General features: G+C 72.3%; 96 protein-coding genes, 1 other RNA gene and 1 pseudogene (1 of these 98 only partly in view). 40 read left to right on the forward strand and 58 right to left on the reverse strand.

Annotated features, from left to right (window positions below):
- Nucleotides 1–136 precede the first annotated feature (136 nt).
- The 3 genes from eda to yaaA form a co-directional block, all read right to left on the reverse strand.
- Nucleotides 137–772: a bifunctional 4-hydroxy-2-oxoglutarate aldolase/2-dehydro-3-deoxy-phosphogluconate aldolase gene (gene eda / locus ACH4SP_RS16100; protein WP_398415175.1), complete on the reverse strand. Its 636-nt coding sequence runs from the start codon at nucleotides 770–772 to the stop codon at nucleotides 137–139.
- Nucleotides 773–1818: 1046 nt separating this feature from the next.
- A complete protein-coding gene (locus ACH4SP_RS16105; protein WP_398415177.1) occupies nucleotides 1819–2463 on the reverse strand; it encodes a GNAT family N-acetyltransferase in 645 nt (214 codons plus the stop codon).
- Nucleotides 2464–2628: 165 nt separating this feature from the next.
- Entirely contained in the window at nucleotides 2629–3429 is an 801-nt protein-coding gene (gene yaaA, locus ACH4SP_RS16110) for a peroxide stress protein YaaA (protein ID WP_398415179.1), read from the reverse strand.
- Nucleotides 3430–3549: 120 nt separating this feature from the next.
- On the opposite strand from yaaA, the gene ACH4SP_RS16115 reads away from it, so the two are divergent.
- On the forward strand, nucleotides 3550–5022 hold the full coding sequence (locus tag ACH4SP_RS16115; protein WP_398415182.1) for an RNB domain-containing ribonuclease: 1473 nt from the start codon (nucleotides 3550–3552) through the stop codon (nucleotides 5020–5022).
- On the opposite strand, the gene ACH4SP_RS16120 is transcribed toward ACH4SP_RS16115, so the two are convergent.
- Both ACH4SP_RS16120 and ACH4SP_RS16125 read right to left on the reverse strand, forming a co-directional pair.
- The gene (locus ACH4SP_RS16120; protein WP_398415184.1) at nucleotides 4967–5935 is read right to left on the reverse strand and encodes a hypothetical protein; all 969 of its coding nucleotides are present in this window, start codon (nucleotides 5933–5935) and stop codon (nucleotides 4967–4969) included. The genes ACH4SP_RS16115 and ACH4SP_RS16120 overlap by 56 nt on opposite strands.
- Nucleotides 5932–6693, reverse strand: coding sequence for a MerR family transcriptional regulator (locus tag ACH4SP_RS16125; RefSeq protein ID WP_398415186.1), 762 nt, complete (start codon nucleotides 6691–6693; stop codon nucleotides 5932–5934). The genes ACH4SP_RS16120 and ACH4SP_RS16125 overlap by 4 nt, the downstream gene beginning before the upstream one ends.
- Before the next feature lie 98 nt (nucleotides 6694–6791).
- Between ACH4SP_RS16125 and rnpB the strand changes: the two genes are divergently transcribed.
- From rnpB to ACH4SP_RS16145, 4 genes are all read left to right on the forward strand, one after another.
- Nucleotides 6792–7198: RNase P RNA component class A (rnpB, locus tag ACH4SP_RS16130), an RNA gene on the forward strand.
- Nucleotides 7199–7351: 153 nt separating this feature from the next.
- Entirely contained in the window at nucleotides 7352–9622 is a 2271-nt protein-coding gene (locus ACH4SP_RS16135) for a LuxR C-terminal-related transcriptional regulator (RefSeq protein WP_398415188.1), read from the forward strand.
- Between the two features lie 69 nt (nucleotides 9623–9691).
- Nucleotides 9692–10714: a hypothetical protein gene (locus ACH4SP_RS16140; protein WP_398415190.1), complete on the forward strand. Its 1023-nt coding sequence runs from the start codon at nucleotides 9692–9694 to the stop codon at nucleotides 10712–10714.
- Nucleotides 10715–10820: 106 nt separating this feature from the next.
- Nucleotides 10821–11144: a nuclear transport factor 2 family protein gene (locus ACH4SP_RS16145; protein WP_398415193.1), complete on the forward strand. Its 324-nt coding sequence runs from the start codon at nucleotides 10821–10823 to the stop codon at nucleotides 11142–11144.
- 10 nt (nucleotides 11145–11154) lie between these two features.
- Here ACH4SP_RS16145 and ACH4SP_RS16150 read toward each other — a convergent pair whose 3' ends face one another.
- Nucleotides 11155–12048 (reverse strand): PhzF family phenazine biosynthesis protein, encoded by an 894-nt coding sequence (locus ACH4SP_RS16150; RefSeq protein ID WP_398415195.1) that lies wholly within the window; start codon nucleotides 12046–12048, stop codon nucleotides 11155–11157.
- Nucleotides 12049–12316: 268 nt separating this feature from the next.
- Nucleotides 12317–13066, reverse strand: coding sequence for an SDR family oxidoreductase (locus ACH4SP_RS16155; RefSeq protein WP_398415197.1), 750 nt, complete (start codon nucleotides 13064–13066; stop codon nucleotides 12317–12319).
- 106 nt (nucleotides 13067–13172) lie between these two features.
- Here ACH4SP_RS16155 and ACH4SP_RS16160 point away from each other — a divergent pair, with 106 nt between their 5' ends.
- Entirely contained in the window at nucleotides 13173–14822 is a 1650-nt protein-coding gene (locus ACH4SP_RS16160; protein WP_398415199.1) for an alkaline phosphatase D family protein, read from the forward strand.
- Here ACH4SP_RS16160 and ACH4SP_RS16165 read toward each other — a convergent pair.
- Nucleotides 14809–15819: a Gfo/Idh/MocA family protein gene (locus ACH4SP_RS16165; RefSeq protein WP_398415201.1), complete on the reverse strand. Its 1011-nt coding sequence runs from the start codon at nucleotides 15817–15819 to the stop codon at nucleotides 14809–14811. The two genes, ACH4SP_RS16160 and ACH4SP_RS16165, sit on opposite strands and share 14 nt — an antisense overlap.
- 94 nt (nucleotides 15820–15913) lie before the next feature.
- Between ACH4SP_RS16165 and ACH4SP_RS16170 the strand changes: the two genes are divergently transcribed.
- Nucleotides 15914–17362: a Bcr/CflA family multidrug efflux MFS transporter gene (locus ACH4SP_RS16170; protein ID WP_398415203.1), complete on the forward strand. Its 1449-nt coding sequence runs from the start codon at nucleotides 15914–15916 to the stop codon at nucleotides 17360–17362.
- 33 nt (nucleotides 17363–17395) lie between these two features.
- On the opposite strand, the gene ACH4SP_RS16175 is transcribed toward ACH4SP_RS16170, so the two are convergent.
- The gene (locus ACH4SP_RS16175) at nucleotides 17396–17770 is read right to left on the reverse strand and encodes a hypothetical protein (protein WP_398415205.1); all 375 of its coding nucleotides are present in this window, start codon (nucleotides 17768–17770) and stop codon (nucleotides 17396–17398) included.
- 40 nt (nucleotides 17771–17810) lie between these two features.
- Nucleotides 17811–19262 (reverse strand): hypothetical protein, encoded by a 1452-nt coding sequence (locus ACH4SP_RS16180; protein WP_398415207.1) that lies wholly within the window; start codon nucleotides 19260–19262, stop codon nucleotides 17811–17813.
- Nucleotides 19263–19399: 137 nt separating this feature from the next.
- Here ACH4SP_RS16180 and ACH4SP_RS16185 point away from each other — a divergent pair, with 137 nt between their 5' ends.
- Entirely contained in the window at nucleotides 19400–20401 is a 1002-nt protein-coding gene (locus ACH4SP_RS16185; RefSeq protein WP_398415209.1) for a small ribosomal subunit Rsm22 family protein, read from the forward strand.
- A gap of 107 nt (nucleotides 20402–20508) precedes the next feature.
- Here ACH4SP_RS16185 and ddaH read toward each other — a convergent pair whose 3' ends face one another.
- Nucleotides 20509–21333 (reverse strand): dimethylargininase, encoded by an 825-nt coding sequence (gene ddaH, locus ACH4SP_RS16190; RefSeq protein WP_398415211.1) that lies wholly within the window; start codon nucleotides 21331–21333, stop codon nucleotides 20509–20511.
- A 168-nt stretch (nucleotides 21334–21501) separates the two neighbouring features.
- Here ddaH and ACH4SP_RS16195 point away from each other — a divergent pair, with 168 nt between their 5' ends.
- Together ACH4SP_RS16195 and ACH4SP_RS16200 are read left to right on the forward strand one after the other, a co-directional pair.
- Nucleotides 21502–22119 (forward strand): TetR/AcrR family transcriptional regulator, encoded by a 618-nt coding sequence (locus ACH4SP_RS16195; RefSeq protein WP_398415213.1) that lies wholly within the window; start codon nucleotides 21502–21504, stop codon nucleotides 22117–22119.
- A gap of 208 nt (nucleotides 22120–22327) precedes the next feature.
- Nucleotides 22328–23164, forward strand: coding sequence for a bifunctional DNA primase/polymerase (locus ACH4SP_RS16200; protein WP_398415215.1), 837 nt, complete (start codon nucleotides 22328–22330; stop codon nucleotides 23162–23164).
- Between the two features lie 42 nt (nucleotides 23165–23206).
- Here ACH4SP_RS16200 and ACH4SP_RS16205 read toward each other — a convergent pair whose 3' ends face one another.
- From ACH4SP_RS16205 to ACH4SP_RS16235, 7 genes are all read right to left on the reverse strand, one after another.
- The gene (locus ACH4SP_RS16205) at nucleotides 23207–24196 is read right to left on the reverse strand and encodes a hypothetical protein (protein ID WP_398415217.1); all 990 of its coding nucleotides are present in this window, start codon (nucleotides 24194–24196) and stop codon (nucleotides 23207–23209) included.
- Nucleotides 24096–25085, reverse strand: a complete 990-nt coding sequence (efeU, locus tag ACH4SP_RS16210; protein WP_398415219.1) for an iron uptake transporter permease EfeU — start codon at nucleotides 25083–25085, stop codon at nucleotides 24096–24098. Before efeU ends, ACH4SP_RS16205 begins: the two co-directional genes overlap by 101 nt.
- A gap of 28 nt (nucleotides 25086–25113) precedes the next feature.
- A complete protein-coding gene (efeB, locus tag ACH4SP_RS16215) occupies nucleotides 25114–26358 on the reverse strand; it encodes an iron uptake transporter deferrochelatase/peroxidase subunit (protein ID WP_398415222.1) in 1245 nt (414 codons plus the stop codon).
- Nucleotides 26359–26382: 24 nt separating this feature from the next.
- Complete coding sequence (gene efeO, locus ACH4SP_RS16220; RefSeq protein WP_398415225.1) at nucleotides 26383–27531, reverse strand: iron uptake system protein EfeO; 1149 nt, start codon at nucleotides 27529–27531, stop codon at nucleotides 26383–26385.
- A 229-nt stretch (nucleotides 27532–27760) separates the two neighbouring features.
- Complete coding sequence (locus ACH4SP_RS16225) at nucleotides 27761–28612, reverse strand: heme ABC transporter ATP-binding protein (protein WP_398415227.1); 852 nt, start codon at nucleotides 28610–28612, stop codon at nucleotides 27761–27763.
- A complete protein-coding gene (locus tag ACH4SP_RS16230) occupies nucleotides 28609–29781 on the reverse strand; it encodes a FecCD family ABC transporter permease (protein ID WP_398415229.1) in 1173 nt (390 codons plus the stop codon). The genes ACH4SP_RS16225 and ACH4SP_RS16230 overlap by 4 nt, the downstream gene beginning before the upstream one ends.
- Before the next feature lie 11 nt (nucleotides 29782–29792).
- The gene (locus ACH4SP_RS16235) at nucleotides 29793–30833 is read right to left on the reverse strand and encodes a hemin ABC transporter substrate-binding protein (protein ID WP_398415232.1); all 1041 of its coding nucleotides are present in this window, start codon (nucleotides 30831–30833) and stop codon (nucleotides 29793–29795) included.
- 160 nt (nucleotides 30834–30993) lie between these two features.
- Between ACH4SP_RS16235 and ACH4SP_RS16240 the strand changes: the two genes are divergently transcribed.
- From ACH4SP_RS16240 to ACH4SP_RS16250, 3 genes are all read left to right on the forward strand, one after another.
- Entirely contained in the window at nucleotides 30994–32466 is a 1473-nt protein-coding gene (locus ACH4SP_RS16240; protein ID WP_398415234.1) for an HtaA domain-containing protein, read from the forward strand.
- 92 nt (nucleotides 32467–32558) lie between these two features.
- Nucleotides 32559–34220 (forward strand): HtaA domain-containing protein, encoded by a 1662-nt coding sequence (locus ACH4SP_RS16245; RefSeq protein WP_398415236.1) that lies wholly within the window; start codon nucleotides 32559–32561, stop codon nucleotides 34218–34220.
- 286 nt (nucleotides 34221–34506) lie between these two features.
- Nucleotides 34507–35163 carry a PhzF family phenazine biosynthesis protein gene (locus ACH4SP_RS16250; protein ID WP_398415239.1) on the forward strand — a complete coding sequence of 219 codons (657 nt, stop codon included), beginning with the start codon at nucleotides 34507–34509 and terminating at the stop codon, nucleotides 35161–35163.
- 61 nt (nucleotides 35164–35224) lie between these two features.
- Here the strand turns inward: ACH4SP_RS16250 and ACH4SP_RS16255 are convergent, their stop codons facing one another.
- Nucleotides 35225–35875, reverse strand: coding sequence for a heme oxygenase (biliverdin-producing) (locus ACH4SP_RS16255; RefSeq protein ID WP_398415241.1), 651 nt, complete (start codon nucleotides 35873–35875; stop codon nucleotides 35225–35227).
- 156 nt (nucleotides 35876–36031) lie between these two features.
- Complete coding sequence (map, locus tag ACH4SP_RS16260; RefSeq protein ID WP_398415243.1) at nucleotides 36032–36889, reverse strand: type I methionyl aminopeptidase; 858 nt, start codon at nucleotides 36887–36889, stop codon at nucleotides 36032–36034.
- A 77-nt stretch (nucleotides 36890–36966) separates the two neighbouring features.
- On the opposite strand from map, the gene ACH4SP_RS16265 reads away from it, so the two are divergent.
- A complete protein-coding gene (locus tag ACH4SP_RS16265) occupies nucleotides 36967–37236 on the forward strand; it encodes a hypothetical protein (protein WP_398415245.1) in 270 nt (89 codons plus the stop codon).
- Between the two features lie 28 nt (nucleotides 37237–37264).
- Here ACH4SP_RS16265 and ACH4SP_RS16270 read toward each other — a convergent pair whose 3' ends face one another.
- Entirely contained in the window at nucleotides 37265–38554 is a 1290-nt protein-coding gene (locus tag ACH4SP_RS16270) for an MFS transporter (protein ID WP_398415247.1), read from the reverse strand.
- 218 nt (nucleotides 38555–38772) lie between these two features.
- On the opposite strand from ACH4SP_RS16270, the gene ACH4SP_RS16275 reads away from it, so the two are divergent.
- Nucleotides 38773–39567: a site-2 protease family protein gene (locus tag ACH4SP_RS16275; protein ID WP_398415249.1), complete on the forward strand. Its 795-nt coding sequence runs from the start codon at nucleotides 38773–38775 to the stop codon at nucleotides 39565–39567.
- Between the two features lie 82 nt (nucleotides 39568–39649).
- On the opposite strand, the gene ACH4SP_RS16280 is transcribed toward ACH4SP_RS16275, so the two are convergent.
- On the reverse strand, nucleotides 39650–39835 hold the full coding sequence (locus tag ACH4SP_RS16280; RefSeq protein ID WP_398415251.1) for a hypothetical protein: 186 nt from the start codon (nucleotides 39833–39835) through the stop codon (nucleotides 39650–39652).
- Between the two features lie 95 nt (nucleotides 39836–39930).
- Entirely contained in the window at nucleotides 39931–40647 is a 717-nt protein-coding gene (gene npdG / locus ACH4SP_RS16285) for an NADPH-dependent F420 reductase (RefSeq protein WP_398415253.1), read from the reverse strand.
- Nucleotides 40648–40741: 94 nt separating this feature from the next.
- Here npdG and ACH4SP_RS16290 point away from each other — a divergent pair, with 94 nt between their 5' ends.
- Entirely contained in the window at nucleotides 40742–41362 is a 621-nt protein-coding gene (locus ACH4SP_RS16290; protein ID WP_398415256.1) for a hypothetical protein, read from the forward strand.
- Nucleotides 41363–42238: 876 nt separating this feature from the next.
- Nucleotides 42239–46018 carry a BTAD domain-containing putative transcriptional regulator gene (locus ACH4SP_RS16295; RefSeq protein ID WP_398415258.1) on the forward strand — a complete coding sequence of 1260 codons (3780 nt, stop codon included), beginning with the start codon at nucleotides 42239–42241 and terminating at the stop codon, nucleotides 46016–46018.
- Between the two features lie 3 nt (nucleotides 46019–46021).
- Here ACH4SP_RS16295 and ACH4SP_RS16300 read toward each other — a convergent pair whose 3' ends face one another.
- The 3 genes from ACH4SP_RS16300 to panB all read right to left on the reverse strand — a co-directional run bounded on the left by ACH4SP_RS16300 (nucleotide 46022) and on the right by panB (nucleotide 49066).
- The gene (locus tag ACH4SP_RS16300; protein WP_398415260.1) at nucleotides 46022–46876 is read right to left on the reverse strand and encodes an ABC transporter permease; all 855 of its coding nucleotides are present in this window, start codon (nucleotides 46874–46876) and stop codon (nucleotides 46022–46024) included.
- Nucleotides 46873–47934, reverse strand: a complete 1062-nt coding sequence (locus ACH4SP_RS16305) for an ATP-binding cassette domain-containing protein (RefSeq protein WP_398415262.1) — start codon at nucleotides 47932–47934, stop codon at nucleotides 46873–46875. Before ACH4SP_RS16305 ends, ACH4SP_RS16300 begins: the two co-directional genes overlap by 4 nt.
- 196 nt (nucleotides 47935–48130) lie before the next feature.
- On the reverse strand, nucleotides 48131–49066 hold the full coding sequence (gene panB / locus ACH4SP_RS16310; RefSeq protein ID WP_398415264.1) for a 3-methyl-2-oxobutanoate hydroxymethyltransferase: 936 nt from the start codon (nucleotides 49064–49066) through the stop codon (nucleotides 48131–48133).
- 314 nt (nucleotides 49067–49380) lie between these two features.
- Between panB and ACH4SP_RS16315 the strand changes: the two genes are divergently transcribed.
- Nucleotides 49381–50463 carry an endonuclease/exonuclease/phosphatase family protein gene (locus tag ACH4SP_RS16315; RefSeq protein WP_398415266.1) on the forward strand — a complete coding sequence of 361 codons (1083 nt, stop codon included), beginning with the start codon at nucleotides 49381–49383 and terminating at the stop codon, nucleotides 50461–50463.
- 108 nt (nucleotides 50464–50571) lie between these two features.
- Here ACH4SP_RS16315 and ACH4SP_RS16320 read toward each other — a convergent pair whose 3' ends face one another.
- From ACH4SP_RS16320 to ACH4SP_RS16335, 4 genes are all read right to left on the reverse strand, one after another.
- The gene (locus tag ACH4SP_RS16320; protein WP_398415269.1) at nucleotides 50572–52329 is read right to left on the reverse strand and encodes an NAD+ synthase; all 1758 of its coding nucleotides are present in this window, start codon (nucleotides 52327–52329) and stop codon (nucleotides 50572–50574) included.
- 91 nt (nucleotides 52330–52420) lie between these two features.
- Nucleotides 52421–53428: a DUF4190 domain-containing protein gene (locus ACH4SP_RS16325; RefSeq protein ID WP_398415270.1), complete on the reverse strand. Its 1008-nt coding sequence runs from the start codon at nucleotides 53426–53428 to the stop codon at nucleotides 52421–52423.
- A 163-nt stretch (nucleotides 53429–53591) separates the two neighbouring features.
- The gene (locus ACH4SP_RS16330; protein ID WP_398415272.1) at nucleotides 53592–55232 is read right to left on the reverse strand and encodes a multicopper oxidase family protein; all 1641 of its coding nucleotides are present in this window, start codon (nucleotides 55230–55232) and stop codon (nucleotides 53592–53594) included.
- Nucleotides 55233–55331: 99 nt separating this feature from the next.
- The gene (locus ACH4SP_RS16335) at nucleotides 55332–55856 is read right to left on the reverse strand and encodes a hypothetical protein (protein ID WP_398415274.1); all 525 of its coding nucleotides are present in this window, start codon (nucleotides 55854–55856) and stop codon (nucleotides 55332–55334) included.
- Between the two features lie 72 nt (nucleotides 55857–55928).
- Between ACH4SP_RS16335 and ACH4SP_RS16340 the strand changes: the two genes are divergently transcribed.
- From ACH4SP_RS16340 to ACH4SP_RS16350, 3 genes are read left to right on the forward strand one after another with little or no spacing between them, the layout of a single operon-like run.
- Entirely contained in the window at nucleotides 55929–56633 is a 705-nt protein-coding gene (locus ACH4SP_RS16340) for a DUF998 domain-containing protein (protein WP_398415276.1), read from the forward strand.
- Nucleotides 56630–57565: an alpha/beta fold hydrolase gene (locus ACH4SP_RS16345; protein ID WP_398415277.1), complete on the forward strand. Its 936-nt coding sequence runs from the start codon at nucleotides 56630–56632 to the stop codon at nucleotides 57563–57565. The genes ACH4SP_RS16340 and ACH4SP_RS16345 overlap by 4 nt, the downstream gene beginning before the upstream one ends.
- Nucleotides 57566–57603: 38 nt before the next feature.
- Complete coding sequence (locus ACH4SP_RS16350; RefSeq protein WP_398415279.1) at nucleotides 57604–58023, forward strand: DUF5990 family protein; 420 nt, start codon at nucleotides 57604–57606, stop codon at nucleotides 58021–58023.
- A 409-nt stretch (nucleotides 58024–58432) separates the two neighbouring features.
- On the opposite strand, the gene ACH4SP_RS16355 is transcribed toward ACH4SP_RS16350, so the two are convergent.
- The 3 genes from ACH4SP_RS16355 to ACH4SP_RS16365 form a co-directional block, all read right to left on the reverse strand.
- Nucleotides 58433–59116, reverse strand: a complete 684-nt coding sequence (locus tag ACH4SP_RS16355; RefSeq protein ID WP_398415281.1) for a DUF305 domain-containing protein — start codon at nucleotides 59114–59116, stop codon at nucleotides 58433–58435.
- Nucleotides 59113–59790 (reverse strand): DUF3105 domain-containing protein, encoded by a 678-nt coding sequence (locus ACH4SP_RS16360; protein WP_398415283.1) that lies wholly within the window; start codon nucleotides 59788–59790, stop codon nucleotides 59113–59115. Before ACH4SP_RS16360 ends, ACH4SP_RS16355 begins: the two co-directional genes overlap by 4 nt.
- Before the next feature lie 79 nt (nucleotides 59791–59869).
- A complete protein-coding gene (locus ACH4SP_RS16365; RefSeq protein ID WP_398415285.1) occupies nucleotides 59870–60241 on the reverse strand; it encodes a hypothetical protein in 372 nt (123 codons plus the stop codon).
- 264 nt (nucleotides 60242–60505) lie between these two features.
- On the opposite strand from ACH4SP_RS16365, the gene ACH4SP_RS16370 reads away from it, so the two are divergent.
- From ACH4SP_RS16370 to ACH4SP_RS16380, 3 genes are all read left to right on the forward strand, one after another.
- Nucleotides 60506–61867 (forward strand): glutamine synthetase family protein, encoded by a 1362-nt coding sequence (locus tag ACH4SP_RS16370; RefSeq protein WP_189821854.1) that lies wholly within the window; start codon nucleotides 60506–60508, stop codon nucleotides 61865–61867.
- Nucleotides 61868–61950: 83 nt separating this feature from the next.
- The gene (locus tag ACH4SP_RS16375) at nucleotides 61951–62688 is read left to right on the forward strand and encodes an SAM-dependent methyltransferase (protein WP_398415287.1); all 738 of its coding nucleotides are present in this window, start codon (nucleotides 61951–61953) and stop codon (nucleotides 62686–62688) included.
- A gap of 9 nt (nucleotides 62689–62697) precedes the next feature.
- The gene (locus ACH4SP_RS16380) at nucleotides 62698–63213 is read left to right on the forward strand and encodes a DinB family protein (protein ID WP_398415289.1); all 516 of its coding nucleotides are present in this window, start codon (nucleotides 62698–62700) and stop codon (nucleotides 63211–63213) included.
- 122 nt (nucleotides 63214–63335) lie between these two features.
- Here the strand turns inward: ACH4SP_RS16380 and ACH4SP_RS16385 are convergent, their stop codons facing one another.
- The 4 genes from ACH4SP_RS16385 to ACH4SP_RS16400 all read right to left on the reverse strand — a co-directional run bounded on the left by ACH4SP_RS16385 (nucleotide 63336) and on the right by ACH4SP_RS16400 (nucleotide 70322).
- Nucleotides 63336–66326 carry a bifunctional [glutamine synthetase] adenylyltransferase/[glutamine synthetase]-adenylyl-L-tyrosine phosphorylase gene (locus ACH4SP_RS16385; protein WP_398415291.1) on the reverse strand — a complete coding sequence of 997 codons (2991 nt, stop codon included), beginning with the start codon at nucleotides 66324–66326 and terminating at the stop codon, nucleotides 63336–63338.
- Between the two features lie 251 nt (nucleotides 66327–66577).
- Nucleotides 66578–67471, reverse strand: coding sequence for a phosphatase PAP2 family protein (locus tag ACH4SP_RS16390; RefSeq protein ID WP_398415293.1), 894 nt, complete (start codon nucleotides 67469–67471; stop codon nucleotides 66578–66580).
- 74 nt (nucleotides 67472–67545) lie between these two features.
- Nucleotides 67546–68565 (reverse strand): LacI family DNA-binding transcriptional regulator, encoded by a 1020-nt coding sequence (locus ACH4SP_RS16395; protein WP_398415295.1) that lies wholly within the window; start codon nucleotides 68563–68565, stop codon nucleotides 67546–67548.
- Nucleotides 68566–68588: 23 nt separating this feature from the next.
- Entirely contained in the window at nucleotides 68589–70322 is a 1734-nt protein-coding gene (locus ACH4SP_RS16400) for a glycoside hydrolase family 13 protein (protein WP_398415296.1), read from the reverse strand.
- Nucleotides 70323–70625: 303 nt separating this feature from the next.
- Between ACH4SP_RS16400 and ACH4SP_RS16405 the strand changes: the two genes are divergently transcribed.
- The 5 genes from ACH4SP_RS16405 (at nucleotide 70626) to ACH4SP_RS16425 (ending at nucleotide 76593) form a co-directional block, all read left to right on the forward strand.
- Complete coding sequence (locus ACH4SP_RS16405; protein WP_398415298.1) at nucleotides 70626–71897, forward strand: extracellular solute-binding protein; 1272 nt, start codon at nucleotides 70626–70628, stop codon at nucleotides 71895–71897.
- A gap of 9 nt (nucleotides 71898–71906) precedes the next feature.
- Nucleotides 71907–72935, forward strand: a complete 1029-nt coding sequence (locus ACH4SP_RS16410; RefSeq protein ID WP_398415299.1) for a carbohydrate ABC transporter permease — start codon at nucleotides 71907–71909, stop codon at nucleotides 72933–72935.
- Nucleotides 72936–73021: 86 nt separating this feature from the next.
- The gene (locus ACH4SP_RS16415; RefSeq protein ID WP_398416268.1) at nucleotides 73022–73804 is read left to right on the forward strand and encodes a sugar ABC transporter permease; all 783 of its coding nucleotides are present in this window, start codon (nucleotides 73022–73024) and stop codon (nucleotides 73802–73804) included.
- 84 nt (nucleotides 73805–73888) lie between these two features.
- On the forward strand, nucleotides 73889–75556 hold the full coding sequence (locus ACH4SP_RS16420) for a glycoside hydrolase family 13 protein (RefSeq protein WP_398415301.1): 1668 nt from the start codon (nucleotides 73889–73891) through the stop codon (nucleotides 75554–75556).
- Nucleotides 75541–76593, forward strand: a complete 1053-nt coding sequence (locus tag ACH4SP_RS16425) for a LacI family DNA-binding transcriptional regulator (RefSeq protein WP_398416272.1) — start codon at nucleotides 75541–75543, stop codon at nucleotides 76591–76593. Before ACH4SP_RS16420 ends, ACH4SP_RS16425 begins: the two co-directional genes overlap by 16 nt.
- Here ACH4SP_RS16425 and ACH4SP_RS16430 read toward each other — a convergent pair.
- The 3 genes from ACH4SP_RS16430 to ACH4SP_RS16440 form a co-directional block, all read right to left on the reverse strand.
- On the reverse strand, nucleotides 76590–76946 hold the full coding sequence (locus ACH4SP_RS16430) for a DUF6191 domain-containing protein (protein ID WP_398415303.1): 357 nt from the start codon (nucleotides 76944–76946) through the stop codon (nucleotides 76590–76592). The two genes, ACH4SP_RS16425 and ACH4SP_RS16430, sit on opposite strands and share 4 nt — an antisense overlap.
- A 125-nt stretch (nucleotides 76947–77071) precedes the next feature.
- A complete protein-coding gene (locus ACH4SP_RS16435; RefSeq protein ID WP_398415305.1) occupies nucleotides 77072–77905 on the reverse strand; it encodes a class I SAM-dependent methyltransferase in 834 nt (277 codons plus the stop codon).
- A 10-nt stretch (nucleotides 77906–77915) separates the two neighbouring features.
- Nucleotides 77916–78377: a cupin domain-containing protein gene (locus tag ACH4SP_RS16440; protein ID WP_398415307.1), complete on the reverse strand. Its 462-nt coding sequence runs from the start codon at nucleotides 78375–78377 to the stop codon at nucleotides 77916–77918.
- 351 nt (nucleotides 78378–78728) lie between these two features.
- Here ACH4SP_RS16440 and ACH4SP_RS16445 point away from each other — a divergent pair.
- The 7 genes and pseudogenes from ACH4SP_RS16445 to ACH4SP_RS16475 all read left to right on the forward strand — a co-directional run.
- Nucleotides 78729–80132: pseudogene (locus ACH4SP_RS16445) on the forward strand (alpha-amylase family protein); the annotation flags it as partial.
- A gap of 281 nt (nucleotides 80133–80413) precedes the next feature.
- Nucleotides 80414–85702, forward strand: a complete 5289-nt coding sequence (pulA, locus tag ACH4SP_RS16450) for a pullulanase-type alpha-1,6-glucosidase (RefSeq protein WP_398416274.1) — start codon at nucleotides 80414–80416, stop codon at nucleotides 85700–85702.
- A gap of 150 nt (nucleotides 85703–85852) precedes the next feature.
- Complete coding sequence (locus tag ACH4SP_RS16455; RefSeq protein ID WP_398415308.1) at nucleotides 85853–87904, forward strand: ATP-binding protein; 2052 nt, start codon at nucleotides 85853–85855, stop codon at nucleotides 87902–87904.
- 130 nt (nucleotides 87905–88034) lie between these two features.
- Complete coding sequence (locus ACH4SP_RS16460) at nucleotides 88035–90023, forward strand: hypothetical protein (RefSeq protein WP_398415310.1); 1989 nt, start codon at nucleotides 88035–88037, stop codon at nucleotides 90021–90023.
- 153 nt (nucleotides 90024–90176) lie between these two features.
- A complete protein-coding gene (locus tag ACH4SP_RS16465) occupies nucleotides 90177–91091 on the forward strand; it encodes a metal-dependent hydrolase (protein WP_398415312.1) in 915 nt (304 codons plus the stop codon).
- 4 nt (nucleotides 91092–91095) lie between these two features.
- Nucleotides 91096–92181: a PDR/VanB family oxidoreductase gene (locus tag ACH4SP_RS16470; RefSeq protein WP_398415314.1), complete on the forward strand. Its 1086-nt coding sequence runs from the start codon at nucleotides 91096–91098 to the stop codon at nucleotides 92179–92181.
- Nucleotides 92182–92265: 84 nt separating this feature from the next.
- Nucleotides 92266–92994 carry a TetR/AcrR family transcriptional regulator gene (locus ACH4SP_RS16475; RefSeq protein ID WP_398415316.1) on the forward strand — a complete coding sequence of 243 codons (729 nt, stop codon included), beginning with the start codon at nucleotides 92266–92268 and terminating at the stop codon, nucleotides 92992–92994.
- Between the two features lie 33 nt (nucleotides 92995–93027).
- Here the strand turns inward: ACH4SP_RS16475 and ACH4SP_RS16480 are convergent, their stop codons facing one another.
- Complete coding sequence (locus ACH4SP_RS16480) at nucleotides 93028–93744, reverse strand: DUF4230 domain-containing protein (protein WP_398415318.1); 717 nt, start codon at nucleotides 93742–93744, stop codon at nucleotides 93028–93030.
- 54 nt (nucleotides 93745–93798) lie between these two features.
- On the opposite strand from ACH4SP_RS16480, the gene ACH4SP_RS16485 reads away from it, so the two are divergent.
- Nucleotides 93799–94341, forward strand: a complete 543-nt coding sequence (locus ACH4SP_RS16485; protein ID WP_398415319.1) for a GNAT family N-acetyltransferase — start codon at nucleotides 93799–93801, stop codon at nucleotides 94339–94341.
- On the opposite strand, the gene ACH4SP_RS16490 is transcribed toward ACH4SP_RS16485, so the two are convergent.
- Both ACH4SP_RS16490 and ACH4SP_RS16495 read right to left on the reverse strand, forming a co-directional pair.
- Nucleotides 94328–95146, reverse strand: a complete 819-nt coding sequence (locus tag ACH4SP_RS16490; RefSeq protein WP_398415322.1) for a tyrosine-protein phosphatase — start codon at nucleotides 95144–95146, stop codon at nucleotides 94328–94330. The two genes, ACH4SP_RS16485 and ACH4SP_RS16490, sit on opposite strands and share 14 nt — an antisense overlap.
- Nucleotides 95147–95204: 58 nt before the next feature.
- The gene (locus ACH4SP_RS16495; protein ID WP_398415324.1) at nucleotides 95205–95795 is read right to left on the reverse strand and encodes a rhomboid-like protein; all 591 of its coding nucleotides are present in this window, start codon (nucleotides 95793–95795) and stop codon (nucleotides 95205–95207) included.
- Nucleotides 95796–95883: 88 nt separating this feature from the next.
- On the opposite strand from ACH4SP_RS16495, the gene ACH4SP_RS16500 reads away from it, so the two are divergent.
- Nucleotides 95884–96300 (forward strand): hypothetical protein, encoded by a 417-nt coding sequence (locus ACH4SP_RS16500; RefSeq protein WP_398415326.1) that lies wholly within the window; start codon nucleotides 95884–95886, stop codon nucleotides 96298–96300.
- Nucleotides 96301–96340: 40 nt separating this feature from the next.
- Here the strand turns inward: ACH4SP_RS16500 and ACH4SP_RS16505 are convergent, their stop codons facing one another.
- The 8 genes from ACH4SP_RS16505 to glnII form a co-directional block, all read right to left on the reverse strand.
- Nucleotides 96341–97879, reverse strand: a complete 1539-nt coding sequence (locus tag ACH4SP_RS16505) for a DUF1996 domain-containing protein (RefSeq protein ID WP_398415328.1) — start codon at nucleotides 97877–97879, stop codon at nucleotides 96341–96343.
- Between the two features lie 83 nt (nucleotides 97880–97962).
- The gene (locus tag ACH4SP_RS16510) at nucleotides 97963–98733 is read right to left on the reverse strand and encodes a trypsin-like serine peptidase (RefSeq protein ID WP_398415331.1); all 771 of its coding nucleotides are present in this window, start codon (nucleotides 98731–98733) and stop codon (nucleotides 97963–97965) included.
- Nucleotides 98734–98940: 207 nt separating this feature from the next.
- The gene (locus ACH4SP_RS16515; RefSeq protein WP_398415333.1) at nucleotides 98941–99585 is read right to left on the reverse strand and encodes a LuxR C-terminal-related transcriptional regulator; all 645 of its coding nucleotides are present in this window, start codon (nucleotides 99583–99585) and stop codon (nucleotides 98941–98943) included.
- Complete coding sequence (locus ACH4SP_RS16520) at nucleotides 99570–100847, reverse strand: sensor histidine kinase (protein ID WP_398415334.1); 1278 nt, start codon at nucleotides 100845–100847, stop codon at nucleotides 99570–99572. Before ACH4SP_RS16520 ends, ACH4SP_RS16515 begins: the two co-directional genes overlap by 16 nt.
- A gap of 173 nt (nucleotides 100848–101020) precedes the next feature.
- Nucleotides 101021–101704 (reverse strand): winged helix-turn-helix domain-containing protein, encoded by a 684-nt coding sequence (locus ACH4SP_RS16525; RefSeq protein WP_398415336.1) that lies wholly within the window; start codon nucleotides 101702–101704, stop codon nucleotides 101021–101023.
- A 145-nt stretch (nucleotides 101705–101849) separates the two neighbouring features.
- Nucleotides 101850–101972 carry a hypothetical protein gene (locus ACH4SP_RS16530; RefSeq protein WP_398415338.1) on the reverse strand — a complete coding sequence of 41 codons (123 nt, stop codon included), beginning with the start codon at nucleotides 101970–101972 and terminating at the stop codon, nucleotides 101850–101852.
- Nucleotides 101973–102059: 87 nt separating this feature from the next.
- A complete protein-coding gene (locus ACH4SP_RS16535; protein WP_398415340.1) occupies nucleotides 102060–103013 on the reverse strand; it encodes a DUF6891 domain-containing protein in 954 nt (317 codons plus the stop codon).
- A gap of 105 nt (nucleotides 103014–103118) precedes the next feature.
- On the reverse strand, nucleotides 103119–104138 hold the full coding sequence (gene glnII / locus ACH4SP_RS16540; RefSeq protein WP_398415342.1) for a glutamine synthetase: 1020 nt from the start codon (nucleotides 104136–104138) through the stop codon (nucleotides 103119–103121).
- 404 nt (nucleotides 104139–104542) lie between these two features.
- Between glnII and ACH4SP_RS16545 the strand changes: the two genes are divergently transcribed.
- On the forward strand, nucleotides 104543–105454 hold the full coding sequence (locus ACH4SP_RS16545) for a Gfo/Idh/MocA family protein (RefSeq protein WP_398415344.1): 912 nt from the start codon (nucleotides 104543–104545) through the stop codon (nucleotides 105452–105454).
- 45 nt (nucleotides 105455–105499) lie between these two features.
- Here ACH4SP_RS16545 and ACH4SP_RS16550 read toward each other — a convergent pair whose 3' ends face one another.
- Nucleotides 105500–105868 carry an arsenate reductase family protein gene (locus ACH4SP_RS16550; protein WP_398415346.1) on the reverse strand — a complete coding sequence of 123 codons (369 nt, stop codon included), beginning with the start codon at nucleotides 105866–105868 and terminating at the stop codon, nucleotides 105500–105502.
- 148 nt (nucleotides 105869–106016) lie between these two features.
- Between ACH4SP_RS16550 and ACH4SP_RS16555 the strand changes: the two genes are divergently transcribed.
- Nucleotides 106017–106304 carry a hypothetical protein gene (locus ACH4SP_RS16555; RefSeq protein ID WP_398416276.1) on the forward strand — a complete coding sequence of 96 codons (288 nt, stop codon included), beginning with the start codon at nucleotides 106017–106019 and terminating at the stop codon, nucleotides 106302–106304.
- A gap of 176 nt (nucleotides 106305–106480) precedes the next feature.
- On the opposite strand, the gene ACH4SP_RS16560 is transcribed toward ACH4SP_RS16555, so the two are convergent.
- The 6 genes in view from ACH4SP_RS16560 to ACH4SP_RS16585 are tightly spaced (each overlapping or abutting the next) and all read right to left on the reverse strand, a layout consistent with a single transcriptional unit that may run on beyond the window.
- Nucleotides 106481–107491 carry a pyridoxal-phosphate dependent enzyme gene (locus tag ACH4SP_RS16560; RefSeq protein WP_398415348.1) on the reverse strand — a complete coding sequence of 337 codons (1011 nt, stop codon included), beginning with the start codon at nucleotides 107489–107491 and terminating at the stop codon, nucleotides 106481–106483.
- The gene (locus ACH4SP_RS16565; protein WP_398415349.1) at nucleotides 107412–108557 is read right to left on the reverse strand and encodes a GHMP kinase; all 1146 of its coding nucleotides are present in this window, start codon (nucleotides 108555–108557) and stop codon (nucleotides 107412–107414) included. The genes ACH4SP_RS16560 and ACH4SP_RS16565 overlap by 80 nt, the downstream gene beginning before the upstream one ends.
- Nucleotides 108554–109390, reverse strand: a complete 837-nt coding sequence (locus ACH4SP_RS16570; RefSeq protein WP_398415351.1) for a Rossmann-like domain-containing protein — start codon at nucleotides 109388–109390, stop codon at nucleotides 108554–108556. Before ACH4SP_RS16570 ends, ACH4SP_RS16565 begins: the two co-directional genes overlap by 4 nt.
- Nucleotides 109381–110205: an ABC transporter ATP-binding protein gene (locus ACH4SP_RS16575; protein ID WP_398415354.1), complete on the reverse strand. Its 825-nt coding sequence runs from the start codon at nucleotides 110203–110205 to the stop codon at nucleotides 109381–109383. The genes ACH4SP_RS16570 and ACH4SP_RS16575 overlap by 10 nt, the downstream gene beginning before the upstream one ends.
- Complete coding sequence (locus ACH4SP_RS16580) at nucleotides 110202–111344, reverse strand: FecCD family ABC transporter permease (RefSeq protein ID WP_398415356.1); 1143 nt, start codon at nucleotides 111342–111344, stop codon at nucleotides 110202–110204. The genes ACH4SP_RS16575 and ACH4SP_RS16580 overlap by 4 nt, the downstream gene beginning before the upstream one ends.
- Nucleotides 111331–112041, reverse strand: the 3' portion of a protein-coding gene (locus ACH4SP_RS16585; protein WP_398415358.1) for an ABC transporter substrate-binding protein. Its footprint extends 306 nt past the window's final position; 711 of the gene's 1017 nt are visible here — the last part of the coding sequence; its start codon lies beyond the right edge, outside the window; it ends in the stop codon at nucleotides 111331–111333. Before ACH4SP_RS16585 ends, ACH4SP_RS16580 begins: the two co-directional genes overlap by 14 nt.

A 112041-nucleotide genomic window follows, 5' to 3' on the forward strand; every position in this document is an offset into this window, starting at 1 on the left:
ATCCCCTTCCCGGTCGGCCGCCCCCGGTTCTCCCGGATCTCGAACTCCATCGCATCCCCTGAGCTGGGGTGTTGCGACAACCACTAGAACTCAAGCGGCCGCCGGGGGCTTCGTCGTACCGGCCGGCGACCAACGGCTACCGGAGTGCGGCCGCCTCGCGGGCCAGCGACTCCACCCGGCCCCAGTCCTTGTCCCGCAGCGCGTCGGCCGGGAGCATCCAGGTCCCGCCCACGCAGCCGACGTTGGGCAGGCCGAGGTAGGCCGGGGCGGAGGCGAGGGAGATCCCGCCGGTCGGGCAGAAGCGGGCCTGCGGGAGCGGGGCGGACAGCGACTTGAGGTACGCGGTGCCGCCGGCGGCCTCGGCCGGGAAGAACTTCATCTCGGTGACGCCGCGTTCGAGGAGCGCGACGACCTCGGAGGTGGTGGACACCCCGGGGAGGAAGGGGAGTCCGGACCCCTTCATGGCGTCGAGGAGGGTGTCCGTCCAACCCGGGCTGACCAGGAACCGCGCTCCGGCGGAGAGGGAGTCGGCGACACCGGCGGGGGATATGACGGTCCCGGCGCCGACGACCGCGTCCGGCACCTCGTCCGCGATCGCCCGGATGGCGTCCAGCGCGGCGGGGGTACGGAGGGTGACCTCGATGGCGGTCAGTCCACCGGCGACGAGGGCACGGGCGAGCGGAACGGCATCGACGGCGTCGTCGAGGACGACCACGGGGACGACGGGGGCGAGGTCGAGCACGGAGGGACCGGAGGGTGCGGAGGAGGCCATGAGGGCATCCTGCCGCGCACCGAGTGTTCTGCGCAACGAGCGTTGCGCAATGTGCAACGTCTGGGGCGGTCGGGGACACCATCGGAGCAGAGCTCGCGCGAGCCGGACCGGGCCACGACCGGCAGACCTCGCACGGGCGGGGGAATGAGCCGGGCAGGGCTCGTGCGGGCGGGGTCCGTGAGCCGGGCAGCTGTGCGGGCCGGGTCGGGATGGGTGCAGGCCTCGTACGGGCGGGGCCACGACCGACAGGCCTCGTGCGGCGGGGTCGTGGTGGGCGTAGGCCCCGTGCGGGTCGTGCCGCGACCGGCGCAGAGCCCGTGCGGGCCAGGGTGTGACCGGCAGGCCTCGTGCGGACCGGGGCGTGAGCCGCGCGGTCCCCGTGCGGGCCCGGGTGCTACCGGCAGGCCTCGTGCACGCGGGGGCGTGAGTCGCGCGGACCCCGTTCGGGCCAGGGCGTGACCGGTGCAGGGCGTGCGCGGGCGGGGCCGCGATCCGCGCGGGGCCTGTGCGGGCGGGGGCGTGGGCCGGGCAGGCCTCGTGCGGGCGGGGCTGTGAGTTGCGCGGACCCGGTTCGGGTCAGGGTGTGACCGGTGCAGGCCTTGTGGGGGCGGGGGTGCGATTCGCGCGGGGCCCGTGCGGGCCCGGGTGCTACCGGCAGGCCTCGTGCGGGCTGGGTCGTGACCGGCAGGCCTCGTGCGGGCCGGGGCGTGGGCCGGGCAGGTCCCGTGCGGGCGGGGCTGTGAGCCGCGCGGACCCGGTTCGGGCCGGGGTGTGACCGGTGCTGGCCTTGTGGGGGCGGGGCCGCGATTCGCGCGGGGCCCGTGCGGGCCCGGCCGCTACCGGCAGGCCTCGCGTGGGCTGGGTCGTGACCGGCAGGCCTCGTGCGGGCCGGGTCGTGAGCCGCGCGGTCCCGGTTCGGGCCGGGGTGTGACCGGTGCAGGCCGTGCGCGGGCGGGGGTGCGATTCGCGCGGGGCCCGTGCGGGCCCGGGTGCTACCGGCAGGCCTCGTGCGGGCCGGGGTGCGTGCCGGGTGGGGATCGTGGGTGTTAGGCCGCGATCAGTAGTGCCTCCGCGCCCACCGGCCGGTAGCCCGCCGCCTGGAAGGCGCGGACGCTTCGGGCGTTGCCCGGGGCCTGCTGCGACCAGATCACGTCGCCCGCCGGGATCATGTGCCGCGCCGACTCCGCCAGTGCCCGCCCCAGGCCCCGGTGCCGCGACTCCTCGTCCACCTCGATCGCCGTCTCCCAGCGTCCGGCCAGACCGCGGCCGACGATCAGGATGCCGCCGCCCTCGGACGACCAGACCCGTACCTCGTCGCGGTACTTGCGGGCCCGCACCACCCTCGGGTGGTCCGGGTCCTCGATCGGCGTCAGCTCCAGCGGCGGCGGGCCCTCCAGTGCGGAGGCCAGCGTGAGCGAGCCGACCGTGTCCATGCGGCGGCCGGTGCGCACCATCAGCGCGGCCAGGAACGCCGGGTGCAGGGAGGCCGAGAAGGGGTCGGGACAGGCCTCCTCCAGGGTGGCCCGTATCCACTCCGGGTCCTGGTCGGAGAAGATCACCGAGTGCGCCGTGAAGGCGAGCACTCCCGCGTCGCGGGGGCTCGGCTGGGGCACGACGACGGTCCGGCCGTCGGGCGCCGGGTACTGCCCCTGTGCCACGGAGGTCAGAATGTCGCGCAATGAGCTGGGCACAGGGTTCCTCTGGTGGGTTTCGAACGAGCTGCAGTTGTTGCGATTGGATGAAATGCAACCTGTCCACTCTACGCGCATCAACCCAGTGCTCCGAAGGGCGCCGGGCTGCGCCCGGCAGGCCCGGGTGGACCTCGTCCGGCCTTGCGTCCGGCCTCGCGTCGGACCTCAGTGGATCTGGTGGACCACCACGTCCAGCGACCACGGCCGGCCCGCCTTCGCGGGCTCCGCCGCCTCGACGACATGGCCGAGGTCGCGCAGGGCGACGACCAGCTCGGCGGGGTCCGCCGGGGCGGCACCCGCCACCAGGAGGTCCCGTACGATCCGGCCCTTGGTCGCCTTGTTGAAGTGGCTGACCACCGACCGCTTCTCGACGCCGTCGACGATCTGCGCATGCAGCACGCGCACGGTCGCCGTGCGGCCCGCGACGTCGCCCTGCGGCTTCCACGCCGCCGCGTAGGCGGACGAGCGCAGGTCCAGGACCAGCCCGTCCCCGGCCGCCTCCGGCATCACCTCCGCCATCGCGGGCCGCCAGTACGCGCCGAGCGCCCCGAGCCCCGGCAGCTTCACGCCCATCGAGCAGCGGTACGAGGGGATCCGGTCGCCGACCCCCACCGCACCCCACAGCCCCGAGAACACCAGCAGCCACTGCCTGGCCCGCTTGCGGGCCGCCGCGTCCAGCGACGCCAGGTCCAGGGCGTCGTACAGCACCCCGGTGTAGATCTCCCCGGCGGGACGCGTGCCGGCGGTGAGGAGTTCGGCGTTCTTGGCGACCTCGCCGCGCAGCCCCTCGCTCAGCCCGAGCACCAGCCGGGCCTTCTCCTCGTCGCCCCGGCACAGCTCCACCAGCTCTTCCAGCACCGCCGTCCGGGCCGCCGTGAGGCCCGGCAGCGACAGGGACTCCGGCTTCAGCGGGGCACCGCGCCCCGGAGCGGCCTTTCCTTCGGAGGGCGGCAGGAGGACGAGCACGGGGTGACTCCTTCGTACGTACGGGGTGAACGAACCAGGCAACGGTAATCCGTTGGACGAGTACGCCGGACCGCCGCCTTCCGCCGTGCCGCATCCGGCTGCGCGTCCTACGCTCGATCCATGCCACGCCGCCATATCCACGTGACCGGCGCCGCCGAGGCCGCTCCGCTGCGGGCAGCCCTGCGCGAGCTGCGGACGACGCTCGACGTGCCCGCCGATCCGGCGGGGCCCGACGCCTTCCCGCCCGAGGTGCTGGCCGAGGCACAGCGGACGGCGAAGAACCCGATGCTGCCCGCCGATCCGTACGACGCCACGGACCTCCCCTTCTTCACCATCGACCCGCCCGCCTCCACCGACCTCGACCAGGCCATGCACCTGGCGCGGCGGACGGGCGGCGGGTTCCGGGTGCACTACGCGATCGCGGACGTGGCCGCCTTCGTGGCCCCCGGCGGAGCGCTCGACGCCGAGGCGCACCGGCGGGTCACCACCCTCTACTTCCCGGACGAGAAGGTTCCGCTGCATCCGCAGATGCTCTCCGAGGGGGCCGCGAGCCTCCTCCCGGACCAGACCTGTCCGGCGCTCCTGTGGCGGATCGACCTCGACGCGGACGGGCGGGCCGTCGCCACGGACGTACGCCGCGCCCTGGTCCGCAGCCGCGCCAAGCTGGACTACGCGGGGGTGCAGCAGCGGGTCGACGCCGGTACGGCGGAGGAGCCCCTCGCACTGCTCCGCGACATCGGACTGCTGCGCGAGGAGCAGGAACGGGCCCGCGGCGGCATCTCCCTCAACGTCCCCGAGCAGGAGATCGAGCTCCGCGACGGCGCCTACCGCCTCACCTACCGCACCCCGTTGCCCGCCGACGGCTGGAACGCACAGATCTCCCTGCTCACCGGGACGGTCGCCGCCGACCTCATGACGGCGGCCGGCACCGGAATCCTGCGCACCCTCCCCGCCGCCCCGGACGGCGCGGTCGCCCGGCTGCGCCGCACCGCGCGCGCCCTGCGCATCGACTGGCCGCACCACACCTCGTACGCCGACATCGTCCGCGGTCTCGATCCGGCGGAACCCGCCCACGCCGCGTTCCTGCAGGAGTGCACGACCCTGCTCCGGGGTGCGGGCTACACCGTCTTCACCGGCGGCGATCTCCCCGACCCGGCGATCCACGCCGCCGTGGCGGCCCCGTACACCCACTGCACCGCGCCCCTGCGCCGCCTCGTCGACCGGTACGCGGGCGAGCTGTGCGTGGCGGCGGTGGCGGGCGACGAGCCCCCGGAGTGGGTGATGTCCGCGCTCCCCGACCTCCCGAAGAAGATGGCGGAGGGCACCCGGCGGCAGAACACCGTCGAGCGCGAGTGCGTCGACATCGTCGAGGCGGCCCTCCTCAAGGACCGCATCGGCGAGCTCTTCGACGCGCACGTGGTGGACGTCAAGGACCGTGAACCGACGGTCGGCACCGTCCAGTTGGACAGTGCCGACCTCGCGGTCATCGCCCGCGTCGAGGGCGGCGTCGACCTTCCCCTCGGCGAACGCATCCGGGTCAGGCTGACGCAGGCAGACCCGGGGGCGGCGAAGGTGCTGTTCGCCCCGGCCTGACGGTGTCCGCGGCGTGCACGGTGTCCGCGGCGTGCACGGTGTCTGCGGCGTTCATGGAGTCCGCGGCGTGCACGGAGTCCGCGGCGCTCATGGAGTCCGTGGCGCTCATGGAGTCCGCGGCGTCCGCCCGCGCCCGCCTGGCCGCCTCCACCAGCCCCCGTGCGTCGTCCGCGTGGAAGCGCACGGTGGTCACCGGGCGCCGCTTCCCCAGCAGCGACACGGCCTCCACCGGTGCGCTCAGCTCCACGGTCACCGAGGTCTGCGACGCCACGGCCAGCTCCAGCAGACCGTCCTCCTGCGCCCCCGGATTCAGCCGCAGCTCGTACCGTACGGACGTGATCAGGGCCGCCGGGAGGTCCAGGTCCACGTGCGCGCCCGCCCGCACCCGCAGCCCGCCGTCCGGCCGTACGACATGGGGCCGGGTCACGGCGGCGCCCTGCAGCCCGAGGATCAGCACCACCGTGTATACGTCCACCACCAGGAACGCCGTCTGCACCACGGGCAGCCCCGCGAGCAGCACATGCAGCCCCACCGTCTCCACCACGCACACGAACGCGAAGCCCCACAGCAGCGCAGTCTGCGCCTTCGCGTGGCCGAACGCGAGATCCCCCGCCCCGACCCCGTGCCTGCGCCGCGCCGCCCACCGCCCGAGCGACACCCACAGCCGCAGCTCGTGCCCCAGCAGCCGTCGTACGGGCTCGGGCACCAGCTCGGCCACGGCCTCGCGCGTCGTGAGCCCGCGGCGCCGCAGCCCCACGAAGACGGCCAGCTCGGCCAGCACCACCGCCAGCACCACCGCCTCGGCGGCGAGCAGCACCGCCGACGGCACCCGTACGCCGCTCAACAGGCAGACGAGCAGCGCCAGTTCGGCGGGCAGCGCGGTGTAGGCGACAGCTCTGAGTACCTTCTTCATCCGCCTTCACCCCTCTTGGTCACGATGTGCATGGCCTGCCGTACGACCTCCGCCTGGGCGGGAGCGAAATCGGCGAAGAACGCCCGCAGGAAGGTGTCGTTCTCGTCCAGTGCCGTCCCCTCCTCCCACAGCCCGTCCGGAATGCAGGAGGCCAGCAGCCGCGCCGCCTCCGGCACCCGGGGATCGTCGGCCGCCGCGTCCACCAGCGCGTCGAGCAGGGCGTACACCTCCTGGGTGCGCTCCGCCGCGCCCGGCACCGCCGCCGCCTCGCGCAGCGCCTCCACCATCCGCCCGCGCGCCTCGGGCGGGGCGGTGGTGTCCAGCAGGGCGAGCATCTCGCGGTCCTTCGCCGCCGCGCCGCCGACCGCCGGAAGCTCCCGCAGCAGCTCGCCCAGCTCCGTCGACACCGGCCCCTCCGGCGACAGGCTGCCGTCCCGCGCCTGCTCAAGGAGTACGCCGATCCGCGCCCGCCGGGCCTTGATCTCCGCCTCCTGCCGGGCCAGGTCCTCGTCCAACTCGCCCAGTACTTCGGCGAGTTCGCGCCCCGCATCGTCCCGTACGACGTCCCGCACCTCGTCGAGACCGAGCCCCAGCTCGGTGAGCCGCCTGATCCGGGCGAGCACGACGGCGTCCCGCAGCCCGTACTCGCGGTAGCCGTTCGCCCGCCGCACGGGCTCGGGCAGCAGTCCGACATGGTGGTAGTGCCGCACCGCACGCGTGGTGATACCGACGAGCGCGGCGATCTCTCCGATCCGCATGCCCCCAGTAGAAACGTTGACGCTGCGGCAAGGTCAAGCACCGCCGTGCGGCGTCGGCCGCGTCCCGCCCCGCCGGGTAGCATGGTCGGCACGGCAGACGAGTCGGCCGGGCGGCCGCGTGGGGACCCTTCGGGGATCCTCCCGAGGAACGTCCGGGCTCCACAGAGCAGGGTGATGGCTAACGGCCACCCGGGGTGACCCGCGGGAAAGTGCCACAGAGAACAGACCGCCTGGGACCGCGAGGTCCTCGGTAAGGGTGAAACGGTGGTGTAAGAGACCACCAGCGTCCGGGGCGACTCGGACGGCTAGGTAAACCCCACCCGGAGCAAGGTCAAGAGGGGCCGTCGGAAGACGGCTCTGCGCGGACGTCCGAGGGCTGCTCGCCCGAGTTCGCGGGTAGACCGCACGAGGCCGGTGGCAACGCCGGCCCTAGATGGATGGCCGTCTCCGCGGCTGCCGCGAGGCGGCCGTGAGACAGAACCCGGCGTACAGGCCGGCTCGTTCTGCTGTGGCCCTGCCCAAGGGTTCTCCCTTGGGCAGGGCCATTTTCCGTTCAGAACCGGGCTTTATTACGCCCTTTTATCGCCAGTTGTTGCCAGATGATTTCCCCAACTGCAAGATCTTGATCATGTCTGAGGTGCCTTCTCTTCCTTGCAGAGTGACGCTCGGTGCGCGGGACGTGCCGATGCTGCGCCGGTTCTACCGCGGACTGGGCTGGGCGGAACTGCCGGGCAGCGACGACGGCCGGGCCGGCTTCCTGCTCGCGGGGGTACTGCTGGTGCTGTGTCCCGTGTCCGGGCCGCCCGCCGTCACGGCCGCCCGCAGCGCCTCGGACATCCATGAGTGGTCGGGCATCACGCTGACCTGTGCCGTGGAGAGCGCGCAGCAGGTGGATGCCGCTTTCGCGGCCGCGGTGGCCGCCGGTGCAGGCACGGTGGCAGGGCCGGCCGACCGCCCCGCAGGGGGCCGGTCGGCGTACATCGCCGACCCCGAGGGCAACCGCTGGGAGATCGCGTGGGCGCCCCTCGCCGAAGGGCGGACCACGGGAGAGGAAGCGCTGCTCGCCCTCCGCGTCCCGGCCGAGACCCACCGGGCGGGCGCCGAACTGCTGCACCGCCGGGGCGCACCGGACGAGGCGGTCGCCGCGCTCCTGGTGGCGGCGGGCGGGAGCGGGCCCGGCTGGGCCGCCGACACGCTGCTGTGCGCCGCCCGCACCGCGTGCCGCGAGGGAAGGACCGAGGAGGCGGTGGGCTTTCTGCGACGGGCGTTGAAGGAGCCGCTGCCGCCCTCCCGGCGCGGCGGCGTACTGACGGAACTCGGCAGTCTGGAGGTGACGCTGGGCCCGGCGGAACGGGCCCTGGGCGTACGGCACCTGGCCGAGTCGGTGCGGCTTGCGCAGCAGTCCGACACGAGCGTCTTCAAGGCCGCGAACGCCCTGGGCGCGGCGCTCGCCGCCCGTGGCCAGACCTCGATCGCGCTGGAAGTGATGGAGGAGCTGTCCGAGCGGTTCACCGGCCACCCGGAACTGACCCGTGCCGTTCAGGGCGCCGCGGCCCTGATCGCCTCGCACGACGGGGACAGCTGGCTGGAAACGGTGGACAGGCTGCGCAGGCTGTCCGCCGCCGCACCCCTGCGCCCGGCGCCTTCCGTACGTGCGCTGCTCGCCGAATTCGACTCCACCAGCGGCCGGTTGACGGCCGCCGAGGCCCTCGCGGTCGCCCGCGAGGTGACCGCGGAACCGCCGGACCGGCTCTCCCGGACGTACGTACTGGCCTCCGCCGCCACGCTCGCCCAGTGGGCCGACGCACTCGCACTCGCCGACCGCCTGGTCGAGGACGGATTGAGCGGGCACCGTGGCCCGTCGTCCGACCCGGGCCACCAGAGCCTGCTCAGCGTCCACGCCGAGAGCCTGGTGATGCGCGGCCGCTACCGGGAACTGCTGGAGGCGTGCCACGGCTGGGGCATCCCGGTCGGCCCGCCGCCCGCACACCCCGCCCCTGACCATGCGCGCCCCGCCCCCGACCATGCTCACCCGGCCCCGGACCGCACCCGCCCCGCCCCCTCCGGCCCGGACAACGCCCACCTGGTGGCACAGGCCGTCATCGCGCTCACCGAGACGGGCCGCACCGCCGAAGCCCGTCGACTGGCAGGCTCGGTCACCGCCGACGCCTCCCAGGGGTCCTGGCAGTGGAACGAATTCCTGTACGCCCGAGGGCTGTTGAGCCTCGCCGAAGGTGACCCCGCCGCCGCCCTCGACGACCTGCTGGAGTGCGGCCGCCGGCAGAGCGAACGGCAGGTGATCAGCCCGATCGTCACCCCGTGGCGGTCCGCCGCGGCCGACTGCCACCTGCTCCTCGGCAGGCCAGGCGCGGCCGTCGCGCTCGCGGCCGAGGAACTGGAGGCGGCCCGCCGCTGGGGCACCCCTCGCTGCATCGGCCGGGCCATGCGGGCGCTCGGCACCGCCACCGGCAGCCGGGCCGGCCTGCAGGCCGTCGGGCAGGCCGTCGACCTGCTGCGCACCCCCGACACCACCCCCGAACTCGTCGCCGCCCTCGCCGCCCACGGCAGGATGCTCGCCGAGACCGGTCACCGCACCGCCGCCCGGCAGACCTTGCGGGAGGCCGCCCGGTACGCCGAGCGGATGGGCGCCGACCGCTGGAGCGCCGTGGTCACCGACCTGCTCGCCGCCGCCGGAGCCCGCCGCGCCACCGCCCGCCGGACCGGCGCCCACGCCCTCACCAGCAGCGAACGGCGCATCTGCGACCTGGCCGCACAGGGCCACTCCAACCCGGAGATCGCAGCACTGCTGCACCTGGCGCTGCGCACCGTGGAGACCCACCTGACGAACAGCTTCCGCAAGCTCGGCGTACGGCGACGCATGGAACTCGCCGGGCAGCTCACGGCCGAACCTGTCGCACGGGCCCGGTGAAGGCACGGATCGGGCACGGACTAGGGTGCCCGGGTGACTTTTGGATCAAGTGGTACCGGTGGGGAATTCGTGCGTGCGGTCGGGGAGTTCGAGGCGGCCGTCGCCGCGCGTGATCCGCAGGCGACCGGGGACTCCTTCGACGCGGTACGGCGGAGTTTCGGGCACGCAGGGCCGGACGAGGTGCGGGAGGGCGGGCCGCGGCTGGCCGGGCTGCTGACCGCCGCACCCGACGGGATACGGGCGGTGATCGCGGTGATCGTCGGGGCCTGTGCGGAGCGCGGTGCGGATCCGGGGCTGTGTGCGCCCGGGGTGTTCGCGGGGATGCGGGACGTACTGGAGGACGTACTGGAGTTCTGCGCGCTCTGGGAGGAGACCGGGGGCGGGAAGTTCCCCGACCCGGAGTCGGAGGAGCACGCACAGGGCCCGGACGACGACGTCGTGGCGCGGGTCGGCTTCCCGGCGGCCGTCGCCTGGTGGACGCTGCCGCAGTGGCGGATGGCGGCCTTCGCGATGCTGAACGAGGAGGCCGGGCGTCAACAGGTCGGGTGCAGGCGGGAGTTGCTGGCGCTGCTGGCCCGGATCGAGTGGGCGTCCGAGGAGTCCTTCAAGGGCCTGTGCTACGCGCTGCGGGTGCTCGACGGGGAGCCCGTGGTGGTGCTGCACCGGGAGAGCAGGGCCGGTTTCCTCGTACGGATCAGCGGCATCGGGGACAACTTCCAGCTGCACACGCTGCTCGCCGACGCGCTGGTGGGCGGCGGGCACCTGCCGGGGGACGCGCCGTCGGCGGACGCGGTGGCCGTGTGCCGGGACGTGGCGGGGCAGGTCCTGACGTACGGGTCGTTCAACCTGGTCGGCGCCGACGGGGGCTGGATCTGGAACGAGGGGGATCCGAGCGACATCCCGGTGGTCGGCGGGGAGGGCGGGCGCGGTGGGGTCCGGGTGCTCGTGCTCGATCCGGAGCCGTACGCGCGCAGCTGGCCCGCCGGGCGGTACTTCCCCGCCATGACCGGTGGCCTGGTGCTGGAGCGGGTGCTGGGGAGGGACGAGACCGAGGGCTGGTTCTCCTACGTTTCCCCTGCTCAGGCGCGGTAAGGGGGGTCGCCGAGGTGCGGGGCGGGGTGGGGCGGGGCAGGCTGGGAGGCCCGGGAGCAGCCCGGGTCCCACAGCCCCACCGCCTCACAGCTAGGAGAGCAGCGCCATGTCCGTACCTGTCGACCAGCTCAGCGAGCCCACCGTGCGGGCCTTCGTCACCGCGGTGAACGCCGGTGACAAGGCCGCTTTCCACGCACTGCTCACACCCGGCGCGACCATGTCCGACGACGGTTCGGACCGGGACCTCGCGGAGTGGACCGACCGGGAGATGTTCTCCTCGGGCGGGCACATGGACGTCGAGTCGGAGTCGGACGGCGGGCTCGGGCTCGTCGTCGACTACCGGAACGACACCTGGGGATCGATGCGGACCGCGTGGCGGTTCGTGGTGGACGGCGGGAAGGTGTCGCGGTTCGAGACGGGGCAGGCGTGAGGGCCCGGCCCTAGTCGGACAGGCTCCGGGCGGTCGGGTCGGTGATGCGGGTTCCCGTGCCGCCGACCCGGACGCGGGGGTCGCCCGCGCGGAGTTCGACGGTGAGGACGCCGGGGCGGCCCAGGTCGTCGCCCTGGTGGAGGGTGAGGGTCGAGTCGGCGGCCACCAGCCCGAGTTCGCGCGCGTACGCACCGAAGGCGGCTGCCGCGGCGCCCGTCGCCGGGTCCTCGACCACGCCGCCCACCGGGAACGGGTCGCGGACGTGGAAGACCGTGTCCGACGTGCGGTGCACGAGCTGGACCGTGGTCAGGTCGAGGCGGCGCATGAGCGCGGCCAGGCGCTCGAAGTCGTACGAGAGGTCGGCCAGGCGGGCGCGGGTGGCCGCGGCCAGGACCAGGTGGCGGGCACCGGCATAGGCGATCCGGGGCGGAATGGCGGGGTCCAGCTCGGTGGCGGCCCAGTCGAGGGCGGCGAGTGCTTCGGCGACGTCCGCTTCGGGGGCGGGCTCGGTGTGGGGCTCGACGCTGGTGAGGACGGCGTGCGGGGTGCGGCCGGGGGCCGTGGTGACGGTCACCGGCACCGTGCCGGCCTTCGTCTCGAAGACGAGGTCGACCGGTCCGAGCCGCTCGCCGAGCGCGACGGCGGTCGCGACGGTGGCGTGGCCGCAGAAGGGGACTTCGGCTCTGGGGCTGAAGTAGCGGACGGTGTAGGTGTGTTGGCCGTCGGCCGGGACGAGGAACGCGGTCTCGCTGTAGCCGAGGTCGGCGGCGATGGCGAGCATGTCGGCGTCGGCGAGGGCGGACGCGTCCAGCACGACTCCGGCGGGGTTGCCGCCGGCGGGGTCGGCGGAGAAGGCGGTGTAGCGGAGGATTTCGGGGGTGGCGGGGCGAGGCGTCGTAGTCATGTTGCGGGCAACGGCCGAGGGGCGGGTTGCATTCCCACTGGCCGCGGGTCGGGGGTGGTCGTCGTGCGGGCACGTCGTGGCTGATCGCGCAGTTCCCCGCGCCCCTAAGTCAGCCCTCTTGGGCAGCGGGGCCGCCCCCCCGGGGGCAGTGGGGTCTCCCCTGCTCCTTAAGAGCTTGGGGAAGGGTGGGCAAGGGGGCGGCCCCCCCACTGCGGCGCGCCTCTCCCCGACCGCACGCGCTCGCCACCGCCCCCCGCCCCGCGCGACCTCACCCCCGCCCCACGTACGGCATCGCCGTAGCCATCACCGTCGCAAACTGCATATTCGCCTCCAGCGGCAGTTCCGCCATGTGCCGTACCGTCCCCGCCACCTCCCGCACGTCCATCACGGGCTCCACCGCCAGCTGCCCGTTGGCCTGCAGGATTCCCGTCCGCATCCGTTCCGTCATGTCCGTCGCCGCGTTGCCGATGTCGATCTGGCTCACCGCGATCCGGTACGGACGGCCGTCCAGGGAGAGTGACTTGGTCAGGCCCGTCATCGCGTGCTTGGTGGTCGTGTAGGCGACCGAGTGCGGGCGCGGCGCGTGGGCCGAGATCGAGCCGTTGTTGATGATCCGGCCGCCCTGCGGGGACTGCTCCTTCATCTGCCGGTACGCCGCCTGCGCGCACAGGAACGCGCCGGTGACGTTCACCTGGACCACCGACTGCCAGTCGGCGTGGCTGAGTTCTTCGGTCGGCGTGGAGCCGGGGCCGAACGTTCCCGCGTTGTTGAAGAGCAGGTCCAGGCGCCCGTACCGCTCCCGTACCGCCGTGAAGAGCGCGGTCACCGCCTCGGGGTCCGCGACGTCCGTCGGGACGGAGAGGGTTTCGCCGCCCGCCAGTTCCGCCGTCCGCGCGAGCGGCTGCGCGCGCCGGCCCGCCAGCGCCACCGACCAGCCGGACGCGGCCAGCTCCACCGCCACCGCCCGGCCGATGCCGGAGCCCGCCCCTGTCACCACCGCGATCTTCTGAGTGCTCATGGGCAGGGAGGGTAGTCACCCGCGCCGCACAGGAACTCATCTGTCCGTCATGTGGTGGACGTGTACGTGACAAGCGGGGGCCGTCCCCGGCGGGTGGGCTTCTTGCATGACCCGTACTCACGCACCCGAACTGCTCGCCGCCGCACGCCAGTTGACGCACCACCGGCGCGGCTTCCTCACCGTCGCCGGAGCCGCCGCCACCCTCGCCTTCGCCACCAACCTCCTGGGCATGGGCGGCGCCGATGCCCACGCCGCCTCCGTCGCCGACTTCGACGCCCGGCGGATCAAGGAGGATCCGTTCGTGCTCGGCGTGGCGTCGGGGGACCCCCACCCCGGCTCCGTGCTGCTCTGGACGCGGCTCGCTCCCAGACCGTACGAAACGGACAGCGGGCTGCCCAAGGCCCGGGTCCGGGTGGAGTGGGAGGTCGCGCACGACGAGCGCTTCCGGCGGACCGTGCGGCGGGGCAGCGTCACCGCGCATCCCGAGTTCCACCACAGCGTGCACGTCGAGGTGGACGGGCTGGCGCCGGACCGGGTCTTCTACTACCGCTTCCGGGCGGGGAGTTGGCTGAGCCCCGTCGGGCGCACGCGGACCGCGCCCGCGCGCGGGGCGCGCGTCGGTGAGCTGCGGCTCGGGGTCGTCTCCTGCCAGGCGTACCACGACGGGTACTTCACCGCGTACAAGCATCTGGCGGGGGAGGACGTCGACGCCGTCCTGCACCTCGGGGACTACCTCTACGAGTACGCGGTGAACGCGGTCGGCGGCGAGCGCAAGTACACCGACCGGCGGCTGCCCGCGCACTTCAACCGCGAGACCGTGACCCTGGAGGACTACCGGCTGCGGTACGCCCTCTACAAGTCCGACCCGGACCTGCGGGCCGCCCACGCCGCGCACCCCTTCGTCGTCACCTGGGACGACCACGAGACCGAGAACAACTACGCGGGCGGCACCCCGGAGAACGACGTCCCGCCGGAGGAGTTCCTGCTGCGGCGGGCCGCCGCCTACCGCGCGTACTGGGAGAACCAGCCGCTGCGCGCCCCGCAGCGGCCCACGGGACCCGACATGCGGCTCTACCGGCGGCTGCGGTTCGGGCGGCTCGCCCAGTTCGACATCCTCGACACCCGGCAGTACCGCTCCGACCAGGCGTACGGCGACGGATGGCAGGTCCCCGGGCCGGAGTCGGAGAATCCGGTGCGCACCATGACCGGCGCGGCGCAGGAGCGGTGGCTGATCGACGGCTGGCGCAGCGGGACACGGCCGGTGTGGAACGTCCTCCCGCAGCAGGTGACCTTCGCCGAGCGCCGCAACCAGTCGGCCCCCGGCTTCAAGCTCAGCATGGACTCCTGGGACGGCTACCCGGCCTCGCGCGAGCGCATCCTCGCCGGGGCCGAGTCGGCGGGGGTGAAGAACCTGCTGGTGCTGACCGGGGACGTGCACGTCTCGTACGGGCTCGACATCAAGCGGGACTTCCGCGACCCCGGCGCCCGGATCGTCGGTACCGAGATCGTCACCACCTCCATAGCGAGCGGGAAGAACGGGCTGGACCGGCCCGCCGACTGGGAGCGGATGACCGGCGCCAACCCGCACATGAAGCACTACAACGGGCGGCGCGGCTACGCCCTGGTCACCCTCACCCCGCAACAGGCCCGCGCCGACTTCCGGACCATGGAGGCGGTCACGACACCGGGAGCCCCGATCCGCACCGCCGCGTCCTTCGTCACAGAGGCGGGCAACCCGGGCCTCAAGCCCGTCTAGTCACCTCCTGCGGATACCGCACACCGATCCTCTCCCGCACCGCGTCCAGCGTCCTCATCACCGCCAGACTGCCCTCCAGCGGTACGAGCGGGGACTCGCGCGCGCCCGCCCGCAGACAGCGCATCACCTCGGCCGCCTCGTGCCGCAGGCTGTCGTGCGGGACGCCGTCGGCGGCGACGACCTCCTGGGGGTCGTGGCCGTCGCGGTGCAGCGTGAAGCGCTCCGGGAAGAAGAAGCCGTGCGGAACCTCGATGCGGCCCTTCGTACCGGTGACGGACGCGACGACCGGGGTCGCGGCGGTGACCGAGCAGGACAGGGTGGCCAGGGCGCCCCGGTCCGGCCAGCCGAGCAGGATGCCGGTGTTCAGGTCGACGCCCTCGGGGGAGAGGAGCGCCGTCGCCTGTACGGTGCCTGGCTCGCCCAGCAGCAGGTGGGCGAACGACACCGGGTAGACGCCCAGGTCGAGCAGTGCGCCGCCGCCCTGGGCGGGGTCGCGCAGCCGGTGGTCGGCGGCGAAGGGGCCGGGGATGCCGAAGTCGGCCTGGACGGTCCTGACCTCGCCGATCGCGCCGTCCTCGACCAGGGCGGCCAGACGCCGGACCAGGGGATTGCAGTACATCCACATCGCTTCCATCAGGAAGCGGTCGTGGCTGCGGGCGAGGGCGATCAGTTCCGCCGCCTCGGGGGCGTTCAGGGTGAAGGACTTCTCGCAGAGGACCGCGCGGCCCGCCTCCAGGCACATCCCGGCCGCCGCCCGGTGCGCCGAGTGCGGTCCGGCCACGTACACGACGTCGATGTCGTCGTCGGCGGCCAGCTCGGCCCAACTCCCGTACGCGCGGGGGATGTCGAACCGGTCGGCGAAGGCCTTCGCGCGTTCCGGGGTGCGGGACGCGACCGCCACCACCTCCGCGTCCGGCATCTTCCGCAGGTCGGCGGTGAACGCCGAGGCGATCCCCCCGGTGGCCAGTACTCCCCAGCGTATGGGCCCGCTGTTCATCCGCCCCACCCCTCGCTCCCGCGTCGGGAGCCTGTTCCCAGCACTCTGGACGAGCTGAGAGCATAGGTCGGTATTCAACGAAACGGGAGCGACGATGCCGGACAGCGGCCGCAAGACGGCGGCAGCGGGACAGGACCACATACCCTCGGCGGGCGCGGAAGCCACGGCCGCGGTCGAGTCGGCGACGGCGGCGGCAGCCGCGGAGTCCGCCACCGCCGCGACGGCGGGCCCCGTGACCGCCGTACCCGCCCAGGCCACCGGCCCGGCCGCCCAGGCCGCCGCTCGGGCCGCCGCCCCCGCGGCGGGGCCCACCGCCGGGGCTCCCGCCTCCACCGCCGTCCGTCGCACCAGCCTCCTCGTCACGCTCGTCCTCGGCGGGCTCACCGCGCTGCCGCCGCTGTCCATGGACATGTACCTCCCGGCGCTGCCCGAGGTGACCAAGGCGCTCAGCTCGCCCGCCGCGACCGTCCAGCTCACCCTGACGGCCTGCCTGGCCGGCATGGCGCTCGGCCAGCTCGTCGTCGGTCCGCTCAGCGACAAGCTCGGGCGCCGCCGTCCGCTGCTCTTCGGCATGGTCGTGTACGTCCTCGCGACCGCCATCTGCGCGCTCGCGCCGAACGCCGAACTCCTCATCGCCTTCCGTCTGTTGCAGGGCCTGGCGGGCGCCGCCGGAATCGTCATCGCCCGAGCCGTGGTCCGCGACATGTACGACGGCGTGGAGATGGCGAGGTTCTTCTCCACCCTGATGCTGATCTCCGGCGTGGCCCCGGTCATCGCGCCCGTCATCGGCGGACAGGTGCTGCGCCTCACCGACTGGCGCGGCATCTTCTACGTGCTGACGGGCGTGGGCGTCGTGCTCACCCTCGTGGTGTGGAAGTGGCTGCACGAGACGCTGCCGCAGGAGCGGCGGCACACCGGCGGCGTCGGGGAGGCCCTGCGCACCATGAAGGGGCTCCTCGCCGACCGCGTCTTCACCGGGTACATGATCACCGGCGGTCTCGCCTTCGCCGTCCTCTTCGCCTACATCAGCGCCTCCCCCTTCGTCGTGCAGGAGATCTACGGCGCGTCCGCGCAGACCTTCAGCCTGCTCTTCGGCGTGAACTCCGTCGGCCTGATCGTCGTCGGCCAGATCAACGGCAAGGTCCTCGTCGGCCGGGTCCGCCTCGACAAGGTGCTGGCCTTCGGCCTCGCCGTCGTCACCCTCGCCGCCGTCGCCCTGCTGCTGATGACGAGCGGAGTGTTCGGGAAGGTCGGGCTGTGGCCGGTGGCCGCCGGGCTGTTCGTCCTCATGTCGGCGATGGGTCTGATCATGCCCAGCACCAACACCCAGGCCCTGATGCGCACCCCGCACGCGGCGGGCTCCGCCTCCGCGCTGCTCGGCACGACCTCGTTCCTGGTCGGTGCGATCGCCTCGCCGCTGGTCGGCATCGCGGGCGAGACGACGGCGGTCCCGATGGCCGTCGTACAACTGGTGTGCGCACTGCTCGCCGTGGGGTGCTTCGTGGGGCTGTGCCGCCCCTGGCAGCGGACCTCGGAGGCGTAGTACCGGAAAGTGGCCCGCTGCCCTTGGGCGCCGTTACGCGAGCGAGCGGAAGCGGCGCAGCAGTTCCACCGCCGGTGCGCTGTCGGGGTCGAAGGGGTAGAGGCCCTCCTGCTTGTGCGGGACGGCCGGGCCCCAGAGGCGGGCGGCGTGGCACTCGTACGAGAACGCGATCTCGAAGAGCATGCCGCGCGCCCCGTGCACCCGCAGCCCCCATCCGGGCAGGAACGTCTGGCCCGGCCGGCTGGCCGGGAGCTCCTTCACCAGGGCCAGCGCCTCGCGCGCCTCGGCCTCCTCCCAGAGTGCCGTGTCCTCGCCCGTCATGGTCTTCGGCAGCGGGTCGTTGGCGTCCGGGGTGATGCGGACGACTTCGATCAGCTCGGTCTGCTCGTGTGCGCTGGGCAGCAACATCCGCTCAGAGTGGCCGAGTTCACGCCGGTGCGCCAGCGTTTCAGCTACGGGGGTACCCGATCAGGTGCTGCCGGTCCTGCCGGTCCGTCCAGCGGAACAGGCCGGTGCCCGCCACCTCCGCCTCCGGCAGCACCGTGGTGTCCGCCAGCGCGGCCGGTACGGCGGTGCCCAGCGGCACCTCGACGGGGGTGCCGCCCGCCGAGGTCGGACTCGTCGTGCCGTACGCGGTGCCCCCGTCGGTGACCGAGGTCAGGGTCACCGGCCTGGTGCCCTCCTCCTCCTGGAAGCAGTGGCCCGTCCGCACGCCCTTGGGGACGGGGGTGCGGAGGTCGAAGGCCAGGTTCCCCGCCACCAGGTAGCCGCCGCCCGGGTCCGTCGCCGCCTGCGGGTACGCGCCCGGCTCTATCGCCGGCTTGCGGCAGTCGACCGTCGCGAGGACCTTGCCGGTGTCCGCGTCGTGCACCGCCCACCGGTCCCAGCCGTCCGGCTTCTTCTTCTGCCACTTCGCCAGTACGTGGCCGGAGGCCGTCACCGAGGTCGGCAGACCGGACGCCGGGTCGGCGCCCACGGGCGCGACCGACCTGCTGTACCAGCCGCCCCGCACCCAGAATTCGGTACGCCCGCCGACCAGCAGCCCCTTCGCGGTCAGGCCCCTGACCTCGGTGCGGGCCCGGCAGTTCCGGCAGTCCCTGGGCGGCCGGAGGTCGTCCGCCGCCACGGTGGACGGCCGCCCGGTGAGCGGGTCCACCACCGTCGACGCCGCCGCACCGTCGGTGATCAGGATGCCGGGCCCGGTGCCGGACACCACCGGGACGCCCGTCCAGGGCAGCTCGACGTGGAGCTGGTGGCCGGTCCCGGCGTCGTACACGTCGAGGGCGACGACCGAGTCCCCGGTCGAGAGCGCGTCCGAGCCGCCGACCTTCCCGTACGACCAGGTGACGAAGAAGCGGCGGTCGCCCTTGGCGACGGACAGCAGCCGGGGGAAGTGCGCCGGGTCGGAGAGGGACCGCCACGGCGGGCCCGTCCAGACGGGCTTCCCGGTCGCCGCGTCGTACGCACGGAGCACGAACCGGCCGGAGCCGGAGCGCTCCACGTGGGCGAGGAGGGGGGACGAGGGCGAGTGGGCGGAGGGCCCGGGGGACGGCTGGGCGGGCGGCTGCGTGGAAGGCCCGGGGGACGGTCGGGCGGGCGGTTCGGTGGACGGTTCGGCGGGGGGCAGGGCGAGCGCGTACTCCGCCGAGCCGCCGACGATCTGCCAGGCACGCCCCTTCGCCGTGCTGTACACGGCGGGGACCCGGAGGCGGGGGACGGGCCCGGACGCGGTGTCCTGCTCCGTCCGGGCCGCACCGCTGTCCGTGCCGGAGCCCCTGCCCGCCTTGTCGTCCTTGCTGCCCTTGTCGTCCTGGGCGCCGCCGCAGGTGGCCAGGACGAGCAGCAGCGCCAGGACGGCGACTCCGGCCACCAGTGCCGTCCGCACGATCCGCTGTCCCATTGCTTCCCCCGGTTTCCCCCGGCGCGTCCCACCGGACGCGCCGCCCCCAGAAACGGTCAACGGCTGTCAGCGTATGCAACTGCCCCTGGATGCGCAGCAGTTCCCTCACGTCCCTTTTTGCCCCCTACACTTTTCCGGTGAACTCCACCCTCTCCCTCCCGGAAGTCCTGCGCGGCGCCCTCGCGGGACTGCTCGACGGGCTGCCGCCCAAGCAGGCGACGCAGGCCGTCGACCGGCTGATCGCCAACTACCGGGGGACCACTCCGACCGACGCCCCGGTCCTGCGGGACCGCTCCGACGTGGCCGCGTACGCGGCCTACCGGATGCCCGCGACCTTCGAGGCGGTACGGTCCGCGCTCGGCGCGCTGCGGGACGCCGCGCCCGGGTGGACGCCGGACACGCACCTCGACGTCGGGGGCGGGACCGGAGCCGCCAGCTGGGCCGTCACCGAGGCCTGGGGGACGCAGCGGAGCACCGTCCTCGACTGGGCGGAACCCGCCCTCGCGCTCGGCCGGGAGCTGGCCGAGGCGTCGGGGGTGCCCGCGCTGCGCAACACCGTGTGGCAGCGCTCTCGGATCGGATCGGCGCTCACCATCGAGAGCACTGATCTCGTCACCGTGTCGTACGTGCTGAAGGAGCTGACCGAGGGCGACCGGGACACCCTCGTCGACCAGGCCGCCCGGGCCGCGTCCGGGGCCGTCGTCATCGTCGAGCCGGGCACGCCCGACGGCTACCGCCGCATCCTCGCGGCCCGTGAGCGGCTGATCGCGGCGGGGCTGCGCGTCGCCGCGCCCTGCCCGCACAGTGCCGCCTGCCCGATCGACCCGGCGGGCACCGACTGGTGCCACTTCTCGGCCCGGGTCAGCAGGTCCTCGCTGCACCGGAAGGTCAAGGGGGGTTCGCTGGCGTACGAGGACGAGAAGTTCGCGTACGTGGCGGCGGTGCGGGACGACGCGGTCGACGCCACCCCGGTCGCCGCCCGCGTCGTGCGCAAGCCGCAGATCCGCAAGGGCCTGGTCATGCTGGAGCTGTGCCGGGCGGACGGCGAGCAGGCCAAGGAGAACGTCTCCAAGAAGCACGGAGACCTCTACAAGGCTGCCCGCGACACCGACTGGGGCGACCAGTGGCCGCCCCTTTAGGGGCGCGGGGCTGTGCTGACGATGCGGCTCCGCCGCGCGGGCGCGACCAGCCACAATGTGCCCGCGGGCAAACACCGAACAGCAAGTTCCCCGAACCCCACCCCCTCTCAGCTGCGCAGCTCCTGCGTGCAGCACTTCACACTGCCACCGCCCTTGAGCAGCTCGCCCAGGTCCATGCCGATCGGCTCGAAGCCACGCGCGCGCAGCGGTTCGTACAGACCGGTCGCCGCGTGCGGCAGCAGCACGTGGCGGCCGTCGCTCACGGCGTTGAGGCCGAGGGCCGCCGCGTCCGCCTCCTCGGCGATCACCGCGTCGGGGAACAGCCGGGCGAGGACGGCGCGGCTGCCGGGGGAGAAGGCGCCCGGGTAGTACATGACCTCGTCGGTGCGGTCGTCGAGGACGGCGAGCGCCGTGTCCAGGTGGTAGTAGCGGGGGTCGACGAGGTCCAGGCCGATGACCGGGCGGCCGAAGAACTCCTGCGCCTCGTCGTGCGCGGCCGAGGTCGAGCGGAAGCCGCGGCCGGCCAGGATCCAGGAGGACGTGACGGCGAAGTCGCCCTCGCCCTCGTTGACGTGGTCGGGTTCGAGGAGGTCCGCGAAGCCGTGGTCGCGGAACCACTCGCGGTGGGCCTCGGCCTCCGCGGTGCGTTCCGCGTAGGCGAAGCGGGCGCCCAGGACGCGGCCGTCCACGACGGTGGCGCCGTTCGCGGCGAACACCATGTCGGGGAGGCCGGGGCGGGGATCGAGCAGCTCGACGGTGTGGCCGAGCGCCAGGTAGCGGTCGCGCAGGTCCTCCCACTGCGCGAGGGCGAGGGGGAGTTCGACGGGCTTGGCGGGGTCCATCCAGGGGTTGATGGAGTACGTGACCCTGAAGTGCTCCGGGGGGCACATCAGGTAGCGGCGGGGCGCGGCGTCACGAATGCGTCCGGGCAATGAGGGCTCCTCACGAACGACGGGTACGGCCGGGAGGCACGGTGTGTGCCTGGTGCCATGGTCGGTGGTGGTGGGGCTTTTTAGCTGTGCACCGAAAGGGTGGTTCGGAGTGCCACGAGATACCTAGAGACGATGCGTATCGTCTCGCCCCGCTGGTAGATTGCCACCATGGCAGCCCCCGGCAAGACCCCCGACTCCGCCCGCCGCAGCGACCGCTCCCGCCGCGCCATCTACGACGCCGCCCTCGCCCTCGTCGGCGAGGTCGGCTACCAGAAGACGACCATCGAGGGCATCGCCGCCCGCGCGGGCGTGGGCAAGCAGACCATCTACCGCTGGTGGCCCTCCAAGGCGGCCGTCCTCCTGGAGGCCTTCGTGGACCTCAACGAGCAGGCGGCCGAGGCCGTCGGAGAGGTCGGGCAGGCGCTTCCCGACACGGGCGACCTGGTGGCCGACCTCAAGTTCGTCCTGCGCGCGACCGTCGATGAACTCGTCGACCCCAAGTACGACATCCCCACCCGGGCCCTGGCCGCCGAGGGCATCGTCGACGCGGAGCTCGGCGCCCAGTACGTCGACAAGATGCTGCGTCCGTCCCTCCAGCTGTACGTGGACCGGCTGCGGGCCGGGCAGGAGGCGGGCCAGGTCCGGCCCGACGTGGACCCCGAGATCGCCCTGGAGCTGTTCACCGGGCCGCTCACCCACCGCTGGTTCCTGCGCACGGCGCCGCTCACCCACGCGTACGCGGACAGCCTCGTCGAGTACGCCGTGCACGGTCTCGCCCCGCGCTGAGCACCGCACGGGGAAGGCGCGGGGAGGTGTGGGAAGAGGTGTACGGAAAGGCACGGGGAAAGGTGTGGGGAACGGCACTCGGTGCCGTCACCGGTGACCCCGGATGCGGACACCTGCCACCGGAGGAGCAGGATGGTGCGAGCATGGACGGGTCCGCCGGGGGCGAGAGCTCAGGGCCGGGGGCCGACGTTTAAGGGTGAGGAGCCAGATGGGCGCGGAGTTCGGCCGCAATCGCGGCGCAGGGACAGGCTCGGATCCCGAGGCGAGGACGGGCGCGGGACAGGGTGCCCGCTCCGACCGCGCCCCGGCCGCGCAGGGCGGCCGGATCGCCCAGTGGCTGCGCCGCAGGGCCGCCGGCAGGACCGTGCCCGACACCTCCGCCGACCGTCTCGACCTGCTCCGCGCAGCCGCCGGCGCCGGGCTGCCGCTCGCCCCCGCCGCGTACCCCTCCGGCTATCGCTGTTCGTGCGAGCGCGTCGGCTGTCCGACGCCCGCCCGGCACCCCGTGTCCTTCGCCTGGCAGACCCAGTCGACCACCGACCGCGCCCAGGTCGAGCGGTGGGCGAACGCCCAGCCGCAGGCCAACTTCATCACCGCGACCGGCATGGTCCACGACGTCCTCGACGTACCGCTGGAGGCCGGTCGCGGTGCGTTGGAGCGGCTCGTCGAAGCCGGGATCGAGGTCGGTCCCGTCGCCGTGTTCGGCGAGGGCGGCAGCGAGGCCGACGCCCGCATGCTGTTCTTCACCGCGACCCGGGGCACCCCCGAGGACGAGGACGAGTGGTGGCCCTGCGAGCTGGACTGCCATCCCGAGACCATGGACGAGCATCCGGGGCTGCGCTGGCACTGCCGCGGGAGCTACGTCCTCGTACCGCCGGCCCGGCTGCCGGGCGACCTGGACGTGCACTGGGTGCGCGGCCCGGAGCACGCCCTGCCCGATCCGCTGACCCTGCTGGAGACCCTCACCGACGCCTGCGCCCGGTACGCGGACGGTGCGGGATCGGACACCGACCCGCATGCGGTGGCCTGGCCGATCGGACGCTGAACCCGAGCAACTCCCCTGGAGGCCAAGGGAGTTGTCGGAGTGTTACGAGCCGGTGGCCGCGACCAGTCCCTGGACGCGGGACTCCAGCTCCACCGCCGTGCCCGCCGCGCCCTTCTTCGGCACCAGCGCCACCTGGCTCGACACCCGTTCCTTCATCAGCGTGGACTTCGGGGTGCCGGTCATCAGCGCCCGTACGTCCGCGTTGAGGTCGAGCAGCGGTACGCCGCGGGCCGCCGTCTGCTTCTCGAAGTGGCGGGAGGCGAAGAAGACGAAGCCGCCGCCGTCCTTGGTGGCGAGCCCCACCGGGGCGAACGGGCCCGTGTTCAGCTCCTGGTCCAGGTACTGCATGGACCGGCCGACGCGCTGCGAGGCCCGCTTGCGCGAGGCCAGCCACGTGGTGGTGTCCGGGCCGGGGGCGAAGGCCGCCGAGCGGGCCGAGCCCTTGGCGGACGCGGACTGGAGGTACGTCGCGTAGGCCCGGCTCAGGTCCTTCGGCGGGATCTGCAGACCCGATTCGTCGGCGGGCACCGCCCACCCCTCGCCGTCCACCGCGAAATCGGGCAGCTCGTCCGGCCGCACCGTCAACAGGTGCGAGGCCTCCCAGAGCTGGTCCGCGCCGTCCCGTACGAACACGAGCAGCCAGCGGCTGTCGGCGCGCCCGTCGCCGCCCTCGGTGTCCCGGTTGCTGTCGGCGTCGGCGACGAACCAGCGCGGCCAGCCCGCCTTCTTCGGGATCAGGAACCGGGTGTCGGAGAGGACCAGCGGCCGGTGGTCCTTGTTGCCGCCGGGGCTCTGCTTGCGGCGGGCCTTGAGCCCCGCCTGGTTGATGGCGCCGAGCGCGCCGGTGACCCGGCCCGCGGTGAGGGCCGGGTCGTACGCCTTGTCCGCCTTGTTGTAGGCGTCCGTGAAGTCCTTGAGGGCCTGGGCGGCCTCAGCCTTCGTCGCCGCCGGGACGAGGGCCAGCTCGCCGTGCACCGTCACGCACCCGCTCGCCGTCAGCGCCAGCGCCGTCGCCGTTGCCAGCGTCGCCACTCGTCGCCTCAGTCTTCGCGTGCGCGTCCTCATGTGTCGCCCTCTGCGTCTCTGCCGTGCCCGTCGTACCAGCCGTCACCGACGTCCGGAACCCTACCGGGGCGAAGAACAGTACGAGCATGGGGACCAGGTACAGCGCCCACACCGTGACCTGGAGGACGGTCGGGTCGGGCTGGAAGTTGAAGACGCCCTTGAGGAGCGTGCCGTACCAGCTGTCCGGGGGGATCTGCTCGTTGATGTCGAAGGCCTTGTTCGACAGGCCGCCGAGGAAGCGGGCCTCCTGCAAGTCGTGGACGCCGTACGCCAGTACGCCCGCGGCGACGACGAGCAGCATCGCCCCGGTCCACGTGAAGAACTTCGCCAGGTTGATGCGTACCGCGCCCTGGTAGAACATCCAGCCGAGCAGCACCGCCGTGGCCAGGCCCAGCGCGACGCCGATCAACGGCCCGTTCGTACCGTCGCCCAGCGCCCGTACCGAGGCCCACACGAACAGCGCGGTCTCCAGGCCCTCCCGGCCCACTGCCAGAAAGGCGGTCGCCACCAGTGCGAACGTGCCCATCTGCAGGGCCGCGTCCAGCTTGCCGGTCAGTTCGGCCTTCAGGTGCCGGGCGGTGCGCCGCATCCAGAACACCATCCAGGACACCAGGGCCACCGCGACGATCGACAGCGAACCACCGAGCGCCTCCTGCGCCTCGAAGGTCAGCTCCTGCGACCCGTAGGTGAGCGCCGCGCCGAAGCCCAGTGCGATCAGCACCGCCACGGCGATGCCGGTCCACACCGGCTTCAGGGCGTCCCTGCGGTCGGTCTTCACCAGGTAGGCGACCAGGATGCAGACGACCAGGCTGGCTTCGAGGCCTTCACGCAGGCCGGTCAGGTAGTTCGCGAACACGTCGGTCCCCGACCCTTCTTGAGGAGATTCACGAGAACAGCGCCCGGCCCCACCAGTCGTCCTTGTCCCGGACGCCCGGCGGGACGGCGAAGTGCGCCGAACCCACGTGCTGGATGTACTCGTTGAGCGCGTCGGAGCGCGCCAGATTCCGCTGTACGGGGATGAACGCGTCCCGCACGTCGCGCTGGTAGGCCAGGAAGAACAGGCCCGCTTCGAGCCGGCCGAGCCCGTCCGTGCCGTCGGTGAAGGAGTAGCCCCGACGCAGCATCCGGGCACCGGAGTTGGAGTCCGGGTGCGCGAGGCGCACGTGCGAGCTCGGCAGCATCGCCTTGAGCAGCGGCTCGTCGTGCTCCTTGGACTTGCCGACCGCCGCGCCCTCGCCCTTGTCCCGGCCGAAGATGTCCTCCTGCTCGGTGAGCGAAGTCCGGTCCCAGGTCTCGATGTTCATCCGGATGCGGCGCGCCACGAGGTAGGAACCGCCCGCCATCCACGCGGCCCCGTCCTTCTCCGACGCCCACACGTGCTTGTCGAGCGTGGCGGTGTCGGTCCCGCTGACGTTGCGGGTGCCGTCCTTGAAGCCGAAGAGGTTGCGGGGGGTCTGCGCGTCCGGCGTCGTCGAGGACGTCTTGCCGAAGCCGAGCTGGGACCAGCGCACCGCGACCTTCCCGAAGCCGATCCGGGCGAGGTTGCGGATGGCGTGCACCGCGACCTGCGGGTCGTCGGCGCACGCCTGCACGCACAGGTCGCCGCCGCTGCGCGCCGGATCGAGGTTGTCGCCGGGGAACTTCGGGAGGTCGACGAGGGCCCCGGGCCGCCTGTCCTTCAGCCCGAAGCGGCCGTCGAAGAGGGACGGGCCGAAGCCGATCGTCAGCGTCAGCCGGGACGGCTTGAGGCCGAGCGCCTCGCCCGTGTCGTCCGGCGGGGCCTCCGGCTGGCCGCCGTACGCGCCCTCGCCGACCGCGTGCCCCGCCGCCAGGCGGGCGGCGGCGGCCGTCCACTCCTTCAGCAGCTGGACCAGTTCCGCCCGGTCCCTGGTCGTCACGTCGAACGCGGCGAAGTGCAGCCGGTCCGGGACCGCCGTCGCGATCCCGGCCTGGTGCGCACCGTGGAAGGGGACGGCCGCACCGCCGGAAGCGGCGGGCTGCGGGTCGTCGCCGCCGGTCAGCGCGACGGCGGCGCCGCCCGCCGCGACGGCACCGAGCGCGAGCCCGGCACCGCCCCAGCCGATCACCGAACGGCGGGACGGAGCAGGGGAGTTGACGTCTTCGGACACGGCCGGACCCTCCTCGTACGGGACTTACTTGGTGACCGCTGCGGCGAGCTTCGACAGCGGCTCGGCGAGCGCGTTCACCGCGTCACTGAGCTCCTTGCGCTGCTCCTTGCCGACCTTGTCGTACGACACGAAGTCGTACGAGGACGTGTCGGGGCGGTGCTTGTCGAGCAGCTTGTTCAGCGCGCCGAACTGCTTGTCCAGCTCGGCGGTCAGCTTCGGGTCGTTCTTCGCGGCGACCGGCTTGAGCAGCGTGTACGACTTCTCGGCGCCCTCGACGTTGGCCTTGAAGTCGACGAGGTCGGTGTGGCTGTAGCGCTCCTCCTCGCCGGTGACCTTGCCGGTGGCGACCTCGTCGAGGAGCTCCTTGGCGCCGTTGGCCATCGAGGTCGGGGTGATCTCGGCGGTGCCGACCTTCTTCACCCAGGTGTTCAGGTCCTTCATCAGGGTGTCCGCGAGCTTCTTCTCCGCGTCCCCGATCTTCTTGTCCTGCCACAGCGCCTTCTCCAGGCGGTGCCAGCCGGTCCACGGCTTGCCGGTCTCCTCGACGCCGTCCTCGCGCAGGTCCACCATCGGGTCGATGTCGCCGAACGACTCGGCGACCGGCTCGGTGCGCTCCCAGCCGATGCGCGAGGGCGCGTACGCCTTCTTCGCGGCCTCCAGATCGCCGGCCTTCACCGCGTCGGCGAACACCTGCGCCTTGGGCAGCGTCTGCTCCGCCTGCTCGCGGACGTAGGTGCGGTACGCGGCGACCGCGGCGTCCTGCTCCGGGCTGCGCTTCGCGGCGGTGCCGCCGCTGACGGTGATCTTCTGCCGGATGCCGTCGCCCTTCATGCCGGGCTTGCAGGCGATCTCGTACGAACCGGCCTTGATCTCCGCCGTCAGGTCCGCCTTCGTGCCGGGGAGGATGTTCTCGCGCTCGGTGACGATGCGGTCGTCGGGGAACAGGACGTACACCTCGGTGACCTTGGTGCCCTTGTTCTCCACCGCCAGCTCGACCTTCCCGGCGGGGAGCTCCTTCTTCGACACCTCGCAGGAGTCGTCCTTGGCGACGACCCGGACCGCGCCGTCGGCGCCGCCGCCCTTGGCGTCGCTCTTCTCTGCGCAGCCGGTCACGGCGGTGAGGGCGGTCGCGGCGGCGACCGCGGTGAGGACGGAGAGACGTGCGGGACGCATCAGGGGACTCCACGCGGGGTGAAAGGCGGGGCGGAAGATCGACGAGGTCATGAGGAAGTCGCCGACGGGGACTACGAGGCCCTCAGGTCTACTGAGGCTTACCTAAGTTAAGCGCCCTTTACCCCGGACATAACCACCCGTGCAGTGATTCAGATCTCACCTGGACCCCCATGAGTACGAGGCGGTCACGGGGATCCCATGGCCGCCTCGTCGTCGGGTCAAGTCCGGGTCAAATCCGCTGTGCGGCCCTCCTGGGGATCACCAGCGGGGCGCCGGTGCGCGGGTGCTCAAGCACCTCGACCGGCTGCCGGTAGACCCGGCTCAGCAGGTCCTCGCCGAACACCTCGGCGGGCGGCCCGCACACCGCGATCCGCCCGTCGTGCAGGACGGCAGCCCTGTCCGCGTACGCCGCCGCGAGCCCGAGATCGTGCAGTACGACGACCACCGCGTCCCCCGCGGCCGCCCGCTCCCGGCAGATCCGCAGCACCAGCTCCTGGTGGCGCAGGTCGAGCGCGGCGGTCGGCTCGTCGAGCAGGAGCACGGGGGCGCGCTGCGCCAGGACGCGGGCGAGCGCGACCCGGGCCCGCTCGCCGCCGGACAGCGCCGAGAACGGGCGCGGCCCGAACCCGGCGACCTCGGTGGCCGCCATGGCCTCCGCGACCGCCGCGTCGTCCTCGTCCTCCCGCGGGGTGCCCGCCCAGGGCGCGCGCCCCATCCGTACGACGTCCTCGACGGGGAAGGGGAAGGAGAGCGCCGCCGACTGGGGGAGCACGGAGCGGCGCAGGGCCAGCTCCGGTGCGCTCCAGTCGCCGACGGGCCTGCCGTCGATCCGTACCGTGCCCGCGGCGGCGGGGAGATCGGCGGCCACCGCCGCCAGCAGGGTCGACTTCCCCGCCCCGTTGGGGCCGACGAGAGCGAGGACCTCGCCCGCCCTGGCCTCCAGGTCGATGCCGGAGAGCACCTCGCGCTGCCCGAGCCGCACGTGCAGGGCGGACACCTCGACGGCGGCGGTGCCGCGCGCGGCGGGGGAGGGGAGGCTGCGGGTGCGCCCCGGGGAGAGCAGGGACTTCCACGCGATCATGCCCAACCACCTTGCTTGCGACGGGTCCTGCGCAGCAGCCAGAAGAAGAACGGACTGCCGAAGAGCGCGGTCAGCACACCCAGCGGAAGCTCCGCGGGGCTGGCGACCGTACGGGCCGCGAGGTCACCGGCGAGCAGTACGAGCGCGCCGCCCAGGGCGCTGCCGGGGACCAGGAAGCGGTGTCCTGGCCCGTTGGCCATCCGCAGCAGGTGCGGGACGAGCAGACCGACGAAGGTGATGATGCCCGCCACGGCGACGGCGGCGGCCGTCAGCAGGGCCACCACCAGGACCAGGACCATGCGCAGCTTCTCGACGTCCACGCCCAGGTGCCTGGCCGGGCGCTCGCCGAGCGCGAGGAGGTCCAGCTTCCCCGCGTAGAACGGCGCGACGAGCAGTCCGAGCAGTGCGCACGGCAGGACGGCGAGGACCTTCGGCCAGGTGGCCTGGGCGAGCGAGCCGAGCTGCCAGAAGGTGATCTGGGTGATCTGCGCGTTGTCCGCGAAGAAGATGGCCAGGCCGATCAGGGCGCCCGCGAAGGCGTTCACCGCGATGCCGGTGAGGATCAGGGTGACCACTTCGGTACGGCCGCCCGAACGCGACAGCACGTACACCAGCAGCACGGTGACCAGACCGGCGACGAACGCGCAGAACGTCACCGTCCAGTTGCCGAAGAAGCTCAGGCCCAGCGCGATCGAGGCGACCGCGCCGACCGCCGCACCGGCCGAGATGCCGATGACGCCGGGCTCCGCGAGCGGATTGCCGAAGACGCCCTGCATCAGCGCGCCCGCGCAGCCCAGCGAGGCGCCGACGAGGAGGGCGAGGACGACGCGGGGCAGCCGGATGTTCCACAGCACGCTCTCGCCGACCCGGTCGAGCGGTGCGCCGCCGAGCCCGATGCGGTGCTGCACGGAGGCGAGGACGTCGCCGGGGGAGATGTGGTAGGTGCCGAGCCCGGCCGAGACGAGGGCCAGGACGAGGACGGCGAGGGAGAGGGCGACGGTGAGGGTGAAGGTGGTGCCGCGGCGCCTTCTGGCGGGGGCCTTGGCGGGGTTCTCGGCCGCCTCGGGGGTCGACTCCCTTGCGGGGGAGGCCGGTTGGGGCTCCGGGCGGGCAGGGACGTCCGGAGCCCCCTCGCCGGAGGTCCGGGCGGTGTCGGAGGTGGTGGTCACCGGGTCACTGCTCACTTCCCGGCCGCCGGGGCGTACAGCTGGTCGACGAGGGACTTGAGGACCTGGTCCGTGCGCGGGCCGTAGTTGAGCAGCACGCCGTCGTCGACGGAGACGATGCGCCGGTCCACGCCGGCCGGGGTCTCGGCGACCCCGGGGACCTTGAGGAGGCCCTCCACGCCGTTGACGGACGTGAGCCCCTTGCTCATCACGAGGATCGCGTCGGGCGCGGCCTTCACCAGTGCCTCGCTCGTGATCGCGGTGAAGTCCTTGTTCAGTCCGGAGTCCTTGCCCGCGTCGATCGCACCGGCCGCCTCCAGGAGCGAGGCCGCCCCGGAGTCGCGCCCGCCGAGCAGGTACACGGACGCCGAACCGCGCAGGTAGAGGAAGGTCACCCGCGGCTTCTTGCCGTCCTTCGGCTTCGGGATGTCCTTCTGGACGGCGGCGATGCGCTCCTGGGTCCGCTTCTTGAGCGCGGCACCGGCCGGCTGCACGCCCAGGGCGGCGGCGACCGCGTCGATGCGCCTGTCGACGTCGGCCAGTTCCTTGGCGGGCTTCACGACGACGAGCGGAATGCCCGCATCGCGGATCTGCTCGACGGCCTCGGCGGGCCCGGTGGTGGTGTCGGCGAGGACGACCGTCGGCTTCAGGGAGAGCACGCTCTCCGCCGACACGTCGTGCGCACGTGTCACTACCGGGAGGGCCTTTGCCTGCTCGAAGGTGGCGGTGATGTCGCGGGCGACGACGTTCTTCCCGAGGCCGAGGGTGAAGACGATCTCGTTCAGGCTGCCGGTCAGCGGCACGATCCGGTCGGTGGAGGCGACCTTGACCTGCTTGCCGTCGGCGGACGCGACCGTGACGGGCAGTCGGGGCGCGGGCGCGGCGGCGAGCGGCTCGACGCGGTCGGGGGCCTGCCGGGTCTCCGGTTTGGTCTCCGCGGCGGGGTCCGCCGTCGTACCCGTACCGCATCCGGTGGCGGCGACGGCGAGGGCGAGCACGGATATCAGTGCGCCTGCCAGGCGTGAGGGACGCGGGGACGCGGCTGGCGTTCGCACGGAGTGCACCGTCCTGTTCTCTGCGGCCGGCCGAAGGGGCCGGTGTGGCGGGGGAGTTTTGCCTGCCCGGCTGATTCGTACGGATCCGAAGGGTTCCGGACCAGGTCGGGCATAGCTTAGGTTAGCCTTACCTCGCTCGCTAGACCTCGGAGGGACCCTGATGTTGTCGTCCAGACCGGCCCGCGCATTCGCCGTCGCGCTCATCGCGGCCGTGCTGGGAGCCCTGCTCCCGGCCACCGCAGCCAGTGCGGCAGCGCGCACCGTACAGGGCGGCAGGCTCGACTGGGGGATCAAATCATCCTTCCAGAGTTACGTCACCGGGCCCATAGCCAAGGGGAACTTCACGCTCCAGAGCGGGGCCGCGACCGTCGGCGGCAGTCAGTTCCGCTTCCACTCGGCCTCCGGTTCGTACGACCCGGACAGCGGGGCGCTCAACTCCGGCTTCTCCGGCGGAGTGCGCTTCACCGGCCACCAGAAGCCGGACGGCAGCCACGAGCTCGACCTCACCATCAGCCGTCCCACCGTCAGGATCTCCGGCGGCAGCGGCACCCTCTTCGCCGACGTCACCAGCAAGGCCAAGAGCACGGGCAAGGTGACCAGCTCCGCGCAGATCCCGCTCGCCTCGCTCGCGGTCGGCGGCATCAACATGTTGGGCGGCGGCAGCCCGGTCGCCCTCAACAACGTTCCCGCGACGCTGACTTCACAGGGCGCGACCGCCTTCGCCGGCTACTACACGGCGGGCACCGCACTCGACCCGGTCAGCCTGTCGGCGGACGTGGCGGCGGGTGCGCAGGAACCGGCGAAGACCCCGGACGCGAAGAAGCCCGACGAGTCGAAGGCCCCCGAGGAGAAGGACAAGGACGGCGAGAAGGCGTCCGGCGCCTTCAAGGACGCGGCCGTCGACTGGGGCGTGCGGCGCACCTTCCGCGAGTACGTCACAGGGCCCATCTCCAAGGGCAAGTGGGACCTGGCCGACGGCGCGCTGGACGGCGGCGCACTCTTCCGCTTCCCGCAGGGCAAGGGCTCGTACGACAGCACGAAGCAGACCCTCGACGCGGCCTTCGCGGGCAGCGTCCGCTTCTCCGGCGCGCACCTGGACCTGACGCTCTCGAAGGTCGGCGTCAAGGTCGCGGACGGCAAGGGCACCCTGGTCGCCGACGTCGCGAGCAAGGACCTCCAGTCGAAGAAGGACACGCAGTCGGCCGCCGTGCCGCTGGTCACCTTCGAGGCGAAGGCGCTGACCGCCAAGGACGGCCTGGTCAACCTGGCCGAGGCCCCGGCGACGCTGACCGAGCAGGGCGCGAAGGCGTTCGGCTCGATGTACAAGGCGGGCACCGGGATGGACCCGGTGTCGCTGGCCGTCGCCGTCGACGACAAGGCGAAGTTGCCGGCCCTGCCGGACCTGGGCAGCGACCCGAAGACACCTGCTGCGGGCGCCGGTTCGGAGAAGAAGTCCTCCGAGGCGCCGAAGACGGCGAACACCTCCTCCTCCGCCGCTTCCTCTTCGTCGAACACCGGGATGTACATCGCCATCGGTGCGGTCGTCCTGGTGCTGGCGGCCGGGGCCGTGCTCTTCGTGGTCCGCAGGCGCGGCAGTGGCGGTGGCACCGGCACCGGCACCGCCGCGAGCTGACCCCCGAACCCCCTTCACTTTCTCTTCCTCCCTCTCCCTCTCCCTCTCCCTCTCCCTCCTCCCCCCCCCGCTTCTTTAGGAGTCCCCGGAACATGGCAGCCAACCGTCGTCCGATAGCCCTCGCCGCAGCCGTAGCCACGGTTGCCGCCGTCGGTGCCACCGCCTTCGCCCTTCCGGCCACCGCCGCCGAAGCGCCCGCCGGGCCCCCCGCCCAGATCAAGCTGAAGGACGGCACGCTGGACTGGGGCTTCAAGGAGTCCTTCCGCAAGTACCTGGCCTCGCCGTTCTCCGGCGGCAAGATCACGGTTGCCGGTGGTGCCAAGCAGGCCGCGAACAACGGTGCGTTCACCTTCGTCGACGGCGTCGGCACGTACGACATGAAGACGCACGGCACGAAGACCGGCTTCAAGGGCTCGGTGCACTTCACCGCCCACGAGGGCGTCCTCGACGTCACCCTCTCCGACCTGAAGGTCGCCACGGCGGGCACGACCGGTGCGATCACCGCCGACGTCAGGTCGAAGCCGATGGGCAGCAAGGAGTTCGTCGTCCAGGACGACGTGGAACTCGCCGCACTCGACCTGTCCGCGGTGAAGCCCGGCCAGGGCGCCGGCGGGGCGATGGTCTTCAAGGACATTCCGGCGACGCTGACGAAGGCGGGCTCGACGGCGTTCAACGGCCAGTACAAGGAGGGCGACAAGCTCGACCCCGCGACGCTCTCGGTGGTGGCCGACAAGGGCGGCGAGCCGACGAAGCCGCCGGTGGACCCGACGAAGCCGCCGGTCGACCCGACCAAGCCGCCCGTGGATCCGACGAAGCCCCCGGTCGACCCGACCAAGCCGCCGGTCGACCCGACCGCGCCTCCGACGACCGACCCCGGCCAGACCAAGCCGCCGGTCGACCCGCCGGTCGAGGCCGAGCAGGGCGCGATCGTCGACGGCAACCTCGACTGGGGCGTACTGGGCCGCTTCCGCGACTACGTCACGGGCCCGATCGCGCACGGCAAGGTCGAGCTCTCCGGGGGCGCGGTGAAGTCCGGCGACGGCTTCCGCTTCCCGAAGGGCAAGGGCTCCTTCGACGGTGAGAAGCAGAACCTCTCCGCGTCCTTCGACGGCAAGGTCCGCTTCGTCGGCCACGAGGAGGGCGGCGCGTACACCCTCGACCTCAACTTCTCGGCGCTGAAGGTCGAGGTGAAGGGCGGCAAGGGAACGCTGGTCGCCGACGTGTCGACGAAGGACCGGGCGACGAAGAAGGTCGAGACCTTCAAGGCGCTGACGATCGCGGACCTGACCCCGGCCGGTGAACTGTCCGTCGTGGACGGCGTGGTGAAGCTCGCGGGCGTGCCGGCGAAGCTGACGGCGGGCGGCTCGAAGGCGTTCGGCGGGATGTACAAGGCGGGCCAGGAGATGGACGCGCTGACGGTCGCGGTCTCGGTGGACAAGGACGCGCAGCTGCCGGGCGGCTCCGCCGGTGGGGCGGGGGGCTCCACGGGAGGCTCCACGGGTGGCTCCACGGGTGGTGCGGGTACGACCGGTGGCACCGGTACCGCGGGCACGGTCGGTGGCGGCAGTGTCGGTGGCGGCAGTGTCGGTGGGGGCCTGGGCGGTGGCTCGGTCGGCGGCAACCTGGCGGCTACGGGGTCTTCGGCGCCGTCGGGTGCGCTGATGGGTGCGGCGGGGGCGCTGGCTGTGGCCGGCGGAGCCGTGGTGTTCGCGGCGCGGAAGCGGCGGATGGTGACGGGGAACGAGCAGGGCTGAGCGGTCTGATCGGGGGCGTGCGGTCGGGAGGGGCGTGCCGCGGTGGGGGGCCGCCCCCTTGCCCACCCGTCCCGCCCCCGGGGGGCGGCCCCGCTGCCCAAGGAGGCTGGGGGTCGGCGGCGTCAGCCGCCCAAGGGGCTAGGGGGCAGGCAGTTAGGGGCGCGGGGAACTGCGCGATCAGCCACGACGTGCCCGCGCGATGAACACCTGCCCGGCGGCCAGCCACGACGCACCCGCACGATGTCCCCCGCCCCGCGCCCAAGCGACCCGTGCTTCAATTCCGTCCGTGAACGACCTCGAAGTACTGCACGTGTTCTGCGCCCCCGACGGCACCCACGGCAACGCCCTCGGTGTCGTGCGGGACGCGCCCCGTACTCATCCCGATCCGGCTGCCCGGCAGGCCCGTGCCCGTGAACTCGGGTTCAGCGAGACCGTGTTCGTCGACGACCCCGAGCGCGGGGTCGTCGACATCTACACGCCCACCCTCCGGCTCCCCTTCGCCGGGCACCCCCTCGTCGGCGCCGCCTGGCTGCTCGACATCGAGGTGCTGGAGCTGGCCGTCGGCGAGATCTTCGCGCGCCAGGACGGCGAGTTCACCTGGATCACGGCGCGCGCCGAGTGGGCGCCGCCGCGCGCACTCCGGCAGTACGCCACCGCAGCCGAGGTGGACGCCCTCCCCACGCCCCCGCCGGGCGAGGGCTGGCTGTACGCGTGGGCCTGGGAGGACGAGGCCGCCGGGCGTGTCAGGGCCCGCGCCTTCCCCCGTCGCGGCGACGGCATCGACGAGGACGAGGCGACGGGGGCCGCCGCCCTCCTCCTCACCGCACAGCTCGGCCGTGCCCTCAACATCCGGCAGGGGAAGGGCTCCCAGCTCCTCACCGCCCCGGGCCCGGACGGCCTGATCGAGCTGGGCGGGCGCGTCCGGTTCGCCGTTCAGGTGTGAGCGGACGCACGAGAGGCCCGCGTCGACACCGACGCGGGCCTCTCTCACGTACCGTCAAAAGCTACGCACTGAGCGGGAATTCACCGCCCAGCTCCCTGAACACCGCCCCGTTGAAGTCGAAGGCCCGCTTGCACTCCTCGATGATGCGCTTCTTCTCCAGGTCGTCCGTGGCGATGGAGTCGAGCAGCTCCCGGTAACCCCGCTTGAACGCGGCCGGGTTGGAGACGCCCTCGAAGACGTAGAAGCGGACGCCGTCGCCCTTGCGCTCGAAGCCCCAGGTCTTCTCGGCCTTGTCGCGGATGATCTGGCCGCCCGACAGGTCGCCCAGGTAGCGCGTGTAGTGGTGGGCGACGTAGCCGCCCGGCCAGGTGACCGCGCACTCGGTGACACGTGCCGCGTACGCCGCTGTCGCGGGGAGGGCCACGATGGTGTCGCGCCAGTTCTCGCCGCGCAGGTGCGTCAGGTCGCGCTCCAGCTCGGCGACGCGCATCAGCTCGGGCTGTATGAACGGGCCGGCGACCGGGTCGTTCCGCAGGGAATCGGCGGCGTCCTCAAGGGCCTTGTAGACGAACCACAGCTGCTCGGTGTAGCGCGTGTACGCGTCCACGCCGAGCCTGCCGCCGAGGAGGTCGCTCATGAACGTCGAGGTCTCCGCCTCCGTGTGCTGCTCGTGCGAGGCGACACGGATCTGGGTGGAGAAGAGGGTGTCCAAAGCGGACCTCCGGGGACAGAGCGGACGGGACGAGAAGAGCGGTGGTGGCAGCAGTGGCACCCGCCACCACCGATCTTCCCTGCTTAGGCTTACCTAAGTCAACCGGTTCCCGACGCCCTGTCGGTAAAAAAGCCCCGGCCCCCGGCGGGGGCAGGACTACGGCAGCGTCAGGATGTCCGCCCCGGTCTCCGTCACCACCAGCGTGTGCTCGAACTGCGCGGTGCGCCTGCGGTCCTTGGTGACGACCGTCCAGCCGTCCTCCCACATGTCGTACTCGTGCGTCCCCAGGGTGAGCATCGGCTCGATCGTGAAGGTCATGCCGGGCTGCATCACCGTCGTCGCGTGCGGGCTGTCGTAGTGCGGCACGATCAGACCGGAGTGGAAGGACGTCGAGATGCCGTGACCGGTGAAGTCCCGTACGACGCCGTACCCGAAGCGCTTGGCGTACGACTCGATGACCCGGCCGATGATGTTGATCTGGCGGCCGGGCCTGACCGCCTTGATCGCGCGGTTGAGGGACTCCCTGGTTCGCTCGACCAGCAGCTTCGACTCCTCGTCGACGTCGCCGCAGAAGTAGGTGGCGTTGTTGTCGCCGTGCACGCCGTTGAGGTAGGCGGTGACGTCGAGGTTCACGATGTCGCCGTCCTTGAGGACGGTCGAGTCGGGGATGCCGTGGCAGATGACCTCGTTGACCGAGCTGCACAGCGACTTCGGATAGCCCCGGTAGCCGAGGGTCGAGGGGTACGCCCCGTGGTCCACCATGAACTCGTGCGCGACCCGGTCGAGCTCGTCGGTGGTCACGCCGGGCGCGATGTGCTTGGCGGCCTCCTCCATCGCCTGCGCGGCGATGCGGCCCGCGATGCGCATCCGCTCGACGGTGTCGGAGTCCTGGACCTCGGGCCCTGTGTACGGCGTGGGCGCGGGTTTCCCGACGTACTCGGGGCGCCGGATGTTGCCGGGGACGGAACGGATGGGAGAGAGCTCCCCTGGTACGAGCAGCGACTGGCCAGACATGCCGACGAGTCTAGCCAGCGCAGCGGGGGCACTATGGCGACAGAGACGACCGGCCCGCGACACGAGGAGTCAAGGCGATGGCCCTGTTCAAACGACGTACCGTCGGCAAGCCCGGCGAGTGGTTCTACTGCCTGGAGCACCAGACCGTCGAGGAGGGCCCGCAGTGCCCCTCGAAGGACCGCTTCGGGCCGTACGCCAGCCGGGAGGAGGCGCAGCGCGCCATGACGACGGCCCGCGAGCGCAACCTGGAGTGGGAGAACGACCCGAAGTGGCACGACAAGGGGTCCCAGCAGGGCGAGGGACAGGGCGAGGGACCGGGTGAGGAGCCGGGGGGAACCCGGACCTGAGAAACCCGCCCCCGCCCCCCGGCCGCCGCTACGCCGCCGTACGGGCCTGCTCCGCCTCCCGCTGGGCCCGGCGGCGTACCGCGTCCTCGTCCGTCTCCGAGTCGTACGACATCAGCTTGGGCAGTACGGCGGCCAGCAGGCCCACCGCGACGACGCACGCCGCGCCGCCGCTCCACACCGCGCCCCGTACGCCCGTCCAGCCCGCGACCGCGCCGGAGCGGACCTGGCCGAGCTGCGGGCCGCAGCTGTAGGACAGGATCTCGATGCCGGCCAGCCGGCCGCGCAGCTCCTCGGGGATGGTCTGGTTCCAGATGGTGGAGCGGCCGAGTCCGCTGAGCATGTCGCCGGCGCCCGCGAAGGCGATGCAGAGCAGCACCAGCCAGATGTTGCTGCTCCAGCCGGCGGCGGTCATGGCGAGACCCCAGCCGGCCGCGCCGAACACCACCAGCCGTCCGTGCCTGCGCACCTTCGACGCCCAGCCGCTGGTCAGCCCGACCACGCACGCGCCGAGCGGCATCGCCGCGTACATCAGGCCGAGCGACCACTCGGCGTCCAGGTCCTTCGCGAGGAAGGGGAAGATCGCGTTCGGGAACGCGAAGAACATCGCGGCCAGGTCGATCGCGTACGTACCGAGCAGCACCGGCTTGCTCCACGCGTACCGGGCGCCCTCCGCGATGCCGCGCAGCGACGGCTTCTCCGCGTCGTGCGAGGGCGGGGCGGGGGAGAGCCGCAGACACATCACGACGGATGCGGCGAACCCGGCGATGGTGACGGCGTACGCGGTGGGCGTGCCCGCCGACGCCACGACGAACCCGGCGAGCGAGGGCCCTGCGATCGCCCCGACCTGCCAGCGCAGCGCGTTGAGGGCAGCGGCGGCGGTCAGCTGGTCGTGCGGCACGATCCGGGCCATCAGCGAGTCCAGCGCCGGGCGCTGGAGCCCGGCGAGGGCGGCGACCCCGGCGGCGACCACGTACAGCGGCCAGAGCATCGGCTCCGGGAGGAGCGCGTTGACCAGCAGGATCCCGGCCAGTACGCAGAGCCCGGCCTCGGTCAGCAGGATTATCCGCTTCCGGTCGACGGCGTCGGCGAGCGCACCTCCGTACAGCCCGAAGACGATCAGCGGGACCAGCTCGACGGCCCCGATCGCACCGACGGCCAGCGGGGAATCGGTGAGGTGCGCGATCTGCAGCGGCAGCGCGACGAGCGCCATGGAACTGCCGAAGAACGCCACGAGACCCTGCACCCACAACAGGCGGAAGTCGGCGGACGAGCGCCAGGGGGAGAGGTCGGGAAGGAGAGAGGAAAGCTTTCGGGACACGAAGGTTCATGCTGCGGGGAGATGGATTGAATAGGCAACTTGTTTTCGGGGAGAGGCAGCCGCGGTGCACCTGGGCCCACTGCTCCGGTGCGCCCGGGCCCGCCGCCCGGAACCCCCGCCCCGCTCCCGGACGTTCACCCCGCAACACCGGTACGGTCGAGCCGCCGGAACCCGCACTCCCGTACCTCCGCGCCCGCCCACTCCCAGGAGCCGCCCCCATGACCACCGCCATCAGCCGCAGGGACCGCCGGGTCAGCCCGGTCTTCCTCGGCATCGTCGCCGTCATGGCGGTCACGGGATGGGCCGTCTGGACAGACTTCGCGGCCGCCCCCGGCATCGCCGTGTTCCTGTTCGTGACGTCCGCCTGGATCGTCTCCCTCTGCCTGCACGAGTACGCGCACGCCCGCACCGCCCTGCACAGCGGCGACATCACCATCGGCGCGAAGGGCTACCTCACCCTCAACCCGCTCAAGTACACCCACGCCCTGCTCAGCATCGTGCTGCCGATCGTCTTCGTGATCCTGGGCGGCATCGGCCTGCCCGGCGGCGCCGTCTTCATCGAGCGGGGCCGCATCCAGGGCCGCTGGAAGCACAGCCTGATCTCCGCCGCGGGACCGCTCACGAACGTACTGTTCGCCATCGTCTGCACGGCGCCGTTCTGGCTGGACGCCCTGGACGGCGTCCCGCTCGCCTTCCGCTTCGCGCTCGCCTTCCTGGCCCTGCTCCAGGTGTCCGCGGCGCTCCTGAACTTCCTGCCGGTGCCGGGGCTCGACGGGTACGGCGTGATCGAGCCCTGGCTCTCGTACAAGATCCGGCGGCAGATCGAGCCGTACGCGCCCTTCGGGCTGCTGTTCGTCTTCGCGCTGCTGTGGGTGCCGGAGGTCAACCGGGTGTTCTTCGACGTGATCTACGCGCTCACGGGCGGACTCGGGGTGAGCGAGGCGGAGGCGTACTGCGGGCGCGACCTGTTCCAGTTCTGGCAGGACACGAACCCGTTCTGCGCCGTTCGCTAGGCGGGGCAGGCGGGGCAGGCGGGGCAGGCGGGGCAGGCGGGGCAGGCGGGGCAGGCGGGGCCTACGCGGAGGCCGGAGGGGCCTACGCGGAGGCGGAAGCCGCCTTCTCCACCTTCGCCTTGCGCACGTAGTACCAGGTCATGTTCGACGAGACGCCGGCCAGCAGGACCCACACGATGCCGAGCAGGTTGCCCTCGGCGAAGGAGACCACTGCCGCGGCGACCGACAGGAGGCAGACGACCAGGGCGTACAGAGCGAGGCGGGGCATGGGGGACGTCTCCTGTCCGAGTAACGAGGGGTGCTGCGGGGTGTCGCGGGGTGCTGCGGTGCTGCCCGTCCAGTGTCCCCCATGCCCGGATCGCCTTATACGTCGGTCACGCGCAGACCCGCGTGCGCCTTGTAGCGGCGGTTCACCGAGATCAGGTTGGCCACCAGCGACTCCACCTGGTGGGCGTTGCGGAGGCGTCCCGCGAAGACGCCGCGCATGCCGGGGATGCGGGCGGCCAGCGCCTGTACGAGGTCGGTGTCGGCGCGCACCTCGCCCAGCACCATCACATCGGTGTCGATCTCCTCGACCGCCGGGTCCTGGAGCAGGACGGCGGAGAGGTGGTGGAAGGCGGCCGTGACGCGCGAGTCCGGGAGGAGGGCGGCGGCCTGCTCGGCGGCGCTGCCCTCTTCGGGCTTCAGGGCGTACGCGCCCTTCTTGTCGAAGCCGAGCGGGTTCACGCAGTCGATCACGAGCTTGCCCGCGAGCTCCTCGCGCAGCGATTCGAGGGTCTTGGCGTGGCCGTCCCACGGCACGGCCACGATGACGATGTCGCTGCGGCGGGCGCACTCGGCGTTGTCCGCGCCCTCGACGCCGAGGCCCAGCTCGTCGGCGGCGGACCGCGCGCGCTCGGCGGCGCGCGAACCGATGATCACCTTCTGGCCGGCCCGCGCCAGCCGGTAGGCGAGGCCGCGGCCCTGGTCGCCGGTGCCGCCGAGGACGCCGACGACGAGACCGGAGACGTCGGGCAGGTCCCACGGGTCCTTGACCGGCTTGGGAGCGGCGGTCTTGCCGCTGTCTGTGGTGGAAGTCATGGCCCGACCCTACTTGCAGGTAGTGGGGCTCGTTCGAGTGAGCCGAGGTCTTGTCCGGACACGCCGCGGCCGCCCGCGCGCGAGGATCTCCCCCATGGATGCCGTGAGGGTCGCACTGCTGCGAGAGGTCCTGGCCGGTACGGAATGGCTCGGCGCGACGAGACGGTTCGCCGGGCTGCTGAGGGCGTCCGTCTCGCCGCCGGGCAGCGGCGGTCTGCTGCTGGTCGGGACGAGGACGTACGAACCGTGGCACCTGGCCGCACACCTGATGGACGAGGCCGCCTGGTCCGGTCTGCCGACGCTGGCCCCGACCCTCGTGCGCCACGAGGTGGGACCGCACGACCCGGCCCACCTGTCGGTGGGCCTGGGACGGCTGGGGGCGGCGGGGCGCGGGGAGACCCTGCTGGTGGTGGGGCCGGGAGGAACGGGCCCGGGGGAGGACCTGCTGGAACGGGTGGACGACGTACGCCGCGCGGGAGCCACGGTACTGGCCCTGACGGGCGACGGGGCGGGTGAACTGGCCTCCCTCGCCCATGAGTTGCTGGTGGTGCCGGACGGGGCGGAGGTCGACCTGGACACGGTGCAGCACCTGGTGAGCGCGGCAGCGGGCGAGAACGCGGGCCGAATGCCGGGCCGCCCCGGCGGAACCCGCTTCCGCGACAGGGCGGCGAGGCTGGGAGAGAGGCTGGTGGGACCGCCGCCGGAGAGGTGGTGAAGGGACTGCACCACGTCCCGACGGCAACTTCTACCGGGCCCGTCGGCCCTGCCCACCTCGGCGCCGAGTCCGGCGGCAACTCGTACTGCGTCCCGTCCGGCCCGGCGCTGTGTCCCGGCAGTCCCCGTCACGGCGCCCCTGACGGCAACCCGCACCGGGCCCCGGTGGCCCGTGGCTGTGTCCCGACAGCAACACGCCCCGCCTCCGGGCTCGGAGGAGGCCCCGGCGCTGTGTTCTGGCGGCCCTGTACTGCGCTTCGGCGGTTTCGGTGCCGAGTCGGGCGGCAGCTCGTACTGCGTCCTGTCCGGCCCGGCGCTGAGTCCTGGCAGCTCCGTACCGCGCTCCGGTGGCATCGGTGCTGTGTCCCAGTGGCAACTCGCCGTACGCTTCGGCGGTTTCGGTGCCACGTCTCGGTGACGACTCGTACTGCGTCGGGCAGCCTTGGCGCTGTGCCCCGGTGGTAACCCGCAGCGCGTCCTGGCGGTTTCGGTGCTGTGTCCTGGTGGCGACTCGTGCTGCGGCCGGGCGGTCTCGGCGCTGTGTCCCGGTGGTGGCCCGCGCCGTGTCCCGGTGGTAGCCCGCAGCGCGTCCTGGCGGTAGCCCGCGCCGCGTCCTGGCGGTTTCGGTGTCGTGTCCTGGTGGCGACCTGCGCTGCGGCTGGGCGGTTTCGGTGCTGTGTCCTGGTGGCGACCCGTACTGCGGCTGAGCGGTCTCGGTGTCGTGTCCCGGTGGTAGCCCGCGTCGCGTTCCGGCGGATCTGGTTCCGCGTCTCCACGGTCCCCGCGTCGCGTTCCGGCGGATCCCGTTCCGTGTCCCCGTGGTTCCCGCGTCGCGCCCCAGCGACAGCTCGTGGTGGGGCCCGGCGACAATGGGGCCGTGCGCTATCAGATCCTCGGTTCCGCCCGAGCCCTCCGCGAAGACGGTACTGCCGTCCCCCTCGGCGGTGCCCGCCTGCGCGCGGTGCTCACCGTGCTGGCCCTGCGGCCGGGGCGGGCGGTCTCCGTGCCGGTGCTCGTCGACGAGGTCTGGGGGGACGTCGATACGCAGCCCGCCGACGCTCCCGCCGCCGCCCAGGCCCTGATCGCGCGCCTGCGCCGCAGCCTCGGGCGGGACGCCGTCGTGTCCGTGCACGGTGGCTACGCGCTCGACGCCGAGCCCGACGACGTCGACCTGTACCGCTTCGAGCGGCTCACCGGCGAAGGCGTCCAGGCGCTCGCCGGGGGCGACCCGGCCAAGGCCGTCGCCCTCCTCGACGACGCCCTCGCGCTCTGGCAGAGCGGTGGCCCGGCCCTCGCCGACCTCCCGGCCCTGAGCGCCGACGCGACCCGCTGGGACGCCCGCCTGCTCGACGCCCGCCGGGCCCGCCTCTCGGCGTTCCTCGCGCTGGGCAGGGCCCAGGAAGCCCTCCCCGAACTCACTTCCCTCTGCGCCGACCACCCCCTGGACGAACCCCTCCAGGCCCTGCGGCTGCGTGCCCTGCACGAAACGGGCCGTACGGCCGAGGCGCTGGACGCGTACGAAACCGTACGCAGGGACCTCGCCGACCGACTCGGCATCGACCCGTCCGCTGAACTCCGTACCCTGCACGGGCAGTTCCTGGCCGACCCGCCGGGCCCGCACGTGCCATCCCCGGCTCCGGCGCCGTCCCCCGCCCCGGCCCCGCAGCCCGCCGTCGGCAACCTCCGGGCCCGCCTCACCTCCTTCGTCGGCCGTGAGGCCGACATCGAGGCGATCCGGGGCGACCTCGCCAAGGCCCGGCTCGTGACCCTCCTCGGGCCCGGCGGCGCGGGCAAGACCCGCCTCTCGCAGGAGGCGGCCGAGACCCCGGGCGCGGACCCGCACGCCGATCCCTGGCCCGACGGCGTGTGGATGGCCGAACTCGCCCCCGTCGACGACCCGGAGGCCGTTCCCGACGCCGTGTTCACCGCGCTCGGTGCCCGCCAGACGGTCCTGCGCGGCGCCGGCGCCGAAGGCATCCGGGTGGCCGAACGGCACACCGGCGACCCGCTCGTACGCCTCACCGAGTACTGCGCCCACCGCCGGATGCTGCTCCTGCTCGACAACTGCGAGCACCTGGTGGACGCCGCCGCCCGCCTCGCCGAGCACCTCCTCGCCCACTGCCCCGGGCTGACGGTCCTCTCGACGAGCCGTGAACCCCTGGGCGTACCGGGGGAGTTGGTGCGTCCGGTCGACCCGCTGCCGGAGCCCGTCGCGCTCCGGCTGTTCGCCGAGCGCGGCGGCGCCGCCCGGCCCGGGTTCCGGGTCGAGGACGACCCGGAGGCCACCGCCGAGATCTGCCGCCGACTCGACGGCCTGCCGCTCGCCATCGAACTCGCCGCGGCCCGGCTGCGGATGCTCACCCCCCGGCAGATCGCCGACCGGCTCGACGACCGGTTCCGGCTGCTCACCGGCGGCGCCAGGACCGTACTGCCGAGGCAGCAGACGCTGCGGGCGGTCGTCGACTGGTCGTGGGAGCTGCTCGACGTGGCGGAGCGGGGCGTGCTGTCCGCGCTGTCGGTCTTCGCGGGCGGCTGCGACCTCGCCGCGGCCGAGGCCGTCTGCGGGCCCGAGGTCCTCGACCTGCTCGGCTCGCTCGTCGACAAGTCGCTCGTCGTGGCGGCGCCCGCCGACTTCGGCGGGGGCGCCATGCGCTACCGGCTGCTTGAGACCGTCGCCGAGTACGCCGCCGAACGGCTGGAGGAGACCGGGCGGCGGCCCGAGGTCGAGCACCGCCACCTCGTCCACTACCGCGAACTCGCCCGCACCACCGACCCGTTGCTCCGGGGCGGCGGTCAGTCGCACGCGCTCGCCCTGATCCAGGGCGAGTACGAGAACCTCCGCACCGCCCTGCGGCACGCCGCCGCGACCGACGAGCACGAGGTGCTGTGCCTGGTGCACTCCCTCACCTGGTACTGGCAGATGCGCGACCTGCGCGCCGACGCCCGGCACTGGGCCGCCGCCGCCATGGAGCTGAGCCCCGACCCGTTCGCGGCGGGCACCCCGGCCGTCACGGCCGCGCCGCTGTACGAGCGGTGCACGGACACCCCGCCGCCGATGTCGCCCGACCTCCTCCAGGAGGCCAGGCGCGGCGTCCGGCTGATCCACATGGCCAACATGGACCACGAGCTCGACGCCTGGACCACGCCGGACGCCCGCGCCTGGCTGCGCCGCGTCGTCGACACGTACCGGCCAGGACTTCCGCAGACCTGCCGCCTGCCCGGCTCGCTGTGGTTCTACGCGGTCATTCTGACCAGCGGGAGCACGTCCTTCCTCAACGAGATGATCAACGCCACGGTCCGGGCGTGCCGCGAGCTGGAGTCCGAGTGGGACCTGGCCTTCGCCCTCCAGCTGCGCGCCAACCTCCGGGCCAATCTGACCACTTCGGCGGGCGACGCCCAGCGGGACGCCGATGAGAGCCTGGAGATCTTCGCCCGGCTCGGTGACGCCTGGGGCAGCGCGGAGGCGCTCTCCGCCCGCGGCGAGGCGCAGGAGCGGTGCGGCGAGTTCGCCGCGGCGGCCGCCGACTACCGCGCCGCCACGGAGTACGCCGAGAGGTCAGGGGCCCACTCCCAGACCGCGGTGCTGCGCTCCCGGCTGGCCGGGGTGCTCATGGAGACGGGAGAGGGGGACGTCGGGGAGGCGATCCTGCGGGACATCGTCGCCGACAGCCACATCGCCGGGTACGAGGGGCTGCCGGCGGCCCGTCTGATCCTGGCGATGTGGCTGGGGCGCACCGGACGCCCGGGCGAGGCGCGGGAACAACTGGGCAAGCTGCGCGTCGAGTTCTCGGGCGGCAACCTGGGGATCTTCGACGGGATCGCGCTCGGGCTGCTGGCCTGGCTCTGCAACCAGGAGGGCCGGTACGAGGAGGCGCTCGACCTCACCGTGCAGGCACTGGAGGAGTCCGCGGACATGATGACGCTGATGATCGCCCCGCAGATGATCCCCATGCACCTGATGGGCGGAGCAGTCTCCCTCGCCGGCCTCGCCACCCGCGCGCCGACGGTGAACGGGGCGCCGACCGGGGACGGTGCGTCAGCGCTGGACGGTGCGTCGGCGCTGGACGGTGCGTCGGCTCGGGACGGTGCGTCGGCTCGGGACGGCTCACGAGCAGTGCACGGCTCGCCCGCCGAGGACGGTGCGTCCGCTGTGGAGGGCGTGCCCGCCGTGGACGGCTCCCTTGCGGGGGACGGCATGCCTGCGGAGGACGGTGTGCCCGCCGAGGACGGTGCGTCCGCTGTGGAGGGCGTGCCCGCCGTGGACGGCTCCCTCGCGGGGGACGGCATGCCCGCCGAGGACGGTGTGCCCGCCGTGGGTGGTGCGCCTGCGGTGGACGGCTCGTCCGCCGTGGACCGCTCGCCCGCTGTCGGCCGCTCCCTCGCCCCAGCGCACTCGCCCGCCGAGAACCGCTCCCTCGCCGAGGACGCCGCCCGGCTGCTCGGGGTGTACACCGCGCTGCTGCCCGAGGGGCACTACGCGGCCCCGCAGGAGGTCGCTTCCCGCGAACTCGCCGAGCGGACCGCCCGTTCCGTACTCAGTGACGCCGCCTACGCGAAGGCGCACGCCGAGGGTGTCCGCCTCTCCAGGGAGCAGGCGGACGCCCTCGTACGCACACGACGCGATCAGTACCGGACGGCGGAGGCTGCCGAGGGCTGAACCTCAGGCCTTGTTGCGGAACTTGCGGATCGCCACCGGCGCGGTCACCAGCGTGATCACCACCGACCAGGCCAGCACCATCCACACGTCGTGGGCGATCGGCAGCCCGGTCCTGAAGAGCCCGCGGGCCGCGTCCGCGAGGTTGGACATCGGGTTGTAGTCGGTGAAGGTCTGGAGCCAGCCGGGCATGGTGTCCGGCTTCGCCATGATGGACGAGCCGAACTGGAGCGGCATCAGCACCAGCATCGCGACGCCCTGCACGGCCTGCGCCGTCTTCACGGTGAGCCCGATCAGGATGAAGATCCACATCAGTGAGGCGCCGAAGAGCAGCGACAGACCGATCGCGCCCAGCACCGCCAGCGGGGAGGTCGTGATCTCCATGCCCATGATCCAGCCGACGACCAGCAGGATCGCGAAGGCGACCATCATCCGGCCGATCTCGACGACGATCTTCGCGATGAGGACCGAGGAACGGGCGATCGGCATGGTCCGGAACCGGTCCATGACGCCCTTGCGGAAGTCCTCGTTGACACCGGAACCGACCGCCATCGACACGTTCATGCCCATCATCGCCATCAGGCCGGGCACCAGGTAACTGACGTAGTCGCTCTGCTTGCCCACGCCCGCCACCGCGCCGCCGAAGACGAACGTGAAGAGCAGGGTGAAGATGATCGGCATCAGCAGGACGTCGAACATCGACTCCGGGTCCTGCTTGATCTGCAGCGCGTTGCGCCGGGCGAGGGCGCCGATGTGCCGCAGGTTGGCGCGCAGGCCGATCCGGCCCTCGGACTCGGGGAGAGCCGGCCGTGGCGACCGCTGTCCCTCGGGGGCCGGTTTGGTCAGAGTGGCCGTGCTCATGCCGCTACCTCTTCCTTCACGTCGCCGAACTCGGCGTCGAGCGCGCCGCCGAGGTCTTCGCTCTCGCTGCTCTTCTGTCCTGTGATCGCCAGGAACACCTCGTCCAGGCTGGGCAGATGCGTGCCGATGTCGGCGATCGCGAAGCCCTGCGCACCCAACAGGCCCACCACGGAGGTCAGTTGCTCGTCGCTGAGGATCGGCACGTACAGCAGGCCCTCGTCGGGGAGCGCCTGGGCGCCCGCCACGCCGTCCAGGCCCGCCGCGCGGATCGCACCCGCCATCGCGTGCAGCTGCGCCGGGTCGGAGGGGCGGATCTGCAGGGTCCGGCCGCCCACCTTGGCCTTCAGCTCGTCGACCTTGCCCTTCGCGACGACCTTCCCCCGGTCGATCACCGTCAGCTCGCTCGCCAGCTGCTCGGCCTCCTCCATGTACTGCGTGGTGAGCAGCACGGTGACGCCCTCGCCGACCATCCGCTGCACCTCCGCCCACACCTCGTTCCTGGTGCGGGGGTCGAGGCCGGTGGTCGGCTCGTCCAGGTACAGCACGGCGGGCTGCCCGATCATGGAGGCCGCCAGGTCGAGGCGGCGGCGCATGCCGCCGGAGTACTGCCCGGCGGGCTTCTTCGCCGCCTCGGTCAGCGAGAACCGCTCCAGGAGCTCGTCCGACCGCTTGCGGGCGTCCTTGCGGGACAGGTCGAGCAGCCGCCCGATCATGTAGAGGTTCTCCCAGCCGGAGAGCTTCTCGTCGACCGAGGCGTACTGCCCGGTCAGGCCTATCGTGCGGCGCAGCTGGCGGGGCTGGCGCACCACGTCGTACCCCGCCACCGTGGCGGTGCCCGCGTCCGGCCTGATCAGGGTGGACAGGCAGCGCACCAGCGTGGTCTTGCCCGCGCCGTTGGGCCCCAGGACCCCGAGGACGGTGCCCTCGCGGACGTCCAGGTCCACGCCGTCCAGTGCCTTCGTCTCGCCGTAGTGCTTGACCAGCCCGCGGACCTCGATGGCGGGTGTGCCGGGGCCGCCGGAATCCGGTTTCTTGTCGTATCGCGTCATGTCCGCCATTGGAGCAGTCGGCACTGACAACGGGCCGACAGACCACCGACAGCCCACCGACAGACCGACGGCCGGCGCCGCCCAGAAACGCGCCGCCCAGAAACACGCTGCCCAGAAACACGCTGCCCGGGGACACACTGCCCGGGAACGCACCGACGGCCCGCCGGAGGGGGGAAGGCGGGCCGTCGTCCGTGCGGGCAGTGGTCTAGTGGAAGGTGTGCTCCTCGCGCGGGAACGTTCCGCCCGAGACCTCGTCCGCGAAGGCCTTCGCCGCGTCCCCGAGGGTCTGCCGCAGGTTCGCGTACTGCTTGGTGAAGCGGGGCACCTTTCCGCCGGTCAGGCCGACCATGTCGGTGTAGACGAGGACCTGCGCGTCCGTGTCGGGGCCCGCGCCGATGCCGATCGTCGGGATGGACAGGCTGCGCGTGACCTCCGCCGCCAGCTCCGCCGGGACCAGTTCGAGCACCAGCGCGAACGCGCCCGCACTCTCCGCGGCCTTCGCGTCCCGCAGCAGCTGGTGGGCCGCTTCGTCTCCGCGTCCCTGCACGCGGTAGCCGAGCGTGTTCACCGACTGCGGGGTCAGGCCCAGGTGCGACATCACGGGGATGCCGGAGGCCACCAGGAGCTCGGTCTGCGGCAGCGACCGCTCGCCGCCCTCCAGCTTGACCGCGCCGACACCCGAGTCCTTGATCAGGCGGGTGGCGTTGCGCAGGGCCTGGACGGGACCCTCCTGGTACGAGCCGAACGGGAGGTCCGCGACGACCATCGCGCGCGTGGTGCCCCGTACGACGGCGGCCGACAGGAAGGCCATCTCGTCCATCGTGACCGGCACGGTCGTCTCGTAGCCGAGGTGGCAGTTGCCCATCGAGTCGCCGACGAGCAGCACCGGCACCCCGGCCTCGTCGAACACGGACGCCGTCATCGCGTCGTACGCGGTGAGCATGGGCCACTTCTCGCCGCGCTCCTTGGCGGCGGCGATCTGGTGGACGGTGATCCGACGCGTGCCGGTGCCTCCGTAGAGGGCCTTGGGATCGGCGGAACGCGGGAGGTGCCGGCCCTGCGGGGTCGGATTCTGCGCCTGGTTCTGCGCCTGGTTCCGCGCAGCGTTCTCTACAGCGTTTTGGGCAGCCTGAAGCGTCATGGCTGGTACAGCTCCTTCGTCATCTCGAAGCGCCCTTACGGCGTCTCCGGACCGCATCCATGGTGGCATTTCCGGTCGCCGTCCGGAAGTGGGCTGCGGCGACACCTTTCCCACCTGCGGCTTTGTGCGCATTTCGTCACAGAGGAGGTATCCGGCGGCCGGACCGGAACCCCCGGCGGGTGCCCGGTCGTCCTCCCCGCAGTACGGCCGTCCCGGATGGCGGCGGAGATGCGCCCCGGTCATCGCCTAGGGTCGGGGGCGGGTCGGGGGCGTACGGGCAAGAGCAGAGCAGCAAGGCAAGTGAGGACAGCTCAATGGCGCAGGCGTACAGGCCGGACACCGGAAACGACGGCCCGGAGGCCGAGCCCTCCAGGACCGGTTCCGGGGCCACTGCCGGGGCCGCCGGTGTCACCGGTGGGGCAGGCACCGGCTCCCGCTGGCGCGGGGCGGCCGGCGGCAGCTGGCGCGGCGACCGCCGCATCTGGCGCCGGGGCATCTTCCTCGCGGTCCTCGCCGTGCTGGTCGCCCTCGTGATGATCTTCCATGCGCAGATCCCCAACACCATCGGCAACCTCGGCAGCCTCACCGAGACGTTCCTGCCCTGGTTCGGCCTCGCGGTCCCGCTGCTGTTGGTGCTGGCCCTGCTGCGGCGCTCGGCGCTCGCCCTGGTCGCGCTGGTCCTCCCGGCCGCCGTGTGGCTCAACCTCTTCGGCGGGCTCTACACCGACAAGTCGACACCCGGCGGAGACCTCACCGTCGCCACCCACAACGTCAACGCCGAGAACAGCGACCCCGAGGGCACCGTCCGCGTCCTCGCCGCCTCCGGCGCGGACGTCGTCGCCCTGGAGGAGATCGCGGGCGACAACCTCGCCGGGTACGAGAAGGCCATGCGCGGCACGTACAAGTACCACTCGGTGCAGGGCACCGTCGGGCTGTGGAGCAAGTACCCGATGACCGACGCCCGCAAGGTCGACATCAAGCTCGGCTGGGCGCGCGCGCTGCGCGCCACGGTGGCCACGCCCAAGGGCGACGTCGCGGTGTACGTGGCCCACCTGCCGTCCGTACGGGTCAAGCTCAACGCGGGCTTCACCGCGGGTCAGCGCGATGACAGCGCCGACGCCCTGGGCGAGGCCATCGCCCGCGAGCCGGTGCCCCGGGTGGTCCTGCTCGGCGACCTCAACGGCACCATGAACGACCGCGCCCTCAACGGCGTGACCGCGCAGATGCGCTCCACGCAGGGCGCGGCGGGCGACGGCTTCGGCTTCAGCTGGCCGGCCGCGTTCCCGATGGCGCGCATCGACCAGATCATGGTCAAGGGAGTGGAACCGGTGTCCTCGTGGACGCTGCCCGCGACGGCGAGCGACCACCTGCCGATCGCGGCGAAGGTGAGGTTCTAGCGGTTCTCGTCCGTACGGGGGGGGAGGACCGGGGGAGGACCCGGAGAGCACCCGGGGAGGGCCCGCCGCATCCGATGCGGCGGGCCCTCCCCCGTACCGGATGCGGCATCAACCTGCCGACTCGCGCCACCTGTTGGTGATCGGCAGCCTGCGGTCCTTGCCGAAGCCCTTGGGGGAGATCTTGGTGCCCGGCGGGTACTGGCGGCGCTTGTACTCCGCCGTGTCCACCATCCGCAGCGTCTTCGCGACCAGCGCGCGGTCGAAGCCCTCGGCCACGATCGCCTCCAGGCCCTGGTCCCGGTCGACGTACAGCTCCAGGATCCCGTCGAGGACGGCGTAGTCGGGCAGCGAGTCGGTGTCGACCTGGCCGGGGCGCAGTTCGGCGCTCGGCGGTTTGGTGATCGAGTTCTCCGGGATCGGCGGGGTCTGGCCGCGCTCCTCGGCGGCCTTGTTGCGCCAGCGGGCGAGCTCGAAGATCCACGTCTTGTAGACGTCCTTGATCGGGCCGTACGCGCCCACGGAGTCGCCGTAGAGCGTCGAATAGCCCACCGCCAGCTCGGACTTGTTGCCCGGGGCGAGGACGATGTGGCCCTCCTGGTTGGAGAGCGCCATCAGGGTGGTGCCGCGCAGCCGGGACTGGAGGTTCTCCTCGGCGAGACCGGTCAGGCCAAGAGCCGCCATGTACGCGTCGAACATCGGGCCGATCTCGACCGTCCGGTAGTTCAGCCCGGTGCGGCGGGCGAGTTCGGCGGCGTCGTCCCTGGAGTGGTCCGAGCTGTACTTGGACGGCATGGACACGCCGTACACGTTCTGCGCGCCGACCGCGTCGCAGGCGAGGGCGGCGACGAGGGCGGAGTCGATGCCGCCGGACAGCCCGATCAGGACCGAGCGGAAACCGTTCTTCGCGGCGTACGCGCGCAGCCCGACGACCAGCGCTGTGTAGATCTCCTCGGTGTCCTCAAGGCGCTGCGAGTGGCCGCCGGTCAGCTCGGCGTCGTACGCGGGCAGCGGGTCGGCGCCCAGCACCACGCGGTCGATGTGCAGGCCGTCGTCGACGATTCCGGTGACCGGGTCGTCGCTCGCGGCGGGCAGCTCCAGATCGAGCAGCATGCTGCCCTCGCTGAACTGCGGGGCGCGCGCGATCACTTCGCCGTCCTTGTCGCAGACGATCGAGTCGCCGTCGTAGACGAGTTCGTCCTGGCCGCCGGTCGTCGCGACGTACGCGGTCGTGCAGCCGGCCTCCCGGGCGCGCGCCCGCACCAGGTCGAGGCGGGTGTCGTCCTTGTGCACCTCGTACGGGGACGCGTTGATGGACAGCAGCAGCCCGGCGTTCGCGGTACGGGCGGCGGGGACGCGGCCGCCGTCCTGCCAGAGGTCCTCGCAGATGGCGAGCGCGACGTCCACGCCGTGCACCCGGATCACGGGCAGCGAATCGCCCGGCACGAAGTACCGGAACTCGTCGAAGACGCCGTAGTTGGGCAGGTGGTGCTTGGCGAAGGAGAGCACCACCCGGCCGCCGTGCAGCACGGCTGCGGCGTCCTGCGGGGCGCCCGCGGGCTGGCCGTAGCGGGGCTGTGCCTTCGCCGACCGGTCGAGGTAGCCGACGACGACCGGGACGTCCCCGAAGCCCTCCTCGTCGAGCCGCACGGCGAGCGCGTGCACCGCGTCGCGGGAGGCGTCGACGAAGGAGGACCGCAGGGCCAGGTCCTCGACGGGGTAGCCGGTCAGCGCCATCTCCGGGAACGCGATCAGATGCGCACCCTGCTCGGCGGCGTGCCGGGTCCAGTGGAGAATCGCCTCGGCGTTCCCGGCGAGATCGCCGACCGTCGAGTCGATCTGATTCAGAGCGAGACGTAGTTGAGGCACGCCCGCCAGTCTAATCGTCTACCTGACGCGATGTCCTGGCGGACGGCTCGGGCCGCGCGGTGGGACTGCTTGGTGGGACTGCTTGGTGGGGCTACTTGGTGGGGCCGGACCAGGTCAGGTCCTCGAAGAGGGCGACGTCCGGGTTGAAGATGACTTCCAGCGAGCCGTCCGCCCCGGCCGGCATGGCGTGGGCGGTCTTGCCCACCTTCTGCTTGCCCGGTCCGACCTTGCCGCTGATGATCTCCTGCCGGCTGCTGCCGTCGATCACGAGTTCCGCGTCGTTGCCCTCCGCGTCGGTCACCTGGGGGAGGCTCGTCTTGAAGTCGACGGGCGCGGAGCTGCCGTTGACCACCGTCACGACGACCTGGAGCGCCTTCTTGCCCTTGGTCTCCACCGAGACGGTGTAGTCGTCGAAGGCGTACGGGACCGGCTTCGAGACGGTGACCTTGAGCCCGCTCGGGTAGGTGTACGTCTCGCCGAACTTCAGGTGCCTGGCCTTCTCCGCCGCCGCCTCCTCGGCCGCCTTCCGCGACCGGGCGTCGTCGGCCTCGCGGCTCTCCGACGCCTCCACCTGGAGTATGCGGTCGTACTCGTCGACACCGGTCTTGAACACAGCAATGGTGAGGACGCCGCCGATGATCGTCAGTACCGTGCCGACCGCGCCCAGGGCCAGGCCGGTCCAGGCCATGCCCTGGTTGCTGGCGACGCCCTTCTTGATCTGCCCGAGGGCGACGAAGCCGAAGACCACGGCCAGCAGGCACGGCAGCCAGCTCAGCCAGAACAGGAACATCGCGAAACTGAGCAGGAGGCCGACGATGCCGAGCACCAGGGCGGCGGTGCCCATGCCGTTGCGCGGGGCGGGCTGCGGGGCGTAGCCGTAGGAGTACGGGGGCGTCGGGCCGTACCCGTAACCCTGTCCGGGCGCGTACGGAGCGGACGGCGGGCCGTCGATCAGGGTCTGCTGCCCGGGCTGCCCCGGCTGTCCGGGCTGCCCCGGCTGCCCCGGCTGCCCGGACTGCTCGGGTGCGGCCGGTGCCTGGGCGTCCTCCTGGGGCGGGGCCCACGGGTTCGGCTCGTTGGGGGAGGGCGGCTGGGTCATGCGGGGGTCCTCGGAGTCCGGTGGGCGAGGGCGAATGCGAGTTCGACCTTGCGGGCTCCGAGGACCCTAACAGCGCCTTCACCCTTTGCTCACATCGTTTTCGCGGGCTGCCGGGCCGCCGGGGCGGGGCGCTCGGCCCCGCCCCGGCGGTGTCCGCGCCCGGTCAGCGCCGGTAGCCGAGGACCGTCATCATCCCGGCCTCCGAGTGGTAGACGTTGTGGCAGTGGATCATCCACAGGCCCGGGTTGTCGGCGTCGAAGTCCACCGTGAGGCGGCCGTTGGGCAGGATGACCGCGGTGTCCTTGCGGGCCCCTCCGGCGGAGTTGGCCAGGGCGAAGGTGTGGCCGTGCAGGTGCAGCGGGTGCCACATCGCCGTCGCGTTGGTGAAGTCGAGCCTGACCCGCTCGCCCGCCTTCACCGGGTGCCGCTGGTCGGGGGAGTACGGCTTCCCGTCGAAGGCCCAGTCGTACTTCGCCATCCCGCCGGTCAGCCGGATCTTCACCGTCCGGTCCGGCTCGCGGGCCGGCAGCGCGACGGACTCGGCCGCCTCCAGCCTGTCCGCCGTCAGGAGCTTCCCGGTCAGTTCCTTCGGGCGTACGGAGGCGGCGGGCGCGGCGCCGCCGCCGGTGCGCAGCAGCGCCAGGGCCGCCGCCTTCTTGCCCTCGGCGACCGCGGTGAGCGGGAAGACCCCGTCCCCCGCGGTGACCAGGACGTCGTACCGCTCGCCCATCCCGAGCAGCAGCGCGTCCGTCGTCGCGTGCCGGACCGGGAAGCCGTCGGTGTGGGTGACCGTCATCCGGTGGCCGCCGAGCGCGACGCGGAAGGCGGTGTCGCCGCCCGCGTTGATGATCCGGAGGCGGATCCGGTCGCCCGGCCTGGCGCTGAACGCCGAAGGTGCCTGCGGCGTACGGCCGTTGATCAGGTAGTGCGGGTAGGCGACGTCGCCCGCGTCGGCGCCCAGGAGGTCGCTGTTGGCGCCCATCATCATCCGGGACGGGCTCTTCGGGGCGGACGTCGACCTGTCGGGGGAGGGCATCGAGTGGCCCTCGTGGCCGCCGCCCCCGCTGCTGCCGCCACTGCCGTGGTCCATGCCGCCCATGCCCTTGCTGAGCTCGGCGAGCACCGCGTCCGGAGTGGAACCGTCCACTCCGTCCACCCAGTCGTCCAGGACGACGACCCACTCCTTGTCGTACTTCAGCGGTTCCTTGGGGTCCTCGACGATCAGCGGCGCGTACAGTCCCCGGTCCTGCTGCACGCCCGAGTGCGGGTGGAACCAGTACGTCCCCGGGTGCGGCACCTTGAAGCGGTAGGCGAACTCGGCCCCCGGCTTGATCTCCTGCTGCGTCAGGCCGGGCACGCCGTCCATGTCGTTGCGCAGGGCGAGGCCGTGCCAGTGCAGGGAGGTGGCGGCCGGGAGGTGGTTGGCGAGGGTCAGGGCGAGGGTGTCGCCCGCGGTGACCCGCACCTCCTTGCCGGGCAGGGCGTCGCCGTACGCCCACGACTTGACCTTCGTACCGCCCCCGAGGTCGAGGGTGGCGGGCGTGGCGGTGAGCTTCACGGAGCGGACCGGGCCCGAGCCGCGGGCGGCCTCGGCGGCGGCGACCTCCTTGTCGTACGGAGCGACGAAGCCCTTCGGGGCGGCGGGGGAGGACGACGGCGCGGAGCCGCCGTGGTCCATGCCCGCGTGGCCGGCCGAACCGGAGCCGGAACTTGAACCGGAGTCGGAGCAGGCGGCCAGGAGTCCGGTGGAGGCGACGGCGATTCCCGCGCCGAGGAGAGTGCGGCGCGTGTGGTGCGTACGCATGGCTGAGTACCTCGTGTGTCTGTCGGTGTGCTCTGCGGTGGAAGGCGGCGCTGCCGCTCCCCGACCCCGTGGGGGCAGGGGGAAGCGGCGGGCCCGCTTCTAGATCCGCAGGACCGACAATCTGGCGAGGACCGCCTTGCGCGGTGGTGGACGGGGCCGCAGCGCGCGCAGCAGCGCAGCGCCTCCGGGTGGGGCGGCCCATGCGAACGGACGGCTCGTCAGCAGCCGGGCCCCGAGCAGGACGACGCCCCAGGCGGCGAGCACGGCGAGACAGACCGACATCGGGTCCATGCCGTGCAGGGGGCTTTGGGGGGAGGAGAGGGACGGGGCGTCGGAAGCGGCCGTTCCGGCGGCGGTGTGCGGGGAGGCGCCGGGCGCGGTGTGCGTCGTGTGGGGCGCCGTCGTGTGGGGTGCCGTCGTGTCCGGCGTCGCCGTGTTCGGGGCCGCCAGTGTCGCGCCCGTGCTGAGGGACGTGCCGGTGCCCATGCCGGCGGACCCGGGTTCGTACCCGCCGTGTTCCCCGGAGGGATGGCCGAGCGTGTGCATCGTGACGATGCCGAACAGGAGCGCCGCGAACAGCAGCAGCCGCCCGCCCCACGCATCCCGCACGCTCGTCGACACCATGCCCCGCACCCTACCCCCGCCGGGTATCGCTCCCCGGGGAGGGGCGGGGATCGAATTAGCATCTGTCCCACTATGTCCACATTCAATGTGCCGCCCGGCCGTGACCGTTCCGACTCCTCCCGGCCCATCTCCCTCCTCCTCGGGCTCGGCGCCGCCGCGTACACCGCGTGGGTGCTCGAAGTGCTCGTGTGGACGGGCCTCGACCCCATCAACACGTACGTGAGCGAACTGGCCGCCGCCGACCAGCCGTTGGGCGGCGTCTTCCGCGCCACCGACCTGGCGGCGGGCACGCTGCTCTTCCTGGGCGCGCTGTGGGCCCTGATCCGCACGCCGCGCCGTCCCTGGCTGCTGGCCGGGTGGGCGGGGCTCGTCCTGTTCGGCGGGGCGACCGTCGCGGACTCGCGGCTGCCGCTGAGCTGTGCGCCCACCGTCGACCCGGAGTGCGCCGCGCGGGAGACCGCGGGACTCGTCCCCGCCACCCACGCGGCACACGCGTGGAGCAGCAGCCTCGCCATGCTGGGCGCGCTCACCGGCATCGTCGCGCTGACCGTCGCCGCCCACCGCTACCGGCAGTGGACCCCGCTCTCCCGCAGAGGGCCGCTGCTGGTCTGGCTCGAACTGGCCGCCACCACCTGGACACTGGCGTCCGTCGCCGCCTTCGAGGCCGGACGGGGGACCTGGGCGCTGGGCATCGGACAGCGGCTGCAGGTGCTGCTGGTGGCCATCTGGCTGGCGGTGCTCGCGTACTCGGTGCGGCGCGAGAAGCTGTCCCCGTGACAGACGTGACAGACGCAGATGAGTTCTTCCAGGAGATCGGCGGCGTTCCGCACCATGTGCTCGTCGAGGGCAGGGGGCCGGTGTGCGTCCTGAGCGCGGGGCTCGCGATGTGCTGGTTCGACTGGGAACCGGTGGTTCCGCTGCTGGCGCCGTACCGCACCGTGGTGCGTTTCGACCGGCCGGGGCACGGACTTTCGGGCGCGGCGCGGGTGGTGCCGACGGCGGCGGGCGAGGCGCAGCGGATCGTGGCGGTGGTGGACGCGGTGGGAGCGCGCAGGCCCGGGGCGGCGGGGGCAGCAGCGGAGGCCGGGGCCGGGGCGGGTGCCGGTGCCGGTGCCGGTGCCGTCGGGCCTGTGACGGTGGTCGGGCACTCGCTTGCCGGATTCCACGCGGAGGCGTTCGCCCGGCTGTATCCCGAGCGCACCGCGTCCGTGGTCCTCGTGGACTCCAGCACCGAGCCCCACGCGCGCGTGCCCGCGGCGCCCGCCGTCCGGACGGCGGCGGCGCGCGGCATAGGGGCGGCCCTGGTCGCCGCCGGGGTCCCGGCAGCCCTGGGGCCGGCCGCCCGCCGTGCCGTCGTACGGGGCTCACGGGCCCGCGGCGTCCACGACCCGGCGCCCACCCCTCTCGTACGCCGCACCTACCGCACCGCGCGCGTGCTGCAGGGCATGCTCCTGGAGAACACCCACTACCGGGCGGTCGCCGCCGAACTCCTCGCCCTGCGCGCGTCCCGCCCGCTGCCCGCGCACGCGCCGGTCACGGTCGTCGCCGCGTACGACGGCAGGCCGGGCCACTTCGCGCTGCGCTGGCTGGACCGGCAGCGCGACCTCGCCGACACGCTCGCCGCCCGCTTCGAGATCGCGTCGCCCGCCGGGCACCTGGTGATGCTGGACCGGCCGGAGCAGGTGGCACGGGCGGTGCTGCGGGGCTGAACGGGGCGAGTGTCAGAGGCTTGTGCTGCTATGGAGACATGACCGAACTGAAGGTGCGGATCGTGGGCCACGACCTGCCGGGGGCCGAGTGCGGCGAGTTCCGGGAGGTGCACGTCGCCGTGCAGCGGAAGAAGGACCCCGAGGGGCTGGTGCGGGGGGACGCGGCAGAAGCGGTGTGGGAGTTTCCGGTGGAGGTGGTGCGGGGGCGCGACGGGGGAGTGGACTTCAAGGGACCGCATGTGCAGGGGCGGCCGGGGGAGCGGTTCGTGTATCTGACGTGGGGGGAGGTGGGGGAGGACGGGGAGTTCGAGATGTTCCGCCGGGCGAAGATCTTCCTGGCGGATCTGCCGGGGGAACTGGTCGCCTCGGGCGAGGCGGAGGGGCGCGTCGGGCTGACGGACGGGGCGGGGATGCCGTTGTGTGCGGGGGTGCGGCCGCCGGGGATCGTGTGGGGGTAGGGGATACCCCGGTCCGGCCCCGGTCCGGCCCCGGTCCGGCCCCGGTCCGGCCCCGGTCCGGCCCCGGTCCGGCCCCGGTCCGGCCCCGGTCCGGCCCCGGCCATGCGCCCCGGTCCGGCCCCGGCCATGCGGGCCCGGCCCCGGCCCCGGCCATGCGGGCCCGAGCCGGCCCGGGGCGCATCGGTGCGGGCTGCTTGGCGCAGGGCGGCGGGGCTTCGTGCGAGTGCGTCGTGGCTGGCCGCCGGGGCGAGTGGTCTTCGTGCGGGTGCGTCGTGGCTGGTCGCGCAGTTCCCCGCGCCCCTAAATGCCTGCCCCTAGTGCCCGTGCGCCCTTGGCGGATATCGCCGTCTCCTTGGGCAGCGGGGGCGGCCCCCACGCGGAGCCCCGCCCTCCCGACCGCACGCGCTCGCTACCGCCCGCTCATCGCGCCCCTCTCCTTGAGCATTCCTGCCATCAGCTCCAGCTCCGCCCCCTGCGCATCCACCATCCCCCGTGCCAGTTCCCGTTCCGCCCCCACCGTGCACAGCTTGGCGCAGCCCTCGGCCATCGTGACGCCGCCCTTGTGGTGGGCGGTCATCAGTTGCAGGTAGCGGATCTCCGCCGCCTTCCCGTCCGCCTCGCTCAGCGCCTTCAGCTCGGCCCGGGTGGCCATCCCCGGCATCAGCCCGTCCGCCCGACCAGCACCGCCGGCGTGGCCGGAGTGCCCGGAAGGCCCCCCGAGCCACGCCATCTGGGGTGCGTCCGGCGACGCGATCTTGGGCAGGCCCCACAGGTCGAGCCAGCCCAGCAGCATGCCCCGCTGGTTGGCCTGCGTATTGGCGATGTCGTACGCGAGACGCCGTACGTCCGCGTCCTTCGTCCGGTCCCGTACGACGAACGACATCTCCACCGCCTGCTGATGGTGCGCCGCCATGTCCCGCGCGAACCCGGCGTCCGCCGAGCTCCCGTCAGGAGCGGACGACGCGACGGCAGCCGAGGCATCCGACCCCGAGGCATCCGTCCCCGAAGCCGCCCGCGTCACCGTCACCGCCCCCGCCACCACCGCCAGCGCGAACACCACCGCCCCCACCGCACGCCACCACGAGCGGGTCACTCCTGCATGCCCCCGCCCAGTACCGGAGCGCCGGAGGCGTCCAGCGTCACCCCGTTCGAGCATGCCGCGCCCGGCTCCGGGGTCTGCGGCCCCATCACGTACCGGGTGAAGAACCGGTTGACCCGCGGGTCGTCCGCCCCGTCCACCGTGACCTGCTTGCCCCACGCGCTCAGCATGATCGCCCCGGCCTGCTCAGGCAGCGGGCTCATCAGCGAGTACTGCGTCTTCTTGACCTTCGCGGCCAGCTTGTCGAGGTCGGCCTTCGGGGCCTTGTCGTTGTACGTGACCCAGACCGCGCCGTGCTCCAGCGAGTGCACGGCGTTCATGGCGGGCACCGGCTTCGGGTAGACGTCGCCCTGGCAGTTCATCCACGCCTGGTGGTGGTTGCCGCCGACCGGCGGGGTCATCGGGTAGGTGACCTGCTGGGTGACGTGGGTGCGGCCCAGCTTCTTCGCGTCCCAGACCTTCTCGTCCTTGATGGGGCCCTTGGCGTCGGCGACCTCGCTCTTCTTCTTGTCCGACTCCTTGGTGAAGACGTACGCGCCGAAGCCGAGCAGACCGGCCAGGACGGCGCCGCCGACGCCGAACGCGATGATCTTGTTACGGCGGTCGCGCGACCTCTCGGCGCGCCGCATCTCTTCTATTCGGGCCTTGCGGGAGGTGTCGACGGACATGGTGAACATCCTTCGCTGGGAGGGGAGTTGCGGGAATCCGTACGCTCGGCGCCAGGTGCTCGGTGCGCCGATCCCGCTCCTACCTCCGCAGCACCATCAGCACGTACGGCCCCGGGGCCCGCGCCCACGTCCCGTCCCCGCGCGCCACCTTTGCCGTCCCGCCGTCGCCCCCGTGCCGCACCGGCAGCGCCACGGCGCCCGGCGGCGTGTCCAGCGGCGGAACGGTCAGTACCGCGGGCGCCGCGTGCGGGAAGAGACCGCAACCGCCTTGGTCGTACGGGCAGTTGTACGCGGCCGACGGCGGAGCGGCGGTCTCGGCCCGCGCCGGGGTCAGGCAGACCAGCAGCGCGCCGAGGAGGGCCGCGACGGCGCACAGAAGGGCCACGCCGCGCCTGACGCGTGCGGCGTGTGCGCTGGTGCCCCTGGTGCGGAAGTGCCGTAAGCCCCCCATGAGGCGCGATCGTAACGGCCACCTCGCCGTACGTCACCAGTAAGTGCCGGCCCGGGGATCGGTGAGACGCTGAGGCCGTACGGATCCGCCGGGTTCCCCCCGCCGCAGCGATACAGCCCCAGTGACCCCGCCCCAGTGACCCCGCCACGGTGAGCAGGGGCGGTCCGCAATCTGCCCGAAACCGTGTGGTGGGATGCTGGGGAGCCCCCAGTGTGTCCCGAGGCGTGGGAGCAGGCGGCCTGACCAGCAAGGATGGAAGTGAAAATGGACAAGCAGCAGGAATTCGTGCTCCGTACGTTGGAGGAGCGGGACATCCGCTTCGTACGCCTGTGGTTCACCGATGTGCTCGGCTTCCTGAAGTCGGTCGCGGTGGCCCCCGCCGAGCTGGAACAGGCCTTCGACGAGGGCATCGGCTTCGACGGCTCCGCCATCGAGGGCTTCGCCCGGGTCTACGAGTCCGACATGATCGCCAAGCCGGACCCGAGCACCTTCCAGATCCTCCCCTGGCGCGCCGAGGCCCCGGGCACCGCCCGGATGTTCTGCGACATCCTGATGCCGGACGGCTCGCCGTCCTTCGCGGACCCGCGCTATGTCCTCAAGCGGATCCTCAACAAGACCTCCGACCTCGGCTTCACCTTCTACACCCACCCCGAGATCGAGTTCTTCCTCCTCAAGGACAAGCCGCTGGACGGCTCCAAGCCCGTCCCCGCCGACAACTCCGGCTACTTCGACCACACCCCGCAGAACGTCGGCATGGACTTCCGCCGCCAGGCGATCACCATGCTCGAATCGATGGGCATCTCGGTCGAGTTCAGCCACCACGAGGGCGCCCCCGGCCAGCAGGAGATCGACCTCCGCTACGCCGACGCGCTCTCCACGGCCGACAACATCATGACCTTCCGCCTGGTCATGAAGCAGGTGGCGCTGGAGCAGGGCGTGCAGGCCACCTTCATGCCGAAGCCGTTCTCCGAGTTCCCCGGCTCCGGCATGCACACGCACCTCTCGCTCTTCGAGGGCGACCGCAACGCCTTCTACGAGTCGGGCGCCGAGTACCAGCTCTCCAAGGTGGGCCGCTCCTTCATCGCGGGCCTGCTCAAGCACGCCGCCGAGATCTCCGCCGTGACGAATCAGTGGGTCAACTCCTACAAGCGGATCTGGGGCGGCTCGGCCCGCACGGCCGGTTCCGGCGGCGAGGCCCCCTCGTACATCTGCTGGGGTCACAACAACCGCTCCGCCCTGATCCGCGTCCCGATGTACAAGCCCGGCAAGACGGGTTCGTCGCGGGTGGAGGTGCGGTCGATCGACTCGGGCGCGAACCCCTACCTGACGTACGCGGTCCTGCTCGCCGCCGGCCTCAAGGGCATCGAGGAGGGTTACGAACTCCCGCCGGGCGCCGACGACGACGTCTGGGCCCTCTCCGACGCCGAGCGCCGTGCCATGGGCATCGAGCCCCTCCCGCAGAACCTCGGCGAGGCCATCGCCCTGATGGAACGCAGCGAGCTGGTCGCCGAGACCCTCGGCGAGCACGTCTTCGACTTCTTCCTCCGCAACAAGAAGCAGGAGTGGGAGGAGTACCGCTCCGAGGTCACCGCCTTCGAGCTGCGGAAGAACCTGCCGGTGCTGTAAGTGCCTTGCCCGTCGCACCCGTTGACCGTCCTTGTGGCCGAAAAACGGGTGCGGCGACGGTACGGCGCTGAGATCCTGCCCGGATGGAACGTTCTCGCAGGTCCCAGCTGGCTCACGCGCACCACCCGATCGCCGCCCCGCTCGACGACGACGCCGTACGGCGGCTCATCGGGCGAGCCGTCACCCGGGACGGCGCACGCCTCCTCGATCTCGGCTGCGGCCAGGCGGAATGGCTGATCCGGGCGTTGGAGGCACACCCCGGTGCGACGGCGGTCGGCGTCGACATCGCGGGGAACGCGCTGGCGGAGGCGCGGGCGCAGGCCGACGCGCGCGGCGTCGGCGACCGGCTCGAACTCCTGGAGGCGTCCGCCGCGGACTTCACCTCCGACCGGCCCTTCGACGTCGTGATCAGCGTCGGCGCCGTGCACGCCTTCGGCGGCCTGCTCCCCACCCTCGCCACGGCCCGCGAGCACCTCGCTCCGGGCGGGTCCGTGCTGGTCGGCGACGCGTACTTCCTCACCGACCCGACCCCCGAGGCCGTGGAGATGCTCGGCGACTACGAGGACCTGGCGACGACGGTGGAGAACATCGCGGCCGACGGCTGGGCCCCCGTCTACGGCCATCTCAGCACGCGCCACGAGCTCGACGACTACGAGTGGTACTGGACGGGCTCGCTCGCCGAATGGGCCCTGGACCACCCCGACGACCCGGACAGCGCGGCGGCCCTGGAGGCCTCGGCGGTGCACCGCACCGAATGGCTGCGCGGCTACCGCGACTGCTTCGGCTTCCACACCCTCGTACTGCGCCCGACGAAAGGCTGACCGGCCCTCATGAACACCGGTGACAACCGCCCCGAACCGCCCAAGCGCGGCACCGAACGCGAAATGCTCCGCGCCTACCTGGACTTCCACCGTGCCACCCTCGCCATGAAGTGCGAGGGGCTGGACGACGAGGAGCTGCGGCAGCGGTCGATGCCGCCGTCGACGCTGTCGCTGCTGGGTCTCGTACGGCACATGGCGGAGGTCGAGAGGACCTGGTTCCGGCGCGTCGTCAACCAGGAGAAGGACATTCCGCACCTCTGGTCCGACAAGGGCGACTACCAGGAGGCGTACGACGCGGGCACCTCCACGCGCGGCGAGGTGTTCGCCGCCTGGGAGGCGGAGGTGGAGCACTCCCGCCGCATCGAGCGGGAGGCGGAGTCGCTGGACGTGTACGCCCACTTCGCGCGGTGGGGCGAGGACGTGTCGCTGAGGTGGGTGATGCTGCACCTGATCCATGAGTACGCGCGGCACAACGGGCACGCGGACTTCCTGCGGGAAGGCGTGGACGGGGTGGTGGGCGCGTAGCTCAAGCGGGGCTGGGGGCCGCATGCAGGGGCGCGGGGCAGCATCGTTCTGCGGCTGCGCCGCGTGGGCGCGACCGGCCACAACGAACCCGCACCGTGCCCGCCCGCCCACCGGCCCCTGCGCTACGCCCCGTAGAACCGCTCCTCCATGACCGCCCGCGCGCGCCGCGTGATCCGCCGGTAGTCGTCCAGCATGTCGCCGACGTGGCCCGTCTCGTAGCCCAAGTACCGGCCCATGGCGGCCAGTTCGCGGCCGTCCGACGGGAAGGTGTCGCCGGCGCGGCCGCGTACCAGCATCACACCGTTGCGCACCCGGGAGGCCAGCACCCAGGCCTCGTCGAGGATCTGGGCCTCCTCGGTCGGGATCAGCCCGGCCCTGTGGGCCGCGGTCAGTGCTTCCCTCGTGCGGGAGGTGCGCAGGCCGGGTTCCGCCCAGCCGTGCTGCATCTGCATCAGCTGGACCGTCCACTCGACGTCGCTCAGACCCCCGCGCCCCAGCTTCGTGTGGAGCGTCGGGTCGGCGCCGCGCGGCATCCGCTCCGACTCCATACGGGCCTTCAGCCGGCGGATCTCGCGGACCGCGTCCTCGCCGAGCCCCTCCATCGGGTAGCGCAGCGGGTCGATCAGCTCGATGAAGCGGCCGCCCAGTTCCAGGTCGCCCGCCATCGGTTCGGCGCGCAGCAGGGCCTGGCTCTCCCAGACCAGGGACCACCGCCGGTAGTACGCCTCGTACGACTTCAGGGAGCGGACCAGCGGGCCGCTCTTGCCCTCCGGGCGCAGATCCGCGTCGATCATCAACGGCGGGTCGGCGGTGGGGAGTTGGAGGAGCCTGCGCATCTCGGTGACGACCTTGTTGGCGGCCCGTGCCGCCTCCTGCTCGTCGACGCCCTCGCGCGGCTCGTGGACGAACAGGACGTCGGCGTCCGACCCGTAACCCATCTCGCGCCCGCCGAAGCGGCCCATGCCGATGACGGCGAAGCGGGTCGGCAGCTCGTCGCCCCACTGCGCACGCACCGCCGCCCGCAGGGCGCCCGCGAGGGTCGCCGCGTTGAGGGCGGTCAGGGCCCCGCCGACCCGGTCGACGAGAGCGCCGGGGTCGGATTCGGCGGGACTGTCCTCCGTACCGTACGAGCCGATGATGTCGGCCGCGGTGGTACGGAACAGCTCGCGGCGCCGCACCCCGCGCGCCGCCGCGACGGCGGCCTCGGCGCCGTCGGCGCGGCCCACCGCGGCCAGCACCTCCTGCTCCAGGTGCTCGCGGGTGCGCGGGTTGAGGCCCTTGGGGTCGCCGAGGATGGCGACCGCCTCGGGGGCGCGCAGCAGGAGGTCGGGGGCGAGGCGTCCGGCGGAGAGGACGCGGGCGAGGTTCTCGGCGGCCGCGCCCTCGTCGCGCAGCAGCCGCAGGTACCAGGGGGTCTTGCCCAGCGCGTCCGACACCTTGCGGAAGCCGAGCAGTCCGGCGTCCGGGTCCGCCGAGTCCGCGAACCAGCCGAGCAGCACGGGCAGCAGGGTGCGCTGGATGGCGGCCTTGCGGGTCACGCCGGAGGACAGGGCCTCCAGGTGGCGCAGGGCGCCGACCGGGTCCGCGTACCCGAGCGCCTGGAGCCGCTGCCCCGCGGCCCGCGGGCTCAGCCGGGTCTCGCCGGGGGCGAGCCCGGCGACGGCGTCGAGGAGCGGCCGGTAGAACAGCTTCTCGTGCAGTCGGCGCACGACGGCCGCGTGCCGCCGCCACACCTGCTGGAGCTCGGTGACGGGCTCCCCGCGCAGCCCCAGCGAACGCCCGAGGCGCCGCAGGTCCGCCTCCTCCTCGGGGACGAGGTGGGTGCGCCGCAGCCGGTAGAGCTGGATCCGGTGCTCCAGCTGCCGCAGGAACCGGTACGCCGCGTCGAGCTGCGCGGCGTCCGCCCGCCCCACGTAACCCCCCGCGGCGAGCGCCTGCAGGGCCTCCAGCGTCGAACCGCTGTGCAGCGACGCGTCGCTCCTGCCGTGCACCAGCTGGAGCAGCTGCACGGCGAACTCGACGTCGCGCAGCCCGCCGGGCCCGAGCTTCAGCTCCCGCTCGACCTGCCCCGCCGGGATGTTGTCGACGACCCGGCGGCGCATCTTCTGCACGTCGGGGACGAAGTTCTCGCGCTCGGCGGCCTGCCACACCATGGGGGACAGCGCCTCGACGTACTCCTCGCCGAGGGCGGGGTCACCGGCCACCGGGCGGGCCTTGAGCAGCGCCTGGAACTCCCAGGTCTTCGCCCAGCGCTGGTAGTACGCGACATGGCTGGAGAGGGTACGGACCAGGGGCCCGTTGCGGCCCTCGGGGCGGAGGTTGGCATCCACCGGCCAGATGGTGCCCTCGACGGTGGTCTCCGAACAGATCCGCATGAGGTGCGAGGCGAGACGGGTCGCGGCCCGCATCGCCCGGGTCTCGTCCACGCCGTCCAGCGCCTCCGCGACGAAGATCACGTCCACGTCGGAGACGTAGTTCAGCTCGTGACCCCCGCACTTGCCCATCGCGATCACGGCGAGACGGCACAGCGCGTCGTCCTCCGGGGCGGCGCCGCGGGCGATCGCGAGAGCGGCGCGGAGGGTGGCCGTCGCGAGGTCGGCGAGCTCGGCGGCGGTCTCCGCGACGTCCGTCGTCCCGCACACGTCACGCGCAGCTATCGTCAGCAGGCACTGCCGGTAGGCCACCCGCAGTGCCACCGGGTCGGCGGCGGCGGCGAGCCCGTGCTCGAACTCGGCCACCCCGGGGTGCAGGTCCGTCGCCTCGTACCTGAGCAGGGCGTGCCAGTCGGAGGGGTGCCGGGCGAGGTGGTCGGCGAGGGCCTCGGAGGTGCCGAGGACCCCGAGCAGCCGGTCCCGCAGGGGTTTCGCGGCGACGAGGGTACGGAGGAACTCCTGCCGGTCGTCGTCGCCCGGCTGGGCCTCCGAGAGCCGTACGAGGCCGCGCAGCGCAAGGTCAGGATCGGCGGTCGCGCCGAGGGCGTCGAGCAGGACGGGGTCGTGGCGGACGAGGGCGAGGGAATCGTCGTCGAGGAGCCGCTCGGAGGCGGCGGGATCGGTGAAACCGAGCCGGATGAGGCGCGTGAAGGTGCTGCTGCGGCGTCCGGGGGCGGTCATCGGATTCCCTGCCTTTTGCTCGGCGCTGGCGGTGTGGGTCCGAGCCTATGGGCTGGCGGGGCACCTCAGCCCGTCCGGCGTTTGAGGACGCGCGGACGCAGTCCGTGCACCGGGCGCAGCCCGGGACGCCGGCCCCCACCGGGGCGAGCTTGTGCGGCCGCGAGAGGGCGTGCTCCGCGCGAGGGGCCGCCCCCTTGCCCACCCGTCCCGCCCCAGGGGGCGGCCCCTGTGCCCAAGGGGGCTGGGCATCTCTATGCCCGCGCAGGAAGCAGGCGTCCCGGGCCGCTGCCCGAGAGCACCTTCGGCAGCCGGTGCGGCAGCGACCCGTACCACGCGTAGACGAACGCGTACCCGAAGGAGAGGCAGAGCAGCCCGCCCACCGCGTCCAGCCAGAAGTGGTTGGCCGTCGCGACGATCACGACCAGCGTCAGCGTCGGGTACAGCAGCCCGAGGATCCTGGCCCACGGCGCCGAAGCCAGGAAGAAGATCGTCAGCCCGCACCACGTCGACCACCCGATGTGCATCGAGGGCATCGCCGCGTACTGGTTCGACATGTTCTTGAGGTCGCCCGAGGCCATCGATCCCCACGTGTGGTGGACCAGCACGGTGTCGACGAAGCCGCCGCCGTTCATCAGCCGCGGCGGAGCGAGCGGGTACAGGTAGTAGCCGACCAGCGCGACACCGGTCGTGGCGAACAGGATCGTGCGCGCCGCCGCGTACCGCCCCGGCTGCCACCGGAACAGCCACACCAGCACGCCGATCGTCACGAGGAAGTGCAGCGTCGCGTAGTAGTAGTTCATCGACACGATCAGCCAGGTCACCGAGTCGACCGCATGGTTGATCGTCTTCTCGACGGCGATTCCGAGGTCGTTCTCGACCTTCCAGATCCAGTCGGCGTTGGCGAGCGCCTTCGCCTTCTGCTCGGGGACCGCGTTGCGGATCATCGAGTAGATCCAGTAGCTGATCACGATCAGCAGGAGCTCGAACCAGATGCGCGGGCGGCGCGGCGACCGGATGCGTGCGACGAGGGAGGCGGCCTTGGAACGGGCCCCTGGCTCCCCGCCGTCGCTCACCGTGGGTGACGGGATGGTGGCCCTCTGGTCGGCCGCCCGGCCTGCCTCGGTTCTCGTGGTCGCTTCACCCATGAGAGATGAGTCTGCCAGATCGTTATCCGGTACCGATCATCCTCCGGTGGGTTCCGGCCCGCCCCGCGTACGACTCAAGGACGAGGTCCCGAGGCGGTTGACCCGCGGACGACGAGTTCCGGCATGAACACGAATTCGCTGTGCGGGGCGGGGGTCCCGCCGACCTCTTCGAGCAGCGCGCGGACGGCCGCCTGGCCCATCGCGGTCACCGGCTTGCGGATGGTCGTCAGCGGCGGATCGGTGAACGCTATGAGCGGCGAGTCGTCGAAGCCGACCACCGACACGTCACGCGGTACGTCGAGACCCAGCCGCCGTACCGCCCGTATCGCCCCGAGCGCCATCATGTCGCTCGCGCAGACGACCGCCGTGCAGCCCCGTTCGATGAGCGCGGAGGCCGCGGCCTGCCCGCCCTCCAGTGTGTAGAGGGAGTGCTGGATCAGCTCCTCCGCCTCCTCGGCCGAGAGACCGAGCCGCTCCTGCATGCTGCTGCGGAAGCCCTCGATCTTGCGCAGTACGGGCACGAACCGCTTGGGCCCGACGGCAAGACCGATCCGGGTGTGCCCCAGCGCCGCCAGGTGCGTCACCGCGAGCCGCATCGCGGCGCGGTCGTCCGGCGAGATGAACGGGGCCTGCACCTTCGGCGAGAAACCGTCGACGAGGACGAAGGGGACGCCCTGCGCGCGCAGCTGCTCGTACCGCTGGGTGTCGGCCGTGGTGTCGGCGTGCAGTCCTGAGACGAAGATGATGCCGGAGACGCCGCGCGCGACGAGCATCTCCGTCAGCTCGTCCTCGGTGGAGCCGCCGGGGGTCTGGGTGGCGAGCACCGGTGTGTAGCCCTGGCGGGTCAGCGCCTGCCCTATCACCTGGGCGAGCGCGGGAAAGATGGGGTTCTCCAGCTCGGGGGTGATGAGCCCGACGAGGCCCGCGCTGAGCCGGCGCAGCCGGACGGGTCGCTCGTACCCGAGGACGTCGAGTGCGGCGAGTACGGATTCGCGGGTGGCCGAGGCAACACCCGGTTTGCCGTTCAGTACCCGGCTGACCGTCGCTTCGCTGACCCCCGCCTGGGCTGCGATGTCGGCTAGCCGTGCGGTCATGGAAGGGGACCTTACCGGGCGGCTCACGGGATTGCCCACCAAGTGCACGTATCTGCCGGAAGGGTGAGGGTTCCCCCTTCGGCGGCGAGGTCCGCGGAGGTGACCAGCAGCCTTCCGGGGGTGGGGAGTTCGACGGGTTCGGTACCTGTGTTGAGGAGGCAGCGGAAGCCGGGGCGGACGAAGTCGAGCACCCCGGCCGCCGGCGAGGGACGCCACTCCATCCCGCCGTCGCCCAGGCCCGGCAGCTCCTTGCGCCGTGCGAGCGCCGTGCGGTACAGCTCCAGCGTCGAGCCCTCCGCACCGGTCTGCGCCGCCACCGACAGGCCCGCCCAGGAAGCGGGCTGCGGAAGCCAGCTGCCCGTGCCGGAGCCTGTGCCCGCGTCCGTACCTGTGCCCGTACTTGTGCCCGTGTCCGTACCCGTGCCCGTGTCCTCTCCGGTCCCGCCGCTGCCGAAGCCGTACGGTGCCCGGTCGCCCTCCCACGGGATCGGCACGCGGCACCCGTCGCGCAGCCCGTCCTGGCCGTCGGTGCGGAAGAAGGAGGGGTCCTGGCGGGCCTCGTCGGGCAGGTCCCGCACCTCGGGCAGGCCCAGCTCCTCGCCCTGGTAGAGGTACGTGGAACCCGGCAGCGCCAGCATCAGCAGGGCCGCGGCGCGGGCCCGCCGCAGCCCCTTCGCGTAGTCGTCGGCCCCGTACCGGGTCAGGTGGCGCACCACGTCGTGGTTGGACAGCACCCAGGTCGTGGGGGCCCCGACCGAACCGGTGGCGGCGAGCGACGCGTCGACGACCGCCCGCATCGCCGTCGCGTCCCAAGGGCAGGTGAGGAACTGGAAGTTGAAGGCCTGGTGCAGCTCGTCGGGGCGCACGTACAGCGCGAGCCGCTCGGGGGACGGCGCCCACGCCTCGGCGACACCGATCCGCTCCCCTTCGTACGAGTCGAGCAGTCGCCGCCACCCGCGGTGGATGGCGTGCACCCCGTCCTGGTCGAAGAACGGGAGGACCTGCGAGCCGATCATCTTCGCCTGCTCTCGGGCCCCGATGTCCGGCATTCCGGCGGCCTTGACCATGCCGTGCGCGACGTCGACGCGGAAGCCGTCGACGCCCCGGTCCAGCCAGAACCGCAGGATCGAGTCGAACTCGGCGTGCACGGCCGGGTTCTCCCAGTTGAGGTCGGGCTGCTGCGGGGCGAACAGGTGCAGGTACCAGGAGCCGTCCGCGACCCGGGTCCAGGCGGGGCCGCCGAACACCGACTCCCAGTCGTTGGGCGGGAGTTCGCCGTCCGTCCCCCGCCCCTGCCGGAAGTGGTAGAGGTCGCGCTCCGGGCCACCGGCCAGCGCCGCCCGGAACCACTCGTGTTGGTCGGAGGTGTGGTTGGGGACCACGTCCACGATGACACGCAGGCCCAACCCGTGGGCGCTGTCGATGAGTTGCACCGCGTCGTCCAGCGTGCCGAAGAGCGGGTCGACCGCCCGGTAGTCCGCGACGTCGTAGCCGCCGTCCGCCTGCGGCGAGGCGTAGAAAGGGGTCAGCCACACCGCGTCCACCCCCAGCCGCGCCAGATGCGGCAGGCGCGCCCGGATGCCGGGCAGATCCCCGATGCCGTCCCCATTGCTGTCGGCGAAGGACCGGACGTACACCTGATAGATGACGGCATCGCGCCACCACCGCGAGGCGAAGGGGCGGGGCTCGGCGCTGGGCTCCGTGAGGCCCACGGGGTCCGCGGGGCTCTCGGGGTTCACAGTGCGCAGGAGGCTCATGGGGCTGCTCGCTCTCGTACGGGCTCCGGTGTCGGCAACTACGGGATCAACGCCGGTGCCCTCGATAAGTAACAGCCTTGCAAGTTCTTGCGAATGCTCTGAGAGGTCCGCCCGGTCGGCCGTCACAGCCACTCTGACCAGTCCTGCAAGGGGTCCTGCGGCAATCCGCAGGACACGCCGATGTAACGATCCACCCCCCTTGCAGAAATTTCCCGCAAACTCTTTCGGACTTCTTTCAGGCTTGTTACGTTCCTCCACGACCCGGCGCCGCGACGGAGCGGTACGGCAGTTGAAGGAGTTCAGATGCGACGTGGCATAGCAGCCACCGCCCTGGTCGCGACCCTGGCGCTCGCGGCGACGGCTTGCGGCGGCGACAGTGACGGCCCGAGCAAGGGGTCGGGCGGCGAGCTCTCCGGCGAGGTCACCTGGTGGGACACCTCCACGGTCGGCAGCGAGGACAAGGTCTTCAAGAAGATCGCCGCGGACTTCACCAAGAAGCACCCCAAGGTCACCGTCAAGTACGTCAGCGTGCCCTTCGGCGACGCGCAGAACAAGTTCAAGAACGCCGCTCAGGCGGGCTCCGGCGCCCCCGACGTGATGCGCGCCGACGTCGCCTGGACCCCCGACTTCGCGGACCTCGGCTACCTGGCCCCGCTGGACGGCACCACCGCCCTGAAGAACGCGGGCGACTTCCTCCCGCAGGCCGCGGCGTCCACGAAGTACAAGGACAAGACGTACGCCGTCCCGCAGGTCATCGACTCCATGGGCATCTTCTACAACAAGAAGATGCTGAAGGACGCGGGTGTCGAAGTCCCCAGGAGCATCCCCGAGTTGAAGGCCGCCGCGAAGAAGATCAAGGAGAAGACCGGCAAGACCGGCATGTACCTGCGCGGCGACGACGCGTACTACTTCCTCTCCTTCCTGTACGGCGAGGGCGGCGACCTGGTCGACGCCAAGAACAAGAAGGTCACCGTCGACGGCCCGGCCGGCGTCAAGGCCTTCCAGGTGGTCAAGGACCTGGTCGCATCGGGCACCGCCAAGACGGACGCCGGCGACGGTTACGAGAACCAGCAGAAGGCGTTCAAGTCCGGCGACGTCGCGATGATGATCAACGGTCCGTGGGCGCTCTCCGACACGTACACCGGTGACCAGTTCAAGGACAGGGCCAACCTGGGCATCGCCCCCGTCCCGGCCGGTTCCGTCAAGCAGGGCGCCCCGCAGGGCGGCCACAACCTCGGTGTCTACGCGGGCTCCAAGAACCTCGACGCGTCCTACGCCTTCGTCGAGTACATGAGCTCCGCCGAGGTCCAGACGAAGGTCGCCAAGGAGCTGAGCCTGCTGCCGACCCGCACCTCCGTCTACTCCCAGCCGGACGTCGCCAAGAACGCGGACGTCGCCTTCTTCAAGCCGGTCGTCGAGAAGGCCGTCGAGCGCCAGTGGATCCCCGAGAACGGCAGCCTCTTCGAGCCGCTCAAGGTCCAGTACTCGAACGTCCTCACCGGCCAGTCCACTCCGGAGGCGGGCGCCAAGGCCACCGGGGACGCGTACCGCAAGCTGCTCAAGGGCTGGAAGTAGGAATCACTGATGGCTGCCGCTGACACCGGCCGGCCTCTGGTGAAGGCTGCGGGCGACGACCTCGCCCGCAGCCGGAGCCGTGGCACGGGCCAGCACGACAAGGGCAGGACGCCGGGCAGGCTCCGCCGGTCGTTCTCCACCCACTGGTACGCCTGGACGATGGTCGCGCCCGTCGTGATCGTCATCGGCGTCATCATCGGATACCCGCTGGTCCGCGGTATCTACCTGTCGCTGACCGATGCCAACGAGCGCAATGTGGAACGCTCCATCGGCGTCAACCACCTGCCCGCGACGTACGAGTTCGTCGGCCTCGACAACTACGTCGACGCCCTCACCGGCAGCCAGTTCCTCGCCACCCTCGGCTGGACGGTCCTGTGGACCGTCGCCTGCGTCTCGCTCACCTTCGCGCTCGGCATGGGCCTCGCCAACATGCTGAACCGCAGGATCGCCGGCCGCGGCCTCTACCGGATGCTGCTCGTCCTGCCCTGGGCGGTCCCCGGCTTCGTGTCCGTCTTCGCCTGGCGGTTCCTCTACAACCAGGACAACGGACTGCTCAACAAGATCCTCGCGGGCGGCGGCATCGACGCCGTGCCGTGGCTGAACGACCCGACCTGGGCGAAGTTCGCCGTGATCAGCGTCAACGTCTGGCTCGGCATCCCGTTCATGATGGTCGCCCTCCTCGGCGGCCTCCAGTCCATCCCCGGCGAGCTGTACGAGGCCGCCGAGATGGACGGCGCCACCGCCTGGCAGCGCTTCCGGCACATCACGATGCCCGGCCTGCGCCCGGTGAGCACGACGGTGATCCTGCTCTCCACCATCTGGACCTTCAACATGTTCCCGGTGATCTTCCTGCTGACCCGGGGCGGACCCGGCGAGGCGACCCAGATCCTCGTCACCCAGGCGTACAAGTTCTCCTTCGAGATCAGCCCGCGCGACTTCGCGCAGTCCTCCACGTGGGGCGTGCTGATCCTCGTACTCCTGATGCTCTTCGCCGCGGTCTACCGGCGAGTCCTCCGCAAGCAGGGAGATGTCTGGTGACCACCACCACTTTGGCGACGGGCCAGCGGGCCAACGTCCAGATCCGTGAACGCCGTTCGCCGCTCGCCTCGTTCGGCCTGCACGCCATGCTCGTCGTCGCGTCCGTCGTCGCCGTCTTCCCGGTGCTGTGGGTCCTGCTGACCTCGCTCAAGCCGGCGAAGTACGCGACCACCACCGACTTCGTCCGCGAGACGACGCTCGACAACTACACCGGTCTGCTCAGCGACACGCCGTTCCTGACCTGGTTCGGCAACTCGCTGCTGATCGCGGGCCTGTCCACCGTCATCGGCGTCTTCGTCTCGGCGACGACGGGCTACGCGGTGAGCCGCTTCCGGTTCCCCGGCAAGCGCGGCCTGATGTGGACGCTGCTGATCACCCAGATGTTCCCGGTCGCCGTCCTGATCGTGCCGATCTACAACATCATGGCGACGCTGGGCCTGCTCAACCAGCCGATGGGCCTGGTCATCACCTACCTGACCATCTCGGTCCCGTTCTGCGCCTGGATGATGAAGGGCTTCTTCGACGGCATCCCGCGCGAGCTCGACGAGTCCGGGCAGGTCGACGGGCTCACCCCGTTCGGCACGTTCTGGCGGCTCATCCTGCCGCTCGCCAAGCCGGGCCTCGCGGTCACCGCCTTCTACTCCTTCATCACCGCGTGGGGCGAAGTCGCGTACGCCTCCGCCTTCCTGGTCGGCGACGAGAACATGACCCTGGCCGGCGGGCTGCAGAAGTTCGTCAACCAGTACAGCAGCCAGTGGGGTCCGATGGCCGCCGCGTCCGTGCTGATCGCCATACCGGCCGCGCTCGTCTTCATCTTCGTGCAGCGCCACCTGGTGGCGGGCATGACGGCAGGCGCGACCAAGGGCTGACCCCGCCCGCAAGGGCCGACCGGGCCCGCTCCACTTGTACGTACGTCCTCACCCGGACGCCCACCCCACACCCCCAGGGACGACATGACCCAGCACCTCGCTGCCCCTGCCCCGGCTCACGTTTCCACCGAATGGTGGCGGAACGCGGTGATCTACCAGGTCTACCCACGCAGCTTCGCCGACGGGAACGGCGACGGCATGGGCGACCTGGCCGGTGCCCGCAGCCGCCTCCCCTACCTGCGCGACCTGGGTGTGGACGCCGTCTGGCTGAGCCCGTTCTACGCGTCCCCGCAGGCCGACGCCGGGTACGACGTCGCCGACTACCGGGCCATCGACCCCATGTTCGGTACGTTGCTCGACGCCGACGGCCTGATCCGCGACGCGCACGCGCTGGGCCTGCGCGTCATCACGGACCTGGTGCCCAACCACTCCTCCGACCAGCACGACTGGTTCAAGCGCGCCCTCGCCGAGGGCCCCGGCTCGGCGCTGCGCGACCGCTACCACTTCCGCCCCGGCAAGGGCGCCGACGGCGAACTCCCCCCGAACGACTGGGAGTCCGTCTTCGGCGGCCCCGCCTGGACCCGCACGAGCAACCCCGACGGCACGGACGGCGACTGGTACCTGCACCTCTTCGCCCCCGAGCAGCCCGACTTCAACTGGGAACACCCGGCCGTCGCCGACGAGTTCCGCTCCATCCTGCGGTTCTGGCTGGACATGGGCGTCGACGGCTTCCGCATCGACGTCGCCCACGGCCTGGTCAAGGCGGAGGGCCTGCCCGACCTCGGCAGCCACGACCAGCTGAAGCTCCTCGGCAGCAGTGACGGCGGCACGCCCTTCTTCGACCAGGACGGCGTGCACGCCATCTACCGCTCCTGGCGGAAGATCCTCGACGAGTACCCGGGGGAGAGGATCGGCGTCGCCGAGGCCTGGACCCCGACCGTCGAGCGCACCGCGAACTACGTCCGCCCCGACGAACTGCACCAGGCCTTCAACTTCCAGTACCTGGGCACCCACTGGGACGCGGCCGCCCTCCGCGAGGTCATCGACACCTCGCTCGCCGCGATGCGCCCCGTCGACGCCCCCGCCACCTGGGTGCTGTCCAACCACGACGTCACCCGCCACACCACCCGCTTCGCCAACCCGGCGGGCCTCGGCACCCAGATCCGCACCGCGGGCGACCCGGAACTCGGTCTGCGCCGGGCCCGCGCGGCGACGTTGCTGATGCTCGCGCTCCCCGGCTCGGCCTACGTCTACCAGGGCGAGGAGCTCGGCCTCCCCGACGTCACGGACCTCCCCGACGAGGTCCGCCAGGACCCGTCCTTCTTCCGCGCGGCGGGCCAGGACGGCTTCCGCGACGGCTGCCGGGTCCCGATCCCGTGGACCGTGGAGGGCCCGTCGTACGGGTTCGGGTCCGGCGGCAGCTGGCTCCCGCAGCCCGCTTCCTGGGCGGGCCTGTCGGTGGAGGCCCAGACCGGCGACCCGCACTCCACCCTGGAGCTCTACCGCTCGGCGCTCGCCGTCCGCCGCGACCGGACAGGACTCGGCGCCGGTACGGACGTGACCTGGCTGCCCGATGCCCCGGCCGGTGTCCTCGCCTTCGCCCGCGAGGGCTTCGTCTGCACGGCGAACACGACGGGCGAGCCGGTACGGATGGCGGCCCCCGGCCGCGTACTCCTCGCCAGTACCGAAGTCACGTGTGACGACGGCGAGTTCGACCTGCCCGCCGACACCACCGTCTGGTGGGCCGTGTGACCGTTCCCGCGCCCCGGGGCGGTGGGAGCACTCCCGCTCCCGCCGCCCCGAGGCTTGCCCACATCGCCGCGCAGGCCAAGGTCAGCGAGGCGACGGTCAGCCGGGTCCTGAACGGAAAGGCGGGTGTCGCGGCCGGCACCCGCCAACGGGTGCTGGCCGCGCTCGACGTACTCGGCTACGAACGCCCGGTACGCCTCAAGCAGCGCAGCGCGGGCCTCATCGGCCTGGTCACCCCGGAACTGACCAACCCGATCTTCCCGGCCTTCGCCCAGGTCATCGAACAGACCCTGGCCGGCCACGGCTTCACCCCGCTGCTCTGCACCCAGATCCCCGGCGGGGCGACGGAGGACGAGCTGGTCGAGCAACTCGTCGAGCGGGGAGTCGACGGCATCGTCTTCCTCTCAGGACTGCACTCCGACCTCTCCACCGACCCGGCCCGCTACGAGGCGCTGACCGCGCGCGGAGTCCCGTACGTCCTGATCAACGGCTACAACGAGGCGGTCACGGCCCCCTTCGTGTCGACGGACGACCGCGCCGCCGCCCAGATGGCCGTGGCCCACCTCCGCGAACTGGGCCACACCCGGGTCGGTCTCGCGGTCGGCCCGGTCCGCTACGTCCCCTCGCACCGCAAACGCGAGGGCTTCATCGCGGCGACGGGCTCGGCAGAGCTGGTCCAGCACACCCTGTTCAGCGTGGAGGGCGGCCAGGCGGCAGCGGGGTCGCTCCTGGACGCGGGGTGCACGGGGGTGGTGTGCGGCAGCGACATGATGGCGCTCGGTGTGATCCGGGCGGCACGGGACCGGGGCCTGCGCGTCCCCGAGGACGTGTCGGTCGTCGGCTACGACGACTCCCCCCTGACCCCCTTCACCGACCCGCCCCTCACCACCGTCCGCCAGCCGGTGCAGGCGATGGCGACGGCGGCGGTCGGCGCGCTGCTTGAGGAGATCAGGGGCAGCGCGGTGGCGGTGGGCCGCACGGAGTTCGTGTTCCAGCCGGAGCTGGTGGTGCGGGGGTCGACGGGGCAGGTACGGGGCTAGGCACGGGGGAGCGTGCGGGGGAGGGTACGGTCCTGGCGGCGCCTGATGACCGCACGCCCCGCGCCCAGGTCGACCTCCGTGGCGCGTGGCGGGGCACCGGCCTCGGCGTCGTGACGTATCAGCTCGTCCGTACGGCGCTGGGCGATCTCCACCCGCTTGTTCGGATTCAGGGCGGCGGCCAGCTCGTCGGCGACGGCCGCCCCCGCGCCGTTCCCCCCGCCGCCCGTCGTCGTCCGGGCGATGAACCTGCGCAGCCACACGGGGCGTCCGGTGCGCAGCACCAGCCGCCGGGCACCGGCCAGCAGGAGCGGCACGACGATCACGGCCGTGAAGAGCAGAGGGAGAATCAGCATCAGCACCATGCAGGGTCAACGTGCGCCGGGCCGCCCGTAGTTCCCGGCACGGTGCCTGCCCCGCGCACTCGCCTCAAGTGCCTGCCCCGCGCACTCGCCTCAAGTGCCCGGCCCGTCCCGCACGCTCAACTCAAGCGTGCCGTCGCGACATGCACCTTCAGCCCGCAGGGGACGCGCCCGTCCGGCATCGCCAGGTCCCGCACCCCGGTGAGGAACGCCTCGCGCAAGGAGGCGACGGTGGGCGCATCGAGGGGCCCGACGTCGTAGAGACCGGACACGGCCGCCCAGACCTGCTCCGCGGGACCGCTCAGGTCAATGGGGACGGTCTCCCAGCCGACCGGCGCGAATCCGGCCGGACCGAGGAGACTGTCGAGACCGTCACGGCTCCGGGACCTCCTGTCGCCCAGCACCGGGATGCGCTGTGCGGCAGGGGCCTCGTCGATCACGGGCCCCAGCAGCCCGAGGAACAACTCGAAGGCCTCCCCGCCCACGGCGCCACCTCCCAGCACGCAGGCCAGCGTGCCTCCGGGAGAGAGCACCCGGGCCACTTCCGCGACGACCTGCTCGACCTCTCCCATCAGCATCAGCGCCATGTGGGAGACGCAGGCGTCGAAGCTGTCGTCGGCAAGGGGAAGGTCCTGAGCCCGGCTCTCCAGCAGCGTCGCCCCGGCCAGCGCCGGCCGGCGTCGCGCCAGCGCCAGGGCCTCGGGGGACAGGTCGACCCCGGTGAGCCGCCGCCCGTCGGTGCGGGCCAGCAACTCCAGCAACAGGCCGTCACCGCAACCGAGATCCAGCACCCGCCTGCTGCCGGCGACCCGGTCGCACAGGATCTCGTAGCTGGACCGGCCGTCCACGGCGCGGCCGTCCGCGAACGCGTCCGAGGTCACGGCGGGGTGCTCGGCGTGGAAGGCCCGGAGGAACGCCTCTTGGGATGTCGTCTCTTGCGAGGTCGTCGTCATGCACCGGAACCTACGCGGAGGCGGGTTCCTGCCGCAGGTCCGGCTCCGTGGCCCGGTACAGCTCGGGCACGGAGACCTTGATCGGCTCCTGTGTGGTCCGTGCGATCACGACGACCACGGGCTCGTCCGGGTCGGGGTTCTCCTCGCGGTGCGGGACGAACGGGGGGACGAGCAGGAAGTCGCCGGGACCGGCGGAGATCCGTACCTCCCGCGTGCCGTCGTGGAAGACGAACACGGGGTGCCCGCTGACCACGTAGATCCCCGCCTCCGACGCGCCGTGATGGTGGTTGTCCGTCGCGCTCGACGGAGCGTTCTCCACCAGTCCCATCCAGAGCCGCTGCGAGCCGACCGTGGAGCCGCTGAGGGCGGCATGGCCGTCCAACTCACCGGCGCGCACGTGGTGCACGCGCTTGCCCTGCTGTCCGTCGCGGTCCGTGCCCCGGGCGGATCCGGCGCCTTCGTGGGTGGTCATCGTGCGGCCTCCTGAATCGTTCGTCGATGGCCTGTGGCCGAGATCAGGCTGCGCCCACCGCACCCGGGGCGACAACATTTGTTGCCGTCATGGCAACGGACCTCTCGGGGCCGTGCCGGGGCTTTTGTCTGCCGTGGCGGCAATTAGCGGGCCTGACCTGCCGCTTTGTAGGCCCGCACGAACTTTCACGGCTTTCAAGTTCTCGCGGTGCGCAAGGTATTGACCCCCTCTGGAGCCCCTCGTACCGTCACTCTGCAAGAAGTTGCTGCCGTATTGCAGCAAGAACATTCAGCACGAACATTCCCCGAACATTCAGAGCCGCGCACCTCCCCCCACGCAGGAGGAATCCCCATGGCCCGCAGACTCCCGTCTGCCATACCCGCAGCAACCGCCGCCGCACTGGCGGCGTGCACTGCCCTCGCCCTCGCACCCGCCACGACCGCCGAAGCAGCGCCGACCGGTGACCGGGACGTCACCGCCGTCCTCTTCGAGTGGAAGTTCGGCTCGGTCGCCAAGGCCTGCACCGATCAGCTCGGCCCCGCCGGATACGGCTTCGTCCAGGTCTCCCCTCCCCAGGAGCACATCCAGGGCGGCCAGTGGTGGACCTCGTACCAGCCCGTCAGCTACAAGATCGCCGGACGGCTCGGCGACCGCACCGCCTTCAAGAACATGGTCGACACCTGCCACGCGGCGGGTGTGAAGGTCGTCGCCGACTCCGTCATCAACCACATGGCCGCGGGCGACGGCACCGGGACGGGCGGGTCGTCGTACACGAAGTACACCTACCCGGGCCTCTACTCCGGCGCGGACATGGACGACTGCCGCTCCCCGATCGGCAGCAACTACCAGGACCGCGCCAACGTCCAGAACTGCGAACTCGTCGGACTCGCCGACCTCGACACGGGTGAGGAGTACGTCCGCGGCAGGATCGCCGGGTATCTGAACGACCTCCTCTCGCTCGGCGTCGACGGCTTCCGCATCGACGCCGCCAAGCACATGCCGGCAGGTGACCTCGCCGCGATCAAGGGGAAGCTGACCAACCCCGGGGTCCACTGGAAGCAGGAGGCGATCTTCGGGGGCGGCGAGGCCGTGTCGCCGAGCGAGTACCTCGGGACCGGGGACGTACAGGAATTCCGGTACGGGCGCGGGCTCAAGCAGGTCTTCACCGGGGGCGACAAGCTCGCCTACCTCAAGAACTACGGCGAGGGCTGGGGCTTCATGGAGTCCGGCAAGTCCGCCGTCTTCGTCGACAACCACGACACCGAGCGCGGCGGCGACACCCTCAACTACAAGGCGGGCAACGCCTACACGCTCGCCAACGTCTTCATGCTGGCGTGGCCGTACGGGGCGCCGGACGTGCACTCCGGCTACGAGTGGTCCGACAAGGACGCCGGGCCGCCGAACGGCGGGCAGGTCAACTCCTGCTACACCGACGGCTGGAAGTGCCAGCACTCCTGGCGGGAGATCTCGTCCATGGTCGGCTTCCGCAATGCCGCGCGCGGGCAGGGCGTCACCCAGTGGTGGGACAACGGCGGCAACCAGATCGCCTTCGGGCGCGGCAACAAGGCGTACGTGGCCATCAACCGCGAGGGGGCCGCTCTCACCCGCACCTTCCAGACCGGCCTGGCCGGCGGCGACTACTGCGACGTGCAGAGCGGCCGGCGGGTCGTGGTCGACGGCTCGGGCCGCTTCACGGCGACGGTGGCGCCGGGGACGGCGGTGGCGTTGCACGTCGGCGCGCGGGGGTGTGGCGGCGTAGCTGTCCGGCAGTGAGACGTGCGGGTGCGTCGTGGCTGGTCGCGCAGTTCCCCGCGCCCCCAAATGCCTGCCCCCGTGGGCGGCTGACGCCGCCGACCCCTAGCCCTCTTGGGCAGCGGGGCCGCCCCCCGGGGGCGGGACGGGTGGGCAAGGGGGCGGCCCCCCACGCGGAGCGCCCCTCCCACGACCGCACGCCCCCGCTCCCGCCCACCCCTCCTAAGGAGACCTGACCCGTGATACCCCGCCCCCTGCGAAGAGCCGCCCTCGGTGCAGTGACCATGGCACTGTGTGCCACCCTCACCCCCGCCTCCCCCGCACTCGCGGCACCGAATGCCCCGAACCCCCCACCCCCACCCTCCGACGCCAAGCTCGCCGCCTCCCCCGCCCGCCACGACCTCACCCGCGACCAGTTCTACTTCGTCCTCCCGGACCGCTTCGCGAACGGAGACGCGAAGAACGACCGCGGCGGACTCACCGGCTCCCGCCTCGACCACGGCTTCGACCCCACCGACAAGGGCTTCTACCAGGGCGGCGACCTCAAGGGCCTCACCGGCAGGCTCGACTACATCAAGGGCCTCGGGACGACCGCCATCTGGATGGCCCCGATCTTCAAGAACAAGCCCGTACAGGGCACGGGCAAGGACGCCTCCGCCGGATACCACGGCTACTGGATCACCGACTTCACCCAGGTCGACCCCCACTTCGGGACCAACGCCGACCTTGAGCAGCTCATCGACAAGGCCCACGCCAAGGGCATGAAGGTCTTCTTCGACGTCATCACCAACCACACCGCCGACACCGTCGACCACGCGGAGAAGAAGTACGGCTACCGGCCCAAGGGCGCCTATCCCTACCTCGACAGGTCCGGCCGCCCCTTCGACGACCGCACCGGCATCCCGAAGAGCGTCGACCGGGACTCCTTCCCGTACACACCGCAGCCGCGCGCGGGCGAGCGCAAGTCCCCCTCCTGGCTCAACGACCCGACGATGTACCACAACCGCGGTGATTCGACCTTCGCGGGCGAAAGCGCCGAGTACGGCGACTTCGGCGGCCTCGACGACCTGTGGACCGAGCGTCCCGAGGTCGTCGACGGCATGGCGAGGATCTACGAGAAGTGGGTCCGCGACTTCGACATCGACGGCTTCCGCATCGACACCGTCAAACACGTCGACATGGACTTCTGGACCCAGTGGGCGACCGCACTCGACGCCTACGCGAAGAAGCGCGGCCGCGACGACTTCTTCATGTTCGGCGAGATCTACGACTCCAACCCGGCGGCCACCGCCCCGTACGTCACCCGGGGCCGCCTCGACGCCACCCTCGACTTCCCCGTCCAGGACGCCCTGCGCGGGTACGCGTCCCAGGGCGCGGGCGCCGACAGGCTCGCCAAGGCGTACGGAGCCGACTACCGCTACACCACCGACAAGGCCAACGCGTACGAGCAGGTGACCTTCACCGGCAACCACGACATGGGCCGCATCGGCACCTTCCTCAAGCAGGACAACCCGAAGGCGAGTGATGCGGAGCTGGTCCAACGGGCGCGGCTCGCCCATGAGTTGATGTTCTTCGGGCGGGGCAATCCGGTCGTCTACTACGGCGACGAGCAGGGCTTCACCGGCGCCGGTGGCGACAAGGACTCCCGGCAGACCCTCTTCGCCTCCAAAACCGCCGACTACCTCGACGACGACCAGCTCGGCACCGACCGCACCCACGCCGACGACGCGTACGACCCCACCCACCCCGTCTACCGCTCCATCGCCGCCCTCTCCAAGCTCACCAAGGACCACCCCGCCCTGCGCGACGGCGTCCAGGAGGAGCGGCTGAGCGACGGGTCCGTCTACGCCTTCTCCCGTACGGACGCCAAGCGCAAGGTCGCGTACCTGGTCGCCGCCAACAACGCGGCCGAGGCGAAGACGGTGGAGGTTCCGGTGGCCGTCGAGAACGCCGACTTCCGTACGATCTACGGAGGTTCGGGCCTCGTGAGGAGCACGGCCGACCGCAAGGTCAAGGTCACCGTGCCCGCGCTCTCCAGCCTCGTACTCCGGGCCGAGCAGCCCCTCGGGGCCCCGGCCGCCAAGCCCGCCCTCACCCTCAAGGCTCCGGCCGCCGGGGCCACCGGCACCGTCGAGATCGAGGCCGTGCCGAGCGGCGGGCAGCTCAACCGGGTCGTGTTCGCCGCCCAGGTGGGTGAGGGGCCCTGGCGCACCCTCGGCTCCGCCGACCACGCCCCGTACAAGGTGACCCAGCATCTTGACGCGCGCGTGCATGCCGGAACGCCCCTGCGGTACAAGGCAGTTGTGGTCGACAGTGCCGGACGCACCGCCAGTGCCCTCGCCGCCACGACGGCGGGGCGGACTCCGCCGCCCGAGAAGCCGCGCGCGGGGGACCGTACCTACGCGGTCGTCCACTACCGGCGGGCCGACGGCGACTACGACGGGTGGCAGCTCAAGTCCCCCGCGGGACAGGGCGTGTTCAGCGGGCGGGACGCCTACGGTGCCTTCGCGTGGGTGAAGCTCGCCGAGGGCGCGACCTCCTTCCCGTACACCGTCGAGAAGAACGGGACCGCCGACGGCCCGACCCGTACGATCGACCTCGCCGCGACCGGTGAGGTCTGGGTCGAGCAGGGCAAGGAGGGCCAGCTCACCAAGGCCCCCGACGGGACGTATCCACCGCAGGACAAGACCAAGGCCGTCCTCCACTACCAGCGCGCCGACGGGAACCACGACGGCTGGGGCCTGCACGTCTGGACGGGCGCCAAGGACCCGACCGACTGGGCCAAGCCGCTCCAGCCGGTGAAGAAGGACGCGTTCGGGGTGACCTTCGAGGTCCCGCTCGCCGCCGGGGCCACCTCCCTCTCCTACATCCTGCACAAGGGCGACGAGAAGGACCTCCCCACCGACCAGTCCCTCGACCTCGCCACGTACGGCCACGAGGTGTGGGCGCTCGCCGGGCAGCCCAAGTACGTGCTGCCGCAGGCCGGCGGCGCGGGCTCGCTCGACCTCGGCAAGGCCGAGGCGCAGTGGATCGACCGGGACACGGTGGTGTGGAAGGCCGGGGTGACCGGGGCCGTCAGCCAGCAGCTCGTGTACGCACGCGACGGCGGCATCAAGGTCGTCGACGGTGCGCTGAACGACGAGGGCCGCTGGCTGCGGCTCACCCCGGCCGCGCTGAGCGACGCCCAGAAGGCCAAGTACCCGCACCTCAAGAACCATCCGGCGTTCACCGTGGACGCGCGCGACCGCGACCGTATCGACGAATCGCTGCGCGGACAGGTCATCGCCACCCAACGGGCGTCGAACGGCGCCCTGTTGGCGGCGACCGGGGTGCAGATCCCGGGTGTTCTCGACGCGACGTACGCGGCCCGCGCCACCGAGGCGTCACTCGGTCCCGTTTTCCGGGACGGCCGGCCGACGCTGTCGCTCTGGGCGCCGACCGCGCAGGAGGTCGTCCTCGACCTGGACGGCGCGAAGGTCCCGATGCGGCGCGACGACCGCAGCGGGGTGTGGTCGGTGACCGGCGGGCCGGGGTGGACAGGGAAGCCGTACCGGTACGAGGTCAAGGTGTGGGCGCCCAGTGTGCGGGCGGTCGTCACGAACCGGGTCACCGACCCGTACTCGACCGCCCTCACCACCGACTCCGCCCGCAGCCTGGTCGTGGACCTGACCGACCCGAAGCTCGCGCCGAAGGGGTGGGGCGCGCTGAAGAAGCCCGCCGCGACCCCGCTGCGCGACGCCCAGATCCAGGAGCTGCACGTCCGGGACTTCTCCGTCGAGGACAGGACCTCCCGGCACCCCGGCCAGTACCTGGCCTTCACCGACCGCGCATCGAAGGGCTCGCAGCACCTGCGCAAGCTCGCCGCTTCGGGTACCTCGTACGTCCACCTCCTCCCGGTCTTCGACATCGGCACCATCCCGGAGAAGAAGTCCGAACAGGCCACTCCCGCCTGCGACCTGGCCTCCTACGCGCCCGATTCGGAGGAGCAGCAGGCCTGCGTGGGGAAGGTCGCGGGGAAGGACGCGTACAACTGGGGGTACGACCCGCTGCACTACACCGTCCCCGAGGGGTCGTACGCGAGCGACCCGGAAGGGACGAAGCGGACCGTGGAGTTCCGGCAGATGGTGCAGAGCATCAACGGCGCCGGACTGCGCACCGTCATGGACGTCGTCTACAATCACACCGTCGCCGCGGGCCAGTCCGAGAAGTCGGTGCTCGACCGGATCGTGCCCGGCTACTACCAGCGGCTCATGGCGGACGGGTCCGTCGCCACGTCGACGTGCTGCGCCAACACCGCGCCCGAGAACGCCATGATGGGCAAGCTGGTGGTGGATTCGCTGGTCACCTGGGCCAAGGAGTACAAGGTCGACGGATTCCGGTTCGACCTGATGGGCCACCACCCCAAGGCCAACATCCTCGCCGTGCGCAAGGCGCTGGACGCGCTGACCGTGGCGGAGGACGGCGTCGACGGGAAGTCGATCATCCTGTACGGCGAGGGCTGGAACTTCGGCGAGATCGCCGACGACGCCCGCTTCGAGCAGGCCACCCAGAAGAACATGGCGGGAACGGGCATCGCCACCTTCTCTGACCGGTCGCGGGACGCGGTGCGCGGCGGCGGGCCCTTCGACGAGGACCCGGGCGTCCAGGGGTTCGGGAGCGGACTGTTCACCGACCCCAACTCCTCGAAGGCGAACGGGACTCCGGCCGAGCAGCGGGCCCGCCTGCTGCACTACCAGGACCTGCTGAAGGTCGGACTGACCGGAAACCTCGCCGACTACTCCTTCACGGACAGCGGCGGCCGTACGGTCAAGGGCTCGGAGGTCGACTACAACGGCGCCCCGGCGGGGTACGCGGCGGCGCCCGGTGACGCGCTCTCCTACGCGGACGCGCACGACAACGAATCGCTGTACGACGCCCTCGCCTTCAAGCTCCCGGCGCGGACTCCGGCGGCGGACCGGGCGCGGATGCAGGTGCTCGCCATGGCGACCGCGGCCCTCTCGCAGGGCCCGGCGCTGTCCCAGGCGGGCACGGACCTGCTGCGCTCCAAGTCGCTGGACCGGAACTCGTACGACAGCGGGGACTGGTTCAACGCGATCCACTGGGACTGCCGGGACGGGAACGGGTTCGGGCGCGGGCTGCCGATGGCGGCGGACAACCGGTCGAAGTGGGCCTACGGCAAACCGCTGTTGGGGCTGGCCGCGCTGAAGGCCGGGTGCGCGGAGATCGACGGCACCTCGGCCGCCTACCAGGACCTGCTGAAGATCCGCACGACGGAACCGGACTTCAGCCTGGCGACGGCGGGACAGGTCCAGGCCGCGCTCTCCTTCCCGCTGTCCGGGAAGGGGGAGGCACCGGGGGTCGTGACGATGCGGCTCGGGAAGCTGATGGTGGTCTTCAACGCGACGCCGACCGAGCAGAAGCAGGTGGTGCCGGGGGTGGCGGGGACGGCTTACGGGCTGCATCCGGTGCAGGCGGGGGGCGCGGATGCGGCCGTGAAGCAGTCGTCCTACGACGGCAGGTCGGGCACCTTTGCCGTGCCGGCGCGGACAGTGGCGGTGTTCAGCGTGCGTTGAGGGTCGAGGGGGGCGGGGGGTTGCACCGGTGAGGGTGGATGGGTGGTCTTCGCGCGGGTGCGTCGTGGCTGGGCGCGCAGTTCCCCGCGCCCCTGAATGCCTGCCCCCGCCCGGGCGACCACCCACCCCCAAGTAGTACAGAATGAAACCGTGTTGGGAAACCTCCCCGAGGAGGCCACGAGCTTCGTGGGTCGCCTCGCCGATCTCCGCCGTGTCGCCCACGCCCTCGGCGTGCACCGCCTCGTCACCCTCACCGGCCCCGCCGGTGTCGGCAAGACCCGGCTCGCCCTGCGGTCCGCGCAACGGGCCGCAGGCGCCGGCCGGCACCCCGACGGGGTGTGGTGGGCCGATCTCGGGCCCCTCCGTGACGACGCACTCCTCGTCGCCGCCGTCTGTGACGCCGTGGACTTCGCCGACCACACCCTCCGCATGCCCGCCGAAGCCCTCTGCGAATGGCTCCAGCCGAAGAGGCTGCTCCTCGTGCTCGACTGCTGCGAGCGCCTGGCCGGTCCCACGGCCCACCTGATCGGTGAACTCCTCACCACCGTCCCGCAGTTGACGATCCTCGCGACGAGCCGCCAGGCCCTCGGGTGCCGGGGTGAGGCCGTCGTCGACGTACCGCCGCTGCCGTTGGCGGGGCCGGACGGCGCCGCCGCGCTGTTCCGGGACCGGGCCCGCAGGGCCGTCCCCGGGATCGACCTCGGCGATCCCTCAGCCGACGCCGCCGTGGCCGCCGTCTGCGCCCATCTGGAAGGCATCCCGCTCGCCCTGGAACTCGCCTGCGCCCAGCTCGCCGAGGGGTCTTCCGTACAGGACGTCGCGCATCGGCTCGCCCGTTCCGGGGCCCGGCTCGACGTCCTCGCCCAGGACGGCACCTGGCCCCAGCGGCACCGTGCCCTGCGCACCGCCATCGGCTGGAGCCACGAGCTCTGCACCCCCCTGGAGCGCCTGCTGTGGGCCCGGCTGTCCGTCTTCCGGGGGGATTTCGGGGAGGAGGAGGCCCGGGAGATCTGCTCCGGCGGGCCCCTCGACGGCGACGCCGTCGGCCGCGCCCTGCACGGCCTCGTCCGCAAGTCCGTGGTGCGGCGACGGTCCGAAGGACCCTGCCGGATGCTCGACACCCTCCGTGAGTACGGGGCGATGTGGCTGTGCGAACTCGGCGAGGGCCCCCGCGTCGCCGCCCGGCACGCCGCGTTCCACGCCGACCTGGTCCGCCGCGCGGACGAGGGCTGGCTCGGTGCCGAACAGGCCGCCTGGTACCGGCGGATCAGTGACGCCTTCGCCGACCTGTGCGCTGCCTTCGACCACCTCCTGGAGGCCGACCCGCGCGCCGCGCTGGAGATGGCCGGGCGGGTGGGGTTCCTCTGGGGCGGCTGCGGCCGTCTCCGCGAGGCGCGGAGTTACGTCACCCGCGCCCTGGCGGCGTACCGGGAGCCGGGCCCGCACCGCTCCCGCGCCCTGTGGGCGCTCGGGTTCGTCAGCACCCTCCAGGGCGACTACGAGAGCGCCCGCGTGCTCGGCGAGCAGTGCACGGTGGCCGCCTGGCAGGCCCAGGACCCCGAGGGCATGCTGAGTGCCGCGTACCTGCTGGGCGTCACGTACCTGCTGATGGGGCGGCCCCGCGCCGCCCACACCGTCGCCGACCGGTGCCTGACCGCCAGGCCGGGAGCCCCCTTCGACTCCGCGTCCCAGCTCCGGTGCCGTCTGGTGCGGGTCTTCGCCCTCACCGCCATGGGCGAACTCGACGAAGCCGCCACCGCGGCCGCCGAACTCCGCCGCGTCTGCGCCGCGCGGGGCGAATGCTGGACGCGTGCGTACGCGGACTACCAGCTCGCCCTCGTCGCACTGCTCCGGGGCCGAGCCGACGAGGCGGTCGCGCACGCCCGCGCGATGGTCGACGCCAAGTACCGGATCCGCGACAGCTTCGGCATCGCGCTCGGCCTCGACCTGCTGGCCGCCGCACTCGCCGCACAGGGCGACGGCGAACAGGCCGCCCGCGTCTACGGCACCGGCCACACCTACTGGGGCCAGGTCGGCCACCCCCAGCGCGGCACCCCCGAACTCGCCCCCGTCCGCGCCGAGTGCGAGCGCCGGGCCCGCTCCCTCGTGGGCGACACCGCCTACGAACGCGCCTACGCGGAAGGCGCCGCCGCCCACCAGGACTCCGCCCTCGCCCTGGCCCTCCTGGACCCCCACCCCTGACCGGCCGACCTGCCGGCCGGGGGCTGTTCCGGGGTCCGGCGGGGCCGTTTCCCCGTCCCTCCCCGGGCCGCCCCCGCACCCCGTCCGAAATCGTGGGTGACCATCCCATCAATCGCTCGTTCTGCGTAATGTGCGCCGCCCTCAGGATGTCCTCAGCCGCCCCCGCAAGCCCACCGATGCCCCCGCCGCCGAGCCTCCCGCCGACTCCGCCTCCGGCCCCGCCGTCGCCGTCGGCGTGGAGCAGGCCGAGGCGGCCCTCGTCGAGCACTACCCCCGCCTCGTCCGCCTCGCCTACCTCGTGCTCCCCCCGCACCTCGGCCGCAACCGCCGCGTCCTGACCGCCCATTCCCTCGTCCAGCGCTCCCTCCCGCGCGGCCGTACCGGCCGCACCCCCGCGACCGCCGTCGGCATCCCCGCCACCCGCCGCCCCGACGAGGAGGCGGCGAAGAGCGCCGCGCGCGGCAGCGGGCACGCCTTCGTGCGGCAGCAGGTACTGCGCCGGGCCCTCGAAGCCGAACCGCCGCTGCTGCGCAGGGCGTGGCCGAAGCGCGCCCAGCTGCCGCCCGTGCTGCCGCAGGTGTGGGGCGTCCGGCTGTTCCCCAAGTCCGGCGGCGCCGACGAACTCGCCCTGGACCAGCGGCTCGCCGCCCTGAGCGGCGCGGGCCGCGCCGCGTACGTACTGCGCGGTCTGGAGAGGCTGGACGACGACGCGGTACGAGGCGTACTGGCCGCCGCCGGAGTCACCGCGCCGGACGCCGCGCTCGCCGAGGCCGGCACCGTCGAGCCGTCCCCGCTCCTGGAGTCCGCCGAGTTCGACCCGTGCTCGCTGCAGGCCCGCCCCACCGACCTGATGCGCCGCCGCCAGCACACCCGCATCGGCCTCGCCGCTCTCGCCGCACTCGTGGTGTGCGGGGTGCTGCTCGCCGCGACCGGCGGGGGCGGGCCGGGTGCGCACAATCCGGATGGTGAACTGGCCCTCGACCCCGGCCAGTTGACCCGGGTCGAGCCCGCCGTCTGGAAGAGTGCCGACCGCGCCGACTTCTCCGGCTGGCCCGCCCGCGGCGCCCTCGCAGGCGACACCGAACTCCTGCGCCGCGCCCTCGGCGAGTGGGCGACCCCCGGCGCCGACGCGCATGTCTCCGCCACTCCCGGCACCCCCACGGGCCCCGCGATGGGACCGCCGCAGCTGCTGTACGCGGGCGAGCTGGACGGCGCCAGGGTCGTCCTGCTCTACGACGGCCTGCGCCTGGTCCGCTACGCGGAACCCGCCGACGGCAGCGACCGGACCAGGACCGCCCTGGACTTCGCCCGTGCCGACGGCGCCACCGAAGCCACCGCGAACGCGGTCGTCGTCGCCCGCACCGCCACCGCGGTCCGCTATCTCACCGCCCCCTGGGCCGACCAGGTCTCCGTGCGCGACCTCCTCGACCCGGCCGCCGCACCCCGCTCCCTGAGCCGTGCCGCCGACGGCGTCACCGCCCCGGTCACCACCTCCTCCATGGTCCGCGACTGCCGCACCTGGGACGCCATGGAGGTGCGCGACAGCTCCGGCACGCGCACCCTCACCGACCTCGGCGAACTCCTCCCGGCCCGGCTCACCGCAGGGCCCGGCGCCACCCCGGGCGACCTCAAGTCGCCCTTGGACAGGGCTGGTTGGGCGCACACCGCCTGTCTGCTCCCCACGTTGCGCTCGCACGGCGTCCGCAGCGTCAACTCCTGGTCGTACGCCAGCCAGACGCTGCCCGAGTCGAACGGCACCGCACGCTGGCAGTGCACCCGCGCCGAGACCTGGCAGGGCCCCGGCAGCCGGGTGTTCGCCCAGTTCCAGCAGCCCGGCACGGACCGCCGCGCACCGGGTGCGATCGTCGCGCGGGCCGAGAACACGGCGGCGTGCGGGGCGAAGGGCCCCGACGCGCTGGCCGGTGTGATGTGGAAGTCGAAGGCCGGGAAGTGGTACCTCCTCGCCGCCGGGAACGACAGGTTCGCCTCGCTGTCCGTGACCGGGGGAGTGCGCGGCACGTCGGACGGCAACGTCCTCGCCGTACCCACCAAGGAAGGCGCCAGGGCGACCCTGACCGGGAAGCTCACGGACGGGACGAAGGTGAACTCGCTCCGATAGTCCGCAGCCGGGATGCCGTGGCCCGGATCCAGCAGCCCTGATCCCGCAATCCCGATCCAGTGGCGCCGATCCGGGAATTCCCGTCCGGGCCGCGTCAAAGTTCTGGCTGCACAGACCTGTTGCCAAGGTCGTACCCGTCAGTACATTGACGCCATGTCTAATACGCAGCAGGGGCCGGTCCCGGTGGCGTCGGAGCGGACGCCGCTCAAGGCCCGCCGGGTGTCCTTCGACTGGGCGGACACCCCGCTCCACTGGCTCCCGGGCCAGCCCTTCGCCACCCACACCATCAACGTCCTGCACCTGCTGCTCCCGGCCGGGGAGCGCTGGTTCGTGCACGTCTACAAACAGGCGCTGCCCCTGATCACCGACGACCGGCTGCGCGAGGACGTCATCGGGTTCATCGGGCAGGAGGCCATGCACTCGCAGGCCCACGACGACGTCCTGCCGCACCTCAAGGCGCAGGGGCTCGACCCCACCCCCTACACCGCGCAGGTCGACTGGCTCTTCGAGAAGCTCCTCGGCGACCGCACCCTGCCGCCGGGCGGACCGCGGCGGTGGTGGCTGCTGGAGCGCATCGCGATCATCGCGGCCATCGAGCACTACACCGCCTTCCTCGGCGACTGGGTCCTCAACGCCGACGAGCTGGACCGGCGCGGCGCCGACCCGACCATGCTCGACCTGCTGCGCTGGCACGGCGCCGAGGAGGTCGAGCACCGGTCGGTGGCCTTCGAGCTGTTCCAGCACGTCGACGGCGGCTACCGGCGCAGGGCCCGCACCTGGGCGACCGCGTTCACCGCGCTCGTCTTCCTCTGGCAGCGCGGCGCCCGCTTCTTCATGGCCAACGACCCCACCCTCGGCTCCACCGGAAAGGCCACCCTGAAGGACCTCGTGCGCGGCGGACGGCAGGGCCTGCTGCCGACGCCCGGAGCCATGCTGAGGTCCATCCCCCGCTATCTGAGCCGCAGTTACCACCCCTCCCAGGAGGGCAGCACCGCCCAGGCCGTCGCCTACCTCGCCTCTTCCCCCGCCGCGCTGGCCGCCGAGGCCCGCACCTCCGGAGGTTCCTGAAGCCATGCCCCGCGCCCGTACGTACCTGATCGCCGCCGGCGTCGCCGCCGCGGCCGTCGTCACCCGGCGCTCCCTGCGCACCCGCATCGACCGCTCGCCGCTGTGGCCGATGCCCGCGCTGGAAGAGCCCATATCGGGACTGCGGGGACGCCCCGCCAGCACCCGCGTCCTGGTCAGCGGGCGCTCCGAACCGGCCGACGGCGTGGTGCAGCTGCACCTGGAGGCCATGGACGCGGGCGACCTGCCCGGCTGGGAGCCGGGCGCGCACCTGGACCTGGTCCTGCCGTCGGGCCTGGTCCGCCAGTACTCGCTGTGCGGCGACCCCGCCGACCGCGCCTCGTACACCGTCGCCACCCGCGTCATCAGCGAGGAGCAGGGCGGCCGGGGCGGCTCGCGCGAGGTGCACGAGCGGCTCCACGAGGGCTCCGAGATCGAGGTCCGCGGGCCGCGCAACCGCTTCGCCCTGGTCGCATCCCCGTCGTACGTCTTCGTCGCGGGCGGCATCGGCATCACGCCCGTACTGCCCATGCTGCGTGCCGCCGAGGCGGCGGGCGCGGACTGGAAGCTGCTGTACGGGGGTCGCAGCCGGGCGACGATGCCGTTCCTGGAGGAGATCGAGAAGCTCGGCGGGCCCGAGCGGGTCACCGTCGTCGCCGAGGACGAGGACGGACTCCCGGACCTGGCGGGGCTGTTGGCGCAAGTACCGGAGGGGACGGCTGTCTACTGCTGCGGCCCCGAGGGGCTCCTGGGAGCGGTGGAGGGATCACTTCCGGAAAGCTGCTCGTTGCACGTCGAAAGGTTCGCGCCGGGCGCGCACGCCGGTGGCTCCGGCACCTTCGAAGTGGAGCTGCGACGCACCGGAAGCACCGTCTCCGTACCCGCAGGAACCTCGATCCTGGCCGCCGTGAAGCCCCTGGCCCCGAACGTCTCGTACTCCTGTGAGCAGGGCTTTTGCGGCACCTGCCAGCAGCGGGTGATCGAGGGCGAGATCGACCACCGCGACGAGCTGCTGACCGATTCCGAGCGGGGCGACTCGCTGCTCATCTGCGTCTCGCGGGCGCGTGGAGAGCGCCTGGTCCTAGACCTCTAGACGGAGCCGGCGGAGGGGGCCGGTGAAGATCCGGACCGGCCCCCGGGGGTCCCTCAACCGGGGCCCGCCGGTTACGCTGGTGCGATGACGACCGGGGTGCGCCGCAGGATGGGCGTCGAAGAGCGCAGGCAGCAACTGATCGGTGTGGCGCTGGAGTTGTTCAGCCATCGCTCTCCCGACGAAGTCTCCATCGACGAGATAGCCGCCGCCGCGGGCATCTCGCGGCCGCTCGTCTACCACTACTTCCCGGGCAAGCAGAGCCTGTACGAGGCGGCGCTGCGGCGGGCCGCCGACGAGCTCGCCGCCCGCTTCCAGGAGCCGCACGAGGGCCCGCTCGGCGGCCGGTTGCTGCGGGTGATGGGCCGTTTCTTCGGCTTCGTCGACGAGCACGGACCCGGTTTCTCTGCCCTGATGCGCGGCGGCCCCGCCGTCGGCTCCTCCACGACGAACGCGATGATCGACGAGGTCCGGCAGGCCGCCTACGAGCAGATCCTCGACCACCTCGGCATCGGCGAGCCGCCCGCCCGGCTCGCGCTCGTCGTCCGCTCGTGGGTCTCGCTCGCCGAGTCGACGGCGCTGATCTGGCTCGACGGGCGCGAAATCCCGCGCGGCGAACTGGAGTTGCAGCTCGTCCACGACTTCGCGGCGCTGATGGCGGTGAGCGCGGCGTACGACGCGGGGATGGCGGAGATCGTGCTGCGGATACTGGCCGACGAGCCCGCGGACGGCCCCTTCGGCGAACTGGTCGACCGGATCACGGCACTGGCGCCGATGCTGCCCGTGGTGCCGGAGCAGCGGGGCCCGTCCGAGTAGCACCCAGGGTAGGCAACTCCCGTACTGGCGGCGTCACTTGTAGGTGACCGTCACGTCCTTGAAGCCCAGCGAGCGCAGCAGGCCCTGGAGCATGCTCGTGGTGTTCTTCTCGGCGCGGGCGGTCAGTCCGCTGTCCTTGGCCGCCTCGCCGATGTGCCGGGCGGCCAACTGCTGGACGGCCCGCTCGTCGTTCGGGTTGTCGGAGAAGAAGTCGCCGAGCCGGTCGAGGAGACCGCGCTGCTTGGACACGGCGTACGAACGGTCCGGGTCCAGCGCGGGCCTGCCGAGCGTGGCGTGCGGGAGGCGGACGGTGGCGGCGGTGCGGTCCTCGTTGACCGTCACGTCGTCCTTGCCGAGCCCGCCCAGCGCCACGGATCCGCCGACGGTGCCCGCGCCGACGTACAGGGTGCGGGTGCCGCGGATCGCGTCGGGCAGGAACCTGGCGTCCTTCTCCAGGTCCACCACCACCTGGAAGTTTCCGGAAGCGGCCTCGTAACTGCTCATGTCCTGGAGGGACTTGAGGACGGCGGGTCCGGTGCGGTCCTTGGCCTCGGTGCCGAAGAGGCCGTCGAGGCCGGGGATCAGGAACAGCCGGGTGCCCAGCAGGAGGACGGCCGCCAGGGTCAGCAGCACGCCGGGGATCTTGATCCAGAGGGGGACGCGGCCGAGGGGCGGCCGGGCGGGGGCGGGCCGCGGCCCGGAACCCGGCGCTTCTTCCGTGCGGTCCGCGCGCGTGTCGGTGCCTTCCATAGGGGTCGGGTGCCCCCTGCGGTCCCCGCTCACGCGGCGGTTACCGTACTCCGCATGATCGACACGACCGCGTCCCTCACCTTCCGCCCCGCCGACGACACGGACCTCTCCACTCTCGTGCGTCTCCACGACGGAGCGGCGCGCTGGATGCAGCAGCACGGGATCGACCAGTGGCGGCCGGGCCAGAAGGACGCCGCCCACTTCGCCCGGCGGATGCGCGAGGGAGAGGTCTGGCTGGCCGAGCTGGCGGGGCGCGCGGTGGGCGCGTACGAACTCTGGTGGGAGGACGAGGGGGCCTGGGGCGTGCAGCCGCCGGTCGCGGGCTACGTCCACCGGCTGATGACCGACCGCACGAGCGCCCCGGCCGGGCTCGGCCGGGCGCTGCTGGCCGCCGCCGAGTCCCGCATCGCGGAGTCGGGCCGGGGGCTCGCCCGGCTGGACTGCGTGTCCCACAACCCCCGGCTGCGTACGTACTACGAGGCGGCGGGCTACCGGGTCACCGGCGAGAACACGGCGAAGGAGGCCCCGGGCGGCGCCCCCTCCTACGCGGTGACCCTGCTGGAGAAGGAGCTGTCCGGGCCCGTCAGCCCTGGGTGAGGCGCTCGCGGATGCGGGCCACGGCCTCGTCGGGGACACCGAGCCCGTCCCGTACGTACGCCTCCATCGAGCCGAACCTCTCGTTCACCTCGGCCAGCGCCGTCTCCAGGTACTCCGGTACGACGCCGATGACGGCCTGCGCGATCTCCGGGTCGCCGCCCTTCGCGACGAACCCCTCGATGAGCGGCGCGAAAGCGGCCCGCACCGCCGGGTTGACCGACAGGTACTCGCTCTCGACGGTCTCCGGGTCGGCCCCCAGCAGGGTCAGCACGATCGTCGCCGCCCACCCGGTGCGGTCCTTGCCCGCCGTGCAGTGGAAGAGCAGCGGCCCGGCGTCCGGCGCCGCCAGCTCGGTCAGGAAGCTGCGGTACGCGACGACCGCCGAGCCGGACGACACCAGCGCGCGGTAGGTCTGGGCGAACAGGGCCTGGGCCCGGCCGCCGCCCAGGTGCTCCTCGGCCAGCGCCGGGTCGGACAGGATGTGCCCCAGCTGGGCGGCGGCCGGCCTGTCGTCGGAGTCGCCGCGCGCGACGGCGGAGCGGATCGTGTCGGCGAGCGCGTCCGCGACGACCAGCCGGGCCCCGGCCGGCACCCGGTCCGGGTGGTCGGCCCGCTCGGCGTCGCTGCGGAAGTCCACGATCGTACGTATCGCCAGGCCGGCCAGGACCGGGTCGGCGGCCGGGTCCATCCGGTCCAGCTGCCCGGCCCGCAGGACGAGGCCGGGGCGGACGGTGCGCCCGCCGGACAGCGGGAGGCCGCCGAGGTCGCGGAGATTGGCGACGGTGGTGGACGCGAGTGCGGTCATGGCGGTGGGGCTCCTGCTGCTGGTGAGGGGTTTCCCCGCCACCGTACGTGGCCTGCCGTCAGGCGGCCCGGCGGGGCCCGGCGACCGCCGATCCGAGCCCGATGCCGAGCGCGAGCGCGGCGAAGTGGCCCACGTCCGTGAAGGTCGGGCGGTCGCGGTTGAGCAGGGGGCGGGCCCCGAGCACGAGCAGCCCCGCGCGGGCGGCGAACCGCAGCGGGCCGTTGGGTACGGCGGCGGTGAGCGCGCCGAGGACGGTGTTGAAGCCGTAGCTGGTGCCGACGTCCACGGCACGGCGGGTCGCCGCGTCGGCGCCGGTGGCGCGCAGCCCGCCGTACACGAGGAGCGACGCGGCGCTGTGCCCGAGCAGGAAGACCCCGGCCGCCCACCACGCGCCGTACGCGTACTCGGCGTACCCGAGGACGGCGAGGAGCAGCAGTACGTACGGCAGCGGCATCGGCTCCTCGACGACGACCGCGCTGGTCAGCAGGGTGTCCCAGCGGCCCGCCGCGAGCTGGTCGACGTTGGTGGAGCAGCCGCGCAGGAAGTCCTGGCGCTCGGCGGCGGGCAGATGGCGGTGGGCGGCCAGGGCGCCGAGCTGCACGCCGCCGACGTAGGCGGGGGCGAGCACGGGAAGGTCCGGGAAGTGCATGGGGGCATGATCGCGCATGGGGCGTAACGGGGGTGTCAGATATGACGGTTCCGGCACGGGCGGGGCGGCGGGGCGCCACGATGTGCGGATGCACAGGCGAGTGGCGGGTGCTCTGGTCGCGCTGGTTCTGGTGACGGGCTGCGGCGGATCGCCGCCGGAACCGGAAGAGGCGGCCGGAACCCTGGAGGAACTGGCGGCGAAGGCGGGCTGCGTACCGGACATCGGGACCCAAGCGGCGGAGATCCGGCAGGCCAACTGTCGTACGCAGAGCGGGAGTTACGTCCTGGCGACGTTCGCCACCGACCGGGGCAGACAGGAGTGGCTCGACGGGGCGGACGACTACGGCGGCAGCTATCTCGTCGGCCGCAAGTGGGTCGCGGCAGGGGACGAGGCGGTGGTCACGGCGCTGCGCGGCCGGCTCGGGGGGACGGTGACGACCGGCGTGCACCACTCGGGGAGCGGGGAAGGGCACACGGGGGGTCCTCACGGTCGTCACGGGAGCTGACCGCGCAGGTCTCGGGGGTGTGTGGGTCGGCAGGCGGCTGTTACCGGCAGCGCCTGCCGTCGTTGATGCAGTCCACCACCCGTCGCATCAGCTTCTCCTCGAAGACGTTGATGAAGTCGCCGTGGTCGGTCTCCGGCTTGTGCAACTGCTCGGGGAACGAGTCGACCGCGAATCCGGGCCCCGGCGGCACCGCGTACACGACGCGCTGCACGAGCTGCGGGATGGGCCGGAAGCCGAGCCCGCACGCCCCGTTGGACCGGGCGAACGCGACATGGGTGCGGTGGTTGGCGCTGTCGGCGTTCTTGCCGTCCCAGCAGCTCTGGAACTTGAAGGTGCGCACCACCTGGCTGCCGCGCGGGCAGATCGGGTACTTGTTCCTCAGCTGCCGGTTCTCGAACCCGGTGCAGCTCCATGACGCATTGGCGTTGGCATCACCGTTGGTGAAAGCCTTCGCGTCGCCCGTGATGATCCGCAGGAAGCGCGGCATCGCGGTGACCCGGCCGGTCGGATTCCCGACGAAATCGAGGCTGACTCGGGACGGGGTCTGGATCTCGCCGGTGTTCTGGTCCTTTCCGCCGCCGTCCGCTCCGGCGTCGGCCTCGTCCTTTCCGTTCTGCAGACGCAGCACGGGCCAGTAGTACGTGGATTTGTCGCCCTGATTCCGGCAGCTGGTCGCACCGGCGGCGAGTGTGTCGTCGCTCGCGAAAGCATCGGTGGCCTGATTGCCGACGTAGTCGTGCATATGGTGTGCGCCATTGCTCACCCCGGGCGCGACGATGACATTGTCCGGATTGAATTTGCCGTTCTCGTTGCGCCCGCAGTCGGTGGTGAAGGTGCCGCGCGAGGCGGTGCGGCGGTTCTGCACGCGCGGGACGTTGGGGCGCACGGAGCGGATGTCGACGAAGTCGGAGGCCGAGGGGCCGTTGCCCTGCGGGGCGCCGGTCTGCTTGCCGTCGGGATCCCTGTCCTGCTTGCCTTCGGGATCCTCGCCCTGCTGGCCGTCGCGGTTCTCGCTCTGCCGGCTGCCGTCGGGGGCGGTGCCCTGCGGGTCGCCGTCGGCGTCGCCGTCCTGGCCGTTGCCCTGCTGCTCACCGGCCCGCAGTGTGCACGGTGCCAGTGCGTCGAGCCCCTGCGGGCGGTCGGCCTCCGGCTGCCGTTCCACGGCGTCGCCGATCCGGCCGAGGGACGCGGCCCGCTCGTCCTTGAGCGGCCCGAGCACGGAGCTCTGGTCCTGGGACCCGCCCCGCGCCTCCGCGAACTTCCGGTACGCCTCGGTGATCTGACTGTCCATCGCGGCCAGCTCCCGGTCGACCTCCTGCCGCGCCCCCTCGGGCACGTCGGGGAGCGCGCCCGCGGCATCGGGGCAGCCGATGGTCGCCATGCGGGGTCCGGAAGGTGAGGCAGCACGGGCGGGCGGATCCTCGTTGGCCGAGGCGTGCACGTTCAGTGCGACCATTCCGCCCCCGCCGAGAATCAGTGCGGCGCCGGCGGCGATCGTCCTGTTCGCCAATTTCGAACGCTTGTGTTGCATGAAGGGCCTTCGCTTTCTGCCGGAGGTTTCTTCCGGGCGAAGTCCCATACGTACGCGGGGAACACCGCGTTCAGTCGTTCCCCACCAGCACCGTGATTTCGTAGCAAGCTACCAATTCGCGGAATTCCCGCTCATGATTTCAGTGCCCGCTGATAAAGGGCCCGTGCGGGTGCCCCGAAAAGCGCGGCCGTCGACTCCGAGTCGGTGTCGCCGCCGCTCAGCACGCCGATGAGCTTGCCCGGCTTGTCCGGGCCCCGGTAGTCGGTGAGCCAGGGGCTGCCGCTGGTCCCGTTCCAGAAGCCCGCGCAGCGCATCTGCACCATGCCGGGCAGGTCCTTGTCGACCCTGCTGTCGGTGGTGCAGGTGACCGGGTGGTTGTCCGGGTTGTGGTCCGGCTCCGGGTAGCCGATCACCGTCACCTGCCGCTGCGGCTCGGACTCCCAGTCGAGGCCCGCGGCGCCCACGACGTCCTGGACCTCGCGCCCCTGGGCATCGGGCTCCAGGGTCAGGAAGGCGAAGTCGTACGGGTCGTCCTCCTGCTCCTGCCACCGGTCGTCGACCTGCACGGACCTGATCTGCCACGCCCCGTACGGCTGCTTGCCCTTGCCCTGGCCGGCGAACCCGGGGGCGAACGAGATCTTCCGCGCCGCCGTGCCCTCCTCCTCGTACACGCAGTGGGCGGCGGTGACGACGACGTTCCCCTTGGGGCTGTCCACGACGCTCGCCGTGCACCAGTGCTCGTCGCCGTCGACCAGCACCCCGATGAACGGCGGATAGTCGATCACGGCGGCGGACTTCTGCGGTGTGGGCGACACCCCCGGATCCAGCCGGGGCGCGGACGCCACCGGCCCGCCGCACGCGGTGGCCAGTGACAACAGCGCCAGGAGGCCGGTCACGGCCATGGACCTCCGCATCCACCGGTCATGCACGTCGGGCAGCCCCTCTCACGCCGAAATCCCCTACCGAACAGGTCACGTACAGGTCACGCCGGAGACAGGTTATGCACGAGTTGGCCGATTGTCGCCCTTACGGCCTCGCGGGCGAGGCCGTTGCCTGCCGGTGGCCCGCTGCCGGTGGCCCAGTGCCGGTGGTCCGCTGCCGGTTGTCGGCTAGCGGTCCAGGTAGGCCAGCACCGCGAGGACCCGCCGGTTGTCGTCGTCGGACACCGGCAGGTCCAGCTTCCCGAAGATGTTGGAGGTGTGTTTGGCCACCGCCCGCTCCGTGACGAACAGCTGGGCCGCGATGGCGGCGTTGGAGCGGCCCTGCGCCATCAGCTCCATCACCTCCTTCTCGCGCGGGGTGAGCTGGCCTATCGGCTTGTCCTGCGCCCGCCGCGACAGCAGCTGCTGGATGACCTGCGGGTCCATCGCGGTACCGCCGGCCGCCACCCGCCGCACCGCGTCGACGAACTGCTCGGCGTCGAACACCCGGTCCTTGAGGAGGTACCCGATGCCCCCGTTCCCGTCGGCGAGCAGCTCGCGCGCGTACAACTGCTCGACGTGCTGCGACAGTACGAGGACGGGCAGTCCTGGTCTCGCCCGGCGGGCGGCCAGCGCGCACTGCAGGCCCTCGTCCGTGTGGGACGGCGGAAGCCGGACGTCGACGACGGCGACGTCCGGCTCCAACTCGGCGAATGCCTTGGTCAGTTCGGGCCCCGTCTCGACGGCGGCCAGGACCTCGAAGTCGAACGCTTCGAGCATCCTGACCAGGCCGTCGCGGAGCAGAAAGAGGTCTTCGGCTAGAAGGACGCGCAAGGAATCTCCATGGTCACCATGGTGGGACCGCCCGCGGGACTGCTGACGGCCAGGACACCGTCGAATGTACCGAGTCGGCGCTCGACCCCGCTCAGCCCGGAGCCGCCGCCGATCTTCGCCCCGCCCCGCCCGTTGTCGGTGACCGAGGCGCGGATCGTGCCGTCGGTGCCCGTGCCCGCACGGTGCAGGTCGACCCAGATGCGGTCGGCGCCGGAGTGCTTGACCGCGTTGGTGAGCACCTCGCTGATCGCGAAGTACGCCGCCGACTCCACCGGTGCCTCGGAGCGCCCCGGCAGGTCCACCGTGACCTCCGTCTCGACCGGCAGCCGCAGCGCCAACGCCCGCACGGCGTCGCCGAGGCCGCGCTCCGCGAGCACCGGCGGGTGGATGCCGCGGACCAGGTCGCGCAGCTCGGTGAGGGCCTCGGCGGACGACTCGCGAGCCATGGCGAGCAGCTTCTTCGCCTTCGCCGGGTCCTTCTCGACGAGCGCCTCGATGGTGCCCAGGTTCATGCCCATGGCGACCAGGCGGGCCTGCGCCCCGTCGTGCAGGTCCCGCTCGATGCGGCGCAGCTCGGCGGCCGAGGTGTCCAGGGCGTCGTGCCGGGTCTCGGTCAGCTTCTCCACCCGCTGGGCGAGCGTCGCCTCCTTCGTGGGGGCGAGGAAGAACTTGCAGAGCCGGAAGTGGGCCTGGAACAGCGTCGTGTTGTAGCGGAGCCCGACGGCGAGGATCACCACGCCGAGCCCGGCGGCCAGCAGCCCGGTGGTCTGGCTGGTGACCGGGATGAAGGCGTACCAGTACGGGTCGCCGTCCTGGAACACCCGCCACAGACCGGCCGCCATCACGGCCCCCTCGACCGGGTACAGGATCAGCACCGCGGGGAAGATCGCGGTGGCGAACCCGGCGACCGCGTCGACCAGCAGCCACTGCATGTCCCGCCAGGTCGCCGGGTCCTTCAGCATCAGCGTGGTCCGCTCGACGACCCCGGTCACGCCGGTGCGCACGTCGGCGGGCAGCGGCCGGTACGGGATCGCGATCCGCACGTCCGACCAGGTGCCGGCCAGCAGCCGTCGGCGGTTCGCCCACTTGCGGACGGCCTCCAGTACGTGCGGTGTGGTGAAGACGCCGATGCCGAGCCCGATGAAGGCGATCGAGAGGAGGGCGAGGGTGAAGAGGGTGACCGAGACGGCGATCGTGGCGACCGACAGGCCGAGGCCGCGGAATCCGGCCTGGATCGACGCGCGTATCTTCGTGGCATTCATGGTGGTTCGTCCCTCTCCGTCCGCGGCCCGTGCGCCGAGTACCCCGACATTCTCGCCGGTGGGGAGGGGTGGAGGCATTGGGTCCGGGCACCCGGAGCGGGGTGTACCTAGCACCACCGGGCGCCGGACCCGGCCCCGCGGGGTTCTGGCGGCCGGACCCGCCCCGCAGGGTTCTACGGCGCGTACTTGTAGCCCACCCGGCGGACCGTCTGGATGCTGCGCCGGTGGTCGGCGCCCAGCTTGCGGCGCAGCCTGGCGATGTGCACGTCCACGGTGCGGCCGTCGCCGACGTGCCCGTAGCCCCACACCGTGGTCACCAACTGGTCGCGGGTGTGCACCCGGTGGGGGTGCGCGACCAGGTGCGCGAGCAGCTCGAACTCCAGGTACGTCAGGTCAAGCGCCCGCCCCTCCACCTCCACGATCCGCCGCGAGGAGTCGATCCGCACCGCACCGTCCTGCGCGTGCTGAGTGTGCTGCGGGTGCGGTGCGCGCTGAACGTGCTGGGTGTGCTGTACGGGTGCGGGGCCCGCCTCCGGCACCAGCGCGGGCGGCGCCTGCTGCTGGTCCGCCGGTACGAGCACCAGGTAGCCGACCATCGGCGGGCGGCCGGGCAGCGCGGGCAGAGTGTGCTGCGGGGCGGGCAGCCAAGTGGCGCCCGGCGGAAGGTAGTCGGCGACGTCGAAGGCGGGCCGGAGGGGGAGCAGCGGGGCGGGCGCCGGGGCCACCTCGTCGCGGTCGACGGCCCGCAGCCGGTGGGCGGGGGGCCGCAGCGGTTCGTGGACGGCCCGTCGCTGGACGGCGTTCGCCGCGACGGACGAGGTGGAGAAGGTGTGCGTGGTACGGGTGGGGTTCGCCATGGCTGGTCAGCTCTTTCGCGCGGAGGAAGCCGCCGCGGAGAACCGCGCGGCGGCGTACTGCTTCCTGCGGAGTGCGCGTGGACCGAAGACCGTCGGTCGAGTCCCGATGCTGTCGTGCGCTGCTGTCGGGAGGCCGGGAACGGCTTTAGAGGGTCCGCGCGTTCGTCGCGCGACAACAGACCCGGTCGAAGTCGTGGTGCTGACGGGAAGGCCAGAACGGCTCCAGGTCGAAGCGACCCGTAGCGGTGGTGTTCTGGAATCCGTTCATGCGCCCCATTGAAGCATGTGTACGAGGGCTGCAGGAGGGTCTCATCGACCCAGGACCTGTGATGCCCCTGTGCGCCCCCTGTGCAGATCAGTCCACCAGTCGCTTCCGCCACTCCAGTTCGGGCAGCAGGATCGACTTGTCGGGCGACCCGTCCCACTCCACCGTCAGGCCCGCTTCGGCCAGTGCTGCCACGACCTCCCGGCCGACGGCCGCCGTGACTTCGGGGGACTTCGCGAACCCGCCGTAGTACAGGGAGAGTCCGCCGCCCGCCACGGCGACGGCCGTGCCCTGCGTGTGGAAGAACACAAAGCCGCGCGCTTCCCCGGCCCCTTCTCCCTCGCTCTCCGCCCCCTCTGCTCCCGCCGCACCGATCTCCGCCAGCCCGCACGCACGGCAGCAGGCGAAGTGCTCCCTGGCGGTGATGCCGGCCCGGCCGAGCGCGGCGAACGCCTCGCCGACCCGCTCGGGGTCGGTCCGCCCCTCCCACTCCTCCTGCTCGGCGAGCCGCGCATTCCACAGCCGGTCCACGACGAGCCAGGTCTGCGGATACGACAGGCCGTCGTCCTCGTACGTCTCGTGCACGTCCCGGGCGATCTCCGTACGGCTCTCGTATCCGCCGTCGACCAGCTCGGCCGCGTACTCCTCGACCTCCGCGCGCAGTTCGTCGGGAAGCTCGGGGATCGGCTCGGGGTCCGGCGGGGGAGGGGTGTGGTCCTGCTGCTCCCACGGAATCCCCGTGCCCCAGCCCCGCTCCCCGCGCGCCCAGCCGCACAGGACGTCGGCCACGGCCCGGACGTCGGCCAGGGACGCGGCGAAGTGCCGCTCGGGGCCGCCGTCGCGGTGCTCCACCTCGAACGCCCCGCCGTCGTCGTGCCAGACCTGCACGAACGAAGCCGGGTCCGCCGGTATGCGGCGGACCACGAGGAAGTGGTCGTCGTCCCCGCCGATGCGGTGGACGAGCGCGGTGAGCCGGTCGGCGGTGAGGTGCTCCTCCACCGCCCCGGACTCGGTCTTGACGCTGATGTCGAGGATGTCGGACATGGATTCAGGCTGGCACACGCCACTGACAACGGACGTGCCGGAGGGGGCGACCACCGGCCCCAACCGGTGAACGCCCCCTCCGGACAAGCGGATTCAGCAGTGCTGTCAGACCTGTCCGGCCTTCTCCAGCGCCGTGCAGCACGTGTCCACGATCAGCCGGGTCACGACGTACGGGTCGACGTTCGCGTTCGGACGGCGGTCCTCGATGTAGCCCTTCTTCTCCTGGCCGACCTGCCACGGGATGCGGACCGATGCGCCGCGGTCGGAGACGCCGTAGCTGTACTCGTTCCAGGGAGCGGTCTCGTGCAGACCGGTCAGACGGTCGTCGATGCCCGCCCCGTAGTTCTTGACGTGGTCCATCGGCTTCGACCCCTCACCCAGCGACTCGCACGCCCTGATGATCGCGTCGTACCCCTCCCGCATCGCCTTCGTGGAGAAGTTGGTGTGTGCGCCGGCGCCGTTCCAGTCGCCCTTGACGGGCTTCGGGTCCAGGGTGGCCGACACCCCGAAGTCCTCGGCGGTGCGGTAGAGCAGCCAGCGCGCGATCCACAGCTGGTCGGAGACCTCCAGCGGGGCCAGCGGGCCCACCTGGAACTCCCACTGCCCCGGCATGACCTCGGCGTTGATGCCGGAGATCCCGAGCCCCGCCGCCAGACAGTGGTCGAGGTGCTTCTCGACGATCTCGCGGCCGAAGATCTCGTCGGCGCCGACACCGCAGTAGTAGCCGCCCTGAGCGGCCGGGAAGCCGCCCGCCGGGAAGCCGAGCGGGCGCTCGCCCTCGAAGAAGGTGTACTCCTGCTCGATGCCGAAGATCGGCTCCTGGCCCGCGAACTGCTCGGCGAGCGGCCGCAGTTCGGCACGCGTGTTGGAGGAGTGCGGCGTCATGTCGATGTTCAGCACCTCGCACATGACGAGGATGTCGTTGCCGCCGCGGATCGGGTCCGGGCAGGAGAACACCGGGTTCAGTACGAGGTCCGAGGCGTGCCCCTGGGCCTGGTTGGTGCTCGACCCGTCGAAGCCCCAGATCGGCAGGGCGGCTCCGTCCGCCAGGATCTTCGTCTTCGAGCGGAGCTTCGCGGTCGGCTCGGTGCCGTCGATCCAGATGTACTCGGCCTTGAACGTCACGGACGCCATCCTTTGCGGGTTCTACGCGGCTGCGGGGATGGTCGGCAGCCTGGCAACCCGCCATTTCCCGTCCGTTGCCCATGTGTGAACCCCGTGTTACCTGGCCTCCGGGCCCACGTGACCTACATCGCACCGGTGCCTGCGGCGGCGGGCGGGGGAGGGGTGGGAGCGGGTGGGTTGTACGTGCGGGTGCGCCGTGGCTGATCGCGCAGTTCCCCGCGCCCCTAAATACCTGCCCCCGAGCCCCCGTGAGCGGCTGACGCCGCCGACCCCTAGCCCCCTTGGGCAGCGGGGCCGCCCCCCGGGGGCGGGACGGGTGGGCAAGGGGGCGGCCCCCACGCGGAGCGCACCCCCTCGCTCCGGCCCACGCTCGCCCCCGCCCCTCGCCCCGGCAGACTGACCCCATGCAGACGACCCGCCCCACCCGAATCGGCCTCCTCGGCACCGGCCCCTGGGCCGACCGCACCCACGCCCCCGCCCTCGCCGCCCACCCCGAAGTCGACTTCGTCGGCGTATGGGGCCGCCGCCCCGAAGCCGCCGCCAAGATCGCCGAAGCGCACTCCACCACCGCCTACGACGACGTCGACGCCCTCTTCGCCGCCTGCGACGCCGTCGCGATCGCCCTCCCCCCGGACATCCAGGCCCCCCTCGCCGTCCGCGCCGCGCAGGCCGGCTGCCACCTCCTCCTCGACAAGCCGGTGGCCACCACGGTGGAGGGCGCCCGTCAGGTCGCGGAGGCCGCCGAGACCGCAGGCGTCGCCTCCGTCGTCTTCTTCACCCTCCGCTTCGCCGCCGGCACCACCGCCTGGATCGCCGAACAGACCGCCACCGAGGGCTGGTTCACCGCCCGCGCGCACTGGCTCGGCGCCGTCTTCTGGCCCGGCGCCGAAGGCCCGTACCTGGACTCCCCGTGGCGGGCCGAGAAGGGCGCCCTCTGGGACGTCGGCCCGCACGCCCTCTCCGTACTCCTCCCGACCCTCGGTGACGTCACGGACCTGACCGCCGCCCCCGGCCCCGGCGACACCGTCCACCTCACGCTCCGCCACGCCTCCGGCGCCTCCAGCGCCACCACCCTCAGCCTGACCGCGCCGCCCGAGGCGTCCGGCGTCGACATCGAACTCCGCGGCACCGCCGGCGTGCACTCCCTGCCGGGACCGTGGGGAGCGGGCGTGGACTCCTTCGGCACGGCGATCGGAGCTCTCCTGGAAGCGGCCCGCACCGGCACCCCGCACCCCTGCGACGCCCGCTTCGGCCTCCACGTCACGGAGCTCCTGACACAGGCGGAAGCGGCGCTGACCGCGACCCCCGCCCCCTGATCGAGCCGCTCCGCGTTCCTCGGCGGCCGAGCCGTTCCGCGTTCCTCAGCCGCCGAGCCGCCCCATGGCGTCCCGTACCGCCTCGTCCGTACGCCCCACCACGGCCGTCCCGTCGTCGGCCGTGATGATCGGCCGCTGGATCAGCTTCGGGTGCGCGGCGAGCGCGGCGATCCACCGGTCCCGCGCCGCCGCGTCCCGCGGCCACTCCCGTACGCCCAGCTCCTTGGCCGCGGCCTCCTGGGTCCGGGTGATGTCCCACGGCTCAAGCCCGAGCCGCCCCAGCACCTCCCGGATCTCGCTCTCGTCCGGTACGTCGTCGAGGTAGCGCCGCACGGTGTACTCGGCGCCCTCCTCGTCCAGCAGCCGCACCGCCGAGCGGCACTTCGAACACGCGGGATTGATCCAGATCTCCATGGACCCAACGGTACCCCCAGCCCCATCGCCCACCGGGCTCAAACAGCCTCTGGCCAGGGCCGATTGTCAGTGGTGCCCAGTAAAATGGGAAGCGTCCGAGAGGGTCAGCGACCGCCTCAGGAGGATGCCCGTGACCGCTGCCGCACTGATGACCAACGCCCACCCCCACAAGCCGAAGACCGGCCGGGGCAAGGCGCCGCAACCGCTCCGCAAGAAGCCCCTCCCGGCCGGCCGGCCGCGCGAGTGGTACATCTCCCACAACCGCCGCCTCAAGGCCATGCGCCTGGCGATAGCCCTGATGGACACCGGGGTCTACGTCCCCGAGAAGGCGACCAACCGCAAGATCCGCGCCACGGCCGCACGCGTGGGCATCCACCCGCCGTCCAACATCACCTGCCGCCTGGTCCGCGAGCTCATCCGCGACGAGCTGAGCTAGCCGGGCCGAGCCGCCCGGGTCCGAGCCGGCCGGGCACGGAGCAACGGAGCGCCAGAGCAACAGAGCAACGGAGCAACGGAGCGACAGAGCGACAGAGCGACAGAGCGACAGAGCGACGGAGCAGTCGACAAAAGGCGGGGCGGTCCCCTTCGGGCCCGCCCCGCCTGCCGCGTTGCTCACGCCACCGCGCCCTCCGGCGCCCCCGCCCGCCCCCAGCTCATCCGCGACCACGGCAGCGCCAGCTCCCCGGTGCAGGTGACCGCGCGCGGTGCCAGGTCCTCGACCGGCCGTGCCTCGCGGTGCCGGGCGAAGACCGATTCGGCGTACCGGTGGCCGGTGTCGGCCGCCAGGAACAGTACGGTCCGGTCCGGTTCGAGCCCCCGCTCCCAGCGGGCGGCCAGATACCCGGCCCCGGTGGAGAGACCGGCGAACACCGCGTGCCGCCTCAGCAGGTCGACGCTCCCCGACAGGGCCGTGTCGAAGGACATCCAGTGCACCGTGTCGTACTGCGCGTGCGCCACGTTCCCGAAGGGGATCGAGCTGCCGATCCCGGCGATGATGATCTCCGGATCGGCCACCTGCTCGCTGCCGAAGGTGACGCTGCCGTACGGCTGCACGCCGACCAGCCGTACCCCGGGCCCGCTCTCCCGCAGGTACCGGGCCAGCGCCCCCGTCGACGCCCCCGACCCCACCCCGCCGACCAGGGTGAGCCGCCGGGTGTCCGTCCTGCTGCGGACCAGGTCGGCGACCGCGCGGTAGCCGAGGTAGTGGATGTCGTCGTGGTACTGCCGCATCCAGTGGTACGAGGGGTGGTCGCGCAGTATCTCGGCGATCCGCGCGACCCGCCGCTTCTGGTCGAGCTTGAGGTCGTCGCACGGTTCCATCTGCTCCAACTCCACGCCCAGCACCTCCAGTTGGGTGCGGAGCGTGCGGTCCACCGTCGACGAGCCGACGATGAGGCAGCGCATCCCGTACCGGTGGCAGGCCAGCGCCAGCGCGTACGCGTAGATCCCGCTGGAACTGTCCACCAGCGTGTCCCCGCGCCGTACCGCCCCGGTGTCGAGCAGATGGCGTACGGCGGCCAGGGCGGAGACCACCTTCATGGTCTCAAAGCGCAGGCAGAGCAGCCCCTCGTCGAGCCGGACCAGATCCGGGCGGCCGATCGAATCCGCTATGTGCGTGTCCATGTGACAACTCCTCGAAGGGGAGGGAAGAGGGGGAAGGGGCAGTCGGGGCCAAAGAGGTGAAGGGGGTGAACGGGGTGAACGGGGAGAACGGGGGATGGGGGACGAAGGGTGGGTACGTCGCGAACACCCGGACGGCCGGGAGGCCCAGCCCGCCCAGTACCCGTACGCACTCCCGCACCCGGCGGCGCAGCCCGCCGCCCGCCGGGTCGACCAACAGTCCTGCGACGCTGCCGCTGTGTGCGATCTGCACCCCGACGGCGCCGGCCCGCCCGGCGGTCTCCTCCAGCGCCGCCTCCAGAGCTCCGAACTCCGGGTGCCGCAACCGCCGTTGGCCGAGCCGGGCACTCTCGGTGGCGACCCGGCCGAGCAGCACCGGATCACCGGCCCGCACCGCCCGCCGCAGCATCTCCCGCAACCGGGCGTACGTGTCCAGCTCGGCGACGGACGCGGTGCGCGGCGCGGGCAGCGCCAGGGTGTCCACCGGTCTGCCGCCGCCCAGCGCGCAGCCGACGACGACCACCGGCGGCAGCGCCCCGCCGAACACCTCCAGCACCCGCCCCTCCCGCTGGGCGAACAGTGCAGCCCGCCCGCCGTCCAGCATCAGCGGATCGCACGCCTCCTCCGCCCGCACCGCGAGCCGGGCGAGCGTCCCGGGGTGCGGGCGTACCCCGAAGGCGTCCGCGACGGCCCGCAGCGCCGCGATCACGTCGCTGCTGGACGAGCCCATCCCCAGACCCACGGGGAGGTCGCCGGTCAGCCTCAACCCGCCTCCGCAGACCGGCACACGGGCCCTGTTCCGGCACTCCTCGGCCATCAGGGCCGCCGCCCGACGGGCCTTCGTCCGCCCGGCGGGTTCCACCGTCACCTCCCCGGGCCGCGTGCCGGGGCGCGGCACGAACACCGCCCGGCTGCCCGGACTGCCCGGCCCGTGCATCGGGAGCGTCACCAGCCCGGCGCAGCCGTGCCCCTCCGCGTCCCGGAAGACGCCCTGGAGGATCTCGCCGTGATGACAGGACGCGTGCCCCGTCCCCGTACGGAACAGGGGAGCAGCGCGGACGCCTCTCACGCGACCTCACCCGCCCCACCGGCCCGGTACCGGTACAGCACCGTCTCCTCCGCGCTGAACTGAGAGAACGGGAACGGCTCCGCCGACACCGCGCTCACCCCCGCCCCCAGGAACGCCCGCGCCACCGCGCTCCCGGTCTGCGCGTACACCACCAGCGGCACGCCCCGCTCCCGGCACCTGGCCAGGATCGTGTCGAACGAGCCGTTGCTCAGGGTCATCCCGGTGGCCACCACCGCGTCCGCCGTGTCCAGCACCTCGGCCATGTCCCGGGCCACCGGGTCGCCCCACTGCGTCGTACGCAGGTTCAGATCGCACAGCAGCGGCACCCCGCCGCGCTCCCGGATCGCCGCGACCAGCGGGTTGACCACTCCGATCAGAGCGACCCCGGCGCCCTGCGGGACGTCCAGGAGCCCGGCGATCGCCGCGTCGCGGGCCACCGCACGCACCTCCGGCGGCCCGGTCGGCAGCAGTACCGCCTCCGCGCCCGCGTCCCGGTGCGGCCGGACCGCCGCCAGATACGCGTCCAGTGCGGCGATCCGCACCGGCCGGGACGGATCGCGCAACAGCGTCCCCAGCGAACTCCCCGACAGCGCACCGCAGATCCCCGGGTCCAGCTCGGCCGCCTCGAAGGCGCAGGCCCCGAAGGCCCCGCCCACCCGCACCAGTACGTACTGGTTGAGATAGGTGGTGCTGCCGCCCGCCAGCCGGGTCCCGTGATGCGCCCAGAACACACTGGTGGCCGTCAACTCCTCGGGCAGCGGCCCGTGTTCACCGGCCAGCACCTCCGCGAGAAGTACTTCCGTACCCGTACCCGTACTCCCGATCACGTCCATGACGCCTCCTTCTCCTCGTTCACTCGATCAGTCATGTCGTCTCTGTCGTCGCGCACCGGCCCCCGGTAGGCGACCGCGAAGTGGCCCAGCGCGTCCGGCCCCACCTCTGCCTCCACCTCGAAGACCTCCGCGAGCAGCGGCCTCGTCAGTACGTCGGCGGGCGTCCCCGCCGCGACGAGCCGGCCGTCCTTCATCAGCAGCAGCCGGTCGCAGTACCGGGCGGCCAGCGACAGGTCGTGCAGCGCCACCAGCACCGTCTGACCGCTCGCTGACAGCAGCTCCATCAGCTCCAACTGGTGCTTCACATCGAGGTGGTTGGTCGGCTCGTCGAGGAGGATCGCGTACGGCCGCTGCGCCAGCGCCCGCGCCAGATGGGCCCGCTGCCGCTCGCCCCCGGAGAGCGCCTTCCACTCCCGGTCCGCGAGCTCCGTGAGACCGACCCGCTCCAGGGCCGCCGCCACCACCGCGAGATCCGTCGCGCCCGCCCCGCCCCACCGGCTGCGGAAGGGGGTCCGGCCGAGCCCGACCACCTCCGCCACCCGCAGCTCGCTCTCCACGTCCACGGCCTGCTCGACGAAGGCGACCTGCCGTGCGACGCGCCGCGCGCTCCAGCCCCGTACGTCCCGGCCGTCGTACGCGACGCAGCCGGCGTCCGGTGCACGGAGCCCGGCCAGACAGCGCAGCAGTGACGACTTGCCCGACCCGTTCGGTCCGATCAGCGCGACCGTCTCACCGGGTGCGACCTCCAACGAGACGTCCCGCACCACCGCCTTGCCGCCCACCGACCAGGTCAGCCCCTGTGCGCCGATCCTCACAGCTCTCCCCTTCTCCGCAGCACCAGCAGGAACAGCGGCACCCCGAGCAGCGCCGTGAACACCCCCACCGGCACCTCCTGCGGTGCGAACGCCACCCGCGCGGCCGCATCCGTCCACACCAGGAACACCGCCCCGGCCACCGCCGAGAACGGCAGCAGCATCCGGTGCAGCGGCCCCACCAGGAACCGCACCCCGTGCGGCACGATCAGCCCGACGAACCCGATCGCCCCCACCGCCGCGACCGCGACCGCCGCCATCAGCGAGGTCACCACCAGCAGCACCCACCGCGTCCGCCGCACCTCCACGCCCAGCGACGACGCGGTGTCCGCACCGAACGAGAACCCGTCCAGCGCACCGGAGTTGGCCCACACCACCGCGAACCCGACGGCCGTCACCACCGCACACACCAGCACCGAGTCCCACCGCGCCGAAGCCATCGACCCCAGCAGCCACTGCGTGATCGCCCGGGCGATGTCCGCGTCCCCCGACGCCATCAGCACCAGCGAGGTCAGCGCCGTGAACAACTGCGCCACCACCACGCCCGTCAGTACGATCCGCACCGAGTCGAGCCCGCTGCGCCTGAGCAGCAGCATCAGCAGCCCGAACGACAACAGCGCCCCCACGAAGGCCCCGCCGGTCACCCCGAGCGCCTGCGCCCCGTACCCGAACACCACGACCACCACGGCCCCGGTCGACGCCCCCGACGACACCCCGAGCAGATACGGATCGGCGAGAGCGTTGCGCGTCACGGCCTGCAGCACCGCCCCGCACACCGCGAGCGCCGCCCCGACCAGCGCGGCCAGCAGCACCCGGGGCACCCGCAGGTCCCAGATCAGGGAGTCCAGCAGTCTCGGCACCGGCTCGCCGCCCGCCCCGATCCCCAGCCGGGCACCGAGGGACCGCGCCAGATCCCCGTAGCCGACCTCGGTCGACCCGATCCGCACGGACACCGCGACCGACCCCAGCAGCACGGCGGACGCGACCGCGAACAGCACGACCGCGCGCACGGTACGGGGCCGGGCGCCGACCGTCGACTCCTCCCGGGCAGGCACCTCCGCAGGCTCCGGCAGCTCCCGGGCCGCCGGATCCAGCAGATCGACCGCCGCCGTCGCTCCGCTCGTACTGCTACCGCCCGGCATGACCCAGCGCCTTCATCCCCGCAGTCAGCCGGGGCAGCGCGTCCACGGTCCGCACCGAGGGGTCCATCTCCGTCCCCGGGACCGTGATGAAGCGCTTCTCGCGCACCGCGGCCAACTGCGCCATCACCGGATTGCCGCGTATCGCCGCCAGCTTGTCCGCCGCGCTGTCGCCCGGCTTGCCGCGCTCCGACAGATCACCGACCACGATGAAGTCCGGGTTCCGCTTGGCCACCTCCTCCCAGGTGACGGACGGCCAGTCCTCGTCGAGGTCGTCGAAGGCGTTCTTCGCTCCGGCGATCCGGCTCATCTCACTGGCCATGGCGGTCTTCCCGGCGACGTACGGAGCGTCGCCGTACACCGAGTACACCCACACCACGCGCGGTGCGCCCCGCACCCCGGCCGAGTCCTTCGCCGCTCTGTCGAGCACGGCCCGCTGTTCCCGTACGAGCTTCTCGGCGCGCTCCTCGACGCCGAAGACCTTCCCGAGGTTCCGGTAGTCCTCCAGCAGCAGATCGAAGGGGGACTTCCCGGCGGCGTTCTGCTTCGGGCAGTCGACCGCGCTCAGGAACGAAGGCAGCCCCAGCGCCGCCAGCTCCTCCCGCGTCCCCGTCCGGTCCTTGGTGAAGTGGTCGTTGAACCCGGCCACCACCAAGTCGGGGTCGGCGGCCCGCAGTTGCTCGCCGCCGAGCAGCTTCGG

The organism is Streptomyces sp. NPDC021093 (assembly GCF_044333135.1).
In the GTDB taxonomy this organism is placed as follows: domain Bacteria; phylum Actinomycetota; class Actinomycetes; order Streptomycetales; family Streptomycetaceae; genus Streptomyces.

What these genes read in the sequence shown, in the direction of transcription:
- eda (WP_398415175.1), bottom strand. Translation starts at nt 772, where the DNA reads ATGGCCTCCTCCGCACCCTCCGGTCCCTCCGTGCTCGACCTCGCCCCC.
- ACH4SP_RS16115 (WP_398415182.1), top strand. Translation starts at nt 3,550, where the DNA reads ATGCCACGCCGCCATATCCACGTGACCGGCGCCGCCGAGGCCGCTCCG.
- ACH4SP_RS16120 (WP_398415184.1), bottom strand. Translation starts at nt 5,935, where the DNA reads ATGAAGAAGGTACTCAGAGCTGTCGCCTACACCGCGCTGCCCGCCGAA.
- ACH4SP_RS16125 (WP_398415186.1), bottom strand. Translation starts at nt 6,693, where the DNA reads ATGCGGATCGGAGAGATCGCCGCGCTCGTCGGTATCACCACGCGTGCG.
- ACH4SP_RS16145 (WP_398415193.1), top strand. Translation starts at nt 10,821, where the DNA reads ATGTCCGTACCTGTCGACCAGCTCAGCGAGCCCACCGTGCGGGCCTTC.
- ACH4SP_RS16150 (WP_398415195.1), bottom strand. Translation starts at nt 12,048, where the DNA reads ATGACTACGACGCCTCGCCCCGCCACCCCCGAAATCCTCCGCTACACC.
- ACH4SP_RS16155 (WP_398415197.1), bottom strand. Translation starts at nt 13,066, where the DNA reads ATGAGCACTCAGAAGATCGCGGTGGTGACAGGGGCGGGCTCCGGCATC.
- ACH4SP_RS16160 (WP_398415199.1), top strand. Translation starts at nt 13,173, where the DNA reads ATGACCCGTACTCACGCACCCGAACTGCTCGCCGCCGCACGCCAGTTG.
- ACH4SP_RS16165 (WP_398415201.1), bottom strand. Translation starts at nt 15,819, where the DNA reads ATGAACAGCGGGCCCATACGCTGGGGAGTACTGGCCACCGGGGGGATC.
- ACH4SP_RS16170 (WP_398415203.1), top strand. Translation starts at nt 15,914, where the DNA reads ATGCCGGACAGCGGCCGCAAGACGGCGGCAGCGGGACAGGACCACATA.
- ACH4SP_RS16175 (WP_398415205.1), bottom strand. Translation starts at nt 17,770, where the DNA reads ATGTTGCTGCCCAGCGCACACGAGCAGACCGAGCTGATCGAAGTCGTC.
- ACH4SP_RS16180 (WP_398415207.1), bottom strand. Translation starts at nt 19,262, where the DNA reads ATGGGACAGCGGATCGTGCGGACGGCACTGGTGGCCGGAGTCGCCGTC.
- ACH4SP_RS16195 (WP_398415213.1), top strand. Translation starts at nt 21,502, where the DNA reads ATGGCAGCCCCCGGCAAGACCCCCGACTCCGCCCGCCGCAGCGACCGC.
- ACH4SP_RS16200 (WP_398415215.1), top strand. Translation starts at nt 22,328, where the DNA reads ATGGGCGCGGAGTTCGGCCGCAATCGCGGCGCAGGGACAGGCTCGGAT.
- efeO (WP_398415225.1), bottom strand. Translation starts at nt 27,531, where the DNA reads ATGCGTCCCGCACGTCTCTCCGTCCTCACCGCGGTCGCCGCCGCGACC.
- ACH4SP_RS16225 (WP_398415227.1), bottom strand. Translation starts at nt 28,612, where the DNA reads ATGATCGCGTGGAAGTCCCTGCTCTCCCCGGGGCGCACCCGCAGCCTC.
- ACH4SP_RS16240 (WP_398415234.1), top strand. Translation starts at nt 30,994, where the DNA reads ATGTTGTCGTCCAGACCGGCCCGCGCATTCGCCGTCGCGCTCATCGCG.
- ACH4SP_RS16245 (WP_398415236.1), top strand. Translation starts at nt 32,559, where the DNA reads ATGGCAGCCAACCGTCGTCCGATAGCCCTCGCCGCAGCCGTAGCCACG.
- map (WP_398415243.1), bottom strand. Translation starts at nt 36,889, where the DNA reads ATGTCTGGCCAGTCGCTGCTCGTACCAGGGGAGCTCTCTCCCATCCGT.
- ACH4SP_RS16265 (WP_398415245.1), top strand. Translation starts at nt 36,967, where the DNA reads ATGGCCCTGTTCAAACGACGTACCGTCGGCAAGCCCGGCGAGTGGTTC.
- ACH4SP_RS16275 (WP_398415249.1), top strand. Translation starts at nt 38,773, where the DNA reads ATGACCACCGCCATCAGCCGCAGGGACCGCCGGGTCAGCCCGGTCTTC.
- ACH4SP_RS16280 (WP_398415251.1), bottom strand. Translation starts at nt 39,835, where the DNA reads ATGCCCCGCCTCGCTCTGTACGCCCTGGTCGTCTGCCTCCTGTCGGTC.
- npdG (WP_398415253.1), bottom strand. Translation starts at nt 40,647, where the DNA reads ATGACTTCCACCACAGACAGCGGCAAGACCGCCGCTCCCAAGCCGGTC.
- ACH4SP_RS16290 (WP_398415256.1), top strand. Translation starts at nt 40,742, where the DNA reads ATGGATGCCGTGAGGGTCGCACTGCTGCGAGAGGTCCTGGCCGGTACG.
- ACH4SP_RS16300 (WP_398415260.1), bottom strand. Translation starts at nt 46,876, where the DNA reads ATGAGCACGGCCACTCTGACCAAACCGGCCCCCGAGGGACAGCGGTCG.
- ACH4SP_RS16305 (WP_398415262.1), bottom strand. Translation starts at nt 47,934, where the DNA reads ATGGCGGACATGACGCGATACGACAAGAAACCGGATTCCGGCGGCCCC.
- panB (WP_398415264.1), bottom strand. Translation starts at nt 49,066, where the DNA reads ATGACGCTTCAGGCTGCCCAAAACGCTGTAGAGAACGCTGCGCGGAAC.
- ACH4SP_RS16315 (WP_398415266.1), top strand. Translation starts at nt 49,381, where the DNA reads ATGGCGCAGGCGTACAGGCCGGACACCGGAAACGACGGCCCGGAGGCC.
- ACH4SP_RS16325 (WP_398415270.1), bottom strand. Translation starts at nt 53,428, where the DNA reads ATGACCCAGCCGCCCTCCCCCAACGAGCCGAACCCGTGGGCCCCGCCC.
- ACH4SP_RS16330 (WP_398415272.1), bottom strand. Translation starts at nt 55,232, where the DNA reads ATGCGTACGCACCACACGCGCCGCACTCTCCTCGGCGCGGGAATCGCC.
- ACH4SP_RS16335 (WP_398415274.1), bottom strand. Translation starts at nt 55,856, where the DNA reads ATGGTGTCGACGAGCGTGCGGGATGCGTGGGGCGGGCGGCTGCTGCTG.
- ACH4SP_RS16340 (WP_398415276.1), top strand. Translation starts at nt 55,929, where the DNA reads ATGTCCACATTCAATGTGCCGCCCGGCCGTGACCGTTCCGACTCCTCC.
- ACH4SP_RS16350 (WP_398415279.1), top strand. Translation starts at nt 57,604, where the DNA reads ATGACCGAACTGAAGGTGCGGATCGTGGGCCACGACCTGCCGGGGGCC.
- ACH4SP_RS16360 (WP_398415283.1), bottom strand. Translation starts at nt 59,790, where the DNA reads ATGTCCGTCGACACCTCCCGCAAGGCCCGAATAGAAGAGATGCGGCGC.
- ACH4SP_RS16365 (WP_398415285.1), bottom strand. Translation starts at nt 60,241, where the DNA reads ATGGGGGGCTTACGGCACTTCCGCACCAGGGGCACCAGCGCACACGCC.
- ACH4SP_RS16370 (WP_189821854.1), top strand. Translation starts at nt 60,506, where the DNA reads ATGGACAAGCAGCAGGAATTCGTGCTCCGTACGTTGGAGGAGCGGGAC.
- ACH4SP_RS16375 (WP_398415287.1), top strand. Translation starts at nt 61,951, where the DNA reads ATGGAACGTTCTCGCAGGTCCCAGCTGGCTCACGCGCACCACCCGATC.
- ACH4SP_RS16380 (WP_398415289.1), top strand. Translation starts at nt 62,698, where the DNA reads ATGAACACCGGTGACAACCGCCCCGAACCGCCCAAGCGCGGCACCGAA.
- ACH4SP_RS16385 (WP_398415291.1), bottom strand. Translation starts at nt 66,326, where the DNA reads ATGACCGCCCCCGGACGCCGCAGCAGCACCTTCACGCGCCTCATCCGG.
- ACH4SP_RS16390 (WP_398415293.1), bottom strand. Translation starts at nt 67,471, where the DNA reads ATGGGTGAAGCGACCACGAGAACCGAGGCAGGCCGGGCGGCCGACCAG.
- ACH4SP_RS16395 (WP_398415295.1), bottom strand. Translation starts at nt 68,565, where the DNA reads ATGACCGCACGGCTAGCCGACATCGCAGCCCAGGCGGGGGTCAGCGAA.
- ACH4SP_RS16400 (WP_398415296.1), bottom strand. Translation starts at nt 70,322, where the DNA reads ATGAGCCTCCTGCGCACTGTGAACCCCGAGAGCCCCGCGGACCCCGTG.
- ACH4SP_RS16405 (WP_398415298.1), top strand. Translation starts at nt 70,626, where the DNA reads ATGCGACGTGGCATAGCAGCCACCGCCCTGGTCGCGACCCTGGCGCTC.
- ACH4SP_RS16410 (WP_398415299.1), top strand. Translation starts at nt 71,907, where the DNA reads ATGGCTGCCGCTGACACCGGCCGGCCTCTGGTGAAGGCTGCGGGCGAC.
- ACH4SP_RS16415 (WP_398416268.1), top strand. Translation starts at nt 73,022, where the DNA reads ATGCTCGTCGTCGCGTCCGTCGTCGCCGTCTTCCCGGTGCTGTGGGTC.
- ACH4SP_RS16420 (WP_398415301.1), top strand. Translation starts at nt 73,889, where the DNA reads ATGACCCAGCACCTCGCTGCCCCTGCCCCGGCTCACGTTTCCACCGAA.
- ACH4SP_RS16430 (WP_398415303.1), bottom strand. Translation starts at nt 76,946, where the DNA reads ATGCTGATTCTCCCTCTGCTCTTCACGGCCGTGATCGTCGTGCCGCTC.
- ACH4SP_RS16435 (WP_398415305.1), bottom strand. Translation starts at nt 77,905, where the DNA reads ATGACGACGACCTCGCAAGAGACGACATCCCAAGAGGCGTTCCTCCGG.
- ACH4SP_RS16440 (WP_398415307.1), bottom strand. Translation starts at nt 78,377, where the DNA reads ATGACCACCCACGAAGGCGCCGGATCCGCCCGGGGCACGGACCGCGAC.
- pulA (WP_398416274.1), top strand. Translation starts at nt 80,414, where the DNA reads ATGGCACTGTGTGCCACCCTCACCCCCGCCTCCCCCGCACTCGCGGCA.
- ACH4SP_RS16465 (WP_398415312.1), top strand. Translation starts at nt 90,177, where the DNA reads ATGTCTAATACGCAGCAGGGGCCGGTCCCGGTGGCGTCGGAGCGGACG.
- ACH4SP_RS16470 (WP_398415314.1), top strand. Translation starts at nt 91,096, where the DNA reads ATGCCCCGCGCCCGTACGTACCTGATCGCCGCCGGCGTCGCCGCCGCG.
- ACH4SP_RS16475 (WP_398415316.1), top strand. Translation starts at nt 92,266, where the DNA reads ATGACGACCGGGGTGCGCCGCAGGATGGGCGTCGAAGAGCGCAGGCAG.
- ACH4SP_RS16480 (WP_398415318.1), bottom strand. Translation starts at nt 93,744, where the DNA reads ATGGAAGGCACCGACACGCGCGCGGACCGCACGGAAGAAGCGCCGGGT.
- ACH4SP_RS16485 (WP_398415319.1), top strand. Translation starts at nt 93,799, where the DNA reads ATGATCGACACGACCGCGTCCCTCACCTTCCGCCCCGCCGACGACACG.
- ACH4SP_RS16490 (WP_398415322.1), bottom strand. Translation starts at nt 95,146, where the DNA reads ATGACCGCACTCGCGTCCACCACCGTCGCCAATCTCCGCGACCTCGGC.
- ACH4SP_RS16495 (WP_398415324.1), bottom strand. Translation starts at nt 95,795, where the DNA reads ATGCACTTCCCGGACCTTCCCGTGCTCGCCCCCGCCTACGTCGGCGGC.
- ACH4SP_RS16500 (WP_398415326.1), top strand. Translation starts at nt 95,884, where the DNA reads ATGCACAGGCGAGTGGCGGGTGCTCTGGTCGCGCTGGTTCTGGTGACG.
- ACH4SP_RS16505 (WP_398415328.1), bottom strand. Translation starts at nt 97,879, where the DNA reads ATGGGACTTCGCCCGGAAGAAACCTCCGGCAGAAAGCGAAGGCCCTTC.
- ACH4SP_RS16510 (WP_398415331.1), bottom strand. Translation starts at nt 98,733, where the DNA reads ATGGCCGTGACCGGCCTCCTGGCGCTGTTGTCACTGGCCACCGCGTGC.
- ACH4SP_RS16520 (WP_398415334.1), bottom strand. Translation starts at nt 100,847, where the DNA reads ATGAATGCCACGAAGATACGCGCGTCGATCCAGGCCGGATTCCGCGGC.
- ACH4SP_RS16525 (WP_398415336.1), bottom strand. Translation starts at nt 101,704, where the DNA reads ATGGCGAACCCCACCCGTACCACGCACACCTTCTCCACCTCGTCCGTC.
- ACH4SP_RS16530 (WP_398415338.1), bottom strand. Translation starts at nt 101,972, where the DNA reads ATGAACGGATTCCAGAACACCACCGCTACGGGTCGCTTCGACCTGGAG.
- ACH4SP_RS16535 (WP_398415340.1), bottom strand. Translation starts at nt 103,013, where the DNA reads ATGTCCGACATCCTCGACATCAGCGTCAAGACCGAGTCCGGGGCGGTG.
- ACH4SP_RS16545 (WP_398415344.1), top strand. Translation starts at nt 104,543, where the DNA reads ATGCAGACGACCCGCCCCACCCGAATCGGCCTCCTCGGCACCGGCCCC.
- ACH4SP_RS16550 (WP_398415346.1), bottom strand. Translation starts at nt 105,868, where the DNA reads ATGGAGATCTGGATCAATCCCGCGTGTTCGAAGTGCCGCTCGGCGGTG.
- ACH4SP_RS16555 (WP_398416276.1), top strand. Translation starts at nt 106,017, where the DNA reads ATGACCAACGCCCACCCCCACAAGCCGAAGACCGGCCGGGGCAAGGCG.
- ACH4SP_RS16560 (WP_398415348.1), bottom strand. Translation starts at nt 107,491, where the DNA reads ATGGACACGCACATAGCGGATTCGATCGGCCGCCCGGATCTGGTCCGG.
- ACH4SP_RS16570 (WP_398415351.1), bottom strand. Translation starts at nt 109,390, where the DNA reads ATGGACGTGATCGGGAGTACGGGTACGGGTACGGAAGTACTTCTCGCG.
- ACH4SP_RS16580 (WP_398415356.1), bottom strand. Translation starts at nt 111,344, where the DNA reads ATGCCGGGCGGTAGCAGTACGAGCGGAGCGACGGCGGCGGTCGATCTG.